Below are 115,343 nucleotides of genomic sequence, written 5' to 3'. Positions count from 1 at the left end.
GATATCCAACTAAATGGAAAAATTAAAAATTCTATTGAACAATATATGAGTGAAGTAGATCAATTTTCATTTCATAATCAAGCCTATCGAAATGCTAAATTTTCTCTAACTGATTTAGCCAATAAATTAAATATCCCTAAAAGTCATCTTACCTATCTATTCAAATACCATTCTAAAATATCTTTCCCTGAATATAAAAAAATAGTCCGTATTTATGATGGTTTAGAATTAATCAACTCAGGATATTTAGCAACCAATACTTACGATTCTTTAGCTAAGGAGATTGGTTTTACCTCTTACAACACTTTCTTTGTAAGCTTTAAAGATGTAACAGGATCAACTCCTCAGGAATTTCTTGTCAAAATATTGAAAAACAAACATTACGCTTAATTCCATAAAAAAAGGTTCAATTTAAATTGAACCTTTTTTGTATATAAATTTTCTATTATTTTTTATAATACTTTTTATACTTTGGATAAGTAACAGCTCCTAACAACGTAATCCCTCCTAGCGTTTCCCAAATCCAACTTAATGATTTTGCCTCTCCACTGGCATACGAATGCAAACCAACTAAGTGAAAGTTTACTCCATAATACGTAAATAAGATCGATACAAAAGCCAACATACTCATCAAGTTAAAAATCCACTTTCCTCTCAAAGCAGGTACAAATCGGGCATGAATTACAAACGCATAGACCATAATACTAATCAATGCCCAAGTTTCTTTTGGGTCCCACCCCCAATAACGTCCCCAACTTTCGTTAGCCCATTGTCCACCAAGGAAGTTTCCAATCGTCAACATAATCAACCCAATTGTCAATGCCATTTCGTTAATATAGGTCAGCTCCTGAATATTCAAATCCATTTTAGCTTTATTCTTCTCATTGGTAAACAAAATCAATATTAAAGAAACTAATCCTAGAATCATACCTAAAGCAAACGGACCATAACTAGCTACAATTACTGCCACGTGAATCATTAACCAATACGAATTGAGGACTGGTTGCAAATTAGCGATTTCAGGATCAATCCAATTCATATAAGCTGCCATTAAAATCATAGCCGTTACAAATGCAGATGAGGCTACCGTTAATTTTGATTTTCTATCGAAAGCCAAACCAAAGAACATAGTCGCCCAAGCCACATAAATAATTGATTCATATGCATTACTCCATGGTGCATGACCCGAAATTACCCAACGAGCAATTAACCCTAAAGTATGTAATCCAAAGAGCAATCCAATAGTGACATGCATCACATTAATACTTATATGTATTGCTTTTCTTGATTTATAAATATCTACAATACATAGCAATAGCATCAAAACAGCAGCTGCCAAATACCAATACGGCAAATTTTTGAAAACATCATATTTATTATAGGCAATCTCTAAATCAATTTTATCTTCCGAAGGCATCACCGTACTTCCAAATTTCTTTTGAAAACCTTTTAAACTTTCCAATAATTCATTAGCCGAGGTATAATCATTAGAAGTCGCCGCAGTATTTAAAGTTCCAAAATACAAAGGTAAAATACTCTTCGTATAAGTAGCATCCATGCCCTTCATACCTGATTCATTCAACTCCAAATATGAAATCCATTTGCTGTTGGGGTCATTGGGAATAGGAAAAATTTTCAAAATTCGACCACTTAATGCCGATTCCATCAAATTCACTTTTTTGTCTGTTTCAATAAAATCTTTTTCAAACTGATTGGGATTAGCACTTTTGAAAGACTCTTCTAAATAAGGTGTCAATTTGTAATTTCCTTTAGCATCAAAAAAAGAAATAAAAGGAGCAAACTTCGCTTTGGAATCTATCCCGATTACTTTACGAATACTGTCATTTCCTGCTTTGATATAAATAATGGGTACCTGAATCCAAGCACTGGCATACTGGGTCATCGACAAAAATGCTTGATCAGAATTCATTCCGTTGTAGGTATCTGCATGACTCACTTTTCGCAACAATTCAGAAGAAAAAGTATTAATTGGCTTCATTCGTCCACCGGCATCTTGAATAATCAAACGACCAAACTTTGCGGCATGCTCTTCTGATACTTTGTATTTTACAATCAAAGAATCGATTTCTTTTAGAGAGGGCATTTTTTGACTAGTCCCCGAATGACTATGGACTGCTGTTGCCTCGTGCGTATGATGCTGTTCTTGAGACCAACCATTCCAACTGAACATCAAAATCAAAAGCATCAGCAAATTTGCTTTCTTCGATTTCACCACTTCTAATTTTCGTTTCAAATCGGCAAAACGAGAATGTTTCGTAAACAAAATGGCCATCATAGCAATATACAAAAGGAAGTATCCTAAATAAGTGATATTGGTTCCCCAAAAATCATGGTTAACAGATAACACGGTTCCTTTTTCATCAGGATCAAAAGACGATTGAAAGAAACGAAAGCCTTTGTAATCCAAAACGTGATTCATATAAATTTGAGCATCAAATGTTTCTGTTGTGTCTTTAACTGTCACCTGACTTTCAAAAGCCGAATAACTTTTCTCTGTTCCAGGGTATTTTTTAGCAATAAAATCATTCAATTTAATAGTAAAAGGCAATTCATAGGTTTTGCTTCCAAAAAAGAAAGAATAGTCTTTGTTACCAATTTTTACTGTTTGTGGTTCGCCCGTTTTTCCTTTCGAACCTAAAATTGTTACCTCTTTTTCTTGTCCTTCGGCTTTCAACTTAATCACTAAAGCATCTTCGTGATTTTTGGCTTTAAAATCATTACTAGATTCATACGCAATAACTCCTCGAGTGGGAACATCTGGAAAAACAAATCGCTTTTCGCCAATAGAATACAACGAACGCATCATTAAGGGTTGTACAATGTCTTTTTCAACTTTGCCTTGCAACTTATCCGCCATTCGCATAAAATTTCCCTCAAAAGGAGTTTGAATGGTAGGCGCTGCTCCTGTAGTATTGATATTGATAGCTCCTGCTGTAGGTTTATTCAATGCAAATAACACGTTGTGAATATTCTGCACTTCGCCTTCTTTTAAAAAATGTTCTTCTCGACCACCCGCACCAGCTTCTACTAATTTCAAATACAAAGTTCCTTTGGCATCTGGAGTAATTTTTTGTTTGGCACCCATAATATAATTAGAGTACTCTATTTTGAAGGGACTGTCGGCAAATTCGCCAGAAAGTGTAAAATTATTATTGGCAACCGGAGAAAGTAATAACGGCTTCTCAAACACACGTCTTTTCATTTCGCCTTTGTACTCCCCATCTACAAAAACAGTCAAAAAGGTTTTATCTGAATATACTTTATTTTCTGTTGCGCCTTCGCGAATAGGCATCACCCCTTCATAACTTATGTAACGGGTAATAAAAGCGCCTAAAAGAATAAAAACGAATGCCAAATGCAATAACAAAGTAGCCCATTTTTCTTTTTTCAACAATTGGTAACGCTTTATATTTCCAATGAAATTAATCATAAAAAATACCATTATTACTTCAAACCACCAAGCGTTATATATCCATATACGAGCAGTATCTGTATTGTATTTACTTTCAATAAAAGTCCCTGCTCCCATCGCCACAGCAAAAACTATAAAAAGAACCGCCATCAAGCGGGTAGAAAACAAAATTGAGCTTATTTTTTTATCCATTAGTAAGGAATTATATTTTTGTATAAGTGGGACAAAAGTACTTAAAAATGTTGACTTCCATAATCGGACACTTGTTAATTTAATCCAAAAATAAGCCTCATTAGGATTTGAATAAATTGAAGCCAAACTCTTCATTTTTTTGCTAAATTTGCGGGTATGACTAAAGTAATTATTATCGGATCTGGAAATGTAGCGCAACATTTGATTCAGGCTTTTCAAAATAAAATTGTTTTGGATAGCCAAATTGAATTGGTTCAGGTGTTTGCGCGCAATAAAAAGAGTCTGACTCACCTACTCGATTCCAATAGTATTACTTCTGACTACACCCAATTACAAGCGGCAGATGTTTACATTATAGCAGTATCCGATGATGCTATTGCTGAGGTTTCGTCCCAATTGCCTTTTGAAAATCAATTGGTGGTTCATACTTCGGGAACGGTACCTTTGACTACTTTAGAAAATAAAAATCGTCGTGGAGTTTTTTATCCGTTACAAACGTTTTCCAAAGACAAAGCAGTGAATTTCAAAACAATTCCCATTTGTTTAGAAGCCGAAAATGAAAAAGATTTAGAAACGCTAAACCAAATTGCTAATGCAATTTCAGATGCTGTATACCAAATCAATTCTGATCAACGGAAAGCCTTGCATGTAGCGGCCGTATTTGTGAATAATTTTGTCAATCATTTGTACCAAATAGGAAACGAAATTTGCAATACTAACAACGTTTCTTTTGAGATTCTAAAACCTTTGATTCAAGAAACGGCGAATAAAATTGTGTCGCTTTCGCCAAAAGAAGCCCAAACAGGCCCAGCAAAACGAAACGATATAACCACAATTGAAGCACACCAACAGTTTTTGACTGATGAAAACCAATCTACTATTTATACACTACTAACTCAATCTATACAAAATAATGGCAAAAAGCTATAAAGAAATAATGAACGACATCACTACTTTTATTTTTGATGTTGACGGCGTACTTACTGATGGTTCTGTTTTTGTTTCTACCGAAGGAGAAATGTTACGAACCATGAATATTCGTGATGGTTATGCCCTAAAATCAGCGGTAGATTGTGGCTATAATGTGTGTATCATTTCGGGAGGAAGCAACGAAGGGGTTCGTGTTCGTTTACGTAATTTAGGCATTACCGATATTCATTTGGGAACACCCGATAAAGTAGCCACTTTTGATGAATACACCGATATTTATAATATCAAACCGGAACAGGTATTATATATGGGAGACGATATTCCTGACTATCACGTAATGAAATTAGTAGGATTACCTACTTGTCCTCAAGATGCTAGCCCTGAAATCAAAGCCATTTCTACTTATATTTCACATAAAAATGGAGGAAAAGGTGCTGTTCGTGATGTGATTGAACAAGTGATGAAAGTGCAAGGAAAATGGATGGAAAACTTTGACGGAAAACACGATTAATAATTCTATCCAATGCTTAGACATAAATTAGCCAATTATTCATTGATTTTAGCTTCGGGTTCGCCGAGACGCCAACAATTTTTCAAAGATTTGGATTTGGATTTTGAAATTCGGCTTAAAGAAATAGAAGAAGTCTATCCTCCTGAATTGAAGGCCGAAGCCATTACTAATTATTTAGCCGAACTAAAAGCCAATGCTTTTGAAGGAGAATTAAACGATAACGAAATTCTAATTACAAGTGATACCATTGTTTGGCACAACAATACTGCTTTGGGGAAACCCAAAGATGAACAAGATGCTTTTGCCATTTTAAAATCATTGTCGAATACCACTCACGAAGTCATAACTTCGGTTTGTTTTAAAACTAAAGAGAAAACAGATACTTTTTTTGAAGTAACTAAAGTAACTTTTAATACGCTAAGCGATGAAGCTATTCAGTATTATTTAGACCATTACAAACCGTACGACAAAGCGGGAGCTTACGGAATTCAAGAATGGATTGGTTTTGTTGGTGTAGCCAAAATAGAAGGTTCTTACACCAATGTAATGGGAATGCCAACAGATAAAGTATTTGATTATTTAAACAATTTAGACAACTAAACTATGTACATTTCATTTTTCAACGATTTTGCACGCGAAGCCATTGGTACTGGAATTGTTTTGATACTACTGGTACTATTACGAGTAATCACGACTAAATTAGTACGCCGCTATGCGCGTTTGAGCCAAACTATAGAAAGAAGAACAAATTTGGTAATTAAATACCTGCATTTACTAATTAATATTCTCTTAATTGTAGCTTTAATTATTATTTGGGGAGTTGATGCCAAAGACATTATTATAGCTGTATCGTCAATTGCAACGGTTGTAGGTGTGGCGATGGTTGCACAATGGTCTATTCTGAGTAATATTACTTCGGGAATTATTTTATTTTTTTCTTATCCATTTAAAATTGGAGATACCATTCATATTCACGATAAAGATTTTCCCGTGATTGCTGAAATTGAAGACATCAGCGCTTTTTACATAAGTATGATTAATAAAGAAGGCGAATTAGTAATCTATCCTAATAACTTATTGCTACAAAAAGGAGTTTCGATTATTAATACTGATTTTGAACCTACTGATTTTACAGATTAAATCCAATTCATTTACTAAGAGTAAAATCAATCAACGATGAAGGCAAAAACTAAAACATGGAAAAAAAGTTATACTTGGGTACTTGTAATTAATGCCATTTATATCTTGTTGTTTTACCTCATAATGCAGTTATACGCTTAAACTATGCAATTATTTGACTGGATCATACTCGTTGTTACACTGCTATTTATAGTAATTTATGGTGCTTGGAAAAGTCACGGAAGTAAAAACGTTCAAGACTACATTCTTGGAAGTAATGAAACGCCTTGGCACGTTGTTGGACTTTCTGTAATGGCAACACAAGCCAGCGCTATTACCTTCTTATCTACTCCGGGACAAGCCTATCATGACGGAATGGGATTCGTTCAGTTTTACTTTGGTTTACCCATCGCTATGGTAATTGTTTGTGTAACATTCATTCCTATTTATCACAAATACAAAGTGTACACCGCTTACGAATATTTGGGCAAACGATTTGATTTACGCACCCGTTCTTTGGCTGCTATCCTCTTCTTATTTCAAAGAGGACTCGGAACAGGATTGACTATTTATGCTCCAGCTATCATTCTGTCAGCCTTATTGGGTTGGAATATCAATTATCTGAATATTATTATTGGAGTACTGGTTATTATTTACACCGTAACTGGAGGAACCAAAGCGGTCAACGTAACCCAAAAACAGCAAATGTTTGTCATTTTGCTAGGGATGGTAATTACCTTTTTTTGGATATTGTATTACTTGCCCAATGACATGAGTTTCAGTAATGCGATGCACATTGCTGGTGCTAATGCTAAAATGGACATAGTCAATTTTTCGCTTGATCCAGAAGAAAAATATACGTTTTGGAGCGGAATTACGGGCGGTTTTTTCTTGGCTTTAGCCTACTTTGGCACAGACCAATCTCAAGTGGGGCGCTATTTATCTGGGAAATCAGTAAGAGAAAGTCAGATGGGATTATTGATGAATGGACTATTAAAAGTCCCAATGCAATTTTTTATTCTATTGACAGGAGTTTTAGTTTTTGTCTTCTTCCAATTCAATCCTGTTCCGTTAAATTTCAATCCAAATAATAAAATTATAGTTGAAAATTCGCCATTCAAAAAGGAATATCATACACTAGAAAAAAAGTTGGAATTGGTGTCTGAAGACAAGAAAGTAATCAACCTCTTGTACATTGACCAACTCAATCAAGATTACGACAATCCTATTCTTAGAAAAGAAATGATTGCTCTATCTAACAAAGAAAAAGACTTAAGAGATCGTGCCAAAGAAATCATTTCCAAAGCTGATATTCACAGCGAAACGAACGATAAAGATTATGTGTTTTTTCACTTTATCTTAAATTATTTACCCAAAGGACTCATCGGATTGTTACTAGCTGTAATCATTTCAGCAGCCATGTCATCAACCGCTTCGGGATTGAATGCATTGGCTTCCACCACAACCATTGATATTTACAAACGCAATTTACGAGTAGAAAAATCCGAGAAGCATTACCTGAATGCCAGCCAACTTTTTACTTTATTTTGGGGAATTGTGGCCATTCTTTTTGCTTGTATTGGCACCTTATTTGAAAACTTAATTCAATTGGTCAACATCATTGGGTCTATATTCTACGGAACAGTGTTAGGAATATTCCTAGTAGGTATTTACTCCAAACGAATTCAATCGGATGCTATTTTTTACAGCGCCGTTTTTAGCCAAATTACCATATTTATTATTTACTACTTTGCCATTTATATTTACCCAAGTGGCGAAGAAAAATTAGGGTATTTATGGCTCAATTTCATAGGTGCTTTATTGACCATAGTTATTGCTTGGCTTCTGGAGCGATTGGTATTCAAAAATCAGAAAGTCTTTGTTAGCTAAATAAAAAAATCCCGTTTAAAATTTTAAACGGGATTTTTTTTATTGCAATGAATGGCAAATTATTTCTTGCTCCATTCAGCAATACTGTCTTTATTCATTTTTACGTAATCTTGATTTTTAGCTTCTTCTGCAGCCTCTAGAGATAATTTTGCGGTTTCAATAGCGCCTGATTTATCACCTTGTTTTGCTTGAATCAACGATTTTAATCTTAAAAACCAAAATGGTTTGTCTTTACTCAATTCTAACGATTTATTTACATAGACCAATGATTTTGCTAAATCATTATTGGATTGATATAAAAAGTTCGCTGCTGAATAATAATCATTGGCTGTAGGACCGGCCAATACTTTTTCAATACTTGCCATCGCCGTTTTTTGAGTAGGTACTTCAAACTTTAAAGCCACGTAGGAGTTCTCCCAAAAAATTTCTAAAAATGCTGAATTGGTTTCTAAACCCGAGACACTAATGGTTAAACTTTCTACTGGTTTTGATAATGCTTCTTCTTTTACCGTAGTTTTCAATGCTACGTTAGCTTCATTGAATTGTTCTGGTAATCCCCAGTTATCAGTAGTCGTATAAAAAATAATATCCCAACTTTCAATTCTTGGTACTGTGTACAAAGCATATTTTCCTTTCTTCAAGGTTTTTCCGTCAATGATTACATCATCGCTAAAAGATACGGTTGTATTTTCATTGGCACCTGTTCTCCAAAGTTTACCAAACGGTACTAAATTTCCAAAAACAGGTCTTCCTTTTGCTCCTGGACGAGAATAATTTAATTCTACTTCTGTCAATCCAACCATTTGATTGACAGCAGCTCTTGGACTGGCTTGTGGTGTTTTAATTTGTGCTTGAGCAACAAATTGAGAAATTAATACTGCTAATGCAAAAATTATTTTTTTCATAGTTTTGTTTTTTAGTTTTCCAAATTTACAAATTCAATTGAATGTTCAGTGTTAATATTAATTTAATACACGTACAACTTCAGCATTCAACTCTTTAAAGTGATTGATTACCCTATCTGCCTCGTCCAAGTTCTGGTCTTTGGAATGTTCACTATTGTATCCCACACAAAAAATACCAGCCGCTTTAGCCGCTTTTACTCCGTTAGTACTGTCTTCAATCACAATACAATTTTCTTTTGGAGCTATCGACAAAGAAGCAGCATGTTCAAAAATAGCCGGATGTGGTTTGGACTTTGGAAAATCTTCTCCACTCACAATATGAGTGAAAAAATCGTGTAAGCCAAAACGAGTAAAAACTCGGTCAATGGTCACTTTAGAAGCCGAAGAAGCCACAATTAGTTGGATTCCGTTTTGGTGTAAATCTTCAATTAAAGCACGAACACCTTCTAATAATTCCAAATCTTCTTTGGTATCAAAAGCATCATTAAAAATACTTCTTTTTCGCTGAATCAAATCTTCTACCTCCTGCGCTAGCTGAAATTGTTCTTTTAAAGTTTGAAATGTATTCCGAGTAGAAAATCCTGTAAACGAAGTGTACATCGCCTCGGTTACCTCAATATTCAATTCTGCAAATTGTTTGTAATACGCATAGCGGTGTACTGGCTCTGTATCCACAATTACACCATCCATATCAAAAATTACCGTTTGTATCATATTTTTATACTATTCACTAATTACTCTCTATTCAATAAATAACGAATCACCGTTTCAGCAGCATATAAGCCAAATAAGCCTGGCATGTAACTATTGGTGCCGTAAAATGATTTCTTAAAATTCTTTCCGTCAGTAGTTTTTAAACTGCTTTCATCTTGTATTTCTGAAGAGAAAACTACTTTCACTCCTTTGTCAATTTTCACTTCTTTCAAACGGCGTTTAATGGTGCGAGCTAAAAAGCAATTCTCCGTTTTACTAATATCGGACACTTTAACTTTAGCGGCTTCCATTTTGCCTCCAGCACCCATACTGCTGATGACTTTTACTCCTTTTCGTTTGGCCGCAATAATCAAATTCAATTTAGGAGTGACACTATCGATACAATCTAAAACATAATCAAATTCAGGTGAAACCAATTCAAACGCACGTTCTGGCGACAAAAATTCTTGGATTCGAGTCAATTGCAATTCGGGATTAATGTCCATTAAACGGTCGCCTACAATCGTAATTTTAGGTTGACCAACGGTAGAATGTAAAGCGGGTAATTGTCGGTTAATATTGGTAATATCCACCACATCGCCATCAACTATAGTCATATTGCCTACTCCTGCTCTTGCTAAAAATTCAGCAGCAAAAGATCCCACTCCTCCTAATCCAACGACTAATACTTTAGCGTTTTGTAATTTTTCTAATCCTTCTTTTTTAAATAATAATTCGGCTCTTTCTGTCCACTCTGCCATGATTGTGTTTATTTGTTTATTCGTTTATTTGGTTATTTGTTCTGATCCAAAGACCTTTCGGAAATTGGCATTCACTAGTTCTTGTATTTGGGCTACTGACAGCCCTTTATATTGTGCTGCCAAGTCATACACTTCTTGAATCGTTTGCTCATCCGTATCGGTTTCCAAGAAAAATTGATCGTTGGGCATGGCGCAAAAAACGGATTCTAATTGGGGCATTCGCAATAAATATTTCCCAAATGAAATGTAACAACCATTTGCCAACAATTCTTTGGCTACTTGTTCATTTTTAGAAAATCCGTGAATTAAAAAAGGAACCGAAATTTTCAATCTCTTTTTAATAGCAATCAATTCTTGAAAAGCCGCTACACAATGAATCACAACTGGTTTTTGGTACTGTTCTGCCAAAAGCAATTGACGCTCAAAAACGGTTTGCTGCAATTCAAACGGAACTTCAATTCGCTTGTCCAATCCGCATTCGCCCACTGCCAAACAACTGGAATCCTTTAATTTACTTTCGATAATAGCCAAATCACTTTCGATGCGATCTTCCACAATAAACCAAGGATGGATTCCAATAGAATAATTAGGAATTGCATCGGTAAATTCTTGAGGGTATTGATTGACTAATTCAACCACATCTGCCTGATTGCTATACGAATGAGTATGTAAATTAAAATAACGCATTAGTCATGAAACTTTTTAACTCCAGCTCGAATGGCGATTTTTAAATCGTTTTCCAAAGGCACTTTGGGACACGAATATTTGTGACTATACGCACAATACGGATTATACGAGGTATTAAAATCAATCACAATAGTATCTCCTTGCGGAATTTTCATGTCAATGTATTTTCCGCCAATATAACTTTCGTTCCCGCAAGTCAAATCAGAAAAAGGTAAAAACAAATAGTCTTTGTATTGCTCTTTCTTAGACAATTCTATATTTCTGTAAATATTGAGCTGAAAAGTTTGACCGTCAATGCTAAAATGCGCTTCTCCGTATTTCACATAAACCGGTTTTCTATCTGTAGACGTTTTCATTTCAAAAGGTTGCTCGTTCTCCGTGCGAATGAATTTAGCCACCACGTAGAACTTTTCATTGGCAGGATAAAAATCTAAGGTTTGAAACGTTTTTAAATCTTCAGGTAAAAGCGGACTCGTTTTAGCATCGGCATATTCGGCATTCAATTCGTTTTGGAATTTTTCTACCGCAGCCAGGCTGAATTGGGCTTGGGCAAAGCCAAACTGCAACACCATTAAAAGTACAAGTAAGTTCTTCATCTGAATATCTTTTCAACAAAAATACTACACAATACAACAGAAAACAAAGTGTTTTCTATTCAAATGAAATTTATTTCACATAGTGCTAATTTCAAAAATAAATCCTTGACTAAAAGTTGGTACCTTTGTCGCTCAAACTATACTATGATTCAGTCCGGACTGCAACGTTACATCAATAATTTTAGAGGCTTTCGAAGAGAAGTTTGGATTTTGGCGTTAATTACCTTTATTAATCGTGCAGGGACAATGGTATTGCCCTTTTTATCCAAATACCTAAAAGAAGACTTGCATCTTTCCTATTCACAAGTAGGTTGGATTATGGTATGTTTTGGTTTTGGATCGATGCTAGGCTCTTGGTTGGGCGGAAAATTATCCGACAAAATTGGGTTTTACAAAATCATGATTTTCAGTTTGTTTACTAGTGGTGTGTTGTTCTTTTTCTTGCAATACGTCACTTCGTTTTGGACTTTGTGCGTCAGTATGTTTACTATTATGGTTATTGCCGATATGTTTCGTCCTGCCATGTTCGTTTCGTTAAGTACTTATGCCAAACCCGAAAACCGCACCCGAGCCTTAACTTTAGTGCGTTTAGCTGTTAATCTTGGTTTTGCTGCAGGTCCCGCCTTAGGAGGTTTGATTATTTTGAGTCAAGGCTATCAAGCGTTATTTTGGGTCGATGGAAGTACCTGTATCATTGCGATTGTACTCTTTGCAGTATTGGTCAAAGAAAAGAAAGTTCCTGAAGATTTGATTGCCAAAAAACAAGCTGAATCCGAACGGGAATAAGTGTTTAAAGACAAAATATTTTGGATTTTCTTATTCGTTTGTTTCATTACCGCAGTCTTATTTTTTCAGTTATTTACCACGTTACCGCTCTATCACAGTGAGCATTTTGGTTTAACCGAATTTCAAAGCGGACTGATTTTATCATTCAACGGAATTCTCATTTTCTTTTTAGAAATGCCCATTGTCAGCTATTGCCAACGCAAAGACATCAGTAAACTGAGTATCATTCTTTGGGGATGTGTCTTAATGGCGATTAGTTTTTACATTTTGCTATTCAACGCTTGGGCGGGCATCTTAATTGTGAGTTTACTCTTTATCACTTTTGGCGAAATGTTCATTTTTCCTTTTTCCAATTCCTTTGCAATGAGTCGCGCGCCTAAAGGTCACGAAGGGCGTTATATGGCGCTGTTTACTATGAGTTTCAGTTTAGCGCATATAGCGAGTTCTAAAATGGGCTTGGAAATCATTAGCCAATGGAATTACCAAGCCAATTGGTTTGTCATGGGTAGTCTAGGCGTAATTGCTGTGTTGTGTTGTATTTGGTTGCAACGTTTATTGGCTTTGGAACACTAATCTCTTTTCAGAAAAAAATGTTGGCATTTTCTTATCAAAAAGTTAATTACGTTAAATTTTTGTAAAGGTATTTTTGGGTACAAAAATCAATTAATAGGTTTGCTTCGTTAAAAACAAAAATCAGTCGTATTAATTAAATTGTATACTATGAATATCAAAAAACAGTATTTTACATTAGCACTTGCTTTTACTTTAATTATTGGTGGTTCTATTGCTGTATTGGCACAAAATAAGAAAAACCAAGACCGCTTAGAAATCAACAACACTTTGGATGATGTGGTGATGACTTGGAACAAAACCACACCCGAATCAGAAATGAATGACGATGTAAAAGCCTTAAAAAAATACGGTGTAACCATCAATTATTCGGATGTGAAACGTAATACCAAAAACGAAATAACGGGTTTAAAACTAAGCTACGAAGACGAAAAAGGGAATAAAGGCGAATTGAAACTCAACCAGCAATCGCCTATTTCGACTATTAACTTTTACAAATATGGAAACGAAATTGGTTTTGGAACACCTGCTAATTCCAATGGAATGGGTAACTTTTTCTTTAATGGTTTACCCAATGGAGACGCATTGAAGCAGTTTGGTTTCCATGATGAAGACGGAAATCCATCAACTGAAAACTTCCGATTTAATTTCTCTGACAAAAACGATGCTCCAAAATCGACTAAAAAATCCAAAATTGTCATCAAAAAACCGAATAAAAAAGACTTAATTATTGAAGATGGTGAAGTCATTTCAGGAAAAGACGATTACACTACCGAAGAAATTGAAAAAATCAAAAAAGATGCTGAAATAAGTTCCGATAGTTTTGGGACTACAGAAGCGAACCCATTAGGCGAATTTGATTTACGAAATGAAAAAGGCATTCAAGATTTCAAGAAAAAAATCAAAAAAATGATGCATTCTGAAGATACGGATGCCGACGAAAAATCAGAATTGGCTAAAGCCAAAGAGGAAATGATCAAAGCAAAAGAAGAATTAGAAAAAGCCCGAATCGCCTTGGAGAAAGCCAGTCAGTCGAAATCCAAAAAGAAATAAGTAACAAAAAATCATATATTTGTCAAACTAAACTTGTTTGCATTACCTATTCGCTATCGCTCGAGCCAGTTTCTTAAAAAATATTGATATTATTTATAGATTCCGAAATAAATTCGGAATGACAAAATTCGTACTTTTTCTAACCCTCTATTTTACCAAAAAAAGCAATGTTCAAAGTGTTAGCCAAAATCAACAAAATACTATTGCCGAGTTTAACCAAACAAGGTTTGGATGTCACCAAAGCGAAGAAATGGCAGATGGCATTGATAGGATACCGTTATTATGTAACCTGTAGAGCCTTAGACAAATAAATACCGAAAGGCAGTAGTTGTCCAAAAAAAGCAGTTATTTTTTAATTTTCGATTTGGATATCTACTAATTTTACCTATATTTGCACCCGAATTAAGGCCTCGTGGCGCAACTGAATAGCGCATCTGATTACGGCTCAGAAGGTTACTGGTTTGAATCCAGTCGAGGTCACGAATAAAAACAAAACAATCCAAAAATAATCAAGTTTACTTGAAATTATTTTTGGATTGTTTGTTTTTTCAAAGCGGAGCTTTACTGGATATACAATCCAGAAACTGCTTGAGCGTTTTTTTGTTTTAATAGTATTAGCTAAAAGTCAGGAGACTTTACGTAGCAGGGATTTTTAAGATAATAAAAACCCGATAATATATAAACTATATCAGGTTTTTATAATTTCTATTAAATTTAGTTTTTTTGCTGTTTGATTGTCCATTTGTTTAACTTATCAATAAGTTTATTTATTTGACCTTCATTTAATTGTGCAACCCCAGCCTGTCCGTCTCCTGAAATCCAAAGAACTTTAACGCCAAGAATGGTATCTTTCTTTACAGTTCTATTTAAGTCTAAATTAATTGACTCACCTTTTTCTAATTTCAATATTAATTCCTTCAGCTTTTCTAATTGCTTTAAAAAATCATCTGCATTATTAGACTGTGCTATTGTCATTCCTTCATCGAATTGATTCGTTGTAGGCATATAAGAAAAATATTCTTTTCTTAGAATTTCTCCATTTTCTTTAACTGTAGTTACTCCCATCCTTAAACCAGTCATAGATTCAACAATATAATCTGTTTTTTTAATTTCCTGTGCATTTGTTGATAATGCAAAGACCGCTAATAATAGCAATAATAACTTTTTCATATTTTATAAATTAAATTTTGTCAAATATAATAAAAATTGTAGGCACTTATGCGTTCATTCAAAAAATAAATCTTTTGATTTTTGATATATGGATATTTCAGAAGAAAGTTTTATTGCAAATCTTGGTGTTCACATAAGACAATTACGTGAAAAGAAAAATATGTCTCAACAAGATTTAGCAAATGATTGCGCTATTCCTAAATCTCAAGTTGCTAGAATAGAAAGAGCTAAAATAAATACAACTGTACGTACATTAATAAAAATAGCTAATGCTTTAGGGATTGAACCTAAAGAATTAATGGACTTTTCTATCAAATAAAAGTAGTACCCGACTCCTCGAAATCTCAACGCTTTACCAAATACATAAAATAATTATTCCCATTATTTCCCAATAGAAATAAGTAATTTAGCCCCAACAGGAACCAATACAATTCTATGACCACCTATTTCTTTGACACCACCTACCAAGACACCACTTATGGTGAGGAAGCCATGCACCTCAAAGAATTTAAATCCTGTCAGTTTATTAATTGTGATTTTACCGCTTGTAATTTTATTGGGGTTACTTTTATTGACTGTACATTTACCAATTGCAACTTTAATAGCACCAAACTCAATCATACCGCTTTACGAACCGTACATTTCAACAACTGCAAAATGCAAGACATTAATTTCTCCATGTGCGATAAATTAATTTTTGAAATAGCGTTTAGCCGTTGCAACTTGGATTTCTCCAAATTTTATACGCTAAAACTAAAAGAAACGCAGTTTAAAAACTGTAGTTTGATTGCTGTCGATTTTATGGCGACTGATTTGTCAGAAGTAGTTTTTGACCATTGTGATTTGTATCGCGCAGAATTTGACAAAGCCAATGCCTCAAAAGCTGATTTTAGAACCAGCTACAATTATACCATTGACCCTGAGAAAACCAAAATTAAAAAAGCCACTTTCGCTTTAGAAGGCCTTAAAGGATTGTTGTTCAAACACAATATTATTGTGGAGTAATTAGTTTAAAGATAATTTTCCGTCAGTTCGAGTGATTTTCTTCCGATACTTCGGGAAGAAAATAGTATCGAGAAAAAGGAAAATTGTATTTAAAACGGTTCTCGATACATTTTTTGTTTCGCTTCACTTCACAAAAAACACTCGAACTGACGTTTTAAATAATTACAATCGAAACTCCATTTTGTAGTCTTCCATCAAGTAGCCGTGGTCTAAGGCAACGTCTTCTTCTCCTACAATGTCAAACCCCATTTTTTGATAAAAGGTAACTGCTGTATTGAATCGATTCACATTCAAAGACACAGCATCAGATTGATTTTCTGTAGCCGCTTTCACTACCGAATCAATCAACAACTTCCCTGCTCCTTTGCCTTGCGACTCGGGTACTAAATAAATCTTATGCAATCGGGTGGTGTTTTGTCCTAAATAATGGTGTTCATAGGAAGCAAAACCCAAAACAGTTTCGTTTTCTTTCACCAAAATAAATTGATGTCCCTTCTCCTCCATTTGCACCGTCAACGCTTCATCAGAATAAAACAATTCCAACATGTACTTTAATTGCGCCGCAGGAACAATGCTGCCGTAGGTATCTGGCCACGTTCTATACGCGATATCACGTATTGTTGCTGTATCTACTGGTGAACCTTTTTGAATGAAAAGCATTTGAAACTAGATGGTTAGATGATTAGACTGTTAGACTTTTTAGATTTTGAAATTGACTTTTGAAATTGACTTTTGAAATTGTAATTGATTTTTGAAATTGTTTTAAACCATATAAGGAATATAAGAAAATATAAGGTTTCGTTATTAAACAATGAATTTTGAAATTGACTTTTGAAATTGTAATTGACCTTTGAAATTGATTTTTGATATTGCTATCCGTGAACGGTTTCGCTTTTACCATAATTAGTAATGATAGAAGCTTCAAAATCCAACCATTCTCTCCAGCGTTGCTCCACATCAATGCCTTCTCCGTATTTTCGGGCATAGCCAATAAAAGTAGTATAATGACCCGCTTCACTTTCCATCAAATCACGATAGAAGGTCGACAATTCTTCGTCTTCAATATTTTCGGAAAGTACTTTAAAACGCTCACAACTTCTGGCCTCAATCATCGCCGAAAACAACAAGCGTTCTACTAAGCCCGAAACCCGACTCCCCGTATTGCTTCGTTTCATGTACAAATACAATTCATTCACATAATCATCTTTGCGTTCGCGACCTAATTTCAGTCCGCGTTTGATGATGATATTGTGTACTTGTTCAAAATGGTCGATTTCTTCTTTGGCCAAAGCCAATAAATCCTGAACTAAATCTTGATGCTCCGAATTGTGTGTAATGATTGTAATAGCATTGGTAGCGGCTTTCTGTTCGCACCAAGCGTGATCCGTCAGAATTTCTTCAATGTTTTTCTCAACAATATTTACCCATCTTGGGTCGGTAGGTAGTTTTAATCTCAGTATGGACATTTGAATCGGAATTTATAAGGGAGTAAAAATAAAAAAGTTTAAAGTTTTGCGAAACAGTGTTACACAAAACTTTAAACTTTATATCAATAAGGAGTGCTATCTTAGAAAACGAAGATGGCTCTTTCGCTCATCATTTCATTTACTTCAGCAGCTACTTCTTCAATTACATCTTCGTCAGTATGATTCATCAAGACTTTATCAATAAGTGCTACAATAGTTTCCATATCTTCTTCCACTAAACCACGAGTAGTAATCGCAGCAGTTCCCACACGAATTCCTGAAGTAACAAATGGTGATTTGTCATCAAATGGAACCATGTTTTTATTTACTGTAATTTCTGCTTTTACTAACGCATTTTCAGCGTCTTTACCAGAAATGTTTTTGTTTCTTAAGTCAATCAACATCATATGATTGTCTGTACCACCAGAAATGATTTTATATCCTCTTTTCACAAAAGCGTCAGCCATAGCTTTCGCATTTTTTTGCAACTGCATCGCATACGTAAAGAATTCATCTTTCAAAGCTTCACCAAAAGCAACTGCTTTAGCAGCGATGATATGCATTAACGGCCCTCCTTGATTTCCAGGAAAAACAGCCAAGTCCAATAAATTAGACATCATTCTGATTTCGCCTTTTGGAGTAGTTAAACCAAATGGGTTTTCAAAATCTTTCCCCATCAAAATCAATCCACCACGTGGTCCACGCAATGTTTTATGTGTAGTTGTTGTTACAATATGACAGTGAGGCAACGGATCGTTCATCAATCCTTTGGCAATCAAACCTGCTGGATGCGAAATATCAGCCAATAAAATAGCACCAACGCTATCTGCAATTTGTCTGAAACGAGCAAAATCCATATCACGAGAATAAGCCGAAGCTCCAGCGATAATTAATTTGGGTTGCTCTTTAGTCGCAATTTCTTGAATTTTATCGTAATCTAATCGCCCTGTTTCTTTGTCAACACCGTAAAAAACTGGGTTGTACAAACGTCCAGAAAAATTCACTGGCGAACCGTGAGTCAAGTGACCACCGTGAGCCAAATCAAATCCTAAAATAGTATCACCTGGTTTAATACAAGCGTGGTATACCGCAGTATTAGCTTGAGAACCTGAGTGAGGTTGCACATTAGCATATTCAGCACCAAACAATTCTTTAGCTCTGTCAATGGCAATTTGTTCCACAACATCCACTACTTCACAACCGCCGTAGTATCTTTTCCCAGGATATCCTTCTGCATATTTGTTAGTCAAAACAGAACCCGCAGCTTCCATCACTTCGTCACTTACAAAGTTTTCTGATGCAATTAATTCTATTCCGTGAATTTGTCTTTCTTGTTCTTCTAAGATAAGGTCAAAAATTTGTTCGTCGCGTTGCATTTGTGTAGTTTTCGTTAATTTCCCGCAAAAATACAAAAATTCGTTGGCTAAATAGTCGCTTAGCAATATATTTGGACTAGTATTTTTTAACAAATTAATTAACAAAGGACCTGCTCTCTTTTTGATGGCATCGTTTTTGAAAAAAAGTACCCTATCCCAAACTAAAATTAAAACCACTATTCATGAAAAAAATTACACTCCTTTTTAGCTTTTTAGTTTTTATAACCAGTTGCGCACTCAAACACACCCAAGAATTAGTCCATTCTGGCGATTATGATAACGCCATCACAATAGCCGTTTCAAGTTTGGAATCCAATAAAGATAAAAAGAGCAAGCAAGATTATGTGTATTTGTTGGAAGAGGCTTTCGCCAAAGCCAAAGAAAGAGACTTGAATACTTTAAACTTGCTCGAAAAAGAGAATAATCCAACGCAAATAGAACGTATATATCAGCTTTACTTAGGATTAAATAACCGACAAGAAAAAATCAAACCTTTGCTCCCGCTGCAATTATTCAAAGAAGGGCGCGCTGCTATTTTTCCATTTGAAAATTACAACGACAAATTAATTGCAACTAAAAACGCTCTTTCTAATTATTTGTATATCAATGCCAAAGCTTTACTTAAGAGCACAAATAAAATGGATTTTCGTAAAGCTTTTGACGATTTTACTTATTTGAGCCAAATCAATCCCAATTTCAAAGACGTCAATGAGCTATTAAAAGAAGCTAAATTCAAGGGCTCTGATTATGTTTTGGTTAGCACAAAAAACGAAACCAATATGATTATTCCCGTTCGTTTACAAAACGATTTACTGGATTTTAACACCTATGGTTTGAACGACAAATGGACCGTATATCACAATGCAGAACAAGATGGAATTCGCTATGATTTTGGGGTTCGTATCCGTTTTAGAGAAGTTGTTATTTCACCAGAGCAAATCAAAGAGAAAGAGTTCATCAAAGAACGTCGCATCAAAGACGGACAAAAAAAATTAATTGATGCCAACGGAAAAGAAGTGTTGGACGAAAAAGGAAAAGTCGTTTTTGTAGACAATTGGAAAGATGTAACTGTAAAAATTAATGAAGTTAAACAATTCAAATCCTGTATGATTATAGCTAAAGTGGATTATAGCAACTGGACTACAAATCAGTTATTACAAAGCTTTCCGTTGAGTAGCGAATTCATTTTTGAAAATGTGTATGCCAATTACAAAGGAGACCGAAGAGCTGCTGACGATAGTTATTTTCCAAATTTTGATAAAAAAACAGTCCCTTTTCCTAGCAATGAACAAATGATTTTTGATACAGGTGAGGATTTAAAAAACAAACTCAAAGGTATTTTAAACCAAAATCCGCTGCGAAATTAATTACACGTCAACACATAACTAAGTCGTTGAATATCAAAAATCAACGAGTTTTATATTTTCACATCCTAACATTGACGCAAAAAAATGTTAGAAATCGCAAAATTGCTCTTGTTTTATAAAAAAAGTTGTATTTTTGCAGGCGATGAATAAAATCAGTTTACATATAACTTTCTTATCACGGATAAACACCTATTCTACTTCTCCCGAGGTACGGACACTATCTTTATAGTATCCACAAAGTGTTGTATCATTTATTCATTTTTCAATTTACCGTTTTGAAATCATTTTCGTTTTACATTGGATGTACATATCCTAAGAATTACATTTTAAATCCTTTAATACTAAGTTGGAACACTTTACAGAAGTGGGCTATAACTTGGAATGAAATTGGTTCAAAACTAATTGTTTTTGTTTCATTTAATTCAAAATTCAACTCTTGCAATGAATATTAAAATTGTTGTAACTCAAGAAGAGCATTATAAGTTTGCGGAAGAAATCTGCGATACCATTGAAACCTCTGCCAAATTAAGAGGAACTGGAATCGCTAAGAGAACTCCAGAATACATCCAGAAAAAGATGGAAAACCAAGACGCCATAATCGCTTTGGCTGATGGTAAATTTGCTGGTTTTTGTTATATCGAAAGTTGGGAACACGGAAAATTCGTAGCGCATTCGGGTTTAATTGTACACCCAGACTATAGAAATCACGGTTTAGCCAAAAAAATCAAATCAAAAGTATTTGATTATTCGCTTAAAAAATACCCTGATGCTAAAGTTTTCGGAATCACTACTGGTTTAGCCGTAATGAAAATCAATTCGGATTTAGGGTACAAACCGGTTCCATTTTCTGAATTAACTACCGATCCAAGTTTCTGGAAAGGATGTCAAACTTGTACCAACTATGAAATTTTAAAGAGCAAAGACAATAAAATGTGTCTTTGTACCGGAATGTTGTACGATCCAAAGGAAAAACCAAAAGATCCACCCAAACATCCATTTAACGTAAAAGTACTCAACAGATTAAAAAAAATTAAAGAAGCCTTATTCTTAAAAAAATAATTATACCATGAAAAAAGTTGTATTAGCCTATAGCGGAGGATTAGACACCTCATATTGCCTAAAATATTTAAAAAACGAAAAAGGATATGAAGTTCATACTGTATTAATCAATACAGGTGGCTTTGATGACGAAGAGCTACAAGCTATCGAAGACAGAGCCTATGAATTGGGAAGTGCCAAACACGCTAACCTTACAATTCTAGATAAATATTACGATAAAGCCATTAAATATTTGATTTACGGAAACGTATTAAAAAACAACACTTACCCACTTTCTGTAAGTGCTGAACGTGTTTTTCAAGCTATTGAAGCGATTAAATATGCGAAATCAGTTGGCGCAAGCGCAATTGCTCACGGAAGTACCGGTGCTGGAAACGACCAAATTCGTTTTGATTTGATTTTCCAAACCATTGCTCCTGAAATTGAAATCATCACTCCTATTCGTGATTTGAAATTATCACGTCAGGAAGAAGTGGATTATTTAGCTAAAAACGGCGTACACTATTCTTGGGAAAAAGCACAATATTCGATTAACAAAGGCCTTTGGGGAACCAGTGTGGGTGGAAAAGAAACCTTAACTTCTCACGAAGCATTACCAAGCGAAGCCTACCCTTCTCAATTGCAAAAACAAGGAGAAGAAAAAGTAACTTTGGAATTCAACGAAGGACAATTGATAGCCGTAAACGGTAAAAAAGACACGCCTCCAAACAACATTGTGATTTTAGAAAAATTGGCGAATGCCTATGCTATTGGTAGAGACATCCACGTGGGTGACACCATTATCGGAATCAAAGGAAGAGTTGGTTTTGAAGCCGCTGCTCCATTAATCATCATCAAAGCACACCATTTACTAGAGAAACATACTTTGGGTAAATGGCAACAATATTGGAAAGAACAATTAGGCAACTGGTACGGAATGTTATTCCACGAAGGACAATTCTTAGACCCAGTGATGCGTAATATTGAAACTTTCTTGGAAGACACTCAAAAAACAGTCAACGGAACCGTGACGGTAACTTTGAAGCCGTATCATTTCTCATTGGACGGAATCGAATCTAAAAACGATTTGATGAATACTGGATTTGGACAATATGGAGAAATGAACAATGCTTGGACATCAGAAGATGCCAAAGGATTCATTAAGATTTTAGGAAATGCACAAAATATATTTTCATCAGTAAACCAATTGAGTCATGATTAAAGTTGGAATAATTGGAGGTTCTGGATACACGGCGGGCGAACTCATCAGAATTTTGATGTTTCACCCCAATGCTACTCTAGATTTTGTGTACAGCACGACTAATGCTGGGAAACCTTTATCCATTGCGCATCACGATTTGATGGGCGATATCGAAATGAATTTCACTGACCAAGTAAACCCTAACGTAAATGTGGTTTTCTTGTGTTTGGGTCATGGTAAATCAAAAGCGTTTTTAGAACAAAACCAATTTTCAAACGACACTAAAATTATTGACTTAGGCAACGATTTTAGATTGACTAAAGACGCTGCATTTGACGGAAAGCAATTTGTTTACGGTTTACCTGAATTGAACAAAGCAGCAATACAATCTGCTAATCATATCGCTAATCCAGGTTGTTTTGCGACCGCAATTCAATTGGCATTATTGCCGTTGGCAAAAAATGGATTACTCAACGAAGATGTACATATTAACGCCACAACCGGAAGCACAGGAGCTGGAGTAAGTCCTTCAGAAACCACCCATTTCAGTTGGAGAAACAATAATATGTCGCACTACAAAGCTTTTGAACACCAACATTTAGGCGAAATCAACCAAAGTATTCAGCAGTTACAAACTGGATATCCTAACGAATTGATTTTTGTTCCTAACAGAGGGGATTTTGCTAGAGGAATTTTTGCTACTTTATACACTACTGTAACGGATAGTTTGGAAGATATTGTTGCGAAATATGAAGCCTATTATGCTAATCAACCCTTTGTAACAGTTACGACCACCAATATCAACATGAAACAGGTAGTACAAACCAACAAGTGTATTATTAGTTTAATGAAAAAAGGAAACCGGCTTTTAATTACATCCATAATTGACAATTTAACCAAAGGAGCCTCTGGACAAGCAATTCAAAATATGAACTTGTTATTTGGCTTAGAAGAAACCACAGGATTGCATTTAAAGCCTTGTGGATTTTAGCCCCCTATCCCCCAAAGGGGGAAAAGAAATAATTTAGATATAACTATGAACATATAAAACAATTTCCCCGTTGCTCAGTCCCCCTCCTTTGGAGGGGTTAGGGGAGGCTTATTATGAACTTATTTGACGTTTATCCTTTATACAATATCACCCCTGTAAAAGCAGTAGATTGCACTATTACAGACGATAAGGGTGTAGAATACTTAGATTTATACAGTGGTCACGGTGTAATTTCAATTGGCCATACCCACCCACACTATGTATCAAAATTAAAACAACAATTGGATGCAATTGGGTTTTATTCTAATGCGATACAAAATCCATTGCAAGTAGAATTAGCTGAAAAGTTAGGGAAATTATCCGGTTATGATGATTACAGCTTATTTCTTTGTAGTTCTGGGGCTGAGGCCAATGAGAACGCACTAAAATTAGCTTCTTTCCACAATAATAAATCACGAGTTATTGCTTTTAACAATTCCTTTCACGGAAGAACTTCGGCAGCAGTAGCTGTAACCGATAATAAAAAAATTGTAGCACCATTGAATGCGCAACAAGTGGTTACCTTTTTGCCTTTGAACCAAATCGAATTGGTCGAAGCAGAATTAAAAAAAGGCGATGTTTGCTGTGTAATTATTGAAGGAATTCAAGGTGTGGGCGGATTGGACGAAGGAACTACCGAATTCTTCCAAGACCTAGAAAAAGTGTGCGCACAATATGACGTAGTTCTCATTTTAGACGAAGTACAGTCGGGTTACGGAAGAACAGGAAAATTCTTTGCACACCAACACCACAACATCAAAGCCGACATTATTTGTTTGGCAAAAGGAATGGGTAACGGATTCCCAATTGGGGGTATTTTAATATCGCCAAAATTCAAAGCAAGTTACGGTTTATTAGGTACTACTTTTGGCGGAAGTCATTTGGCTTGTGCGGCAGGAATTGCCGTTTTGGATGTCATTAAAGAGGAAAAGTTAATGGACAATGTGAATGAAGTATATGCTTATTTCTTAGAAGCCATTCAACAAATTCCTGAAGTAAAAAAAGTAAAAGGAAAAGGATTGATGCTTGGTGTTGAATTTGATTTTGAAATCAATGACCTCCGTAAAAAAATGATTATTGACAAGCATATTTTCACTGGAAATGCCAATAACAAAAATCTATTAAGAATACTTCCACCTCTGACAATCAATAAGAAAGGTATAGATACTTTTATCGTTGCTTTAAGAGAAACTTTGAAGGAAATTCAATCTTAATTTCATGAGCACACTACTTTCAATAACAAAAAGAAATGCAGTTTTAAGCCGAATGGCGACACTTCTTGAAGAAGAAAGAGCCAACCTTAAAGCTATCAACAAGCAAGACTTGGATAATTATTCTGGAGCCGATTTAGCTATGGAGAAACGCCTTTTGGTAGACGACGCTAAAATTGACGGAATGATTTTGTCGATGCAACAATTGGCAAGCCAAGAAGATCCTATTGGAGTAGAACGTTTTCATTTTGTTCATGAAAAAGGAATGAAAATCACCAACAAAACTGCCGCTTTTGGTACGGTAATGATTATTTACGAGTCACGTCCAGATGTTACTGTTGAAGCAGGTGGTATTGCTTTTAAGTCAGGGAATAAAATTCTATTGAAAGGCGGAAAAGAATCCTTGCTTTCCAATTTAAAAATTGTAGCGCTTTGGCACCAAGCCTTGAAAGAGAATGAAGTTTCAGAAAACTGGGTAGAATATTTGAATTACAACCGAACAGAAACCCAAGCTTTTTTAGAAAAGCCAACACAACGAGTGGACTTGATTGTGCCTCGTGGTGGCGAACAATTAATTGCTTTTGTGAAGCAACACGCTACTTGCCCTGTGATTGTAAGTGGACGTGGTAACAATTTTGTGTACGTGAATCAAGAAGCGGATTTACAAAAAGCAACGGATATTATCATCAACGGTAAGACATCTAATATTTCAGTTTGTAATGCTTTAGATAAAGTTTTAATCGACACCAATTTAAGTAATTGGGAATCTTTTGCTCAACAAATAGTAGCCAACCTACAACAATACAACGTAACTGTTTTGGGGGACCAAAAAGTAGCAGCTGCAACAGGCATTCCTTCTATTGAATCCGATTTAATTTGGTACGAAGAGTTTTTAGATTACAAAATTGTGATTGGTACGGTGAATTCTGACCAAGAAGCCATTGATAAAATTAATCACTATTGCGGAGGACATTCGGCGTCGATTATTACAGAAAATGAAGCTACAGCTCAAGAATTCATGGATAATGTCGATTCGGCAGCAGTATATCACAACGCCTCTACTCGATTCACTGATGGAGGACAATTTGGATTAGGAGGCGAATTAGCCATTAGCACAGATAAATTACACCAACGCGGGCCTATTGGCTTGCAGCATTTGGTAACTAACAAATGGTATATTTACGGAGATGGACAAATACGGTAGATAATGTTTGATTTCAGAATAACGATTTTTGATTAACGATTTTTGATTGTGAAATAATAAAGCTTAATATGAAACTAATACAAGACGAAAACATTTACGTTTTAATTATCATAATATTCTTTAACATACTATTAATTTGGTGGACAAGAAAACGTGAAATCAAAGAAAATAATAAATTAGAAGAAATAGATTCTGTTTCAAAGATGTATAAATGGAGAATATATTTAATATCTGGAACAATTATAATTATTTTGATTTCAGAAATTTTAAAAAGATTTAACAAAATATAATATTTTGAATAAGTTAAATCAATACTTTAAAAAATTAAAATTATCAATATATAATATCGTAAACTTAGTGATTCAATAATAAAAACACTTTGTTGACTTAGTGGTTAAAAAAAATAAAATGCCTAAAAAAAGAATTTTATTAAAAATAGGAAGTAACACGCTCACCAAAGAAACCAATCATATTTCGAGAGGAAAGATTGAGGACATTGGAATGCAAATTGCGGCGCTGAAAGACGATTACGAATTTGTAATTGTAAGCTCTGGTGCGATTGCTGCAGCAAAACAGTTTGTTAAATTGGAAGCGCCAGATAACGAAATTTTTGTCAAACAAGCCTTGGCTTCTATCGGTCAACCGCACCTAATGCGGATTTTCCATGAGAATTTCAGTGATTTAGGTTTGCATACTTCGCAATGTTTACTTTCGTATTCTGATTTTGAAAAAACCGAAACCAAAGTCAATATTGTCAACACGATTGATGTTTTGGTCAAAAACAGCTACATTCCTATTATCAACGAGAATGATACTGTTTCAACGGATGAGATTAAATTTGGAGATAACGATAAATTAGCCGCTTTGACGGCTGTTTTATTGGATGTCGATATTTTGATTATTGCCACCAATACCAACGGAATTTACACTAAAGCATCTATTCATGATACACATCCTGAAACGATTCGTTTAGTAACGGATTTACAAACTTTAGAAAAAGAAATTGGAGATGCTAAATCTTCCCACGGAACGGGTGGAATGCAATCCAAAATTGATTCGGCAGCCATAGCCAAAGCCGCCAATATCGAAACTTGGATTGTCAACGGACTAGAAGATAACTTTATTTTAAAAGCCTTACAAAACGAGATTTCTTTTACGAAGATTATATAAAAAATAAACGAGTTGTCAACTTATTTGGTGATCCAAATAAACAGATAACCAAATAAACTAATACACTTAAAGTAATGAATTACATCAACATACAAGAAATAGATTCGCTTCAAGAATGGGTAAAAGAAGCGATTGCAATCAAAAAAAATCCATTGCAAAACAAAGCCTTAGGCGAAAATAAAACCTTAGGAATGTTATTTTTCAATCCTAGTTTAAGAACGCGTTTGAGTACACAAAAGGCGGCGTTGAATTTAGGAATGAATGTGATGGTGATGAACTTTACCAATGAAGGTTGGACACTCGAATTTGAAGATGGAGCGGTAATGAATCAAGGTGCTTCTGAACACATCAAAGAAGCAGCTCAAGTCGTGTCACAATATTGCGATATTATTGCTATTAGAGCTTTTGCGGGATTGATTGACAAGGAAAAAGACAATGCCGAAACCGTACTTTCAGGATTTTTAAAATATGCTACGGTGCCTATTGTAAACATGGAAAGTGCTACGGGACATCCCTTACAGTCTTTGGCAGATGCCATCACCATGGAAGAACACAAAACAGCTCACCGTCCAAAAGTAGTTTTATCTTGGGCGCCACACCCAAAAGCACTACCACAAGCCGTAGCCAATTCATTTGTACAAATGATGCAATTGCAAGACGCTGATTTTGTGATTACGCATCCTGAAGGTTATGAATTGAATCCTGAGATTACAAAAAATTCAAAAATTGAATACGACCAAAACAAAGCCTTTGAAAATGCCGATTTCATTTACACCAAAAACTGGAGTAATTACAAAGAATATGGAAAAGTAACTAACTCAGACCCAAACTGGACCGTTACCGCTGAGAAAATGAAATTGACTAATAATGCCAAATTCATGCACTGTTTGCCTGTAAGACGTAATGTAATCGTGGCAGACGAAGTGATTGATAGTGAGAATTCAATTGTGATTGAACAAGCCAATAACCGAACGTACGCAGCGCAATTGGTTTTGCAAAAAATATTGGAAGATGGAAAATAAGCAATCAGTATCCATTATAAAAATCGGCGGGAATATCATTGATAATCCTACGGAATTAGCTTCTTTTTTAGCTGATTTTGCTGCTTTGGAAGGCAATACCATTCTGGTTCATGGCGGTGGAAAATCAGCTACTAAATTAGCCCAAAGCATGGGATTAGTTCCTCAAATGATTGAAGGACGTAGAATTACCGATGCTCCTATGCTTGAAGTAGTGGTGGGTGTTTATGCAGGCCAAATCAACAAAGAAGTGGTAGCCCAATTACAAGCCAACGGTGCCAATGCCATGGGATTTTCGGGTGCGGATGGCAATTTAATTCTGTCTGATAAGCGAAACCATCCTACCATCGATTATGGTTTTGTAGGTGATGTAAAAAAAGTCAATACAAGCTTGTTAGCCAGCCTACTTGAAACAGGAATAACCCCTGTTTTTTGCGCCATCACTCACGATGGAAAAGGCCAATTATTAAATACTAATGCCGATACGATTGCTAGCGAATTAGCGATTGCCCTATCTGGTCAATTTGATGTAACCCTTACCTATTGCTTTGAAAAACCAGGCGTTTTGTTTGATGCAGAAGATGACACTTCGGTGATTGAACAAATCAATCCGAATTTGTATGCCAAATTAAAAGCAGAGCAAGCGATTCATTCCGGAATGATTCCTAAATTAGACAATTGTTTCAACAGCCTATCTAAAGGAGTAAAACAAATCAGAATTGGACATCACCGGATGTTACAAAACAAAACGGCGACTTATACGACAATTACTTTATGAAGACTATAGAAATACTTACACAAGAAGCTATTGCCTTATTAAAAGCGCTAATTGAAACCCCTTCCTTTTCAAGTGAAGAAGATAAAACAGCACTATTAATTGAGAATTGGTTTACCCAAAACGGAATTCCTTTTCAAAGAGAGAATAACAATATTTGGGCTTTCAATCAATATTTTGACGAAAGTAAACCAACACTTTTATTGAATTCGCATCACGATACCGTGAAACCGAACCAAGGCTATACCAATGATCCTTTTGAAGCCATTGTTAAAGACGGTAAATTATTCGGATTAGGAAGTAATGATGCAGGAGGTTGTTTGGTTTCGCTTTTAGCCACTTTTGTTCATTTTTACGGACAAGAAAATTTACCGTACAATATGGTTATCGTTGCTTCCGCAGAGGAAGAAAGCAGCGGAAAAAATGGTCTGAATAGTGTGTTGAAACACTTACCTGAATTGAATTGTGCGATTGTGGGCGAGCCTACTTTAATGCAATTGGCTATAGCCGAAAAAGGTCTGTTAGTGTTAGACATTATTGTCAAAGGAACTGCTAGTCATGCGGCACATCAAAATGAAGACAATCCTATTTACAATGCAATGCCTGTGATTGATTGGTTCAAAACCTATCAATTTGAAAAAATATCTGACGTTTTAGGTCCTGTGAAAATGACCGTAACACAAGTAAGTGCTGGAAAACAACACAATGTGGTTCCTGCTGAATGTCATTTGGTTGTGGATATCCGCGTGAATGATTGTTATAGCAATGCCGAAATTTTGGCTACTGTAAAAAATCATGTCAACGCAGAAGTAAATCCTCGTTCGATGCATCTAAACGCTTCATCTATTCCGTTAGAACACGGTTTAGTTCAAGCTGGAATTGCTTTAGGAAGAACTACTTATGGTTCGCCAACACTTTCAGATCAGTCGGTATTGAGTTGCCAATCCTTGAAATTAGGACCTGGAGAAACGCTTCGCTCCCACTCGGCTGACGAATTTATATTTATTAACGAAATAGAAGAAGGAATTCAGTTATACATCAAAATACTAACTGATTTTTTCAAGCAATAAAATTACACACATGAAACTCTGGGAAAAAGGAATTGCCACTGATAAGCAAATCGAACATTTCACTGTTGGAAACGACAGAGAATTAGACTTAGTTTTGGCTAAATACGACGCATTGGGTTCTATTGCTCATGCGAAAATGTTAGGTCAAATTGGTTTATTGACTGAAGTAGAAACCTCTTCATTGGTTGTCGCTTTGGAGGAAATCATTAAAGATGTCGAGGCAGGTAATTTTGAAATCGAAGATAGTTTTGAAGACGTTCATTCCAAAATCGAATACCTATTGACTATCAAATTAGGCGATGCTGGAAAAAAAATTCACACAGCGCGTTCTCGTAACGACCAAGTTTTAGTAGATGTACATTTGTACTTAAAAGACGTTGTCAAAGAATTAAAAGAACAAGTAAAAGTACTTTTTGATTTATTGATGGAATCGGCTGATAAGCACCAAAATGTATTATTACCTGGTTATACACATTTACAAATCGCCATGCCTTCTTCTTTTGGTATGTGGTTTTCGGCTTATGCTGAAAGTTTGATTGATGATATTACAATGCTGAATGCGGCATTAACAGTAGTAGATCAAAATCCATTGGGCTCAGCTGCGGGTTACGGAAGTTCCTTCCCAATTAATAGAACGTTTACCACTCAAGAACTACAATTTGAAACTTTAAAATTCAATGCCGTAGCTGCTCAAATGAGTCGCGGAAAGGCGGAAAAAACAGTGGCTTTTGCTATGAGTAGCGTGGCTGCAACTTTGGCGAAATTTTCTATGGATGTGTGTTTGTACATGAGCCAGAATTTTGATTTCATCAGCTTGCCATCTCATCTTACAACAGGTTCAAGCATTATGCCGCACAAGAAAAACCCTGATGTATTTGAATTGATTCGTGGAAAATGCAACAAAATTCAAGCGTTACCTTACGAAATCACTTTGATTACAAACAATTTACCAAGCGGTTATCATAGAGATTTACAATTATTGAAAGAAGGATTGTTTCCGGCAATTCAAAATTTAAAAGCCTGTTTGGACATTGCTATTTTTGCTATCAAAGATATTACGGTGAAAGAACATATTTTAGACGATAAAAAATACGACTATCTTTTTACAGTTGATTCCTTAAACGAAATGGTAGTCGCTGGGGTTCCGTTTAGAGATGCCTACAAAGCGGTTGCTGAACAACTGGAAAATGGCACATTCCAATCGCCTAAAGCAACTAAACATACTCACGAGGGAAGTATCAATAACTTATGTTTGGATGCGATAAAAGACAAAATGAAACGTTCTTATTAACTCCTAATATTTCCATAAAAAAAGCTCCAAGAAATTGGAGCTTTTTTTATTTCTAAAAACAAATCTTATTTTTTCACAACCAATCGGAAACCTTCTCCGTGGATGTTTAAAATCTCAACATTTTCATCTGATTTCAAATACTTTCTTAATTTGGCAATATACACGTCCATACTTCGAGAAGTAAAGTAGTTATCATCTCTCCAAATTTTAGTCAAAGCCAATTCTCTTGGCATCAAATCATTCTCGTGAAGAATCAACATTTTTAATAATTCGTTCTCTTTTGGAGACAATTTAATCGGTTCGTCATTTTGATAAGTCAAGAAACGCAATTTAGAATTCAAATGAAATTTACCCACATTAAACTCAAACTGCACTTGTTCTGCTTTGACATCTGATGATTTTCTCTGAATGATGGCTTTGATTTTCATCAACAATACTTCAGAATCAAAAGGTTTGTTCAAATAATCATCAGCACCCGCTTTATATCCTTTTAACACGTCTTCTTTCATTGATTTAGCCGTCAAAAAGATAATTGGCACTTCGGCATTTTTCTCTCTGATTTCTTTGGCTAAAGTATAACCATCTTTGTAAGGCATCATCACATCCAAAATACACAAATCATAATTGTCTTTTTTGAATTTTTCGAAACCTTCCATTCCATTTTTAGCTAAAGTAACATCAAAGTCATTTAGCATCAAGTAATCTTTTAGTACCGCTCCAAAATTAAGATCGTCCTCTACTAAAAGTATTTTTTTATTGGTATTTTCCATAGTCTAATTAATTAGTGGTAATTTTATAATGAAGGTACTTCCTTTCCCTTTTTCACTTTCTACATATACTTGACCGTTATGGTCTTCTACAATTCTCTTAACGTAAGCCAAGCCTAAACCATGTCCTTTCACGTTATGAATATCTCCAGTATGTTCTCGGTAAAACTTCTCAAAAATTCGTTTTTGAGCCACCTTACTCATTCCCAAACCTTTATCTTGTACTTTTATCAACACCATATCTTTGATGTTTTCTGTGTAAATATCAATCTCTGGTGCTTCTGGCGAATATTTAATCGCATTTTCTAAGATGTTTACAATCACATTGGTAAAATGATTATCATTAATCAGTACCGTTGTTCTGGTAGCATCAAAATGGGTGGTAATACTTCCTCCTCTATCTTCTAAAATCAAATTAACATGTTCAATAGCATCGTTAATTACATCTTCAATATGATTGGATTCTTTATCAATTTCTAACTCTTTTTTCTCCAATTTAGAAATTCGCAATACATTCTCCACCTGAGCATGCATTCGCTTATTCTCGTCTCTAATCATTTGAAGGTAGCGCAATACTTTTTCCTTATCGTCAATTATTTTTGGATTTCGAATGGCATCCAAAGCTAAATTTATGGTAGCAATAGGTGTCTTGAATTCATGAGTCATATTATTAATGAAATCTGTTTTGATTTCGGAAATTTGACGTTGACGAATCAACTGACTCAAAGCACTCGTATAAGCTATAATAATAATCAACGTAAAAATGATCGAGAGTATTGTAATACTCACCAATTCAGATAATAAGAATCGCTTTTTATGCGGAAAAGCGACCATTAATTTATACTGCTCATGCCCTTCATTATCTGTCAAAATCGGAATCGAATAGCTGTTACTCTTATTGTATTTAAAATCTGCCGATTTTACTTTGGTAGCCAAATCATTACTATAAATCCCAAACTCAAATTTGGTATTAACACCATATTCTTCTAGTTCTTTTTTAATCAACTTTCGGATATTGTCTGCCGATACCCTTTCTTCGAGAGGCATAGCCATCGCAATATCTTTATAGAAAATTTCAAATTGCGCATTGTCTAATACATCTAAATTTCCTGACTTCTCCGTGCGTTCATCTGGAATTAGACTTTGCCCTAATAGCGAATTATCTAATGGCTTATTATTGTAGACTTCGGTGACACGCTTGGAGCTGAAATTCTTAAATAATTTTGTATTGTCCGTTTTTTTGTCAAAGAGCGATGAATTAATATGAAAATCTTCGGCGATGATACTATTCGAATACACAATAGTCTTGTTCGTTTTTAAGTTTTTTTGAACATAAGTAAACTCTAATAAATCATCTTTTTTAGGAATTTTACCTGTACTATCTTTCAAATGGTTGTACTTGTCATAAAAACTATACGCCTCTTGTTTTTGTAATTTTTCGGCTACATTACCCAATACTTGTTTAACATGAAATTTGAATTGTTCGTCATTGTTTTGAAAAGAGGTATTGAACCAATACACCTGAACGAGAATAATCCCAATTAGAGACAAACTCATCAACAAAACCAACAATCTAAAAAACAGCTTACTCATCAAAACAAATTTAGTATTTTAACAATATAATAAATAATACATTAACCAAATATTAACATCTAGGCTTCATTTTGCTGAATCTTTAAAATTTTAAGAATTTCGTCAAGTTGTGATTTTGCATTTTGAGGGTCACTATTTTCAATGATAAAGTTACTTTTAGCAGTCCGTTGTTCATCGGTCCATTGCGCATTAATCCGATTCAAAACCTGTTCTCTCGAACTGTTATCGCGTTGCATTACCCGTGCAATTCTGTCTTCAAAAGGAGCAGTAATGGTTATAATATAATCGCAGTTTTGGTAACTGCCGCTTTCAAATAAAATGGCAGCTTCATAAACAACAAAAGGATCCGACTGATTTTGGTCAAGCCAAATTTTAAATTGCTTTTTAACTGCAGGATGAATGATGCCATTGAGTTGGCTCAATTTTTCGGGATTAGAAAAAACAATAGCAGCAAGTTGTTGCCGATTCAGTTGCCCGTTTTCAAAAATAGTTTCACCAAAAATAGCTTTAATTTCTCCCAAAACTTCAGCAGATTGCACCAGTTTTTTAGCTTCGTCATCGGCAATAAACACAGGTATTCCTAGCGATTCTATATACGTCGCAAGGGTAGTTTTACCACTACCAATTCCTCCGGTTAGGCCAATTATTTTAGACATTTGCTATTTTTTAAAAAACAAATACGGAAAAGCGACTTGAGGTTGGCGTTTTAAAACAATCACTTTGATATACGATTCTAAAAATCCTAAACCGTAACCGTAAAATTGTTTCCAAACCGCAATTAACGACAAATACCCTATGCGCACACTCCTATTTTGAATACTTGAAGTTACAAACAAAATAAAGAAATACAACATATAGAGTTGTAAAAAATAATCAAACGTTAGTAGCAACAAGGCTACCGAAAGAAAGAATCCTAAAATAAAAGCCGTTGGAAAGAAAAAAGTCAACTTGTTATGTTCTGGATACCAACTGTTCAAAATAGGTCGGGCTTTACCAAATTTACTTACTTGAACAGAAAATTTATCCCAATCAATTCTACGTTTATGATACACAAACGCTTTAGAAAAAAGTCGGGTTTCAAAACCTAAATTCCACAAACGAATAGACAAATCTGGGTCTTCGCCCGGGTGAATATTACCAAACCCTTTGGAGGCTTCGAAAGCTTTGCGAGACAATCCCATATTGAAACTTCTCGGTTGGAACTTCCCTATTTTCTCCGATCCACCACGAATACCTCCTGTAGTCAAAAATGAGGTCATCGCAAAGTTGATGGCTTTTTGAATGTCTGAAAAACTATCCAACGCTTTGTCAGGACCACCAAAACAATCTACATAATCGTATTTCAGAGCTTTATCCACTTCGTCCAAATACTGAGCAGGAATGATACAATCCGAATCAAAAATGATAAAATAATCGCCATTTGCCTTAGCCATACCGTAATTACGAGAATCGCCAGGACCTGAATTTTCTTTATAAAAATAAGCAATGTTCAATTGCGCCATGTACTTCTGAATCACTTCTCCGCACGGAATTGTGGAGCCATCTTCTACAATGACAATTTCAAAATCATTTTGATAGGTCGTTTTAGCTAAACTTTCTAACAACTCATCTACTTCGTCAGGACGGTTGTATACCGGTATAATAAGAGAAAAATGCATATTTTAAGTTAAAATAATGATTCGTTTTTGGATTGTGCCACAAATATAGTCTTTATAGCCAATTGGTAGCAAAAAATAGTTACGAGTCATTAAATGAGATTATTAAAAGTCTATCTTCTATTTAGTTTAAATGACAAAAAATGTACTCTAAATCATATTAATAAAATTAATCTACTATATTTGATTTTCAATTAACAAAGTAAATACAAAAAAATACTAACACATTATAAAATCAATCCAATAGAAAAAAGTCGTTTTGCAAAAATGATAATTTTACCAATTAAGATAGATAAAATACTTTCATATAACAACTAAAAATAAAACTAACCATTAACTATAAATGTGGAGTTCAGAAACCACTATAAAAAACGGGGCGTAACCGAAAAGCCATACGATTAGGAAAATAAAAAAAACATTATGGGACTATTTTCTGCTATTCTTGGAAATGCCGGTGCAGTAAGCCAAGAAGAATTAATTAAAAAATATGGACAACTCCTAACCGATGGCGAAGAAATTGAATTGGGTTTTAAACTTCTAAGGGATACCTTTATCTTTACGAACAAAAGACTTATTTTAGTCGATATTCAAGGTTTAACAGGTAGTAAAACTGAATACAAATCTATTACTTATAAAAGTATTTCTAGATTCAGTATTGAAACTGCGGGCACGTTTGACTTAGATGCTGAGCTAAAAATATGGATTTCAAGTGAAGCACAACCAAGTATTAAAAAGCAGTTTAATAAATCGGTAAATGTGTATGATGTGCAAAAGGTTTTAGCACACCATGTTCTAAAATAAATTCTAGCTACTCGAAGGTTTTGAAACCTTCGAAGGCAACAATAAAAAAAATGCTCCCAATTGGGTGCATTTATATTTCAATTGAATGAGGTATTACGAAATACTCGGTACTTGTACCATTTCATCCGCTTCAGCCAAATAATCTACTCCTTCGAAACCAAAACCAAATAGGTTTAAGAAATCTTGTTTGTATCCTGCTAAATCACCAATTTCTGGTAATGACTCTGTTGTAGATTCTTTCCACAAAGCCGCTACTTTAGCTTGTACGTCCTCGCGCATTTCCCAGTCGTCAATACGAATTCTTCCTTTATCATCTGTTGGCACGGCTTGACCTGTGTACAAACGTTGTTGGTACAAACGTTGGATTTGTTCGATACACCCTTCGTGAATTCCTTCCGCTTTCATGATTTTGTATAACAATGAAATGTACAATGGAATTACTGGAATAGCAGAACTCGCTTGTGTAACCAATGCTTTATTTACAGACACATACGCTTTACCATTCAAAGAAGCTAAATCTTTCGAAATTTCAAAAGCAGTCGCTTCCAAATGATCTTTGGCACGACCAATAGTTCCTTTTCTGTATACCGCTTCAGTAACTTCTGGCCCAATGTATGAATACGCAACTGTTGTAGCACCATCTGCTAATACATTAGCCTCTTTCAAAGCATTCATCCACATTGACCAATCTTCACCACCCATAACCACTACAGTATTATCGATATCTTCTTGGTTCGCAGGTTCAATAGAAACTTGTGTTACATTTCCAGTATGGAAATCAACCGTTTTATTGGTAAACGTACCGCCAATTGGTTTCAAAGTAGAACGATGCAATACTCCTGTTGTAGGATGCATACGCACTGGCGAAGCCAAACTGTATATTACTAAATCAATCTGACCCATATCCGCTTTGATTAAGTCAATCGCTTGTTGTTTTACTTCATTAGAAAAAGCATCTCCATTGATACTTTTGGCATACAAACCTGCTTTAGTCGCTTCTTTTTCAAAAGCAGCAGAGTTGTACCAACCTGGTGAAGCTGTTTTGCCTTCTGATGGTGCTTTTTCGAAGAACACACCCAATGTAGCAGCATTAGAACCAAAGGCACTTGTAATTCTTGACGCTAATCCAAATCCTGTGGAAGCTCCAATAACCAATACACGTTTTGGTCCATCAATAGTACCTTTTGATTGTACATAAGCAATTTGATTTTTTACATTTTGCTCGCATCCAGCTGGGTGAGCTGTCAAGCAAATAAATCCTCTCATTCTAGGTTCTATAATCATATCTTAAATTCTAATTATTTACTGTTTGTGTTGTTTAATAGTGTGCAAATATAAACCAAATCTTTAGTTCAGCAAGGATTTGGCGTGATTTAGAGCCGAATCAGAAACGACTGCTCCTGATAACATTTGAGCAATTTCTAAGACTCTTTCTTCTTCATTCAATAATTGTAATTCGGATTGTGTATCCTCGCCAACGGTAGATTTGAACACTTTGAAATGCGCATTTCCTTTAGCGGCAATTTGTGGCAAATGCGTAATGGCAAAAATTTGCATGGTCTGGCTCATCGCTTTCATAATCTCTCCCATTCGGATAGCAATTTCTCCTGAAACCCCCGTATCAATTTCGTCAAAAATCAAAGTAGGTAATTTGGAATACTGCGCCAAAATCGCTTTGACAGCCAACATAATTCGAGACATCTCTCCTCCTGACGCTACTTTTTTCAGTAAGCCAAAATCGGTTCCTTTATTCGCCGAAAACAAAAACTGAATTTCATCTTTTCCATTTTGGTAATAGTTATCAGCCGCTTTAATTTCAATATTAAAACGCACGTTAGGCATTCCTAATGTAGCTAAAATGGTAATTAATTTGTCTGATAAAACCGGAACAGCTTTCGTTCTTTTTTGATGAATCACCGAAGCTAACCCATCCAATTGACTCGTTTTGTCTTGAATCGATTGAGTTAAAGTGGCAATATCACTTTCTAAATTACCTAGTTCAAATAAAGTATTTTCTAAGCTCGTTTGAATAGCCAATAATTCATCAACAGTAGTAACTTGGTGTTTCTTTTGCAAATTGAAAATCAATTGCAGTTTTTGACTAATCAAATCCAATTGTTCTGGATCATTGATTAATTTTTCTGAACAATTAGTCAATTCATCTGAAATATCATCTAATTCAATAGCCAAACTTGTAATACGTTCTAACAACAAAGCATATTCTGGAGCAAAAGAAGCAATTTTTTGCAAGGCAATTTTAATTTCTTTCAAAGTAGACAGCGCTCCTATTTGCTCTTCGTTGGCCAAAGCCAAAGACTTATCCACCGCTTCTTTAATAGTTTCCACATTATTCAGTTTCTCAAAATCAGCTTCGAGCTGTTCTTGTTCACCTGATTTCAGTTGAGCAGCGACCAATTCGTTCAGTAAAAAGGTATTGTATTCTTGTTCCTTAATGGATTCTGCTTGCTTTTTTAAGAGTGCGTTTAGATGCGATTTATCTTCTTTGTAGCTTTTCAAAAGGGTTTGATAGCTTTCTATTTCGTGTTGATTGTCGGCAATCGCATCAATAATTTTGAATTGCACCCCTTCGTCTGATAATTCTTGGGTTTGCTGTTGCGAATGAATATCAATCAAAAACAAACTCAAATCCTGTAATTCTTGTAAATTTACTGGACTATCATTAATAAAAGCTCTTGATTTCCCGGAAGGAAGAATCTCTCTTCGAATAATAGTTTCGTCTTCGTAATCCAAATCATTGGCTTCAAAAAAGGCTTGTAAATTGTATTTTGAAATATCAAAATACGCCTCAATGACGCACTTTTCTTCTTTATTTTTAAGCGAAGTTAAATCGGCTCGTTTTCCTAAAACCAATCCCATAGCTCCCAAAATTATCGACTTACCAGCACCCGTTTCTCCTGTAATAATAGAGAATCCTTTTGAAAAACCGATAGCCAATTTCTCAATCAATGCATAGTTTTTTATCGACAGCGATGTAATCATTTTGGTAATTTACCTTGGGTTAATTTTAGTATTTAATAGCACTCCATTTACTGGAATTCATCGGCGACACTCTATTTAAACTATCCACTAAATCAGTGATAGACAAATTAGGTCCTCCTGAGAATATAGAAACAATTTCGTCTGATTTGGCATCAAAAAACACTCTAGTTAAAAAAGCATTTGGACGTATTGAATGTACTTTATTCAATCCTAACAAAGCTAATTTTATTTTTTCTTTGGCTACTTTCAAATCTTTGCTCATGCCGTCTAAAGCAGTATGGTATTGGTATGAAGTCGAACGTATTTCACTGAACGTTGGTGACAATAAATCCGTAATTAAAAAGTACCTGTTTTGAGTTCCCTCAGATTGCGTCCACCCTTTACCTCCACTTTGTTGTGCCAAAGTAGCGATATTTTGTGCGGCCTCTAAAAAAGAGGTTCCAGATTGTTCAACAAAAGAATCGGCATCCAATCCTAGTATTATATGACAATAATAAGCAATTACTGCTACCAAATTAGAGTCAAATGTATTAGGGTTATATATTAAATTTTCAAATTCGACATAGCGAAAATTGAAATCCTTGTCATTAAAATTGAAGATTGGACTAGAATAGGTAGAATCAAAAATTGGACGCGATGATTGTACTTGAATTGTTCCTGAGAATTGATCCGATGAACCTGCGGTTAGGTTGATATAAATAGAACAATTGATTTTTTCGTTCTGTTTCATCACTTGACCTGTCCAATCCGTTTTGTTGACAAAATCAGTTAAAGAGGATTGTAATGTTTTGAAAATTTGTTGGTTAACGTTGGTGATTTGTTGTGAATTGACTGTGACCGTACAATTTAACTGCTGTGAATGTACAGTTATGCCAATCAAAAAAAAGAATACAACAATTAGATTACGCATTGAAATGGTTTATTACCTTGTTTATAATATCAGCTGCCACTGCTTCTTTAGATTTCAATTCCATTGGTTCAATATTGAAATTTTTATCAATAAAAGTGACTTTATTGGTATCTTTTTGAAAACCAGCCCCTTCATCTTGAAGCGAATTTAAAACAATCAAATCTAAGTTTTTTTTCTGAATTTTCAACTTTGCATTCTCAATTTCATTTTCAGTTTCCAAAGCAAAACCAATCAAAAATTGATTTTTCTTAGCCGCTCCTAAAGACGCTAATATGTCTTTGGTTTTCTCTAATTCAATAGAAAATTCAGCATCTGATTTTTTGATTTTTTGAGAAGCCACTGTTTTAGGCTTATAATCAGCAACGGCTGCAGCTGCAATAGCTACATCTACTTGCGAATAATAAGTATGACAAGCCTCATACATTTCTTGAGCAGCAACAACAGCAACCAATTGTATGCCGGAGTGATTTACTTTGCAATGGGAAGGCCCCGAAACTAAAACTACCGAAGCCCCTAATTGTGCTGCGCACAAAGCAATATCGTAGCCCATTTTTCCCGAAGAATGATTGCCTATAAAACGTACAGGATCAATCGCTTCATACGTTGGTCCCGCAGTAACCAATATCTTTTTCCCTCTAAGTGGTAATTTATTGGTTATATCCGCTTCGATCAAAGCAACGATATTTTCAGGTTCAGCCATACGTCCCTCTCCAGATAAACCACTCGCTAATTCGCCACTTCCTGCAGGAATTATGGTATTGCCAAATTCATGTAACGCTTTAAAATTAGCTATTGTACTTGGATGCTTGTACATATCCAAATCCATGGCTGGCGCAAAATACACAGGACATTTTGCCGATAAATAGGTAGCTAAAAGTAAATTGTCACAAGTTCCCGATGCCATTTTTGACAACGTATTGGCGGTAGCTGGAGCTATCAACATTAGATCCGCCCAAAGTGCTAATTCCACATGGTTATTCCACACTCCTTCTGCTGTCGCGTGTTGCGCTTCAGAAGTAACGGAATCATTTGTATCGTAAAAAGTAGAATAAACCGGATTTTTAGATAATGTCGCAAGAGTAAGTGGGGTGACAAAATCCTTAGAAGCAGGTGTCATTATCACTTGGACATGTGCACCTGCTTTTATAAATAGTCTTACCAATGAAGCTGTTTTATAGGCAGCAATTCCACCAGAGACTCCTAGTAAAATTTTCTTACCGCTTAAAACTGACATGGTAAATGTATTATTTGTTGGAGTCTCTGTGGTAGATTTTTCCGTCTAACCATTCTTGAACTGCTAAAGCGTGTGGCTTAGGCAATTTTTCGTAGAATTTTGACACTTCAATTTGTTCTTTGTTTTCAAAAACTTCTTCCAAACTGTCGTTGTAAGTAGCAAACTCTTCTAATTTTTCAGTCAATTCTTTTTTAATTTCAGAATTGATTTGGTTTGCTCTTTTAGCCATAATGGTTATTGCTTCATACACGTTACCAGTAGGTTCTTCAATAACTGTTTTGTTGTACGTTATTGTATTTACTGGAGCATTCGTCTTTTTTAAATCCATGACTTTATTTATTTAGTAAATTTTTGTAAATCTTTTTCAATGCGAACCAACATTTCGTCCGCTTTTTGTTTGTATTTCGTGTCTGCTTTGAATTTAATCAAATTAGCATGCGCTACCTTTGCTACATTCAAACGCTCTTCCATTTTTGCAGGAATACTATTTATCCCTAATTGATACGCTGAATCCAATTTATAATACAACGCTTCTTCTTTAAAAGGAGTTCCTGGATAATCTGCAATAAAATTATCAAGAGCTACTAAAGCCGATTTATAATCTGAAATAGTATTATATCCTTTTGCATTTTCAAATACTTTCTTTTCAATTTTTTCATTCAGATTTTTCATAATTATATTTGCTTCTGGCAAATATTCTGAATTAGGATAGGTATCAATAAATGTTTGTAATTTTTCTATTGCTTTAGTAGTATCTGTTTGATCTAAACTAAATACAGGAGACAACATAGAATAACTTTTAGCACCTAAAAAAGCTGCTTCCTGTGCTTTTTCACTTTTGGGATAACTTGAAACAAAACTTTCAAATTGATACCCTGCTAAATAATATTGTTTTGTTTTAAAATACGATTGAGAAAACATATAAAACAATTTCTCCGCTTGAGGTTTTCCTCTGTATGATGGTGCAATTTGTTCAAATAAACGTAACGCTTTATTATAGCTCTTTACTTCGTACATCTTAGTAGCAACATCAAATTTAATGGCTACATCTTCGGATTTCAATGCTTTCTGATATTCGTTACACGAACTAAAAAGAACAATGACAAGTAAGAGAGATACTATTTTTTTCATTTTTTTACTTTTATTATGATTACTTCAGATTGACATCAACCTGATATAAGCATACCGAAGTTAAGGTCGCAAATTTAGGTATTAATTTAGCGACTACAAAATATTTTTTGAGTTAAAAAAATGTGAAATAAATTGCCCTTATTTATTGCTTTTTTGAACAAACAAGTTAATTCTATTAGCTAAAGAATCATCTACTTTTACCAATGGCAAACGCACTGTATTCTCTGCAATTCCTAACGATTGAAATACTTGTTTAATTCCTGCAGGATTACCTTGTTCAAAAATCATATCAATACAATCTGACAATGCGTATTGGGTTTGAAAAGCCTGATCTACCTTACGGTTCAATCCTAAGCGAATCATTTCTGAAAAAGCAGCAGGAAAACCTTGTCCAATAACTGAAATCACACCTGCCCCCCCTGCTAAAATTAAAGACAAAGCAGTCATATCATCGCCTGAAATCACTAAGAAATCCTTAGGTTTTGTTTTCAATAATTGGAACCCTTGCACCAAATCTCCCGAAGCTTCTTTAATAGCAACAACATTTTTAAAGTCGTTAGCCAAACGAACTACTGTTGCTGGCAACATATTGCTTGAAGTTCTACCCGGAACGTTGTATAAAATTACCGGCAGCGGAGACGCCTCTGCAACCGCTTTAAAATGCTGATAAATCCCTTCTTGTGTTGGTTTATTATAATAAGGAGAAACGGAAAGAATAGCGGCAAAAGCAGCCAAATCTCTAGTTTTTAGTTCTGCAACCACTTCCATGGTATTATTACCCCCTACTCCTAACACTAAAGGCAATCTTCCTTTATTAGCTTCAACAACAGTTGCAATAACTACTTCTTTTTCTGATGCTGACAATGTTGCATTTTCAGCCGTTGTTCCTAATACCACAAGATATTCAACACCACCGTCAATGGAAAAATTCACAATTCGAGTTAATGCTTCTGTATCAATTGAAAAATCAGCTTTAAAAGGAGTTACCAAAGCAACACCTGTTCCTATTAATGATTGCATATTAAGATTCTATTTTGTTTAATATTTTTAAATATTTAAATAATTCGTGAACGAAAATCGTATAATTTTCAATTCGTGTAGTAATCGTCAAATGATGTAATCTTTTATCAATTGAAGAAAACCCAACTTTAAATTTTGCTTTTGAATTATAAGTAATGAGTAGCAAAATTGCTTTTTCTATTTCATAATAACTCACCAATAAGTCAAATTCTGTTTCGATAAATTCGTTTACCACTCTATCAGTAATTGCACCATCCCAATTCAAAACAGCTGAATTAAAGGTGTGTCGAGAATAGGTTTCTTTTTTATTTATCGTATCTCTGTAAACAAGTATACTAATGTTATTTGCAGCAAACCCATTCGAAATTAATTCTTGAATCAAGCTTTCTTTATCCAAAAATTTCGTTTCGTCTATCACTAAACCAACTGTACGTATAGCATTTGTACCAGCTAAGCTACTCACCTCTTGCCATTTGTTTTTTAACGTATATTTTAAAAAAAAATTCTTTAAATAATTTAAAAACATAGTACATTTACCTAATTACAAAACTAATTAATAAAGTTGCATTAGAGATGGTAAAACTAAAAAAGTATAATCAATTTTTCAAACTTTTTGTTATAATTATAACATATTCAGTAGTTATTTCATGCGGAAAGCCTAGTTATCAATTAACTATAATTGAAGGAAAACGCATTCCTATTACAGAAACAATACAACAAACCCCAGAAATAGAAAAATACATCAATCCGTATCGCGAGCATATCGATGCTGATTTAAGTGCTGTTTTAGCCTACAGCCCTGAAACTTTAGATAAAAGTGGCAGTAAATGGCAATCGCCTTTAGGGAATTTACTTGCTGATGTAACATTCAAAGCAGGCGATAAAGTATTCCAATTAAGAGAAAAAAAATCAGTCAATATCTGTTTGCTGAATAGTGGAGGAATTCGTTCTATACTTCCTAAAGGAAATGTAACCGCACGTACTGCATTTGAAATCATGCCGTTTGAAAACAGCTTGGTGGTAATTGCTTTAAAAGGCGAACAGGTACAAGAATTAGTAGATTATTTCATTGCTACTAAAAAAGCGCATCCAATTGCCGGAATCACTTTTACTATTCAAAAAAACAACAGTCCTAAAAATATTCTAATTCAAGGAAAACCTCTTGATTTGAATGCTATCTATAATGTGGCTACCAATGATTACTTGGCTAACGGAGGAGACAATATGAATTTTTTCAAAAAAGGAATCCAGAAATATGATTTAGATTATAAATTACGAAATATTCTGATTGACTACTTCAAAGAAGTCGATACCATTCCGGTAATCAATGACATCCGAATTACTGAAGAATAAATTCCAAAAACAGAAAGATGAAAAGAAGAGATTTTATAGAAAAAACAGCAGCTGGTTCTGCATTTGTAGGATTGGGATTGTCATTGAGCAGTTTCAAATCGGCCGATATTAAGAAAATTACCATTTTACATACAAACGATGTACATAGTCATATCGACCCATTTCCTGCAGATGATCCTCGAAATGCCAATATGGGAGGGGTAAGCCGAAGAGCGGCATTAATAGAGAGTATTCGCCAAGAAACTCCCAATGTATTGCTTCTTGATGCAGGTGATATTTTTCAAGGAACTCCTTATTTTAACTACTACGGAGGCGAATTGGAATTCAAATTAATGAGTATGATGAAATACGATGCTTCTGCTATTGGAAATCACGACTTTGATAATGGTGTCGATGGTTTACACGCACAAATGCCTCATGCTACTTTTGAATTCATTTCAGCCAATTACGATTTCAAAAATACCGTTATGGACGGGTTGGTAAAACCGTATAAAATTTTCATCAAAGATGGAATTAAAATTGGAGTTTTTGGATTAGGAATTGAGTTTGACGGACTTGTAGACAAGAAATTGTACAAAGAAACGGTGTATAACGACCCCGTAGAAGTTAGTCAAGATATGGTTCGTATTTTGAAAAAGGAACAAAAATGCGATTTAGTGATTTGTCTGTCTCACCTTGGTTACAAATACACTAAAGAAGATGCTGATAAGATTAGTGATTTAAAATTGGCCGCAGTAACTGAAGATATTGATTTAATCATTGGTGGTCACACCCACACCTTCTTGGATAAACCAACTGTAGTCAATAACAAAGCCGGAAAAGAGGTGTTAGTCAACCAAGTAGGTTGCTACGGTATTAACTTAGGACGCATTGATTTTTACTTTGACAGCAACAAAAAAAATATTGCGAAAGGCAAATCTATCATTGTATAATTCAAATACTGATTTATGAAAAATTTCTTCAACTTAAAAACAACTTGGACTAATGCCGAATTCATTCCGTTGAAATTGTGCATCGCTTCTGCTTATATTTTAATAGGTATTTATTTTGTCGATTTCTTCAAAACCTATTGGCAATTAGTAGCCCTTGTTTTTTTCATCACGGTAATTGCCTCCTTATCCATGTGGATAAAAAAGATGAAACAGAATAATTAAGCAATCATCACTTTGAAATCTTCTTCTGAGATAATCGGAATGTTCAGTTTATTGGCTTTATCTAGTTTTGCTGGTCCCATATTGTCACCCGCTACTACATAATCGGTTTTGGCCGAAATAGAACTTCCTACTTTTCCGCCATTATCTTCAATAGCTTGTTTCAACTCGTCTCTTGAATACAGCGAAAAAACACCAGAAACCACAAAGGTTTTACCTTGTAATTTATCGGTAGCATTGGGATTTATTTTTTCTACGATTTCAAATTGAATACCGTAGTTTTTCAATCTTTCAATAATAATTTGATTCTCTTGATTGTCAAAAAAATCAATCACACTTTGTGCAATACGCTCTCCTATCTCATCAACTAAAATCAAATCCATCAAACTAGCTTGACGTAAAGCATCAATATTTTTATAATGTTTGGCTAATTTCTTAGCTACAGTTTCTCCCACATAACGAATTCCTAAAGCAAACAACACTCGCTCGAAAGGAATATTTTTAGAAAGCGCTACACCATTGACTAAATTCTCCGCTGATTTCTGAGCCATTCGTTCCAAAGGCAAGATTTGCTCCACTGTTAATTCGTACAAATCAGCATAATCATGAACCAAACCATTATTAAATAATAAAGCCACCGTTTCTCCACCAAGCCCTTCAATATCCATCGCTTTTCTAGAAATATAATGTTGGATTCGGCCAATAATCTGTGGTGGACAACCATAAAAATTAGGACAATAATGATTGGCTTCTCCTTCGTTACGTACTAGTTCGGTTTGACATTCTGGACAATGCGTAATATAATGCGTTGGTTCCGTAAATAAAGGGCGTTGCGCCAAATCAACAGCAATAATTTTTGGTATTATTTCTCCGCCTTTTTCAACAAAAACAGTATCTCCAACACGGATGTCTAATTTTTCAATTTGATCGGCATTGTGCAACGAAGCCCGTTTTACAATAGTTCCAGCCAATTGTACAGGTTCTAAATTAGCTACAGGCGTAATAGCACCCGTGCGTCCAACTTGGTACGAAATAGAATTCAATCGAGTAGCCACTTGCTCTGATTTAAATTTATATGCTATTGCCCAACGAGGCGATTTGGCAGTAAAACCTAATTCTTCTTGGTGTTGAAATGAATTTACCTTCACTACTACTCCATCCGTTTCATAGGGCAAGTCATGACGATGCGTATCCCAATAGTCTATAAATTGAAACACTTCATCCAAACTTTTGGCCAATTTTGCTTCTTTGGGTGCTTTAAATCCCCATGACCTTGCTGATTCTAAACTTTCAAATTGTGAATTAAAAGGCAATAGATTTCCAATTAAAAAATAGAGTAAACAATCTAAAGGCCTTTTAGCCACTTCGGTACTATCTTGCAACTTCAAACTTCCGGAAGCCGTATTTCTAGGGTTAGAATACGGAGTTTCTCCAATTTCAATTAACTCCTGATTCATTTTTTCAAAACCTGCAAAAGGCAAGATAATTTCGCCTCGCACATCAAATTTTGGAGGATAATTTCCTTTTAATTGTAACGGAATCGATTTGATGGTTTTAATATTATTCGTTACATCATCTCCCTGAAAACCATCCCCACGAGTGACTGCACGTTGTAGTTTTCCATTCACGTATGTAATACTAATTGACGCTCCATCGTATTTCAACTCACAAGTGTATTCCAAAGGAACATCACCCAATACTTTTTGAATTCGTTTTTCCCATTCCAACAAGTCTTCTTTAGAATATGAATTATCTAAGGAATACATTCTATGTTCGTGAGCTACTGTTTCAAAATTCTTGGTAATGGCTCCACCAACGCGTTGTGTGGGAGAGCTTTCATCAAAAAATTCAGGGTGTTGCCTTTCTAATTCTTGTAATTGGGCCAATTTCAAATCAAACTCATAATCCGAAATAGTAGGTTGATCTAACACATAGTAATTGTAGTTGTGTTGATTTAATTCCTCTCGTAAGTTTTGAATCGTATTTTGAATGTCCATAGAAAATAAAATTGGCTATTTTAGTTTTTGAAATAGTGTACTAAAATAGCCAAATTAATAGAAATACCAATACAATTACGATTCAATAATCGAATTTATTTGTTGGTACAATTGTCCGTCGCTCAAGAAAGCACCTTGTTGAATTAGTCCAAATATAGAGGCATTTCGCTCTTCGGTAAATACTTTTTTACCTATTTTCATTTCAATAGTTTCTGTAAACATATTATCACTCAACCATTGTAACCCGTCTTTGGTTAAAAAATCCACTTCTGGAACTAATGATTTTAATACAATAGAATTCACATAGGTATCAAAACATTGAAAAAGGAAAATATGATTCTTAGAAAAATGTTCTAAATATTCCGCTTTAGTTAAAACCCCTTCCCAAATCAAATCAGAAAAAACGTCTAATTCTTGTTCAGCAACTTCGGGTTTATGTTCTTTTATTGTATCCCATTCGGCTTTATCAATCGATTGGCTTGCCAAAAAATTGATAAACTCTGGATGTAATTCTTCAAATTGTTCTTTAGTTAATCTTGAATATTTCATATCATTGAGGGAACATGCTAAACTAGTTCCAAATAGTTAAAAATAAAAAAATGAGATTGCTTCGTTCCTCGCAATGACATTAAACAAAAAAATCCCGACTCGCATCGGGATTTTAAGATATAAGTTAAGAAATTATGCTTTTTCAGCAACAATTTCGTAAGCTAATTCTACGATAACATCTCTGTGTAAACGAACTGAAGCAGTATATTTTCCTGTACGTTTAACAATTCCGCTAGTGATGAATTTTCTATCAATTTCTTGACCTGCATTAGCCAAAGCTGCAGCGATGTCAATATTAGTAATAGAACCAAATAATTTTTCACCACCTGCTTTTGCAGTGATTTTAATTTCGATAGCTTTTAAAGTTTCAGCTAATGCTTTTGCATCTGCTACTACTTTAGCTTCTTTGTGCGCTCTTTGTTTCAAGTTTTCAGCTAATACTTTCTTTGCAGAAGGAGTTGCTAATTGTGCGAAACCTTGTGGGATTAAGAAGTTACGACCATAACCGTTTTTCACAGTTACTACATCGTCTTTAAATCCTAAATTTTGAACGTCTTTTTTAAGAATCAATTCCATGTTGTTGTCCTTGTTATAGAAGTTAGGTTCTCTTTAATGAGAAACCAACAACTGAGTTTTAAATTATTTTAATAAATCGGCCACGTATGGCATTAAAGCTAAGTGACGTGCTCTTTTTACAGCAACAGACACTTTTCTTTGGTATTTCAATGAAGTACCTGTTAAACGACGAGGAAGAATTTTTCCTTGCTCGTTAACAAATTTCAATAAGAAATCAGCATCTTTATAATCGATATATTTGATACCTGATTTTTTGAAACGACAATACTTTTTAGTTTTGTTAGTTTCTATGTTCAAAGGCGTAAGATATCTGATATCTCCGTCTTTTTTTCCTGAAGCAGATTGTTGTAATGTAGCCATGATAATTAAGCTTTTTGAGATTTAAGTTTAGTTCTTCTTCTTTCAGCCCAAGAAATTGCGTGTTTATCTAAACTTACAGTTAAGAAACGCATAACTCTCTCGTCACGTCTAAATTCAGTTTCAAAAGCAAGTAATACTTCACCAGCAACTTTGAATTCGAATAAATGGTAAAAACCACTTTTCTTGTTTTGAATTTCGTAAGCCATTTTTTTAAGACCCCAGTCTTCTTTCGATACCATTTCAGCTCCACGACTAGTAAGAAATTCTTCAAATTTGCTTACTGTTTCCTTTACCTGAACTTCAGATAAAACGGGATTTAAAATGAAAACAGTTTCATAATGATTCATAAATAATGTATTTATTTGTTAAATTGGGTGCAAAAATAATCAATTCTTTCATATATACAAGCGATAATTATCTTTATTACACTTTTGTGTAACTATTTACTTTCATTTTTGATTTTTAAATAAATTTTAATTAAATTAGTAATTGATAATCAATAATTTAAAAAGCTATGAAATTAAATTGTTTAATAATCGAAGACAGCGCCGTTCAGCGAATGATTGTGGCAAGATTAGTTAACAATCACCCACAATTGAATTTGATAGGAGATTTTTCTAACGCCATAGAGGCGCGAAATTGCATGGCAATTCATTCAGTAGATCTTGTTTTTTTAGATATTGAAATGCCTGTAATAAGCGGATTTTCTTTCTTAGAAGGCCTAAAAACGAAGCCTCAAGTTATTTTTGTAACTGCCAAAGCAGAATATGCATTAAGAGCATTTGACTACGACGCTACTGACTACCTTCAAAAACCAGTTACATTAAACCGGTTTGAGACAGCCGTAAAACGAGCCTTACATTTACATTCACTCGAAAACGAAACCAAAGAAGATTCTGGCGAACATATTTTTATTAAAAGTAATCTCAAGAAATTAAAAATATTCACTGCTAAGATAAAATGGATTGAGGCTTTTGGAGATTATGTAAAAGTAGTAACCGAAGAAGGAAATAATCTTGTGCTTTCTACAATGAAATCATTCGAAGGCAACCTGAGTAAAGAGAAATTTGTAAGAGTACACAAATCCTACATCATTAATATTGATAAAGTAGAGCGTTACAATAGTAAGTTTGCCGAGATTGGTTCTTCCAAAATTCCTTTAAGTAGACATAAAAAAGAAGACTTAATTAAAGCCCTTGCTTTTGCATAGATTAATAATAATCTACATTGATTGCGACTTTTATTGCCCTAAATTGCGGAACTGCTTCAAAACTATTGAGTATTTTTTGAATCGTTTTTTTAGTACTTCCAATTGAACTATTTTGAGGAATTTTAATTAAAATAGTTCTAATATATTCATTTCTTATCCTACTAATGGGTGGTTCTTCGGGACCCAAAACAGGTAATGCTAAATTTTGACTCATTACCTGATACAACCACATCGCTCCTTCTTTTAATTTATCAAAATCACGATGCTTCAATGTTAGTTTAACTAATCTAAAATAAGGTGGGTATTTATATATTTGGCGGTCATACAACTGCTCTTTATACATTCCAATATAATCATTGTTAGTTACCTGCTGTATCGTATTATGATTCGGATTATAGGTTTGAATCACCACTTTCCCTCGTTTTTCTGAACGTCCTGAACGACCCGAAACCTGAGTCATCATTTGAAAACTTCTTTCAAAAGCTCTGAAATCAGGATGATACAGCATAGTGTCAGCGTTCATAATACCTACCAAACTCACGTTATTAAAATCCAAACCTTTCGCTAACATTTGGGTTCCAACTAAAATCTCTATTTCTTGATTTTTAAAACTATCAATGATTTTTTCAAACCCAAACTTACCTCTGGTGGTATCTTGATCCATCCTTCCAATTTTGGCATTAGGAAAAATAGTAAGTAATTCTTGTTCGATTTGTTCCGTACCCAAACCTTTGGTAGCCAAATCGATACTCGAACAACTGTGACAATGCGTTGGCTTTGCCATTGAATAGCCACAATAATGACAACGCAACTGATTTTTGTGTTTATGATAGGTCAAACTTACATCACATTGCTGGCATTGCGGTACGTTACCACAAGTAAGACATTCCATTATAGGCGAATATCCTCTTCTATTTTGAAATAAAATCACTTGTTCTCCTAATGACAAAGCGGTAGTGATGGCTTCAATTAACGAATCACTAAAATGTCCGGTCATTTTTTTACGGAAGTAACTGTCTTTTAAATCGACTAACTCAATTTCTGGCAACTGAACATTTCCGTAACGTTCCGTAATTTCGACCAAACCATATTTATCTGATTGCGCATTAAAATACGATTCAAGACTTGGCGTTGCCGAACCCAGAAGCACTTTAGCCTTATGCGCATTTGCTAAAACTATTGCTGCATCTCGGGCGTGGTACCTTGGTGCAGGATCTACCTGTTTAAAGGTTTGTTCGTGTTCTTCATCCACAATAACCAAACTCAAATTAGAAAAAGGTAAAAACAAGGCTGACCTCGCTCCTATTACTATTTGCGCTTTAGGAGAATGTTCCAAAACTTGTTTCCACAATTCAACACGTTCATTATTGCTGTATTTTGAATGATACACACCTACCTTGTCTCCAAAATAGGCTCGTAAACGACCGACTAACTGCGTGGTTAAAGCAATTTCCGGCAAAAGATACACTACTTGCTTTCCTGTCGCTATTTGTTCTTCGATTAGCTTAATGTAAATTTCTGTTTTTCCACTTGAAGTCACTCCATGTAATAAACAAACCTCTTTTGATTCAAAACGTTCATTAATCTGATCATAAGCTTGCTGTTGTGCTACACTCAATTGCAAAGCTGCTTCTTGAGCATTGCCGCTAAAATTAATCCTGTCTTCTTGAATAAAGTACTCTTCTAGTATTTCTTTTTCAATCAATGCTTTTACGATTGACGATGTTGAATTTGCAGTTTCTACTAATTGCTTAACCGAAATTGGCTTTTTCTCTGCTGCGTTCAACTGAAAATAAGTCAATACAATTTCTCTTTGTTTGGAGGCGCTTTTTAGTGTTTCCAACAATTCACTCAAGCCCGAATTAGAATCATATTGGGAATGCAGTCGCACATAGCGAACTAATTTAGGCTTATACAATTCTTGTACTTCTTCTTGAAGCACTAAAATATTTTTGTCTATCAATTTCTGAACAACAGGGAAAATATTTTTCTTGTTCAAAATAGCCGTAATATCTTGAATACGTAACGAACTTTGTTGTTGCAAGGCTTGATAGATTAAAAACTCTTCATCCGAAAGCAAACTTTCGTCTACCACAACAGATTGTTTTTGCGAAATAATCGTTTCACTTTCTAATAACAAAGCACTTGGCATAGCGCCTCGATACACATCACCAATTGCGCACATATAATAGCTCGCAATCCATTGCCAATGTGCAATTTGAAATTCAGTTACAATCGGTTTTTCATCTAGTATTTGATCAATTTCTTTGGCTTCATACAGCGATGGCTCATTTTGATGCTTATCGATAATTAAAGCCGTGTACATTTTACTTTTACCGAAAGGCACCACCACCCTCATCCCATTTTTCACAAAATGAAATTCAGCTTCTGAAACCTTATACGTAAAGGTTTTAGCAAGTGAAAGCGGTAAAATTACTTCGACAAAATACATCTATTGATTGTAAATTAATTAACTCGATGCCAATATTGCGTTCTTCCCAATAGCGAAAAACCAATATAACCACGAACCTTAAGTTTATCTTTTGTTTCCAAAGAAAGTGCGCATTTGTACAACTTCCCGTTTTTAGGATCCAAGATTTCACCCGAATTGTATTCAGAACCGTCTTTTGACAAGCCTTTGATGATAGTTAAACCTAAAATGGGTTTGTTTTTATCTTCGTCAGCACACTTTTGGCACAAACTATTTTTATGACCTAAATCCAATACTTCGACAACTTTTGCATAGATTTTTCCTGATTTAGAAAACACTTCAACAATAGACTTAGCTTCTCCTGTTTCATCATCAATAGTTTTCCATTTGCCAAGAATAGATTGAGAATTCACATTAATTGAGAAAAACACAAACAATAAAAGAACACAAAATTTATACATATTAAAATTGGATTGAGTTATGATAATTGGGCTGCGTTTTGTTTTTTCAATTTGGCAATAGTAGCATTCAATTCGAACCCTAACAAAAGAATCATACAGTTAATCCAAATGTAAAACATCAAAATCAACAAGGTTCCAATTGAACCGTATAGCTCGTTGTATTTAGAAAATTTAATTACCCAAATTCCGAAAAAATAAGACGAAATAATAATTAAGATTGTGGTAAAAACAGAACCTATACTAATAAAACGAGGTTTATGAAATTGTTTTGTTCCAAAACGAAGCAAAATCGAACTTGTAATTAATATCATCAAAATTACGAACGCATAACGTCCCATTTCTATTAAGGGCACTTGATCATTCAACACATCTTGAATAATCGTTTGTTGAATAATCACCTCAAAAATAACGATTGCAGCCACTGTTACAATTAACAAAATAGACAATACCATTGATATGCCTAAAGCCACTACATATTGATGTAAAAAACCACGTTTAACCAAAACGTGTTTAGAAGATTCAAAACCTCCCAAGATGCCCGAAATACCATTGGCCATTAAAAAAATCGACAATAAAAATCCTGAAGACAATAAGCCTGAATGGCTATTATTTAAAATATCACTAATAATTTTATAGATAGCATCATAGGTATTAGGAGGCACGCCCTCCTTTACAAATTCCAAAAAATCAGATTGAAAACCTTCAATCGGAATATACGGAATCAAGTTCAAGATAAATAAGGCAAAAGGAAACAAAGCCATAAAGAAACTAAAAGCGACCGCACTAGCGTGATAGGTCAAACCACCTTCTACTATTCCAAGAATATACAACTCCATCAAATCATACAACGACAAACCCTCTAACCAAGGTAATTTGATTCGTTGTAACACCTGAACTAAATTCCTTAGTATGGGTACTTTTAAAAGCCTACTTTCTATCGCCTTCGACATATTAAAATGCTTTTAAACTTAAATCCATATTAGCAACTGAATGTGTCAAAGCTCCTGAAGAAATATAATTTACACCGCAATCTGCATAGTGTCGAATGGTAGTTTCATTAATATTTCCCGACGATTCCGTTTGGCATTGATCTCCAATTAAAGCAACGGCTTTTCGAGTATCTTCGTAATTAAAATTATCAATCAAGATGCGATGTACCCCATCGCTTTCTAAAATTTCTTTGATTTCATCTAAATCCCGAGCTTCTACTATAATTTTTAAATCTAAATTATTGGCTTTAAGGTAGTCTTTGGTTTTGGCTATAGCCAAAGTAATTCCGCCTGCAAAATCAATATGATTGTCTTTCAACATAATCATATCGTACAAGGCAAAACGATGATTTTCGCCACCGCCTATTTTTACTGCCCATTTTTCAGGAGCACGAAACCCTGGAGTAGTTTTACGAGTATCCAGAATTTTGGTTTGAGTCCCTTTTAATAATTGAACATACTCATTTGTTTTTGTAGCAATAGCCGACATGCGTTGCATAGAATTCAGCACCACACGCTCGGCTTTCAAAATAGATTGTGAACTTCCCGAAACGTGAAAAACCACATCGCCTTTCTTCACCGCTGCACCATCTTCAATAAACGTTTCCAACTGTAAACCAGCATCTACATAATCGAATATCATTTTGGCGAATGCAAGACCTGCAATAATTCCGTCCTCTTTTACTAATAATTTAGCGTTTCCTTTGGCCGAAGCGGGAACACAAGCCAAAGAGCTATAATCACCCGCCCCCACATCTTCACGTATAGCATTGGCAATCAAAAGTTCTAACTCATTTTTGAATTGGGAATCACTAATCATTTTCTACTTTTTTATGAATTGCTAAAGTAGGATATATTTTGGGGATTTAAAAATTTGAAGGAGGCATAATTGCGAAGCCGTATAAAAACAAAAAAAAGGGTAACCAATGTTACCCTTTTCAACTCGAGAAGTATTTTTTAGTTGTGTGTTTGTCTAGCCACTTCCCCGTGATGTAATATATCTAATCCCACCGTTTGATCTTCTTCATTCACACGAACTGGAATAAATTTATTGATAATTTTAAACAATAGAACAGTAAAAATAAAAGCATAGCTTGTAGCAAACAGAATAGCTACACATTCTTTGAACAACAACATGCCGTCTCCTCCAAAGAATAAACCATTAGGAACTAGAGCATTGATTTGGCTATTCGCAAAGAAACCTAAACAAATCGTTCCGATAATTCCACCCATTCCATGAACTCCCCAAACATCTAATGCATCGTCCCAACCTTTGTGTTCTTTATATTTTACTGCTGCAAAACAACCAAACGCAGCTATAATACCAATAATGGCCGCTGAGTAAATATCAACATAACCTGCCGCAGGCGTAATCGTTGCCAATCCCGCTACAGCTCCTGTCATTAATCCAATGAAAGTAGGTTTCTTTTTTCCGGTATTCCATTCAATTAACAACCAAGTTACCGCTGCAAAGGATGCCGCTGTATCTGTATTTAAGAATGCCGAAATCGTCACTGAATTCACTGCCAATTCACTACCCGCATTAAATCCATACCATCCAAACCATAACAGCGCGGTTCCAATAGCTACTAACGGAATATTATTAGGTTCGTGGGATTTTTGACGTTTACCAACAAAATAAACAGAGGCTAAAGCAGCAAAACCAGCCGTTGCGTGAACTGTAATTCCTCCTGCAAAATCAAACACACCCCATTCAGCTAGCAATCCACCACCCCAAACCATGTGTACAAATGGATAATACACAAAAATTTGCCATACGATAAGAAAAACCACATATGATTTAAACGAAACTCTATTAATGAAGGCACCTGTTATCAAAGCTGGTGTAATAATCGCAAACATCATTTGATAAGCAATAAAAATATATTCTGGAAAACGCTTATCTGTCGAATACAAGGTTGAAGGAGTAATCCCGTGATAAAATGCTTTATCAAAATTTCCAATGATTCCGAAGAAATCATTTCCAGCATCCATCGTTCCACTAAAACAAACCGAATACCCAAAAGCAAACCAAAGCACCGTACTGATTCCCATGGAAACAAAACTTTGCATCATAATACTCAAAATATTCTTATTGCACCCTAGCCCTCCATAAAAAAAAGCAAGTCCAGGCGTCATTAACATTACCAAACTAGTGGCAAGAATCATAAAAGTAGTTAAGCCTACATCTAACATAATTGTAATTTTTTATTTGTGATACAAAAGTAAATAAACACCACAATATATTTTTTATGTTTTTAATAAAAATTGTGAAATTTTAATTTCAAAAACAGGGGTTAATTACAAAAAATTATCAATTATAAAATTACACCCCTCAAAAAAATAGGGTTATTGATAAAATAACAATATACATTAGCCTAAAACGAATAAACCATAAAAATCTATTTCATAATACAACTGTGGCTTTTTGCCAAATTCCTATCTTTGCCTTCTGAAATCCATCCAAAATGAATATTAAACTCATCGCTATTGGTAAAACCGACAACAAAGCATTGCAATCGTTAATTGACGATTACACCAAACGATTGTCTTTTTACATCAAATTTGACTTGGATATTATCCCTGATATTAAAAACGTAAAAAACTTATCCGAAAGCCAACAAAAAGAAAAAGAAGGCGAATTAATTTTAGCCAAAATAACTCCAACAGACCAGCTGATTTTATTGGATGAAAATGGAAAAAATTTCTCGAGTGTAGGATTTTCAGAAGAATTACAAAAGAAGATGAACTCCGGCATCAAAACCTTGGTTTTTGTAATTGGTGGCCCTTATGGATTTTCGGATACGGTATATGCTAAAGCGCAAGGAAAAATAGCACTTTCGCTGATGACCTTTTCACATCAAATGGTACGTTTATTTTTTATTGAGCAACTCTACCGCGGATTTACGATTTTAAAAAACGAACCGTATCATCATCAGTAAATTTACGAAGTAGGATTTACGATATACGATTTACGATATACGATTTACAATATACGTTTTCCGAAAATTACACTTTCCCCTCTTGAGAGGGGCTTGGGGTGTGTCTTTTAATTTACGATTTTAAGCAGAGTACTAGTAGACGAATTCATCTTGTGAAACGTTAGACAAATGTAAATTTTGAATGGCAATTTTATATTGAAGATAGTCTCCAAAACTTAAATTCTTATCAAACCCCAAAGTAATTTTGCCTAAAATACTTTTTAACTTTTGAAGCTGAAACCCATTCTTTGATATATAAACAGGGACACCTTTCTTTGGATTTGTTAATTGGTACTTTATTTTCGTAAAAGACATGAAAGCTAAATTCTTGTGAATACTGTCCGAATAGGAGAAATAATTCTCCGAAGTTTCGCTTTTGTGGGCACTTCCCTCCTTTTTAGCTTGTAATTTGATGATTTCTGGTACCACCAAACGCAACGGCAACCGTTTGTCAATATGAAAAATCCAATTCGTCGAACTAATGGAATTTTTTCTATTCACCTCTAGCAAAGTATCTTTTCCCTTGGTTTTAAAAAACAAGTAAATTGGCGAATAATCCTGAACCTCCTTAATAAGAGTTACGTTTGATTTTGGCAACAATATCGTTTCTTTATTTCCACAAGAAAACAGAACAAAAAACAACAACACACTTATGTATTTCATGAATTCATTTTATTAAATAAAGTGACACATTCCACCGCTTCTTTTACATCATGAACACGAAGAATATTCGCTCCCTTCAACAATGAAATCGTATTTAAAGTTGTGGTTCCATTAAGAGATTCAGATGCATTATTATTCAATGTTTTATAAATCATTGATTTTCTTGAAATTCCAACTAAAACTGGCAATTTTAATTGCTGAAATAATTCCATCTTCTGAAGCATTTCATAATTCTGTTCTAGTGTTTTGGCAAAGCCAAATCCAGGATCAACAATCAAATCATTGATGCCTAAACTTCGCGCTACAGCTATTCGTTCTGAGAAATACAAAAGCACTTCTTTAACCACATCTTCATATTGCGTTAGTGTTGACATCGTTTGAGGCGTCCCTCGCATGTGCATCATAATATAAGGCACATTGTACTTGGCAACAACACCCAACATTGCATCGTCTAATTTTCCTGCTGAAATATCATTGATTAATGCTGCTCCTTTTTGTATACAAGCTTCAGCTACCTGAGAGCGAAACGTATCAATTGAAATCAAGATATTTGGAAATCGTTGCACCAACAAGTCAACTATAGGAACAATTCGTGCCATTTCTTCTTCTATAGATACAAATTCAGCATTGGGTTTACTGGAATAGGCGCCAATATCAATAAAGGCAGCCCCTTCTGAAAGCATTTTTTGAACTTGCGCTATAATTTCAGTTTCGTTTTTATACTTTCCACCATCAAAAAAAGAATTGGGAGTTAGATTCAGAATTCCCATTACTTTAGGCTTTGATAAATCGATGAGCTGTCCTTTGCAATTAATCGTCATTTCAATCTGGTTTTAAAGACCTTGTTTTTCTTCTTTCAGAAAAATTATTCTTATTTTTGAAAAATTTTGAATACAAATATACATCAATAATGAAGAATACTTCACAAGAATATGATGCCGTTGTTGCGGTATGTCGCTCTTTATTTATCAATAAAATGAAAGATTACGGAAGTGCTTGGCGCATTTTACGCTTGCCATCACTTACCGACCAAATATTTATTAAAGCCCAACGCATCCGAAGTTTACAAGAAAACGAAGTTCGTAAAGTAAACGAAGATGAGTCGGGAGAATTCATTGGCATCATCAACTATTCTATCATGGCATTGATTCAATTGGAATTAGGAATTGCCGACCAACCTGATTTGGATGTCACTAAAGCCACCGAATTATACGATGCCAAAATCAAGGAAACCAAAGAATTAATGGAAAATAAAAACCATGATTATGGTGAGGCTTGGCGCGATATGCGAGTGAGTTCATTAACGGATTTGATTCTGCAAAAGTTACTTCGCGTAAAGCAAATTGAAGACAACAAAGGAAAAACATTAGTATCAGAAGGTATTGACGCAAATTACCAGGACATGATTAATTATGCCGTTTTTGCATTGATTTTAATGAAATAAAAACAATCTGTATCTCAAATTCTATATTATGTCAAAGCTGAAAAACATACTCACCCAATTTTCTCGAATTTTCGTAGGAATCCTTTTTATTATTTCAGGATTAATTAAATTGAATGACCCTGTAGGTTTCTCTTATAAATTAGCGGAATATTTTGGTGAACCTGTGTTTAACTTGCCTTTCTTTGTTCCGTTTTCATTAGCAATAGCTATCTTTTTAGTCATTCTTGAAGTCGTTTTGGGAATTATGCTTTTATTAGGTTACCGATCAAAAGTAACCGTTTGGCTTTTGCTGATTCTTATCATTAAATTTACTTTCTTAACCTTCTATTCGGCTTATTTTAATGTGGTAAAAGATTGTGGCTGTTTTGGAGATGCTTTGCATTTAACCCCTTGGCAATCCTTTACAAAAGATGTGGTTTTGTTATTCTTTATTTTGATTTTATTTTTCAATGTCAAATTAATTCAACCTTTATTCAAAGCCAAAATCCAGAATGTTTTAGTCCTTATTAGTATTGGACTATGTAGTTTTATGGCGTATTGGGTATTGCATCATTTACCAATTATTGACTTCAGACCTTTTAAAGTAGGCAACAATATTCAAAAAGGAATGGAAATTCCAGAAGGAGCGCCACAATCTGTTGTAGAAATGACCTTTATCTACAAAGTAAACGGAATAGATACTGAATTTACAGAAAAGGATTTAATGAAAATACCAGCAGGAGCTACTTTTGTGGATAGAAAAGACAAAGTCATTGTAGAAGGGTATGTACCTCCTATTCATGATTTTGCAATGGAAAAAGACGGTGCTGACTATAAAGACGAGTTGTTACAAAACCCAAAACTAATGCTATTTGTTACTTATGATTTAGCTATTGCCAACAAAGAAGGGTTAGCCCAATTAGAAAGTCTCAAACAACAAGCTGCTGCCAAAGGATATACTGTTATCGGTATGACGGGTTCGGCACCTGAACAAATAGAAAAAACAAAGAAAGAATTTAGATTCACATTTGATTTTTACTTCTGTGATGCCACCGCTTTAAAAACCATTGAAAGAGCCAATCCAAGTATTGTTATTTTAGAAAAAGGTACTGTAAAACAAAAAGTACATTATAATGATATTGAAGATTTGAAATTATAACTTCATTTTATCGTTAATAAGTCGCTTATTTATTAACTATAACGATATTGAAATCAAGTAGTATTCAACCAAAAACAAACTTTCTATTGAGTTTAAATTAACTTTGTAAATATTTATCAAAATGAAAAAACTAATTGCTTTATTAATTGCTTTCGCTACTTTTTCTTGTACAAGCAACGCACAGAAGAAAACATTTTCGGAAACTGCTTTGTCTGAAACGCTATTAGCAACCGACGGAAGCCAAGTGGCCTTTAAAGATATTATCAAGAAACAAAAAGGTAAAACTACTGTAATTGAAGTTTGGGCGTCTTGGTGCGGAGACTGTGTCAAAGCAATGCCTAAGGTAAAAGAATTACAAGCCAATCACCCAGAAGTAGCTTTTACATTTATCTCGATGGACAAAACATCCGACAAATGGTTAGCGGGGATTGAAAAACACGAATTAAAAGGAGGCCATTATATGGCTAACGACCAAATGAAAGGTGTTTTTGGTAAAGCGATAGATTTGGATTGGATTCCAAGGTATATTATTTTAGATAAATCAGGGAAAATTGTAGTATACCGAGCTATTGAAACTGATTTCGACCTTATCAATGAGACATTAAACAAATTAAAATAAACTAAAAACTATTAAAATAAATACAACTAAAATGAGAAAAAAGATTGTTGCAGGAAACTGGAAAATGCATAAAAACGCAGAGCAAACAGAAGATTTATTGAATGATTTAATTGCTAAAGTACCTACAGATAGTACTGCACAAGTTATTGTAGCACCTACTTTTGTAAACCTAGCTTCGGCAGTGGATCATTTAGAGTTTACCAATATTGATGTAGCTGCTCAAAACGTTCACCAAGCTGAAAGTGGTGCATTCACTGGAGAAATATCTGCTGATATGTTGAAAAGCGTTGGTGTAAACACAGTAATCCTTGGACACTCTGAGCGTAGAGCTATTTTTCACGAAACAGATGCTTTAATCGCAAGCAAAGTAGATGCAGCTTTAGAACACGATATGACTGTTATTTTCTGTTTTGGGGAAGAATTAAAAGACCGTCAATCTAACACTCATTTTAACGTTGTAGAAAATCAATTGAAAGATGGTTTATTCCACATTAGTGCTAACGATTGGGAAAATGTTGTTTTAGCTTACGAGCCTGTTTGGGCTATCGGAACAGGAGAAACTGCTTCTCCAGAACAAGCACAAGAAATGCATGAATTCATCAGAGAAACTGTACGTAAATCTTTCGGAAGTGATGTAGCTGACAACGTTTCTATCCTTTACGGAGGAAGTGTTAAGCCTGAAAATGCAAAAGAAATTTTCTCTAAACCAGATGTTGACGGAGGTCTTATCGGTGGAGCAGCTTTAAAAGCTGATGATTTCGTTGCGATTATCAACGCTATCTAAATTTTACACTAAAATACAATAAATTAAAGATTGTCTTAAAAATATACATTTTGTCATTCCGAATTTATTTCGGAATCTGTAAATTAGAATTATATCATTTTTTTACAGAAACTGAAACAAGTTCAGTTTGACAAAGCCTATATTTTTGAGACTCTTTTTTTTTGTTTTTATTGGTCACAATAAATAAAGAGAAACTGTACCTTTGCAAAAAAATAAACATGTCAAATAGTTATATCGGATACCATTTTACTATCGAGCCAAAAGAACTAGGTTCAGAAATTCTAATTGCCGAATTAGGTGAAAAAGCATTTGAAAGCTTTACGGAAACGGAAACAGGAATTGATGCTTTTGTTCAAAAAGAGTTGTGGGACGATACTATTCTTGATGATGTTTACATTTTACAATCGGAAGAATTTACCATTGACTACACCTACGAAGAAATAGAACAAATCAATTGGAATGAAGAATGGGAAAAAAACTTCGAACCTATTGAGGTAGACGGTAAATGCCATGTTCGCGCTCCTTTTCACCCTAAAACAGAAGCTGAGTTTGATATTGTTATTGAACCTAAAATGAGTTTTGGTACTGGACACCACGAAACTACACACATGATGATTCAGCATCTTTTAGAAATGGATGTAAAAGGTTTAAAAACCTTAGATATGGGATGCGGAACTGCAATTTTAGCGATTTTAGCTGAAATGAAAGGCGCCCAACCTATTGATGCCATTGATATTGATAATTGGTGTTATTTGAATTCTATAGAAAATGCAGAACGTAACAATTGCCAACACATTAGCGTGTATGAAGGTGATGCGGCTTTGCTAAAAGACAAAAAATACGACTTGATCATTGCTAATATCAACCGAAATATTCTATTAAATGACATGCAATCGTACGTAGATTGTTTGAACCCTGGAGGAACTATTTTGTTTAGTGGTTTCTACGAAGAAGACATTCCGTTCATTGATGGTTCTTGCACCGAAAAAGGCTTAACTTACATTAAAAAGTTCCAAAGAAACAATTGGGTTTCCTTAAAATATGTAAATTAGTTTTATAATTACCAAAGTACAAAACCTACCCTCAAATGAGTACTAAAGAAAAAGTAAGAGAAAGAGTCAGTTTCAAAGAAGCAACAACAGTAAATAATGAAATTGTTGTTTATAATGATGATATCAATACTTTTGATCACGTGATTGACACCTTGGTTAGAGTGTGCGACCATACTCCTGAACAAGCAGAGCAATGTTCACTAATTATTCATTACAACGGGAAATGTACTGTCAAAACTGACGTGTATGACAAACTCAAACCACAATGCATTCAGCTACTGGAAGCTGGATTGAGTGCCGAAATTATCTAGTACTATACATTTTTTATCATTTCTTCATAAATTTTATAGTTTTATTCTATATTTGATTAAAGTTATCCGTTTTTATGAAAGAATATGCTACTGTTTTGTTATATGCTATGCCCTTATTTCTGGCATTAATAATTATCGAAAAGTTATACGGCTATTTTAAAGGAGAAAATACAGCTCCTATTATGGATTCTGTATCAAGTATAAGTTCTGGAATCATCAATTCTTTAAAAGATGTATTGGGATTAAGTGTAACATTACTTTCTTATGAATGGATGGCTCCCAAAATCGCACTATTGCATCAAGACACCACAATTCTTGCTTACTGTATTGGTTTTATAGTCATCGATTTTTATGGCTATTGGTCGCATCGATGGTCACATCAAATTAATTTTTTGTGGAACAAACATGCTATTCATCATAGTAGCGAAGAGTTCAATTTGTCGTGTGCTTTACGCCAAAGTGTATCTAGTTTTGTCAACCTATTTACTTTCTTATTAATCCCAGCAGCTTTACTTGGTGTTCCTGTTAAAGTTATTGCGATTACCTTACCTATTCATTTGTTTTTGCAATTTTGGTATCATACCAAACACATTAAAAAGATGGGGATTCTGGAACAAATAATAGTCACCCCCTCCCACCATCGAGTTCATCATGCCATCAATCCAGAATATATCGATAAAAATCACGGTCAAATTTTTATTTTTTGGGATAAATTATTCGGAACCTATCAAGAAGAACTAGATACTGTCCCTCCTGTCTTTGGAATAACAAGACCCGCGCAAACTTGGAATCCGTTCCGAATTAATTTTCAACATCTTTGGCTGTTAATTTGCGATGCTTGGCGAGCCGAAAATTGGAAAGACAAAATCACCATTTGGTTCAAACCAACCGGTTGGCGTCCTGAAAATTTTGAAGAAAAATATCCTGTACCCAAAATTTCGAACGTCTATAGTTTTCATAAATATGGAACCCAACATTCGAAAATGTTGATGTATTGGTCGGTGATACAATTATTTGTCACTTTAGGATTAGTAAGCTATTTATACCTTTCTATTGCAAGAATAGACATTCAACATATTTTCGTTTACGGAACTTTTATTTTTATTAGTGTGTATAGTTACACCGAATTAATGGACACGAACAATTATTCCTTATTCTGGGAAAGTATCCGATTTGCTTTTGGAATTGGGATAATTACTTATTTCGGAAATTGGTTTGAAATTGACACTATGATTCCTTTTGGAACCTACTTAATAATGGGATATCTAACTCTTTCGTTAATTATCAACATCTATTTTGTAAGATCGGGGTTCAAATCTGAAAAATTAGCTCTAACCTAAATTACAAAACAAAATGAAAAACAAGTTATTCTTATCCATTTACTTAGGTTGTAGTGTTTTTTACTTACTAATCACAGCATTCAACCAAGAAGAAATTGCCCGAGTAGTAAAACCTTTTCTCCTTCCTATTTTATTAATTGCAGTGTATTTTTCAGAAAGCTTTAAAACCAAAAAAATCTTAATAACGGCATTAATCTTCTCGTGGATAGGCGATGTAATTTTGCTTTTTGCAGATAAAGGCGAAATCTATTTTATACTAGGACTAGTAGCGTTCCTAATTTCCCATCTCTTTTACATTGTACTATTTAACAAACAAACTAGGAGTAAGTCTATTAGCAACAAATTAAGTTTTGGAGCCGGAATTGGATTGATTCTAATTTATTTTTCAGTGATGATTGGAACGCTAGGTCCTAAACTAGGTCCGCTTACACTCCCTGTAGTTATCTACGCTGTAGTGATAAGTACCATGTTATTTTTTGCTCTAAAAGGAAGTTATCAATGGAATTCCATTCCGTATAATTCCGTTTTGATAGGTGCTGTATTTTTTATTAGTTCAGATAGTATTTTGGCTTTTAATAAATTCTACCACCCCATTCCTCAAGCCTCCTTCTTAATAATGATTACTTATTTAATAGCGCAGTATAGTATAGTTTGGGGGATTCTAAACTTAAATCAAAAAAAATAGCATTCTCATTAATACGAAAATGCTATTCTAATAAGTTGTATTTATTCTTAATGTGGTAATTTATCTTTTAAAACACCATATAAAACGGCTCCAACTAAAGCCCCGATAAGAACTAAAATTACAGGTAAAATTCCAGCTCCTAATAATATAAAAATAGGACCAGGACAAGAACCGATTAATCCCCAACCTAAACCAAAAAAGATACCTCCAATCCAATAACGAGCCGAGCCTTTTTCCTTATCCTTAATAACAATTGAAGTACCATCAATTGCTTTTAATTGATTCTTTTTAATAAGCTGAATTCCAATTACACCCGTTGCAATGGCTACCGAAATAATGCCATACATGTGAAACGATTGAAATTGAAACATTTCGTAGATACGGTACCAAGACACCGCTTCCGATTTGGTTAAAACAATTCCGAAAATAAAACCTACTATTAAAAATTTAATGAATTTCATAATTAAAAAATTAGAGGTAATACAAAATGTGCCATTATTAATCCGCCGATAAAAAATCCTATAACGGCTTTCAAAGAAGGTAATTGTAGGTTACTCAAGCCTGAAATCGCATGCCCCGAAGTACAGCCTCCTGCATAACGAGAACCGAATCCAATTAAAACCCCACCTATTAGTAAAATCAAAATACTTTTAGGAGATTCAAAAGTTTGATTTCCAAAAAGAACATCAGGAGCTAACTTTCCGTTAGGCGCATCGATTCCAAGTGCGGCTAATTGTTCAATAGTCTTCGGATTAATCGATACATTCGTTGGGTCACTCATAAAATGTACTGCCACAAATCCGCCAAGCATAGCGCCTAATACAACAATAAGATTCCATTTATTAGACTTCCAATCAAAATTAAAATAGGTTATTTTTTTCCCTATCCCCGACATAGAACAAAGTGTCTCTAAATTAGAGGACATGCCGAATTGTTTTCCGAAATAAATTAAGATCAACATAATCATACCTATTATAAATCCTGAGATGTACCAAGGCCAAGTTTGAAAAAAGATATCCATAAATTCTATTTTTTGGTAAAAATAGCAATTCTATTCTGCAAACAAAAACAATTAATTTAGGCATAATTGTTGTCACAAATTAAAAAGCGTTTAAAGTTCTCTTTATATTTGTATTGGAACTTTTTAAATTAATTTTGTTTTTCAATATATAATCCATTATGAAAAAAATCATATTTGTTTTAAGTATTTCAATTATACTTTGTTCTTGCGTAAGTACAAGATCTACTTTAAAAAACGTAGACGACACTGCGCCTGACTTAGTATTAAATAACAATAATACTTTTGACATCAAATTATTTAGTACCGACAAAAAATACGGATACGACAAAGATTATCCCATTAATATTTTTTATCAAACCAGTAAATCCGATGCTAATCAAGAACGCTTTTTGAATGCCTTGGCTGGACCAAAAGGAGAAAAAATAACATATGCCAAATTAGAGAGCTGTTGCCCCTTCCCTACTAAAAGAAGTGATATGGGAGCTGGTTTCTTAGATGTATACGAACTTAAATGGGAAGGTCAAAAAAAAACTGTTGTATTGTATTTAAACATTTACGAAAAAGGAGTGTTGATGGTTCCTTTTGGTTTGCGACTAAAAGACAAATAATTCATCATTGCTATTCCTTATTAATTCCAATTAAAAAACGATTCTATGGAAGAATGTATATCAGTATTTGATATGTTAAAAATTGGAGTTGGTCCATCAAGTTCACATACTTTAGGTCCTTGGCGTGCTGCCGAACGATTTTTGTCTGAACTAAGAAGCGAAAACTTATTAGCTTCAACCGAAAAAGTTCAAGTCGATTTGTATGGCTCATTATCATTAACGGGCAAAGGTCATGCTACTGACTTAGCACTACTTTTAGGATTGAGCGGTCAAGATCCAGAAACAATTCCAGTTGATGAAATAACAACTATAACTACCCAAATTCAAACACAAAAGTCAATCCGTTTAGGAAATGAAAAGTCAATCCCCTTTTTTCCTGAAAGTGAAATTATTTTCAATAAAAAATTTCTTCCTTTTCATGCTAATGGTCTTCGATTTACTGCTTTAATAAATAACAATACAACATACCAAGCCACTTATTACTCTATAGGTGGAGGATTTGTTGTGAAAGAAGAGCGAATTAATGCCAAAAAGAAACAAGTATTAAAATGCGCTTTCCCGTTTCCAATTAAAAAAGCCACTGAATTATTGGCGTACACTCTTCAAGAAAATAAGACAATTTCAGAGATTGTTTTTGAAAACGAAAAATCAATGCGTTCCGAAGATCAAATTCATAATGAACTGCTACGTATTTGGAATACAATGTTGGAATGCATGTACATTGGCTGTCATTCCGAAGGAATACTACCTGGCGGATTGCATGTTAGACGAAGAGCTTTTGATATGCATCAAGATTTGATTGGATTATCCAATTATAATTCGCCTCAAACTTGGTTAGAACAAATCCGAAAAACAGAGGTTAAATTTCGCCAAATTTTAAAATGGGTGAGTTGTTTTGCTTTAGCTGTCAACGAAGTAAATGCTTCACTAGGTCGAGTTGTTACGGCGCCTACCAATGGAAGTGCTGGAGTAATTCCTGCAGTATTAATGTACTATTTAGTAATCGAAAACCACCAAGCAGGAGCAAAAGAAATCAAACAATTTTTGATGGTAGCTGGCGAGATTGGAAGTATTTTCAAAAAAGGATCTACAATCTCAGCAGCTATGGGAGGATGCCAAGCAGAAATAGGTGTTTCATCAGCTATGGCAGCTGCGGCTTTGTGTGAACTCATGGGCGGAAGTCCTAGCCAAGTATTGATAGCGGCCGAAATTGCTATGGAACATCATTTAGGACTAACCTGTGATCCCGTGGGAGGTTTGGTTCAAATTCCGTGTATTGAACGAAATACTATGGGGGCTATCAAAGCAATTAATGCAGCTGAATTAGCATTGGCTACCGACCCAAAAAATGTAAAAGTGCCTTTAGATAAAGTAGTAGATACCATGTGGCAAACCGCTAAGGATATGAATTCAAAATACAAAGAAACCTCAGAAGGAGGATTAGCAGTCGCAGTAAATATGGCCGATTGTTAAACTATTTTTTTCTTGTATCGATGATATAAATAATCTTCCAATGGTTGTTTTCTTTAAATAAAGTAAAAGCATTTACCCCTTTATGGCTTATTTTACCATTGAAGTAAAACTCATACGGTGTCCAAACATGAGCCATTGCTCCATCAACTTGAATAGTATAATCCAATAGCTTTTCTTCGAAAAGAGTGGCAACTGGAATAGTTGCAATGGAATGATAAAAATCTTTCGGACTTTCATTAATTAGTTTAGTTCCTTTTGTATTTGAAATTACCGATTGTAGAATCAATTGATTGGAACAAACTGATTGCATTACAACCGAATCTTTAGCATGAAACCCTTGAAAAAAAGTTTCAATAACATTTTTGACTTCTTGATTTTGCGAGTAGACAGATCCTGTTATGAACAACAAAAACCCAAACAGTATTTTTTTCATGTGACGAATTTAAACAAACTTATTGTTACAAATAATATTAATCAGCGATTTTGAGTTAAGAAAATTACATTTTATTACCTTTACAGCCTTAAAATAAAACTATGTCAGTCGCAAAAAAAGATTACAAAAGAATTACCACTAAATCATTAATTGAAATGAAAGCCAATGGCGAAAAAATTTCAATGCTTACTGCCTATGATTATACTATGGCAAAAATAGTAGATTCTGCTGGAGTAGATGTAATTCTTGTGGGAGATTCAGCTTCCAATGTAATGGCAGGACATGAAACTACTTTGCCCATTACGCTTGACCAAATGATATACCATGCTTCATCAGTAGTTCGTGCTATTGAACGCGCATTAGTTGTCGTCGATTTACCTTTTGGAAGTTACCAATCGGATTCAAAAGAAGCCTTGCGTTCTGCTATCCGAATAATGAAAGAAAGTGGTGGACACGCTGTAAAATTAGAAGGTGGTAGCGAAATTAAAGATTCCATCAAAAAAATATTAAATGCAGGAATACCTGTTATGGGACATTTGGGTTTAACTCCACAATCCATTTATAAATTCGGAACGTATACCGTTCGTGCCAAAGAAGATGCAGAAGCGGAACAATTAATGGAAGATGCAAAACTTTTGGAAAGCTTAGGCTGTTTTGCTATAGTTTTAGAAAAAATCCCTGCTCATTTAGCAGAAAAAGTAGCTAAAAGCATTTCTATTCCTGTAATTGGAATTGGTGCTGGTGGAGGTGTTGACGGACAAGTATTGGTTATCCATGATATGTTAGGAATGAACAATGAATTCAGCCCTCGTTTCTTAAGACGCTATATGAATTTGTACGAAGGAATGACTTCGGCTATAAGCCAATATGTTGAAGATGTTAAATCGTCTGATTTTCCTAATGCCAATGAACAATATTAAGTTAGATTATCAGAAAATATAGATTTTAGATCGTTAGAAAAATGCACCAATTCAAAAATTTAGAAATTTGGAAAAGAAGTAGATTATTTTGTTCTAAAATATATGGTGTAACCTCAAATTTTCCAGATAATGAAAAATTTGGGATAACTAATCAATTGCGAAGAGCTTCTGTTTCAATACCATCTAATATTGCAGAAGGTTCGTCAAGAGCATCAAACAAAGACTTTTCAAGATTTCTCGAAATTGCAATTGGTTCGGCCTATGAAATTGAAACTCAATTATTAATTTCAAATGATTTGAAATTTTTAAAATCTGAAACTGTCGAAACACTATTAAATGAGTTAGAAGAAATTGTCAAAATGATTTCAAAATTTAGATCCACTCTAAAAATCTAACCTACTAAAAATCTAAACTATCTCAATGAAAATTGTTTCCAATAAATCCAACCTTCAAGTGCTTCACGAAGACAATCATCTCATCGTAGTCAATAAGCGCGTTGGTGATATCGTTCAAGGAGATAAAACGGGAGACAAACCACTTAACGAAATTGTCAAAGAATACATAAAAGAAAAATACAATAAACCGGGAGAAGTGTTTCTAGGCGTAGTGCATCGTTTGGATAGACCTACAACAGGTATCGTAGTTTTTGCAAGAACGAGTAAAGCATTGTCCAGAATGAACGAGCTTTTTAGTAATCGAGAAACTCAAAAAACTTATTGGGCTGTAGTAAAAAACAAACCTGAAAAACCGCAAGACAAATTAGTTCATTACCTCAAAAGGAATGAAAAAAATAATACTTCCAAAGCACACTTAAAAGAAGTACCTGATAGTAAATTGGCTAGTTTGTATTACCAAATCATCAAAGAATTAACCAACTATACCGCTTTAGAAATCCATCTTCATACAGGAAGACACCACCAAATTAGAGCACAATTGGCTGCAATTGGTTCTCCAATTAAAGGCGATTTGAAATACGGTTTTGACCGAAGTAATCCTGACGGAGGAATCCATCTCCATGCTCGAAAACTGAGTTTTACTCACCCTGTTTCCAAAGAAGCTTTAACCATAATTGCTCCTACTCCCGATGATGTTATTTGGAATTCGATTTGATTTTAATTAATGAATGGTATTTTATTCAATTTTAAAAATTAAATTGCATAGCATTTTAAGTAGTATTGAAATATGAATTACAAAACCAACATTGGTTACCGCAAAGAAATTCTGACTCGTTTGTTGAGTACTATCATTTCGTATGAAAATGATATTGTAAAAGCATTACAAGAGGATTTTAGCAAACCTGCTTTTGAATCTGTAGTTACCGAAACGAGTTATGTTATCTCTGATTTAAAATACACTATTAAAAATCTATCCCGTTGGGCAAAACCCAAAAGAGTTTTCCCATTTGTATTAAACATTCCTTCTTCAGATACCATTTACAAAGAACCCTACGGAAAAGTATTAGTAATTGCACCTTGGAATTATCCTTTTCAATTGGCACTTTGCCCTGTAATAGCAGCTGTTGCAGCAGGAAATCAAGTAGTTTTAAAACCTTCGGAGTTAACACCCAAAACTGCCGAAATTATCGAAACTATCATCAGCAAAACGTTCCAAACCAATCATGTGGAAGTAGTACAAGGTGGTGTTGAAATAACCAGTCGTTTACTAGAACAACGTTGGGATTATATATTCTTTACAGGTAGTGTGGCAGTTGGTAAAATCATTGCGAAAGCAGCTGCGAAAAACTTAACTCCCGTAACTTTAGAATTAGGAGGTAAAAATCCTTGTATTGTTGATGAAACCGCTAATTTAAGATTGGCAGCCAAACGAATCGTTTGGGGAAAATTCATCAATGCTGGACAAACTTGTATAGCACCCGATTATATTTTGGTTCATAAAAATAGTAAATCGTATTTTATCCAATTTTTAAAAGAGGAGATTACTAAAGCATACGGTGAAAATCCTGAACTTTCTCCAGATTTTGCTCGAATAATCAATGCGAAAAACTGGTCCCGATTAGTCGAAATGATTGAAGATATTAAAATTCTTTTTGGAGGCAAATACAATAGTGAAACCCATTACATCTCTCCTACTCTAATTGAGGAAAATAATCTTGATAGTCTAATTATGCAAGATGAAATATTTGGTCCATTATTACCCATTCTGACCTATGAAAATGAAAGCGAAATCGATAGTATTATTTCAAAATACGAAAAACCTTTGGCTTTGTATATTTTCAGCGAGAGAAGATCATTCTGTAACAACATAATTGCTACACATTCTTTTGGAGGTGGTTGTATTAACGACACTATGATTCATTTCTCTAATAAGCAATTGCCTTTTGGAGGTGTTGGAAATAGTGGCATTGGGGCTTACCATGGAAAGTTAAGTTTTGATATTTTTTCGCACCATAAGGGAGTGGTCAAAAAAGCAACTTGGATAGACTTACCGTTGCGATATGCACCTTATAAAGATAAATTAGCATCCGTAAAGAAAATATTAAATTGGCTGTAAGCCAAAAAACAATCAATGAATTAGTTAAAGAATGGAAACAATCAATCAAAAAATTGCACAATTAAAAACAAATGGATACGAATTGAAATTTGAAGAGGTATTCAATAAAGCTTTCGAAAACTATAAAAAAATAGCACTTTATGCAGGTTTAGCTATTTTAATTTTTGGTTTTCTTTTCGCTTTTCTTGCGGCTATTGGCGTAGTTAGTTTTGTAGGCGCGGAGCATTTGAATGAAAATATGATAAAACAACTTGAAGCTAAAATGCTAAAACAAGAATACCTTGGTTATCAATTTATAGCTGTATTAGCCATCAATAGTCTTTTTAGTCCAATTAGTGCGGGCTTTTTAAAAATGGCTGAATCTGCTGATAAAGATGTGGAATTTAAAATGCGTCAATTTTTCTCTTTTTACAAATGGACGTATTTCAAAGAATTATTTGTTGCTACTTTTATCATTACTCTTTTGAGTACTGGAATCGATAGTGCATTAACTTTTTATAAAATTCCTGTATTAGGAGGAATTATTTCTTTTGCAATCGGAATATTTACTGTTTTGAGTACCCCTGTAATTATTTTTGGCAAACAAAAAGCGACTGCAGCGATAAAAGCGAGTATCAGTTTAACTAGCTCACAATTTCTAACTCTTTTTCTACTTTTATTCGTTGCCTTTTTAGGTTCTTTAGTAGGTTTGATTGGTTTTTGTATCGGGGTACTTTTTACTATACCTTTCAATATGTCAATGCAATACGCCATCTATGATGCAATTATTGGTATCGAAAATGAAGAAGTAGTTGTTGTCGAATCAGAAGAAAACTAACCCAACCAACCGTCTCTATCTAAACTTCGGTATTGTATCGCTTCGGCAATATGATGGGATGCTACTTTTTCAGCAGCTTCTAAATCAGCAATTGTTCGGGCTACTTTCAATATTCGGTCATACGCTCGAGCGGAAAGATTCAATCGTTCCATCGCATTTTTTAGTAATTCTTTAGAAGGTTTATCCAAAGCACAAAATTCTCTAATGTGTTTGGTACTCATTTGAGCATTGTAATGAATGGTTGGCATCAATTCAAAACGAGATGACTGTATTTCGCGCGCATTAGTTACTCTTTTCCGAATCTCGACACTACTTTCTGCTTTTCTGTCGTCTGATAATTTATCAAATGGAACGGGGGTTACTTCAATATGAATATCAATTCGGTCTAATAATGGTCCAGATATTTTATTCATATACCGTTGCATTTCGTTGGGAGAAGAAGTTTGAGGAGCATCCGGATCATTGAAAAAACCACTCGGACTCGGGTTCATACTTGCTACTAACATAAATGATGATGGATAGGTAACTGTGAATTTAGCTCGTGAAATAGTCACTTCTCTGTCTTCTAAAGGTTGACGCATTACTTCGAGTACATCGCGCTTGAACTCTGGCAATTCATCCAAGAAAAGAACCCCATTATGTGCCATCGAAATCTCTCCAGGCTGCGGATAACTCCCACCACCTACTAATGCTACATTAGAAATAGTATGGTGCGGACTACGAAACGGACGCTGGTTCATCAAACCTACTTCTTTCAATTTTCCAGCAACGCTATGAATTTTGGTAGTTTCCAAAGCTTCGCGCAAAGTCATTGGTGGTAAAATACTCGGTAATCGTTTGGCCAACATAGTCTTTCCAGCTCCTGGTGGCCCAATCAAAATGATATTATGCCCACCGGCTGCGGCGATTTCCATACAACGCTTAATACTTTCCTGACCTTTTACATCCGAAAAATCAAACTCTGGAAAATCTAAGGTTTTATAAAATTCAGCTCTAGTATCAATTCTAGTAGGCTCTATGGTTCCTTTTCCTTCAAAAAAATCAATTACTTCTTGAAGATTTTCTACACCATACACGTCTAAATCAGACACAATCGCTGCTTCTTTTGCATTTTGCTTGGGTAAAAAGAATCCTTTAAATCCTTCTTCCTTGGCTTTTATTGCTATAGGCAAAGCGCCTCGAATAGGTTGCAAACTTCCATCGAGAGACAGTTCGCCCATAATAATGTAACGCTCAATTTCATCTCCTTTAATTTGAGAAGAAGCAATTAGAATTCCAATAGCTAAAGTCAAATCATAAGCCGAACCCTCTTTGCGCAAATCAGCAGGAGCCATATTAATGGTAATTTTCTTTCCTGGTAAAGCATAGCCATTATTTTTCAATGCAGCAGCAATTCGATAACTACTTTCTTTAATTGCATTATCGGGTAAGCCTACTAAATGGTACCCAATTCCTTTGTCTATATTTACTTCAACTGTAATTGTAGTCGCTTCAACCCCAAAAACAGCACTTCCAAAAACTTTCGTCAACATATAAAATCAATCTTTTTTTTAAAAATAAATAAAAACCAGATACGATTGACAAAAAAAGAACTTATATTTTAAAATTTACTGATAATTCAAAATTATTTTATCTATAATACTACTACTAATAGTAAAACATTCTCTTTTTAGAAAAAACAGATTGTCAAATTCAAAATATCAATTTAAAATTACATCAAACCCTAAAAAATTATAGGTATAATTTAATTATTTAATAAAAATATACAATTAACCCCTATTTTTTTATGGGTCAATATGATATTTTTATACTTTTATCAAAAATTTAAAATTAAAAGTTATGCGTAAAATTGTTTTAAGTGTGATTCTAATCACTGTTTTGGGACTTACTTTTTTCTCAAATTATTTTGTTGTTGAGTCAGCAAAACTAGGGGCTCATATTGTTGAATTAAAATTAGATACTGGAGACACAGCATGGATGATTGTTGCTTCCGCTTTGGTATTAATTATGACTCCTGGTTTAGGTTTCTTCTACGGAGGTATGGTAGGGAAGAAAAATGTAATTAGTACGATGTTACAAAGTTTTATGGCAATGGTTATTGTAACTGTTCTATGGGTATTAGTTGGATTTGGATTGTGTTTTGGACCATCTATAGGAGGAATCATTGGAGATCCTTCTGCTAATTTACTTTTTAATGGAGTAAGCGCTACTACAGCTTGGGAATTAGCACCAACTATTCCTTTACTTTTATTTGCTTTCTTTCAAGCTAAATTTGCCATTATCACACCCGCATTGATTACTGGAGCATTTGCAGAACGCGTTCGTTTCTGGGCTTACTTGTTATTCATGGTGTTATTCATATTAATTATTTACGCACCATTATGTCACATGACATGGCATCCTGATGGACTATTCTTCAAAATGGGAGTGCTTGATTTTGCTGGAGGAACTGTAGTACACATGAGTGCTGGTTGGGCAGCTTTGGCTGGCGCTATCTTCTTAGGAAAAAGAAAAGTACAAAAAGTAAACCCAGCGCGTATTACTTATGTATTATTAGGAACTGGTTTATTGTGGTTCGGATGGTTTGGTTTTAATGCTGGATCTGCCGTAGGTGCTAGTGGACTTGCTGCTCAAGCATTAGGAACAACTACTGTTGCCGCTGCCGCTGCTGCAATGGCATGGGTGTTTTTAGACAAGATTATGGGACACAAACTATCTGCTATGGGAGCTTGTATCGGAGCAGTTGTTGGTTTAGTTGCCATCACTCCTGCTGCTGGATTTGTAAGCATTCCTCACGCAATCACTATCGGTATCATTGCTAGTATCATCAGTAACTTTATGGTAATGAAATTCCCTAAAGGAAAAATTGACGATGCTTTAGATGTATTTGCTTGTCACGGTGTTGGTGGTATGGTAGGAATGTTATTAACAGGTGTATTTGCTTCAAAAGCAATCAACCCAATTGTTGGTGACAACCAAGGATTAATCTTTGGAGATGCTACTTTATTTTTAATCCAATTAAAAGCACTTGTATTGGTATCTATCTTTGCTTTCTCTGCTTCTTATGCTTTGTTCTTTATTGTAAACAAAATTACGCCTCTAAGAGTAAGTGAAGACAAAGAAGAATTAGGATTAGATATTACTCAACACGGAGAATTTCTATAATAGTTACTCCACTTGATATTTTTTTTTTAAAACACCCTAAATTTTAGGGTGTTTTTTTATGCACAAAAAACCGCAAATTATACAACTTGCGGTTTATCTATTTTAGAGATTCTTTTTATTACTTCTTGAACTTTGAAATACCTTCTTTTAACCACGATTCATATTCTTCTATACCAACAAAACTAATAGTAGGCTGTTTTAAATTCAAACTAGTTCCTTCTAAATCAGTCAAAACATACAAAGGCTGTGTATTCGTTTTGTATTTCGAAATCATAAAGTCGGTCCATTTATCACCAATAGTTTCAATACTTGCTCCTGTTGTTTTAGAAATCAACTGGTCGCTTTTAGGCAACTCTCTTTTATCATCAACATACAAAGAAATCACAACTACTTGATTTTTTAAAATTGTCAAAATACGTTCATCAGACCAAACATTATTTTCCATTTTACGACAATTGACACAAGCATGTCCCGTAAAACCTAACATAATGGGCTTGTTTACTGTTTTTGCATAAGCCAATCCTTTGTCATAATCATCAAAAACTACAATTTGGTGAGGCCCCAGTTTTGCGCCTTCTGGCAAAGTTGAAACAGATGAACTAGAATTAACCGAGCTTGCTCCTATTCCTAAAGGACTTTCGCTATATTCCATTGGTGGTGGAAAAGCATTAATTAATTGTAAAGGCGCCCCCCACAATCCCGGAATCATATATATCGTAAATGATAACACAACCAGACCAAAAGACAATCTTCCAACAGAAATATGTGTCATCGAACTATCGTGTGGCAACGTAATTTTTCCAAATAAATACAAGGCTAACGTTCCAAAAATAGCGATCCAAATGGACAAGAACACTTCTCTTTCTAGCAAATGTAATTGTAAAACCAAATCGGCATTGGATAAGAATTTAAATGCTAAAGCCAATTCTAAAAAGCCTAAAACTACTTTAACCGTATTCAACCATCCTCCTGATTTTGGTAACGAGTTTAACCAGCCTGGAAATAGTGCAAACAACATAAACGGTAAGGATAATGCCAATGAAAATCCTAACATTCCAACAATTGGGGCAATTCCGCCTTTAGAAGCCGCTTGTACTAATAAGGTTCCTACAATAGGACCTGTACATGAAAAAGAAACGATTGCTAATGCCAATGCCATAAACAAAATCCCTATCATACCTCCTCTATCGGCTTGACTATCGACTTTGTTTGCCCAAGAATTGGGCAACATAATTTCAAACGCTCCTAAAAATGAGGCCGCAAAAACTACTAACAAAATAAAGAAAAACAAATTGAACCAAACATTAGTTGAAAGAGCATTCAAAGCATCAGCTCCAAACAACCATGTTACCAAAACCCCTAACAATACATAAATCACAATAATAGAAACCCCATAAAAAATAGCATTTCGGATACCAGCGCCCTTTGACTTACTTTGTTTGGTAAAAAAACTTACCGTCATTGGAATCATAGGGAACACACAAGGAGTCAATAAAGCTGCGAATCCAGAGAAAAATGCAATAATAAAAATGGAAAGCAATCCTTTTTCTGGTTCTGTTACAGGTGTTGTTTCAGTAGATTGAACAGTTGTTAAATTTTCTTTATTTACAACTTCATCTGACGCAACAACAGCTGTTGTTTTTGCCGAATCCTGAACAGATACAACATTCTCAGCCTCTTTTGATTGAGACGGAATTACGAATGTAAAATTCTTTTCTAAATTGATACAAGCCTCTTTACACACTTGATAATTCAGACTTACTTCTACTTTTGAGAGTTTCGGATTTGTCACATGAATCTCTTGTGTCAATTGCGCTTTTTTCTCAAAAAAAGTTTCGTTGACTTCAAATATATCATTGTAAGCCGTTTTCGTTTTACTTTCTTTTGTTTTACCAATTAATTCAAAATTGCCTTTTTGATTTTTAAAAAGCACTTCCAATGGTAACGAACCTCCTTCAGCCGTAAATTGCGAATACAAATGCCAACCAGTATCAATCACTCCATTAAAAGTAAGTACATAGTTTTCCTCTGATTTTTTCTCAATTTGAGTGGTCCATTTTACTGGATTCAGCAGCTGTGCATTTCCTTTGGCGAAAGCCAATACCATCACTAATAAAACAACTATTTTTTTCATTATTCGATTGCTATTTTTAGTATTTTTTTTGTTTTTGAATCTATTTTAAATCGTTCATCTTGTCGGATCCCAACAATCCAAACTACTTGACTTTCAGAACACAAAAGCCAAACATTTTCTTTCTCAATCAAGGATAACTTTTCATCTTTAAATAATTTGCTTACCTTTTTTGACTTCCCTCCCATTCCAAACGGTTGAAAAACATCACCCTCATTCCAACGACGCAAAACCAGTGGAAATTGTAATTTATCTTGGTCAACAAATATAGTTGAATTTGAAGTAGCACTTATCTCAGCCACATTGGAAAACAACATATTTAAGGGAAAATTAACTTTCGAATCAACCGATTCAATTAAGAACTCTTGTTCTTCGGTTTCCAGTTTTAGTGGAGTTAATATCAAGTAGTCACGGTCTTTTATTAGTCTAAACTGGGGTGCAAAAACGTGTTTACCCGACTGATTGGTTACCAAATCATAAATATCTTTCCAGGCAGTAAACCCAAATTCTGTCAGCCATTGGCACAAATACGAAGTATAATTAGGCAATTTTAATAGTTGATTGACATCGAAATAAATATCATCCCCTTTTTCTTTTGCTACTTGTTGGTACACCATAATAGCAGCATCAGCTACCAATTCTTTAGATTCTCTCAAATATAATTGCGTCTTTTCAAAAGAATTCATGAAATTAGGGTTCAATTCTTTCAAAACAGGAATCAAATGATGCCGAATTTTATTTCGCAAGTATTTATCCGAAGCATTGCTACTATCTTCACGCCAAGACAACTTATTTTGGGTGGCATATTCTTCAATCTCTTGTCTGGTAAAAGGAAGTAAAGGACGAATTACGAGATCATTTTGAGCAGGGATTCCAGTTAACCCATCCAAACCAGTTCCTCTTGAAAGATTGATTAAAAAGGTTTCCAGATTATCATCCGCGTGATGAGCTGTCAAAATATAATCTCCTTTTTGGATTTCGAGTTGCTCGTAAAACCAACTGTAACGCAACTCTCTTGCAGCCAGCTGAGTAGATAATTTATAATCTTTGGCAAAAGCCTCGGTATCAAATTGCGTAAACGAGAACGAAATACCATTTTGGCTTGTGTATTCTTGAATAAATTGTTGGTCACCAAAACTTTCTATACCACGCAACTGAAAGTTACAATGCAACACTACAATTTCATAGTCCAATTGCTGAAAAAGGTGTAGTAAAACCATACTATCCAATCCCCCGCTAACAGCAAGTAAGAGTTTTTTACCTTCTAAAAAAGGAAATTGGTTGGATAAATGATTTTGGAATTGTTTCAACATGCTCAAAAGTAATCAATTCATAGCAATTTAACGCAACACTTCGTGCATCGCTTTGGCTTTAAGTAAGCATTCTTCGTACTCGTTTTCTGGATTAGACAACGAAGTAATCGCACTTCCAACTGAAAAGGAAACGTATTTTTTTTCTTGGTTATACAAAATACTTCGAATCACTACATTAAAATCAAAATCGCCATCTGGGCTGAAATAGCCAATAGCACCACTATACAATCCTCTTTTAGTTTCTTCCAATTCTTCAATAATTTTCATTACCGAAATCTTAGGCGCACCCGTCATACTTCCCATAGGAAAAGTCAACTTTAAAACATCAACTAAAAAATACTTACTATCTAATTTTGAGGTGATTGTAGAAATCATTTGATGTACTTGTTGAAAGGAATAAATTCCGCACAACTCCTGAACTTTTACCGTTCCCTTTTGGGCAGTTCGAGATAAATCATTCCGAACTAAATCCGTAATCATAATATTTTCGGCACGTTCTTTTGGATCAGACGCTAAATTTTCTTTTGATTTTTCATCTTCTTTTAGGTCTAAAAAACGTTTTGCCGTTCCTTTAATCGGTTGCGAAATTAAATTCTCCCCTTCTTTTCTCAAATAACGTTCCGGTGTAGCGGAAAGTAAAAACTGTTTGTTATTCTTAAAAAAAACAGCAAAAGGAGTTTGAGAAATGGTGTTTAGTCTTTTAAATTTTTCAAGCGGATTAATTGTAGTATTCTCAGCATAAAATTCCATACAAAAATTAGCTTCGTACACATCGCCACGATGTAAATGTTCTAAAAGTGCATTTACCTTTTCAATATATTTTTCTTTTGAAATACGGGCTTGAACCACTATACTTTCGCTTTCTGAAAAATCGACACTAACTCTATTTGTAATTGCATCAAAATCCGTTTCCACCTCATCATCACATAAATTCAGGTATTGAATGGTGAGTTGATTTCCTTTCAAGAGAAACAATTTCTTGGGTTGAAAAAAGAATAAATCAGGAAATGCCAATCCATCAAAATTATTGGACTGCAGATGTTCGCTATCATTCTTCAAATCATACGATAAGTAACCAAACAGCCAATCTTTGGTAGTTTGTTGGTATTGTTGTAAATCCTCAAATGCATTGTGATAATCCGTCTGAATCAATGTAAACGCATCTACCGCTAGTAGCGCATCAAAACTTGAAAACTCTTGCGGATAATCATTACTATCCATAAAAACAACTTCACGAAATTGCTGTGACCAATCCAATAATTGCTTTTTAAAAGCCATCGGATTTGCTATCGTTTTATGAATTTCAGTTCTCAATACATCTCTTTTTAGGTTGCCAAAAATACAACAAAATTCATTCTTATAAGCGGAAAAACAAACGAGAAAGTGGCTAATCAAATTATTTATTTGTAGGTGATTATCCTATTTATAAAATGAGTAATTTTGAAATACTAACCTTAAAACCAAATTAGTATGAAGATTGCAACTATTATTATTCGTGTATTACTAGGCTTGTTTCTATTATTTGCCTCACTTTCTTATTTCTTTAAGTTTGGAGAACAACCAACTCCAACAGGAGAAATGGCAGTAGTAATGTCAGGATTTATGGCAACCAAGTATTTATTTCCATTAGCAAAAATGGTAGAACTACTTTCAGGATTGTCCTATGTTTCAGGAAAATTTATGAAATTATTCAATTTAGTATTATTACCAGTATCTGTAAATATTTTGTTTATCAATGCTTTTTTAGCTCCTGAAAATCTTCCCGTTGCACTATTCCTATTAATCGGAAATTTATTTTTGATTTATACTAATTGGGAAACCTACAAAGGAATTTTCTCTGCTAACTAATAAAAAAGCCCGTTCAAATGAACGGGCTTTTTTTTATTTCAACTTTACAGTATTAAACGTGCAATGCTCTATTATCAGTTGCAGCCAAAGCCGCTTCTTTGATAGCTTCAGCAAATGTTGGGTGTGCGTGTGACATTCTTGAAATATCTTCAGCAGAAGCTCTAAATTCCATAGCAGTAACTGCTTCTGCAATTAAATCGGCTGTTCTAGCCCCAATCATATGAACTCCTAAAACCTCATCGGTTTTAGCATCGGCTAAAATTTTCACAAATCCGTCTAAATCTCCACTTGCTCTAGCACGACCTAACGCTTTGAACGGGAAACTTCCTGATTTAAACTCGACACCAGAAGCTTTCAATTGCTCTTCGGTTTGTCCAACAGCAGCTACTTCTGGCCAAGTGTACACCACTCCTGGAATCAAATTGTAATCAATATGTGGTTTTTGACCCGCAATAATTTCAGCGACCATAGTTCCTTCTTCTTCGGCTTTGTGAGCCAACATAGCACCACGAACTACATCTCCAATAGCATAGATATTGGGAACCGAAGTTTGTAAATGATCGTTTACTTCTACTTGTCCTCTATCCGTAATTTTCACTCCTGCTTTATCTGCATTCAATCCGTCTGTGTAAGGACGACGCCCTACAGACACTAATGAATAATCCCCTTCTAAAGTAATGATTTCTCCTTTTGCATTTTCAGCCTTCACAGTAACAACATCTCCTGCTCTTTCTACTGATTGTACTTTGTGAGACGTATAAAATTTCATTCCTTGTTTTTTCAAAACTTTAGTCAATTCTTTAGACAATGAACTGTCCATTCCTGGAATAATTCGGTCCATGAATTCCACTACAGAAACTTGTGCTCCTAAACGAAGATATACTTGTCCTAATTCAATTCCGATCACACCACCACCAATAATAATTAAGTGTTTTGGCACTTCTTTCAAAGCCAAAGCTTCAGTAGACGTGATGATTCTTTCTTTATCAATTTTGATAAATGGCAAAGAAGATGGTTTTGAACCTGTAGCAATAATGATGTTTTTACCTTCAATAGTTTCTGAAGTGCCATCCGCTTTAGCAATAGCTACATGTGTAGCGTCTACAAACGAACCTAAACCATTAAAAACAGTTACTTTGTTTTTGTCCATTAAGTAGTTGATTCCTCCTGAAGTTTGATCTACCACCGCTTGTTTACGCGCAATCATTTTCTCTAAATTCACTTTTACATCTCCCGAAAGTTCAATTCCGTGTTCAGCGAAATGAGCAATTTCTGAATAATGATGTGAAGAAGACAATAATGCTTTCGAAGGGATACAACCTACATTCAAGCAAGTACCTCCTAAAGTGGAATATTTTTCAATAATGGCTGTTTTAAAACCCAATTGTGCGCAACGAATAGCTGATACATATCCGCCAGGACCAGAACCTATAATGACTACGTCAAATGAACTCATAGTAATAATATTTATTTTTAGTGATGCAAAATTAAGTAATTAAGTTTTGTTTACTATTTAATCTTTAAGGTTTTTTATTACGAATTGTAGCTCTTTTGTGTTTTTGGGCTGAATTATTCTTAAAATAAAAAGATTTTAGATAGCAACAGGGAGTTTTTAATACAATTTTAACAAAAAAACTACTCTTTCTGCAAGTTTAATTTACTATTTTTTCGGCTAAAGCCAAAATAAATTACCAATCCTAAAAGCAACCAAACTGTGAAATAAATCCAATTCCAAACACTCAATTCGGCCATCATGTACAAACAAGAAACCAAACCTAATAAGGGAATTAAGGATAAGTTTTCTTTAAAAGCCCAAACCGCCAAACCAATTAAAGTAATGACAAAAATCCACATCGGGATTTTATGTTTGAACAAATCAAAACCGCTTTCGTATTTAATATCGTCTGAAATTGGCAAACGAGCCACAATCGATTCGTATTTCGCTTCGTCTTCTTGGTACTGACTTAATAATGCTTCTACATCTCGTGTAGCTGATTTCGACTCCAAAGAAGATAAATATGCATAGACTTTACTAGTCTCTTCTTTATCCAAGGCGGTTATAATTGCTGAAGGGGAATTCACTTGAGTTTCATTCGTAATAAATCCCATAGTAGCCTTATTATTGTAGGCAAACGCAAAAAACAAGCCCAACACTAATGCTATAGGAAAGATGTATTTCGCATTGATGTAGGGTGTTTTGAATTTTCCTCTCGGAATATCTTTTTTGTTTTGCAAGACTAAAACCCCAGCACATACCAATACAAATGCAAATAAGGTCCCAATACTACATAAATCCGTTACCATAGTCAAATTCATAAACAAAGCAGGAATTCCTACTACAAAACCAGTCACTATAGTGGCATACGATGGTGTTTTGAACTTCGGATGTACTCTAGAGAATTTCTTAGGTAACAAACCATCTCTACTCATACTCATCCAAATACGAGGTTGTCCCATTTGAAAAACCAACAACACACTTGCCATAGCAATTACAGCACTTACTGCTATAATTCCCGACATCCATTTTAAATCTAACTTCTCAAATACAAAAGCCAATGGGTCTCCCACATTCAATTCGTTATAACTTACCATTCCGGTTAAAACCAATGCAATAACAATATACAAAATGGTGCAAATAATAATCGCCCACATCATTCCTCGAGGCAAATCTCGTTGCGGGTCTTTGCATTCTTCAGCAGTAGTTGAAATAGCATCAAAACCAATATAAGCAAAAAACACTGCCGAAACTCCTTTTAAAACACCACTTACACCATTGGGAGCAAACGGACTCCAATGCGTGGTATCTACATAAAAAGCACCCACAGCAATTACTAATAAAATGATAAATAATTTCACAATCACCATTAAATTTCCTGCATTACGGGATTCCTTCATTCCTCTATATACCAATGCAGTAATCACAATAATAATCAACATAGCAGGAATATCGGCAACGAAATGAAAACCTCCAATTACTGGGCTAGAAGTCCAAGCAGTATAGGCGTCTTGCAAATTAGCACTTAAATTATCAAATGACTTTCCTCCTTGCATCAAGGCAGTTGCATCTTTGAAACCATTGGATGCCGACAAATAGTCCATCTGAATCCATTGCGGTAATTCAATACCACCTGTTCTGAGTAATCCTGTAAAATAATCACTCCACGAAATGGCTACCGTAATATTACCTACGGCATATTCCATAATCAAAGCCCATCCTATAATCCAAGCAATAATTTCGCCGAAAGCCACATACGAATACGTATATGCCGATCCAGAAACGGGTACCATAGAAGCAAATTCAGCATAGGCAAAAGCCGCAAAACTACAAGCCAAAGCCGTGAATAAAAAAAGGAAAATTACCGCAGGACCGCCATCAGCACTGGCTTTACCAATAGTACTAAAAATACCGGCTCCCACAATAGCGGCAATACCAAACGCAGTCAAATCTCTTGCGGTTAAATGTTTGCCTAAAGCATTATGTCCATCACTTTCATTTTGCTCGACTTGTTTCATGATATCATGAACCGTCTTTTTTCTAAACAAACCCTTTAATGCCATAGTATAATTTGTATTCAGATAGTGAACTAAAGTCTCTTTTATTGTGATGCAAACTTAAAATTTCATTTTAAATAAAATCAATTATTTTAAACAAGATTTTAAAATTGTAACAGGATGTTGCGCTTCTCTACTCGTTCCATCAAATATTTGATGACGGCAACTTGTTCCTGCCGCTGCAATAGCAACAGAAGCATCCGTTGCTCTAATTTTTGGAAACAAGGTATCTTCACCCATTTGCATACTAATTTCGTAGTGTTCTTTTTCATAGCCAAAAGAGCCTGCCATTCCGCAACAACCCGAGTTAAAAATAGTAACAGTATTGTTTTTGGGTAAATTCAACATCGCAAAAGTAGCTTCCACAGTACTCAACGCTTTTTGATGACAATGTCCGTGAATTTTTATTTCTTTAGCTTCATCCGAGAATTGCTCCGAACGAATGGCGCCTTTAGTAATTTCGTTTTTAAAGAATTCTTCTATCGTAAAAACGTGCTTCGCTAGTTGTTCTGCTCCTGCTTTATCCTCTGCCAATCGAATGTATTCATCTCTAAAAGTCAAAATAGCCGATGGTTCTATTCCAATCAAAGGAATTGCATCGGTAACCAATTCCTTGAAAATATCCACATTAATAGTAGCAATAGCCTTGGCTTGTTCCAAAAAGCCTTTGGAAATAAAAGCACGCCCACTTTCTTGATGATCTACCACTAAGACTTGGTAGCCTAATTTTGTCAATAGTTCATACGTATCAACTCCTACCGAAACGTCATAAAAATTAGTAAACTCATCACAAAATAATAGGACTTGTCCATTAGGATAGGTTCCTTCTTCGAGTTCTTTATGATTGTTATCCAACCATTTTCGGAAAGTTTTGGGAGCCAAATGCGGCACTACTCGCTGTGGAGCAATTCCCATACTATTTTTAACGAAAGATAAGTTAGCAAACCAATTGGTCAATTTCGGTGTCAAACTTCCTAGATTATTCAATTTGGCATTATAAGCAAATGTTTTGTTTCGCTTCGAAAAACCATTTACTTTTTGGTATTGGTACAAAAACTCTGCTTTTAGAGACGCAATATCCACATTACTCGGACATTCACTAGCGCATGCTTTGCAACTCACACACAATTCAAATACTTGGTATAATTCTTCGTGATCAAATTTATTTTCTGTAGCCGTATCGGTTAAGTACTGTCTCAAAGCATTGGCTCTAGCACGAGTCGTATCTTTTTCATTTCGTGTGGCACGATAACTCGGACACAAAGTTCCTCCTGCCGATGGTAATTTTCTACAATCACCGGAACCGTTACATTTTTCAGCTACGCGCAAAATTCCCATACTGTCTGAGAAATCCTGAATCGTTGCAATCTCTGGTTCTACTCTACCCGATTCTACCCTCAAATTTTCATCCATTTTAGGCGTATCAGTAATGCGTCCTTTATTAAAAATAGTATTCGGGTCGAATGCTTTTTTGATACGTTTTAGCAATTCATAATTGCTTTCGCCAATCATAAAAGGCAAAAATTCCCCGCGTACAATTCCGTCCCCGTGTTCTCCACTAAGCGAACCTCTGTATTTTTTTACCAAAATAGCCACTTCGGTAGCGATGGTTCTAAATAATTGTAAATCTTCTTTCTTCTTTAAATTCAGTACTGGTCGCAAATGCAATTCTCCTGCACCCGCATGCGCATAATAAATCGCCTCTTGTCCGTGCTTTTGCATCATCGCGGCAAATTCGGCAATATAATTAGGCAAGTCGCTCAATTCAACCGCAGTATCTTCAATCGAATCAGCTGCTTTATCATCACCGACAATACTTCCTAAAAGTCCTAAACCTGCTTTTCGTAAGTCATTAATTTTATCAATCTCTTCACCGTATAACTTAGGTAAAGCGTAACCGAAATTATTTTTTTCTAAATCTGCTATTAAAGCATCCGCTTGTCGTTCGGCTTCTTCTAAAGATTCCGAAGCCACTTCTAACATAATCACTGCTTTTGGATCACCTTGTATAAAGAAACGATTTTTCGCTTGTTCTCTATTGGTTTTGGTACAATTCAAAATCGTATCGTCCATCATTTCACAAGTGTACAAATGATGTTTCATCGCTATCATTACGGCTTCCAAACTTTCTTGAATGGTATGAAAATGTGCCGCCACCATAATATTGTGTGTGGGAGGCAAATCGTCTACTTTCAGCGTAACTTCTGTTGTAAATGCCAAAGTCCCTTCACTTCCGCAAAGTAAGGTTCCTAGATTAATTGTGGGTTCGGTACCTGAAAACAAATTCGATTTCAATAATAAATCAACGGCATAGCCTGTATTCCTTCTGTGAATTTCAGGTTTTGGAAATTCTTTTACAATTTCATTTTGCGTTTCAGAATTGGAAAGTTCTTCGTACAATGTTCTGTAAATCTGATTTTCCAAAGAATCCCCTTTTGTTTTTTCGACAAACTCTGCCGAAGTAAGCGATGTGAAAACTGTAGCCGAACCATCACTCAAAATAGCTTTTAGTTCCACAATTTTATCTCGTGTCACTCCATAGCGAATGGAAGTAGTTCCCGACGAATTGTTTCCTACCATTCCTCCAATCATACAACGATTAGACGTTGAAGTATTGGGGCCAAAAAACAAACCGTGTGGTTTTAAAAACAAATTCAGCTCATCGCGAATCACACCAGGCTGAACCGTAACCGTTTTATTTTCTTTATCAAAAGAAACGATTCGGGTAAAATATTTGGAGACGTCCACAATAATTCCACTACCCACCGTTTGACCAGCTAAAGAAGTTCCTGCGGTTCTTGGCGTTAATGGAATATGATGCTTATTAGCAAAACGAACCAAAGTTTGAATATCTGCTACTGATTTTGGCCTCGCCACTGCAATGGGTTTGATTTGGTACACCGAAGCATCTGTAGAGTATATGATTTTATGCAATTCGTCATAGAAAAGATCCCCTTCTAATGAGTCTGACAGTTGTTGTAAAGGTAGTATTTGTGACATTGTATTCGAATGTAATTACTGAATAGTCAGTATTTGGTTGACAAATATAAAAATTCTAGCGCTTTAAATAGAAGAGAATTGAAAGAATGACTAAAAGCAAATAAAAGTAAACGCATCGTATTCCGAATACAGAAATAATTTAGCATATTTGTCTACAATTACAATTCAAAACACTATGACTCCAAGTATCATTCTACTGATTATTAGTATCTATTTTAGTTTGTTATTTTACATATCGCATACGGTTAGCAAAAAAGATAGCGGAAACGATGTGTTTTTTACCGCCAATAAAAACTCAAAATGGTATTTAGTTGCTTTTGGAATGATAGGCACCGCACTTTCTGGAGTTACCTTTATTTCTGTACCTGGTGAAGTAGGCTCGCCAAACGGAGAACAATTCAAGTACTTTCAGTTTATCTTAGGAAATGCCATTGGATTTATTGTTGTAGCCAAATTGCTTTTACCACTTTATTACCGAATGAACCTTACCTCTATTTACGGGTATATCGAACAGCGAATGGGATTTTATAGTTACCGAACGGCCGCTTCTATATTTTTAGTTAGTCGTACTATTTCTTCAGCCTTCCGATTGTATTTGGTTGTAATTGTTTTGCAACGTTATGTTTTTGATTATTACAACATTCCTTTTGCAGCTACCGTATTAATTTCGTTGTTATTGATTTTTTCCTACACCTACAAAGGAGGTTTAAAAACGATTATTATTACCGATACTTTGCAAACTTTCTTCTTAGTCGCTTCGGTATTTTTAACCATTTATTTTATTTGTAGCAGCCTAGATTTAAGTGTGGTTGGCGCTTTTGAAGAAGTGAAAAACAGTAACTATTCCAAAATATTTTTCTTCGATGATTTTATCGGAAGTAAATTTCATTTTGTAAAACAAATTCTTGGCGGAATGTTTGTAACCATTGCAATGGTGGGATTAGATCAAGATTTAATGCAGAAGAACCTAAGTTGTAAGAACATTGGTGAAGCACAAAAAAACATGTTTAGTTTCACGACTATATTTATAATCATCAACTTATTTTTCTTAAGTGTAGGAGCATTACTTTATATTTTTGCTGCCAAAAATAACATTCAAGTTCCGTTAGATTTGGTTACCAATAAACCGCGAACCGATTTGCTTTTCCCTGAAATAGCTTTACATCATTTGGCCACCATTCCTGCTATTGTTTTCTTATTAGGACTAATTGCTGCCACTTTTGCCACAACCGATTCAGCTTTAACAGCACTAACCACTTCTTTTTGTGTGGACTTTTTAGGAATGGATAAAGTGGAGAACAGTCAAAAAGAAAATCTAGTTAGAACACGACACATTGTCCATTTTGCTTTTTCGGCCTGTATGTTTTTGGTCATATTAGTTTTTAATGCTATCAACGATAGTTCGGTTGTTGGAATGATTTTTAGAGTGGCATCCTACACTTACGGACCACTTTTAGGTTTATACGCTTTTGGTTTGTTTATGAAATCCAAAAAAGTGAATGACCGTTTAGTACCGTTCATTTGTTTACTATCTCCTGCATTAACCTTTCTTATCAATGAAAATTCAGTGAATCTTTTAGGGGGGTATGTTTTTGATAACGAATTAATCATTCTCAACACACTCATCACTTTTACAGGATTATTACTGACTAGTAAAACCGTAGCCGATAAATACCATTTTTAAATCCATTCTAAATGAATACCAATATTGAATCGCTTTATAGAATCGCACAAAAACCTACTCGAACTATTATTGGATTGATGTCGGGTACTTCATTGGACGGTTTGGATGTAGTCTTATGCGAAATTTCGGGAGCATCTAAAAACACTGTGGTTCACCTAAAAGAGTTTAAAACCATACCGTATTCTGAAGCTATAAAAGCTGAAATCCGAAAAGTGTTTGCCAAAAAAACAATTGATTTCCAACATCTCGCTTTGTTGAATGAATGGATTGGAATTTTACATGCTAATCTCGTTTTAGATTGCCTAAAAGAATGGAAAGTTGCTCCTGCTGATGTAGATTTAATTGCCTCGCACGGACAAACGGTAATGCATGCTCCAAAAATCCTACACCAACAAGCACAATTTCCAAACGCCACTTTGCAAATTGGAGATGGAGATCATATTGCCGTTCGCACTGGAATTATTACGGTGTCTGATTTTAGACAAAAGCATGTAGCCGCAGGAGGCGAAGGCGCTCCTTTGGCGGTATATGGGGATTATTTCCTTTTTGGAAGCGAAAAAGAAAACCGAATCATGCTGAACATAGGCGGTATTGGAAACTTTACTTTTTTGCCCAAAAATCAAAATCCAGAACACGTTTTTGTTACTGATACAGGTACAGGAAACACACTAATTGATGTGTTTGTAAAATTGCATTTTCCTGAAATGAGTTACGACAAAGATGCTCAAATAGCTCGAAAAGGAAATGTAAATCCTAATTTGTTAGAAGCGCTTAAAAACAATCCCTTTTTCAAAGGACCGTTTCCCAAAACTACTGGACCTGAACTCTTCAATTTGGACTATATTCAGAGAGCAGTCACTGAAAGTCAAACGCAAAATCTTGTTGTTGAAGATGTTTTGGCAACACTTACACGCTTTAGTGCCGAAACTGCCGCCGAAGCAATTCTGTTTGCTATAAATCAAACTGAAGCAACTACTGATACTATTACGGTCTATGTTTCGGGTGGAGGAATACACAATCCGCTACTAATGCAGTATCTAAAGGAATTATTGCCTTGTTCTTTTAAGAATACCAACGATTTAGGTATTTCAGCGGATGCTAAAGAAGCGATACTTTTTGCTGTATTGGCTAACGAAACGGTAGCTGGAGGTACTACTCATTTTGGCACTAAAAAAGGAATTCCATCGGTAACAATGGGTAAAATTTCTTTCCCAGATTAAAATTATTTTATGCCTTTTTTAGCACAACAACTGTTCTAAAAAGTCTATTTTTGTATTCTATAAGATGAACCCCATAATGATGAATTACAAGTCCTTTACTTTTGCTTTTTTATTTACGCTACTTTCTATTACCAATAGCACAGCACAAAGTAAAATAATATATCCTAAAAACGAATTTAGAGCCGTCTGGATTGCAACCGTAGCCAATATTGATTGGCCAAAAAACAATACCGATAGTGTTGAAAAAGAAAAATCCGATTTTATTGAAATTTTAGAATCGTATAAAAAGCTTCATTACAATGCAGTGATTGTTCAAATTCGCAGTAATGGTGATGCTTTTTATCCCTCTGAATTAGCGCCTTGGTCACGCAACTTGACTGGAAAAGAAGGCAAAGCTCCTTCACCCTATTTTGATACTTTAGAATGGATGATTACTGAAGCTCACAACCGAGGTTTTGAATTTCATGCGTGGTTAAATCCTTTCCGTGCCACATCAGGAGCCAATACTGAAATACTAAGTCGAAAACACGACTTGATTAAGCATCCCGATTGGATGATTAAATATGCTGGAAAATACTATTACAATCCTGCGCTACCCGAAGTACAAAATCACTTGACAAAAGTAGTGGAAGAAGTGGTTCAAAAATACGATATCGATGCCATTCATTTTGATGATTACTTTTATCCGTATACGGTAGATGGTGAAAAATTTAACGACACTGCTTCGTTCAACAAATACGGAAATGGTCTTACTTTAGCCGATTGGAGACGAAATAATGTGAACACTTTTATTCAACAAATCTCGACAAGCATCAAGAAAATAAAGCCTTGGGTACAATTTGGCATTAGCCCATTTGGAGTTTGGCGCAATAAATCAGTAGACCCAAGAGGCTCGGACACACAAGCCGGACAAACCAATTATGATGATTTATATGCTGATCCTTTGGTTTGGATGGAAAACAATTGGATTGACTATATTTTACCACAGTTGTATTGGAGTTTGGATCACCCAAAAGCTTCATATGCTAAATTGCTAAAATGGTGGTCTGAAAACGCTAAAAATAGTGCAGTATACATTGGAAATAGCACCTATAAAATTAAATCAGATGCCGATAAAAAATGGGATTTGCCTACTGAAATTCCGAATCAAATTGATTATACGCGTACTTTCAATAATGTACAAGGAAATGCCTTTTTTAGTGCCAAATGGTTTCTTAACAAAAACCAAGACGTTACTCAGTTACTAGCTGAAAATCAATACAAATTTCCAGCAATTCCTGCTGCCGTTCCTAATTTTAAAAAATTAGTTTTTGATGTTCCAAGAGTAACTAGCGTTATAAAAGAAAAAAATGAGTTAGTCATTTCTTTGCAACTTACTCGAAACAATGTTCGCTACGTGATTTTTTATGGAACAGAGGGTAACTCAATAATTGATAGTGACGACCCTAGTCAAATAATTGATCGATTTTTTATCCATAAAAACAACAATCATTTGTCCATTCGTGTCCCAATAGCTACTATCGAAAATAAAACCAACTTTGCTTTATCTTATATCGATTATTATGGAAACGAAAGCAAAGAAATCATGACACAGCTACCAATAGCTGTAGTAAAAACACATTAATAAAAATACAAAATGAAAGCAGAGAAAAACCCTTGGCTTTGGATTCCCTTGTTGAACTTTGCTTCAGGATTTCCATACGCCATCATAATTTCAGTTTCGGTAATCATGTATAAAAACCTTGGCATCAGTAATGAAGACATTGGTATTTATACTAGTTTACTCTATCTGCCTTGGGTAATCAAACCGTTATGGAGTCCATTTATCGATTTGCATAGTACCAAAAGAAAATGGTTTTTAAGTATGCAATTACTCATTGCTGTTGCTTTTTTAATTGTAGGATTTACTATTCCAATGAGTCAGTTTTTCATTTTGAGTTTAGCTATTTTTTGGGTGGCGGCTTTTGCTTCTGCTTCGAATGATGTAGCTACTGATGGTTTTTATCTTTTGGCTCTTTCCAAAGACCAACAATCTTTTTTCTTAGGAATTAGAAGTACATTTTACCGCCTTTCAATGTTAACTGGAAACGGCTTAATTGTGATTATTGGTGGGTATTTAGAAACTGAATTTGGAGACAAAACAAAAGCATGGTCGTACACTATGATTATTGTTGGACTCCTTATGACAGCAATTACATTGTATAATTTATTTGCTACTCCTATCTCGGAAAACGAAACTAGAACTGAATCTTCGGAACAACAAAAAGATTTTGCTACCGTTTTTACTAGCTTTTTCAAAAAGAAGCAAATTGGGATTGTATTGGCATTTATTCTCTTATTTCGTTTAGGCGAATCACAATTAATGAAAATGTTAACTCCTTTTCTAATTGACACGAAAGAACTAGGCGGTATGGGCTTAACTACGGAAGATGTTGGAATTATCTATGGAACTTTTGGGGTAATTGCATTACTTATTGGAGGTACTTTGGGTGGAATAGCCATTTCTAAACAAGGACTAGGCAAATGGATGTTGCCGATGATTTTGATTATGCACTTACCTATTATTGGATTTATTCTACTCTCTCATTTTCATCCTGAAAATACGTTGTTTATTTATTTGGCAGTAATCATAGAGCAATTTGGCTATGGTTTTGGCTTTGCCGCTTTTATGATGTACTTAATTTATGTTGCCGAAGGCGAGTCAAAAACATCGCATTACGCTTTAGCTACAGGTTTTATGGCGTTAGGAATGATGCTACCAGGAATGATTAGCGGATACATTCAAGAATATTTAGGATATGGTAATTTCTTTATTTGGGTATTTTGTGCTACAATTCCAGGAATAATCTTGTCACGATTTCTAGTGTTTCCTGCCGATTTCGGAAAGAAATCAGCCACCAACGAATAAATCAACTATGACTTTAGAGCAAAAAATAGGACAATTTTTCTTTCCTGCGGTCTTCATCAACGATACCGAAGAAAACATTCAAGCTACCGAAGCTTTGATTCGCAACCACAATATTGGTGGACTCACTTTCTTTCACAGTCGCGCCAGTGCTGCTACGAATTATGAAAGCAAACAAAAAGTAGTTACTTATGACGATAGTTACTCCAAGCTCAAAGAACTAATAGTACGTTATCAAAAATGTGCACCTACTCCACTTTTAATGAGCATTGATGCCGAATGGGGTTTAGCCATGCGCATTGAAAAAACACCACAATATCCTTACGCCATAACATTAGGCGCTTTACCTGAATCTGAGATTGATTTGGTGTACGAAGTGGGAAAACAAATCGGATACGACTTAAAAGCCGCAGGGATTCAGTACAACTTAGCACCATTGGCAGACATTAATAATAATCCTGACAATCCTGTAATTGGGTACCGTTCCTTTGGAGAAAGCAAAGAAAAGGTGGCTCTTTTTGCCAACGCTTATTTAAAAGGAATGTCAGACGCCGGAATTTTGGGCTGTTTGAAACATTTTCCCGGTCACGGAAATACCAATGTCGATTCGCATTTGGGATTGCCTATTTTGAATGAAAATTTAGAGCAATTGATGAATAACGAATTGTATCCGTTCATCAAAGGCATTGAAAACAAGGTGGATTCCATAATGATTGGTCACTTGGCTGTACCCGCTTTAAACGATGGTAAAAACACTTCCGCCACTTTATCGAAGAATATTATTGAAAACCTGCTTCGTAATCAATTGGGTTTTGAAGGATTGGTTATTTCCGATGCCTTAAATATGAAAAGCGTTTCCGATTTATATCAAACCAAAGGGCAATTAGAATGGGAAGCGTTCAATGCAGGAAATGATATTTTATGCTTTGCTGAAAATGTAAACGAAGGAATTCAAACCATTTTGAATAATGCCACAGCAGAACGAATTGAGGAAAGTTTTGCAAGGATTTGGAAATACAAAGAAAAAGTGGGAATTCTAAAGAATAACAAACAATTCCCTGACGAAACCAATGCTAGTTTGGACTTTACAATAAGCACCGAATTAAATCGTAACATTGCTGCGAGTTGCTTGACTAAAGTAAAATCAGACAGTATTCCATTTAGAATACAACAAGCTGACAAAAACAAATCAGTGGCTCAATTGAGTATTTACAAGGATGGTTTTGCAACCAAAGTAGCGCATTCTCTTCAAGCTCCTATTTTTTCGATAACAGCAGAAAATCCAATAGATTTTAAAGAAACTTTAAATAAGTATGATACGCTCTTGATTTCTTTATTTGTACCCAAAGCAAAACCTTTGAATCATTTTGAAATTGAAACGGAGGTGCTTCAGTATTTAGGTGAATTATTAGCGACTAAGAATTGTGTACTCTATGTTTTTGGAAATCCATATGCGCTGCAAGTCCTACCCAACTTGGCTTTAGCCAAAGAAATTGTTATGGCTTACCAAGATTTTGACGTTTTTCAAGAAGTGGCTGCCCAACAATTTATTCATAATTCGGTTTGCAAAGGACAACTTCCCGTAAATATTAAAAATCTATAAATCAAACGATTAATTGTTTTAATTTTACATTCAATAGCAAACGATTATCGTTTGATAAATATTAATAATTAAAATTTATTTCACTACCTTTATTAGTGAATTACATTTGCATCAATAAATTTTTAACTTAAAAACAAAAAATATGTCATTAGTAGGAAAAAAATTCCCAAACATCACTGTAGATGCTATCTCTGAAATGGGAGATAATTTAAGAATCAACATTTTTGAAGAAGCTACAAAAAACAACAAAAAAGTACTATTGTTTTGGTACCCAAAAGATTTTACTTTCGTTTGTCCAACGGAATTGCACGCTTTCCAAGCTGCTTTACCAGAATTTGCAAAAAGAAACACTATCGTAATTGGTGCTTCATGTGATACTAACGAAGTACACTTTGCTTGGCTAAATACTCCTAAAAACAATGGTGGTATTGAAGGTGTTACTTACCCACTATTAGCTGATACTACAAGAAATTTATCTAATATCTTAGGAATTCTTGATGTAGAGAGTGCTGAATACAACGAAGAATTAGACACAGTAATCGTGGAAGGTTCTAACGTAACCTACAGAGCTACTTACTTAATTGATGAGACTGGTAAAATTTTCCACGAAAGTGTAAACGATATGCCATTAGGACGTAACGTAAACGAATATTTACGTTTAGTTGACGCATACACTCACGTTCAAGAAAAAGGAGAAGTTTGTCCTGCTAACTGGGAAGCTGGTAAAGACGCAATGACTGCTGATAGAAACAGTACTGCTGCTTATTTAGGATCTCACTAATAACAAAATCAATTACAATATCAAAAAACAATAACAATCTCAGTAGCTTATTGAGATTGTTATTTGATATCACCATTGGTATTAAAAATTCAAACTATGTTAATCGAATTAAACGAAGACACTTTACAAGACTTAGTAGCAAAAAACGAAAAAGTAGTGGTACAGTTTTCAGCTTCTTGGTGTGGAAATTGCAGAATTATGAAACCAAAATTCAAAAAATTGGCTTCAGAAAATGAGGCATTAACTTTTGTATTGGTAGATGCTGAAAATTCTCCTGAATCAAGAAAATTAGCTAACGTAAGTAACTTACCTACTTTTGCTACTTTCGTAAACGGAAAATTAGTAAACGAAACACAAACGAACAAACAAGAAGTATTGGCTGATTTAGTAAACGAAATCGCTTAATTATTACTAATTTTAGAAAAACACCTTTATTTTATGAAATTACCCGTTATCAAACATCTGACTCAATTCATCGAAGAAAACGATCAAGATTATATTATTGAAACTATTGAAGTGCTAGAAGCTATGACTGAAATCCCTTCTCTGAAAGATGAAGAATTAGATGTTATTGGCGAATTAATTTCTAATATGTATGGTGCTTTAGAAGTACAAAAATTAGTAAAAGACGGAGTGGATAAAAAAGAAGCTTTGAATACTTTTATGAAGCGCGTTTTGGGTTCAATTGATAAATAGAATTCTTTAGAATAAGTTACAACAAACGTACTCGCATTGGGTGCGTTTTTTTTATATTCTTTTCTGATGCTACAATAGAGCTATCCGTAGAAAAAGTACCACTTCAATCTAAAATTTGAATTAATTTTCATACTTTTGAAACTCAATTAAAAACACATAGTATGTCAACTATAACATTAGGAGGAAATCCTGTACACACTTCAGGTGAATTGCCAAAAATTGGCACTCAACTAGCTGATTTTAAATTAGTAAAAAACGATCTTTCAATTGCTACTCTAGCTGATTTCTCAGGTAAAAGAGTAATTCTTACTATTTTTCCAAGTATCGATACTGGAACTTGTGCAGCATCTGTTAGAAAATTTAATGAAACCGCTGCTAATTTAACCAATACGGTTGTGCTTTGTATTTCAAGAGATTTACCATTTGCTCAGAAACGTTTTTGTGGTGCTGAAGGAATTGAGAATGTAGTCAATCTTTCTGATTTTAAAGACGGAAGTTTTGGTAAAACCAATGGTTTAGAAATTACTGATGGCGTTTTAGCCGGTTTACATTCTAGAGCCGTAATTGTAATTGACGAAAAAGGCGTTGTTTTACACACAGAACAAGTGCAAGAAATTGCTAACGAACCGAATTATGAAGCTGCTTTAGCAGTACTATAATACTTGATTAATGGAATTTCAAAAAGACAATCGATTTGTTTCAGGACGATTAAAAAGTGTCACTTTTGCTTATAAAGGCGCCTACAAATTAATTACTACAGAACACAGTGTTATGACTCAATTTTCTATTGGAATCTTGATGACAATTGCTGGGTTTTATTTTAACATTACTGCAACTGAATGGCTTTTCCAAATCTTTGCCATAGGATTAGTAATGAGTGTTGAGGGATTGAATACTGCTGTAGAAAAAGTAGCTGATTTCATTCATCCTGAATACCATGAGAGAATTGGATTTATCAAAGATATTGCCGCGGGTGCAGTGTTTTTTGCTGCATTAACTGCCATACTAATTGGTTCTATAATTTACATCCCTAAATTCTAAATTTACTACTTTTCAGAAAGAAAAATGGCAAAGAAAACAAAAAACGATTCCGAAGTTACAGGAACAAGAACTTGGAAATTATCGAAGCAGAATAAAATCGTAATCGGGAGCCTTTTGGTTTTATTCTCAATTGCTTTATTAGTTGCTTTTATTTCCTTTTATATTCACGGTCAAGCCGATCAAAGTGCGGTAGCTAAATTAGCTGACCGTAATACTACTGTTGATAATTGGTTAGGGAAATTTGGTGCTTATTTAGCCGATATTTTGGTGTACCAAGGTTTTGGTGTGGCCTCTTTCCTTTTTGTACGTTTATTTTTCTTAACCGGTTTGTATTTGTTTTTAGGAATGCCTTTAAGCAAATTAAGAACCACCTGGTTTTGGGATTTATTTGCCATGATTATCGTTTCCATAATTTTTGGATTCTTTGCTACTTCAGCACCTGAATTAGGAGGTATCATTGGGTATGAAATGAATTTGTTTTCACAAGATTATATTGGAAAAACGGGAACTCTATTATTGCTTATCTTCGGATTGGTTATTTACTTGATTTTTAAAATTAAAGTATCTCCCGAATCCATTCATAATTTTATTGAAAATTCGAAAAAAGAAATCGAATCTAAAATAACAGCTAGTCCTGAGAAATCTACTGAAAGTAGTTATAACTTAGAAGAATATGCTGTTCCAACAGTAGAGGAAGAAAAAGACGAGGAATTAGATGGAATCCATTTAAAATCGACAACTTCGCAGTTTGAAATCAACAAAGAAGCATTAAAACCAACCATTAGTTCTTCTTCTGAAATCAACTTGGATACTTTGCCAAAACCGATTGTTGAGCCGATTGTAACACAATCATTCCCAACAACACCTCCAGTTCATAAAGAGCCAACTATCATAACAACAAATGATGAAGCTTTTGTAATTGAAAAAGCAGAAGAAGAGGATATTGTTGAAGAAAATTTGGCCTCTCGATTAGTAGCTGATTTTGGATTATTTGATCCTACTTTGGAATTATCCAACTATAAATTCCCAACCATTGATTTGTTAAAAGAATATTCAAGTGGCGGAATTACGATTAACCAAGAAGAATTAGAAGAAAATAAAAACAAAATTGTAGATACACTTCGCAACTACAAAATTGAAATTGCACAAATCAAAGCTACCGTTGGTCCTTCGGTAACTTTATATGAAATTGTTCCCGAAGCTGGGATTCGTATTTCAAAAATCAAAAGCTTAGAAGACGATATTGCTTTATCCCTTTCTGCATTAGGAATTCGTATCATTGCTCCTATTCCAGGAAAAGGAACGATTGGTATTGAAGTTCCAAACAAGAACCCAACTATGGTTTCTATGAAAAGTGCAATTGGTTCTACCAAATTTCAAGAAGCTGAAATGGAATTGCCTATTGCTTTAGGTAAAACTATTTCGAATGAAACTTTCGTGGTGGATTTGGCCAAAATGCCTCACTTATTAATGGCTGGAGCAACTGGACAAGGAAAATCGGTAGGATTGAACGCTGTATTGACTTCGCTTTTATACAAAAAGCATCCTGCTGAAGTGAAATTCGTTTTGGTAGATCCAAAGAAAGTAGAATTAACACTTTTCAATAAAATTGAAAGACATTATTTAGCTAAATTACCCGATTGTGATGATGCTATTATTACAGACAATGCTAAGGTAGTTAATACATTAAACTCGCTTTGCGTAGAAATGGACAACCGTTATTCTTTATTGAAAGACGCTATGGTGCGTAACATTAAAGAATACAACGACAAATTCAAATCGAGAAAATTAAATCCTGAAAACGGTCACCGATTTTTGCCTTACATCGTTTTGGTGGTGGATGAGTTTGCCGATTTGATTATGACTGCTGGCAAAGAAGTAGAAGTACCTATTGCGCGTTTGGCACAATTAGCGCGTGCGATTGGAATACACTTAATTATTGCAACACAACGTCCGTCAGTAAACGTAATTACGGGATTAATTAAAGCCAACTTCCCGGCTCGAATTGCATTTAGAGTAACTTCAAAAATTGATTCGAGAACTATTTTAGATACTCAAGGTGCTGATCAATTGATTGGTCGTGGGGATTTATTATATTCTAATGGAAATGATGTCGTTCGAGTACAATGTGCTTTCATCGACACGCCAGAAGTAGAAAAAATCACTGAGTTTATTGGTTCACAAAAAGCATACGCTACTGCTTATTTACTTCCAGAGTTTGTTGGAGAAGAAACTGGCATCAATCTTGATATTGATATTTCAGAGCGAGATTCATTATTTAGAGAAGCGGCTGAAATTATTGTGAACGCACAACAAGGTTCGGCTTCGTTATTACAAAGAAAACTGAAATTAGGTTACAATAGAGCGGGACGTTTAATTGACCAATTAGAAGCTGCTGGTATTGTAGGTCCTTTTGAAGGAAGTAAAGCACGTAACGTTAATATCTCAGATATGATGGCTCTAGATGAGTTTTTCAACAACGAACAAAATTAATCCCCAAATGCAAAACAAGAATACGATTAAAAAACTATTATTCATCACTTTACTAGTGTTGGGCTGTACTTCTCAAGCACAAGATAAAAAAGCTAAAGCGCTTTTAGATCAGGTTTCGGCTAAAGTAAAAAGTTATAATTCCATACTAATCGATTTTAAATATTCCCTTTCAAATACCAAAGAAAATATCAATCAAGACAGTAAAGGAAATGTTATTTTAAAAGGAAATCAATATGTGCTAAATTTTATGGGGGTAACTAAAATTTTTGATGGCAAAAAAAACTATACTATCGTTCCTGAGGACGAAGAAGTCACTATTTCAAAAGTAGATGAAAATGATAATACTGCTGTCACTCCTTCAAAAATGTTGACCTTTTTTAATTCAGGATACAAATACAATTTAGACGAAGTTGTTACAATTAAAGGACGAAAAATTCAATATGTAAAATTAGTTCCAATCAGTTCCAAAGATCAACGAAAAGAGATTTTATTAGGAATTGATAGCCAAACCAAAAACATCTACAATTTGATCGAAATTGGTAAAAAAGGAACGAAAACTACCCTAACTGTTAATTCTTTTAAAACCAACCAACCTTTGTCAAAAAATCAATTTACCTTTGTCAAGAGTAAATATCCCAATTACTACATCAATTCATTAGATTAATTCCTAGGTGAAAATAATTGACAAATACATTCTAAAAACATTCCTGATTACATTTACGGTAGTATTTGTAATCCTTTTTTTTATATTCATTTTGCAAACTGTTTGGCTATTAATTGCCGAATTAGCAGGTAAAGACTTAGATACATCCATGATTATCCAGTTTTTGCTGTTCTCAATGCCTCGATTAGTTCCATTAGTTCTGCCTTTGTCAATTTTACTAGCCTCCATAATGTCATTTGGAGACCTATCAGAAAACTATGAATTAGCCGCAATGAAATCTGCTGGTATTTCATTACGACGTACTTTACAACCACTATTTATCTTAATTTTTGTTTTTAGTATTACTGCCTTTGTATTTGCTAATAGTGTTTTGCCTTATGCCGAATACAAGTTTATCAATTTTAGAAAAAACATCGCACAAGCTAAGCCTGCCTTAGCTATTACTGAGGGGCAATTCAGTGATGTGGGATTGTATAACATTAAAGTCAACAAAAAATCTGGAGAAAATGGCAATATCTTAACAGGAATTACTATTCATAAAAAATCAGATCAGGGAGATGGAAGTCGTGTTGTTATCAAAGCCAAAAATGGAAAATTAGTTAGTGCAGAAGGAGCTAATACCCTTCAAATGGTTTTAAATGAAGGTAATTATTATGAAGATGTTATTCCTAAAAATTATGAAGACCGACCTAAAATGCCATTCGTTAAGAGTGCCTTCAAGAAAAACATCATAAACATTGACATATCCGAATTTAATAAAGTAGATGTCAGTAACGAAAATATCACAAATACAAGTACGATGTTAACATCAAGCGAGTTGCGATACTCGTTAGATTCTCTACAAAAAACATTTAAGAATGATGTCGTGTCTTTTACAGAAAATATTAATCAAAGAGTTGGTGTACAAAAAATGGTACAACCAACAATTAAACCCAAAAAAATAAAGAACCAATTTCAGTCTAATTTACTACATCTATTTACACCTCAACAACAATTAGACATTTTAAATTTAGCCAATAGCAATTTAGAAAGCGTCAAGTATTCTATTGAAACTTCTACTACCGAATTCAAAGTGAAACAACAAAATATTGACGCTCATTTGATTGCCTTACATGATAAATTTGTAATTGCTTTTGCATGTTTCTTAATGTTTTTTATTGGTGCCCCATTAGGAGCTATTATCCGAAAAGGAGGACTTGGACTTCCTGTAGTTTTTGCTATGTTGATTTTTATTTCTTTTCATTTTACCAATACCTTTGGAAAAAAACTAGCAGAAGAAGGTAGTTTGACTCCTTTTTTAGGCACTTGGATGTCTTCTTTCATTTTAGCCCCATTAGCAATACTTCTTACCTATCGAGCTACAAATGACATAGGATTAATCAATATGGATGTTATATTGGCACCATTCCAAAAAATAATTAAAAAAATATTTCCTCCTCAAAATTAAACACAATGACAACGACAAAAATACATCTCAATACTATCGAAGAAGCTATCGAAGATATCCGACAAGGCAAAGTTATCATTGTAGTAGATGATGAAAATCGAGAAAATGAAGGCGATTTTTTAGCTGCTGCCGAAAAAGTAACACCAGAGATGATTAATTTCATGGCTACTCATGGTCGTGGTTTGATTTGCGCTCCATTGACTGAAAGTCGTTGTAAAGAATTAGGATTGCACGTAATGGTGTCAAATAATACTGATCCTATGGAAACCGCATTTACGGTTTCGGTAGATTTAAGAGGCAACGGAGTAACCACAGGAATATCAGCAGCAGATAGAGCCAAAACAATTTTGTCATTAGTCAACCCAGATACCAAACCTCACGATTTGGCACGTCCTGGACATATATTTCCATTAATTGCTAAGCAAGGTGGAGTTTTAAGAAGAACAGGACATACAGAGGCGGCTATTGACTTTGCAAGATTAGCAGGATTCAAATCAGCGGGTGTTATTGTAGAGATTATGAACGAAGACGGTACCATGGCACGCTTACCTGAATTAGTTAAAGTGGCTAAAAAATTTAACTTAAAATTAGTTTCTATTGAAGATCTAGTAGCGTATCGTGTGCAACACGATAGTTTAATTGTCAAAAAAGAAGACTTTGATATCGAAACTCGTTTTGGTACTTTCAGGCTGCGTGCGTATGAACAAACTACTAACAAGCAGGTACATATTGCTTTGACCAAAGGCACTTGGAATTTAGGTGAACCTGTATTGACTCGCATTAATTCATCTCAAGTAAATAATGATTTATTAGGTACTTTAACCCACAATGCTGAACATCATTTGGATAAAATGTTCCAAACCATCAATGAAAATGGAAAAGGAGCTGTCATTTTTATCAATCAAGACATGCAATCAGTCAACTTATTAAGTCGTATTGCCGAATTGAAACAATTACAAACTGAAGGCGAAATGCAAGCACCTCGAATTATTATTGACACTAAAGATTTTGGCATTGGCGCACAAATTCTACACGATTTAGATATTTCTAAAATCAGATTAGTAACTAATACGAGCCAAAGTAAACGCGTTGGAATGATTGGTTATGGACTTGAAATCATTGAACACGTCAATTATTAATCGCATAGATAAAAAATAAACGATTTTTTTATTTTCTAAAACAAAGAAAATGAAACAATTAAAAAAGCTACTTCAAAATTGATGTGTTTTTTATTCAAATAGATTTGCATAACCAAAAAAAGCACTTATATTTGCACTCGCAACCACGAAAATGGTAGCAACATATTGGAGAAATGGCAGAGCGGTCGAATGCGGCAGTCTTGAAAACTGTTGACTGTAACAGGTCCGGGGGTTCGAATCCCTCTTTCTCCGCAGACAGATTGTCTAAAACAGTCTAAAAGCGTGTAAAATCAAGGTTTTACGCGCTTTTTTTATGTTCTTCAAATTCTAAAAAAGTCTAGGTTTGTCTATACTTTTGGTTTCTTAGCGGGTTTCTTTTTTTAGAAGCCAAAAAAGAAACCAAGCAGTTAGACGCTAATAGACATAATAAGACTGAAAAACAATGAGTTAGGCGACTATTTTCTCCTTTGGAAACGTAAATTTGTAACATCAATAAAGGGGGGCACAACGTAAAAAATTAGTGCCAAATGTCGTCAAGTCAAAAATCAAACTTCTCGCTGGTTGTTTACATCAGCAGAACAAAAGCAAAGAAGAACGGTGAAGTTCCCGTTCTAATGAAAATCAACATCAATGGAGAACGTGTAGTTTTACAGCTCCAGCGAAGTCTACAGCCCAAAGACTGGGATTCTAAACGCGCCAAAGTAATTGGTCGCTCTCACGAAGCTCGTGAATTCAATGATTACATTGATTCCGTGATCACCCGAACTCGCCAGAAGTACAGCGAGCTTATTACCATGCACGATACCGTTACTCCGCAACTTTTGCGAGATGCGGTACTCGGAGTAAACACAGCAAAAGCCAAAATGATTATTGAAATTTGGGAAGACCATATTGAAGGACTTCGTAAGTTAATTGGTAAGGAAAGTACCTATGCTACTTGCCAAAAGTACAATGCTGCCAAAAATCATTTCTCCAATTTCCTTAGAATTAAATACAAAGTAAGCGATGTACCGATTAAATCAATCGACCATTACATGGTTACTGAATTTGGTATGTATTTGAAAACGGAAAAGGGTTGCAATTTTAATACTACCAACAAATTTCTTCAAAATCTTAAAAGGATCACCTATCGCTGCCTTCGCCATGGATGGATATTGAAGGATCCATTTGCAGGAATCAGCCTTACAATGAAAGAGGTTGATCGCCCCTATTTGACCGAAGATGAATTAAAGTCCATCATGGAATACAACTCGTCATTTGAAAGACTTACCAGGGTAAGGGACTTTTTCGTGTTTTCTTGCTTTACAGGTTTGGCTTATGCAGATGTGAAAAAACTCAAACGGTGTGAGATTGAACGGAATGAAGCTGGCTATTGGATTAAAACCAAAAGGCAAAAAACAGGCGGACGTGCAAACGTGCCATTATTGGATGTTCCGATGCAAATCATTGCCAAGTATGTTCAATTGGATTTGCTCGAAGCAGATGACCTTATTTTGCCCATTATGAGCAATCAAAAAATGAATGCCTACCTGAAAGAGATTGCCGACTTCTGTGGCATTACCAAGAAGTTGTCTTATCACATCGCTCGCCACACGTTTGCAACTACGTTGACCATGATGAATGGTGTGCCGATTGAGAGTGTAAGTAAAATGCTTGGACACAAAAACATTACAAGCACCCAGCACTATGCCCGAATCGTAGATAAAAAAGTAGGTGAAGATATGGAGCGACTATCCACCAAGATAGGAAGTCGATTAGCAATGTCGTTTTAAACTTAAAGCCCTGGAAACCCCAGGGCTTTTTTTATACCCAATTAGACCAGTTTAGAAAATGGAAGAGAAATTTAGAATAAAATCATACGGCTATGGTGAGCTTGCACAGCTCTATTTTCCGAACATATCAAAGAAAAGTGCGAGTGCTCAATTACGCAGATGGATCAAATTAAGTGACGCGGTTTTGCCAATGCTTCAAAGCTTGGGTTACAAGCCAGGTCTTCGATTACTGACGCCAGCCCATGTGAAGGTAATTGTTGAGGAGTTTGGGGAGCCATGATTTATTTAACGTTTCGAAGCTTGGCGAAGTGGCGGATTTTGAAACACTTACTTTCATTTAAGTAATAATGTTCAATTTAGCACCGAACCCGCCATTTTGCCAAATCCGTGTTAGGCGATGTTTAGTTATTTTTTAGTTTATTCCTTTCATATTCTATAAATATTTTATTGTCAAAAAGTCTTTCTGATTTAATAATTTTCATTACTTCTTCTTGAGGGGTTTTAGCGGAAATGATATCTTCTAGTTTTCTAATTGCAGAAGTGGGTATACCATATTCACTAAGGATTACTAAATTTTCTCTTATAAAATCATTCTCAATTAGATTAGAAAAATAGGTGTAGTTTCCTGGCTTTAAACCACTTTCACTACAAACGAATTCCTGAATTGAATTTATTACAGATAGCCATTTAGGAACTTTGTATTCTAGCCAATGTTTTAAGACTTGAAAGCTATCTCTTATTGCTTCATCCATTATTTCATTGTCAGGTATACTTTCAAATTCCTTAAGTCCTTTAAAATAACTAAAAGTGCTATTTACTAGATTCCAAATATTCTGATTATATCCATAAATTTGAGTCACCGTTACTAATTTATTGAGAGTCATTGGTCTCACAGTTTCATTTGGTTTTAGTAAATTGTTCCAAGCTAAACCTAGAATATATTCTAATTGTTGTTTAGTAGGGTAATTACTCCAACTGATTAAGTGGTACTTAGATTTAAGTTCAGTTCGTATTGTATCAATGATATTTTTTTGTCCAAAAACTTGTACTCCATTTTGCTTTATTAAATTTCTTTCATTAGGAGGTAACTCATTAATACGATTTAATTGTTCTTTATTTGAATCTTTGACTTCTAAATCTTCAAGGTTAATTAACACCTCGTCAGAAATAGGATTTTGCTCAAAAAATGGTATGTCTATAACAACTTGGTTGTTTTCTGGTATTTCATTAAAATTATATATTTTGCCAATATAATGAACCATCAATCTACCAGCTCTACCTTTAATATTTGAATAATCAAAAAAATCTATTGGTGTTCTTCTTCCTTTTGTAGAGTCATAATAAATAATATTTTTTGCACTCGTGTTTACACCTTCTATTATTGTCGAAGTACAAAACAGATACTTTATTTTTTGAGTATTGAAATAATCAATAATTGTCGTTGTAATATGTTTTTGTAACGCTCCATCATGTATACCTATCTCTAATGATAGTAAATCCAAAAGACTCCATTCAGCAGAAATATTTATTTTAATCCATTCAATAATATCTAAATTATCATTTGTCTTAGTATAGTTTTTTTCAATTAAATACTTTAAAAATTGGCTTGATAAATATCTGACTCTTGCTGGAGATGAACAATAAATTATTGATTGTTCATTTTGTAAACTAATCAATAAATCAAAAAGGATATTTTCTTTATATTCTTTGAACTTAATTGGTTTGTCAAAATAATCTTTATGTTTAGAATAAATATCTATTGACTTTGTGTCTACTAAGGAAGATTTTGTTTTGTAAAAAATAGCATTATACTTTTCAGTAAATCCCTCTGAAATGGAATCTATATTTGGGCCTAAAAGATAAAATTTAGGATTGAATGTTTTTAGAACATAATTGAAAGCGTTGTTAAGCGAGTCTGCCCTTTCATCATCTCTTTTTGCACTCAACTTATAAAATTCGTCAATAATAATAAGGTCAATTCTAGGAAGATTCTTAAACTCATTGACTCTTTCTGCTGTAAGCAAAAATAAGTTTCCTTTTTCAATACTCGGCTCTTGTGAAGTTCTGACTATTAACTTATACCTATCATCATACTTCATCAACTTTCTTCTTGTTTCATCAAGTAAGGCTAAAGTTGGTTGAATAACAATAATATTCTCGAATTTGCTTGTTGCTACAATTTCCTCGATAAGTAGACTTTTTCCAAAACTAGTTGGAGCACTGACAATTACATTTTTGTCTGAATTAATTAATGAAAGTAGGTATTTCTGGTCTTCATGCAGTACTATATCAAGATTATCAGATTGATGATAAGCGTTTCGGATTAAAGCGTCAGTAGATGTAATTTTCAAATCTTCTTTTTTGATATAAGGATAAAATCCTACCCCTTCAATTAAGTCGGCTAAGACAAAATCTAAATTGGGTTCAAATTTGGATTTGTTACCTAAAATATTAACTAAAAGTTTTTGAGCATTTTGCTCATCTTCAACGATTAGAGCAGAACAATACTTGTAAATATTGAAAGTGGATTCAAAGTTTATTCTATCAGTGCTTTCTATGTAGTTGATAGTTTCTTCCATTATTCACCAAGTGTTTGCAATAATGAGATTTTATTATGCATCGCCTTAACTAACTCTGTTTTATTCTGTACTGGAAATAATATCAAGATAATATTAAGGTTTGCTTTTAATGGATGGTCATTTTTCCCATCAAAATATTTTTTTATATCATTCATTTCATTCACGTAGGAATCAATGAATTCTTGTTTAGTTTCGTCATCGTGAATTGAAAACAAATCACATTGGTATGTACATAAAAGTGGAATATTTATAGTTGTTAGTCTTTCTTTTAAAGTTCTTGAATCTGTTAGAAGGTCTAACCAATAATCTTTTTGAGTAATATTATCTAAATGTTTTAATTTTTTAGAAATCAAAATAAACTCTGAGTCTAGATAATCTGATTTAAAATGCTCTTTTATATCATTTACCAGTTCTTTTACTCCTCTTTTGCCATCAGTATATATCTTGGATTCGCCAAGCCATAATGTTTGCGTTTCTTCTTGAATATGAACTGAATCAAATCCATGAACTGCATGTCCTAATGAATCTTTAAAATATATTTTAGATAATAAAGGAATTGTTTTATAAAAATCTCTTAAAAGTAAATGCAAAATTAATTCTCCAAATTCTCCTCTCCTCAGATATTTATCTTCTAAATCATCATCAATTGTACCATTGTTATCATAAATATCTTTTACTTTCTGAAATGAGTCAATTTTGTAAATTGATTTTGCGGCATCAGTTAATTTGCTTAGTGTTTCTGTATTGACCGTTTGTGTATCTTCATGGAATCCAAAAGCAAATTCATGTATTACATGAGTTAATTTAGTTACTAATGGTTTTATTCTATATTCTTTTTCGCCAAGATCATTTAAATCAAATCCGACAAGAAAAGTACTAAAGTCAACATTATTGATTTGTTGAATGATTATTTTTTCAGAATTGAATGGTGTTGCCATATGGTTTGTTTAAATATTGCCTAACTTGTGTATACCCAGAACAAACCTTCTCATAGTCATACAATAATGGAGTGATATGCGAGACTTTGTTTCGTTTTATTCTTTTTGCAATTACAGATGTATTTTTAAATTTATTGTTCACAAATGTAACAATTTACCCTCAAATATTTACATACACCCGTTTAGAGATTTACACACCCTCTTCCGCCTTTTACACAGTTTTTCATTTCAGAAGTTTGTATCCTAATCGATACAAGACTTCATGCAACATCACACACATACTGCATTATTTACGACCGTTTCAGGGGTTGTCGGTGGCGTTGGCAAAGCAATTTCCGCTAAGCCTTTATTACTGGCGATAACATTACCAGGACTGACCACTGTTATTATTTATGCTTCTGCATCAGCTGTTGCTGGATATGTGGTTAAGAAGCTCTTAGACGCGGCTTCGCGCAAACTCAATCAATTCTTTAACGAAAAATCTGCTGACGACAATGAATAAATTGGTTGGCATAACACTTGGAGCCGTTGCGGTTTATGGCATTGTTAGATTACTAAAAATGCAAAACGTAGGGGATCAAACCAATATTTCGTTGGTGAATCCACGTGTTCATGCTATCAATTTAGGAGGATTATCATTTCGCACCGAAGTAGCAATCAACAACCCTTCAAAAGATTCTGTAAAAATTACGAAACCCGTTGTAAGCGTAAAAAGTAAAGGGAAATTGTTGTCCCAATCCAATGCGGAAAACAAGGAAATTATTATCAAACCGCTCGGTGTTACTCAAATTGACACCATTGAACTTCAAATTAATTGGATGACCCTTTCGGGGCTTATTTCCAACATTGTTTCAAAAGTTCCAGCAGTGATTACCGCGTTTAAATCAGGGAACAAAAAGAACTTGATTGATCAACTCGGTATTCCTATTGAAATGTCTTTTTCCACCTATGTAAATGGGCTCTTTTATGAATCAGAACCTAGCAAAATTATCTAATGAGGGCACTCGCACATATACCAAGCAAAACTGTTACCAGTGGTTATCGTGCCATCAAGGATGGAAGCCGCTATAATACGTATTTCCCGCCACCTGATGAGCGTGACCGTGTCATTATCAAAGATGGCGAAGTAACGGATACTGTTGAGTTAATGGAGAAAGTCGTTTGGAAATACCTTGACGACACCAAGCGAATCGCTCCATTACTCAGGCGGCCTTCCACCCATGAGACCTGTCAAGCTATTTGGGAATTCATCCACAACTTTATTCAATACAAATTGGATCAACGTGGACTTGAACAATTGCGAAGACCAGCAAGATCATGGGCCGAGCGTTCAACGGGTGTTGACTGTGATTGCATGAGCATTTTTACCTCAAGCATTCTCACCAATTTAAAAATTCCTCACAGCTTTCGAATTACAAAATATAGTCAGGATTCATGGCAACATGTATATGTGATTGTCCCAATAGCTGGAGCCAATAACTATTGTGTGATTGATGCTGTGGTTTCTGAATTCAATTATGAAAAAAAATACACCGATAAAATGGATTACACTATGAATCTAAAAGGCATAAATGTAGCTGTACTTAGTGGCATTTCAGGAAATGACCACTATGAGGCAGTGATGGCAACTTCTCTTTCAGGCATTGGCCTGGGAGCCACAACCAATCAATCAGACTTAGATAAACTTTATCAAAATTTAGTCGCAACACGCAATGCTGTAGCCCAGAATCCAAGTTTGGTTTCAACAGTGGATGACCCCCAGGCATTGATTAAAATGCTAGACTATGCCATTCAATATTGGTACACCGATAAGCGCAATGAGGCACTAGATATACTCGCCAAGAACGAAGCGCAATTGAATTTGCAGAATGGCGTAAATGCCATGAATGGACTAGACTACGATCCAGATGATTTAGCCTTAAGTGGAATCAACGTAAAAGGATTTTTTACCAATGTAAAAAAGACAGTAAAAACCGTTGGTCAAAAAGTGGGTCAAGCCGCAAAAGTTGCTGTAAAAGCAGTTGTAAAATTCAATCCACTTTCTATTGCAGCTCGCGGAGGATTTCTGCTTGCCATGAAATTAAACCTGGGCAAAATGGCTTCCAAGCTCAAATGGGCTTACGGAACACAGCAACAGGCTGCTGCAAAGAATGTTTCTGCTACCACTTGGCAAAAAAGTAAAGATGCCTTGGTGAAGGTTGAAAAGCTATTTGCTGACAAACTACAAGGAAGCCGAGTGGCTTTAAAAAATGCAATACTAAAAGGACGTGCAGGAAATCTTAGTGGTTATGTAGAAGAACAAATGTCGGGTTATTTAGGTGATCCAGCCTCCGCAACGGTGATTGCTGCTGCCGCTCCCGTGATCATTGCTACCATAAAAATATTAAAAGAATCTGGACTCATCGGAAAGGATGAAAACGTAGATATGAATTCGTTAACCAATGAGGTTAACGCTGATCCAGGAGCTGCTCAAGCGGCTGCTGAATTCCAAGAAACTGATCCAAATGCAATAGAAAAAATGGCTTTAACTACTCAACCTGAAACATCGTTGGCTCCTGCCACAACAACTAATGATCCCTCTGTTACACCAAAAGCTAGCGGAGGTGGTATTATGAACTTCATTAAAACCAATCCTGTACCTGCTGTAATCGGCGGTGGTTTACTTGCCTTTGGAATTTATCAATTGGTAAAGCCAAAGAAAAAGGCAACGGGCTTATCTGGTTATCGCACCAAACGAAAACCAGCAACCACGACTAGAAAAACGCTTCCTAAAAAAACAACGACTTCAAGCCGCACTGTAAAAGGGAGAAGTAAAAAAAATATTACCCCTGTAAAACTATTTTAATCAATAAATACGCAAACCATGGCAACTCAAACCAAAAAAACCAAAATCAGTAGCCAAGCTGTGATGGGAGAAATCAAAACCTTGGCTATGCTCACTGGCGGTGTTGTTATCGGCTCGTTGGGCGGAAAAATGATTGACAAAGTATTGAATGTAGATGCAACAGCAACTGGATTTAATGCCAAAGCACTTGCTCGACCAATTGTCCTTTTGGGTGTTGGTACTGCTGGAAACTTAATGCTAAAAGACCCAAACATGAAAATGTTGGCAACGGGTGTTGGCGCATCGGGTTTACTCTCTGGTGTAAAAGTATTCTTGAAAAAGGACTTATTGGCTGGACTTTCTGACTTTAGCTTCAATGGCATAGACGGGTTGGGAGAACCAACCGTGTATCGCGAACCCATGAACTTGTCAGTAGAACGCTACAATCCTGATCTACCAGCTTTGTCTTCTCCAACCTCTTACAATCCTGAAGAATTCTCCTCTCATTCAGCAATGGTGGAAGGTGTTTCAGAAGAGGATTTGGCCTACATCGAAATCATCTAACCTAAATAATTATTCATAAACAATTAAAAAATCAGAAATATGTTAACGCTCGGACAAATCGAAAACAGTGAGTACAACTTACTAGGTGCAATGTCAGAAGATGACTTTTTGCAAGCCCTTGACCTTAGTGGCCCTAATGACAAGAAAAAACTGTTCCGCAAAATGCAGAACCAAACGCGTGTTGCAACCAATGCAACAGGCTCACGCTCTCGCGCAGAGTTTGAAAAGCGCATCTCAATGTTGCCAAAGGAAATCCAAGTTGGATTGGCAAATCAATCGTTGCAAGCCGTTGATACCGCTTATTACGTGGTGAAAACTATCAGTGGCTCAAAAGTCATCAAAATGTTCAAAGATGACGACAACAAGGTTGTTGGATCGAGCAACATCTCTAGCGGAAAGTTGGAGAAAGGAAACTACTTCTTGTTGTATGGATTACAGTTGTTAGGCGGTGTTGGAGACAACAACGACTCCCCTGGATCAGTAAACTACGATGTGGTTCCAGATTACATGCGCAATGGTGAATTTGAATTCAAAGCCAATGGAACTGTATTGGTACCAAACACATCTTGTGAGGTGTTTCAAACTACGGGAAAAGATACATTTAAAGGTTTGTGGATCTTGGATAATCCAAAAATTATCCGTGACCAACAATCCATTGAGTTGAACATTGAGTGGTCTGCTAACGCTCCACAAAACTCTTATTTGAAGGCGATCCTTCGCGGAACAGCAGTAATTAAAGCGTAAACGATAAATCCAGTTCACCATGAAAAACCACAAGTTTCAGCAAATTCGAGTGACTGTTACCAAGCCTGGAGACAGCCTTCGATTCAATGCACAAACCGACAAGCAGTACGCAAGAATTCGAGGCATTTATGTCTCTATTCCTGAAGAACGCCTTGTTCCTGGATGCTTGTTGGGGTTGAAAGTGAATAATCAGGACATTTTTGAAGATGTGCATGAGGTGAAACTGCTTACTAGTGGCAACCAAGTAGCTCCCAATAAGAAGTTTTTCTTTTTTGAGGAGCACTTGGATGCTGCTGGAAGTACCGTTGAGGGTCGTTTTACTGACGGACAAACTCAAGTTGATCTTGCTAGTCTTGCAGCAAATTCAGAAACTGGTTTTAGTACCTACGGCTATCCTTATGAAGTGAAAATTTATTTGTGGCTCACCAATGAAAAATAAATCCCATGGCCGCAATACGCTACAATATCATTCGCCTTCAAGTGGAAAGACCAGGACAAATTGTTCGGTTTCAACACAAAATACCAAGCAACCTAAAACGCTGCACAGGTTTTAAAGCTGTGCATGTTCGAGGGGTGCAAACGGATTTGTACATCCCAGAAATTGGGTGGTTTGCCGCCTCGTTTAATAGTTTGAAGGAAGAAGCAATTGTAACACCTGTTTCAGCTCAAGCATTTTATGAACCTGAAGTATCGCATGAGTTCCAAACATTGGATGTTGCGCTGCTGCGGGGTCAATTAGTGGTGGGTGTATATGTTGATACTATGAAATCAAATGTATTTGCGCCTTACATCGTGAGCCTTTATCTGCGTTGCATAGAGCGTTTAAGTAGCCCATTAACAAAGGACAGTCAACCCAAAAAGGAATTTACTGAATTGGTTCAAAAGCTTCAAGACCCAACTGATGAAAGTATTTGGGAAGAGCATTTAGAGGATGAGGATGAATTAACAAGTGAAGAAATTAACCAAGACCAATTATGTTCGATCACTTAATTCACATTCACCAACAGTTCAAACAGCGAACCATTGGAATTGAGTTGCAGCGTTTTAAAAACGTGGTAACAAAGCCTGGCAAGCTGAGATATGAAATTGAGGCATATAATGAGTATTTATTGCTCACCAATGCATTTGCGCTGCCCATTGGTACACGGATTATTTCGGACACCAATAGTTTAGAGGTACTAACCAGTCAAAACGGACTCGAAGGACTTGAAGAGTTTAGCGGCCTGGTGGCCATTGAATTGCCAGCAAACACCATAGAATTTCCCATTGTAGAGTTTATCCAAATCGTCAAGGAGTAATGAGTAAGAAAAAGATATATCATGTCATACAGGTGAGTCAGAAAATGATTCAAACCTTTCCTAAACAAGGACACAGCAATGTGGTGTTTAATGCTGTTTTCTACCGAAACGGTAAGAAGCTCAATAGTATTGATCAGGCAGATGTAGCAAACTTTTCACACCTGGTTCGGAGTTATGATAAATCTGAAAATCCAGATAAGGTTAAAGTTGAATTTAAAGATCAGGATTCTGGTAGTTTAATTTGGGCAAAGACATTTGAATGGACAGATGTAGACGATGAGATCCCACGTTCTCTTTCGGGTTATTCTGGATTAGGCGAAGCGGAAGTGAACGATTTAGTGCAGCGAAAGTTCTCTGAAATGGAACGTTCCAAGGAATTGGAGCGCATGAGCAGTGAACTTCAACGATTGCAGACAGAAAACGAAGAGCTTGAAT

At 34.8% G+C, this 115,343-nt stretch carries 117 protein-coding genes, 2 tRNA genes and 1 pseudogene (1 of these 120 running past the window's edge); 74 read left to right on the top strand and 46 right to left on the bottom strand.

The features are described 5' to 3' along the window. Positions 1–390, top strand: the 3' end of a protein-coding gene (locus Q0L65_RS00590; RefSeq protein WP_296682319.1) for an AraC family transcriptional regulator. Its footprint begins 786 nt before the window's first position; the window shows 390 of its 1,176 coding nt (coding positions 787–1,176); its start codon lies off the left edge, out of view; it ends in the stop codon at positions 388–390. A 55-nt stretch (positions 391–445) separates the two neighbouring features. Here Q0L65_RS00590 and ccsA read toward each other — a convergent pair whose 3' ends face one another. Further along, positions 446–3,625, bottom strand: coding sequence for a cytochrome c biogenesis protein CcsA (gene ccsA, locus Q0L65_RS00585; RefSeq protein ID WP_296682318.1), 3,180 nt, complete (start codon positions 3,623–3,625; stop codon positions 446–448). Positions 3,626–3,781: 156 nt separating this feature from the next. Here ccsA and Q0L65_RS00580 point away from each other — a divergent pair, with 156 nt between their 5' ends. The 5 genes from Q0L65_RS00580 (at position 3,782) to Q0L65_RS00560 (ending at position 8,075) form a co-directional block, all read left to right on the top strand. Then, on the top strand, positions 3,782–4,555 hold the full coding sequence (locus Q0L65_RS00580; protein WP_296682316.1) for a DUF2520 domain-containing protein: 774 nt from the start codon (positions 3,782–3,784) through the stop codon (positions 4,553–4,555). Continuing rightward, the gene (locus Q0L65_RS00575; RefSeq protein WP_296682314.1) at positions 4,539–5,066 is read left to right on the top strand and encodes an HAD-IIIA family hydrolase; all 528 of its coding nucleotides are present in this window, start codon (positions 4,539–4,541) and stop codon (positions 5,064–5,066) included. The genes Q0L65_RS00580 and Q0L65_RS00575 overlap by 17 nt, the downstream gene beginning before the upstream one ends. Positions 5,067–5,078: 12 nt before the next feature. After that, positions 5,079–5,666 carry a Maf-like protein gene (locus tag Q0L65_RS00570; protein WP_296682313.1) on the top strand — a complete coding sequence of 196 codons (588 nt, stop codon included), beginning with the start codon at positions 5,079–5,081 and terminating at the stop codon, positions 5,664–5,666. Positions 5,667–5,675: 9 nt separating this feature from the next. Next, positions 5,676–6,206, top strand: coding sequence for a mechanosensitive ion channel domain-containing protein (locus tag Q0L65_RS00565; protein ID WP_296682516.1), 531 nt, complete (start codon positions 5,676–5,678; stop codon positions 6,204–6,206). Positions 6,207–6,350: 144 nt separating this feature from the next. Then, on the top strand, positions 6,351–8,075 hold the full coding sequence (locus tag Q0L65_RS00560; RefSeq protein WP_296682311.1) for a sodium:solute symporter: 1,725 nt from the start codon (positions 6,351–6,353) through the stop codon (positions 8,073–8,075). A 59-nt stretch (positions 8,076–8,134) separates the two neighbouring features. Here the strand turns inward: Q0L65_RS00560 and Q0L65_RS00555 are convergent, their stop codons facing one another. From Q0L65_RS00555 to Q0L65_RS00535, 5 genes are read right to left on the bottom strand one after another with little or no spacing between them, the layout of a single operon-like run. Continuing rightward, positions 8,135–8,980: a DUF2911 domain-containing protein gene (locus Q0L65_RS00555; RefSeq protein ID WP_296682310.1), complete on the bottom strand. Its 846-nt coding sequence runs from the start codon at positions 8,978–8,980 to the stop codon at positions 8,135–8,137. Positions 8,981–9,037: 57 nt separating this feature from the next. Further along, entirely contained in the window at positions 9,038–9,694 is a 657-nt protein-coding gene (locus Q0L65_RS00550; RefSeq protein ID WP_296682308.1) for an HAD family hydrolase, read from the bottom strand. 20 nt (positions 9,695–9,714) lie between these two features. Beyond that, positions 9,715–10,434, bottom strand: a complete 720-nt coding sequence (locus Q0L65_RS00545; protein ID WP_296682306.1) for a tRNA threonylcarbamoyladenosine dehydratase — start codon at positions 10,432–10,434, stop codon at positions 9,715–9,717. A gap of 24 nt (positions 10,435–10,458) precedes the next feature. Further along, positions 10,459–11,121: a TatD family hydrolase gene (locus tag Q0L65_RS00540; RefSeq protein ID WP_296682305.1), complete on the bottom strand. Its 663-nt coding sequence runs from the start codon at positions 11,119–11,121 to the stop codon at positions 10,459–10,461. Next, the gene (locus Q0L65_RS00535; RefSeq protein ID WP_296682302.1) at positions 11,121–11,717 is read right to left on the bottom strand and encodes a DUF1684 domain-containing protein; all 597 of its coding nucleotides are present in this window, start codon (positions 11,715–11,717) and stop codon (positions 11,121–11,123) included. The genes Q0L65_RS00540 and Q0L65_RS00535 overlap by 1 nt, the downstream gene beginning before the upstream one ends. Positions 11,718–11,861: 144 nt before the next feature. Here Q0L65_RS00535 and Q0L65_RS00530 point away from each other — a divergent pair. From Q0L65_RS00530 to Q0L65_RS00515, 4 genes and pseudogenes are all read left to right on the top strand, one after another. Then, positions 11,862–13,076 (top strand): annotated as a pseudogene (locus Q0L65_RS00530) (MFS transporter). 147 nt (positions 13,077–13,223) lie between these two features. Further along, positions 13,224–14,126 carry a hypothetical protein gene (locus Q0L65_RS00525; protein ID WP_296682300.1) on the top strand — a complete coding sequence of 301 codons (903 nt, stop codon included), beginning with the start codon at positions 13,224–13,226 and terminating at the stop codon, positions 14,124–14,126. A gap of 167 nt (positions 14,127–14,293) precedes the next feature. After that, positions 14,294–14,437, top strand: coding sequence for an SsrA-binding protein (locus Q0L65_RS00520; protein ID WP_296682298.1), 144 nt, complete (start codon positions 14,294–14,296; stop codon positions 14,435–14,437). 95 nt (positions 14,438–14,532) lie between these two features. After that, positions 14,533–14,606: transfer RNA gene (locus Q0L65_RS00515), tRNA-Arg, on the top strand. Between the two features lie 234 nt (positions 14,607–14,840). On the opposite strand, the gene Q0L65_RS00510 is transcribed toward Q0L65_RS00515, so the two are convergent. After that, complete coding sequence (locus tag Q0L65_RS00510) at positions 14,841–15,296, bottom strand: hypothetical protein (RefSeq protein ID WP_296682296.1); 456 nt, start codon at positions 15,294–15,296, stop codon at positions 14,841–14,843. Between the two features lie 88 nt (positions 15,297–15,384). Here Q0L65_RS00510 and Q0L65_RS00505 point away from each other — a divergent pair, with 88 nt between their 5' ends. Beyond that, positions 15,385–15,615: a helix-turn-helix transcriptional regulator gene (locus tag Q0L65_RS00505; protein WP_296682295.1), complete on the top strand. Its 231-nt coding sequence runs from the start codon at positions 15,385–15,387 to the stop codon at positions 15,613–15,615. A 116-nt stretch (positions 15,616–15,731) separates the two neighbouring features. Beyond that, positions 15,732–16,301 (top strand): pentapeptide repeat-containing protein, encoded by a 570-nt coding sequence (locus Q0L65_RS00500; protein ID WP_296682292.1) that lies wholly within the window; start codon positions 15,732–15,734, stop codon positions 16,299–16,301. A gap of 162 nt (positions 16,302–16,463) precedes the next feature. Here the strand turns inward: Q0L65_RS00500 and Q0L65_RS00495 are convergent, their stop codons facing one another. From Q0L65_RS00495 to glyA, 3 genes are all read right to left on the bottom strand, one after another. Then, the gene (locus Q0L65_RS00495; RefSeq protein ID WP_296682290.1) at positions 16,464–16,961 is read right to left on the bottom strand and encodes a GNAT family N-acetyltransferase; all 498 of its coding nucleotides are present in this window, start codon (positions 16,959–16,961) and stop codon (positions 16,464–16,466) included. A 212-nt stretch (positions 16,962–17,173) separates the two neighbouring features. Then, positions 17,174–17,761, bottom strand: a complete 588-nt coding sequence (locus Q0L65_RS00490) for a tRNA-(ms[2]io[6]A)-hydroxylase (protein ID WP_296682514.1) — start codon at positions 17,759–17,761, stop codon at positions 17,174–17,176. A 107-nt stretch (positions 17,762–17,868) separates the two neighbouring features. Further along, positions 17,869–19,143 carry a serine hydroxymethyltransferase gene (gene glyA / locus Q0L65_RS00485; protein ID WP_296682288.1) on the bottom strand — a complete coding sequence of 425 codons (1,275 nt, stop codon included), beginning with the start codon at positions 19,141–19,143 and terminating at the stop codon, positions 17,869–17,871. 182 nt (positions 19,144–19,325) lie between these two features. Here glyA and Q0L65_RS00480 point away from each other — a divergent pair, with 182 nt between their 5' ends. From Q0L65_RS00480 to argH, 12 genes are all read left to right on the top strand, one after another. Beyond that, complete coding sequence (locus Q0L65_RS00480; protein ID WP_296682286.1) at positions 19,326–20,510, top strand: hypothetical protein; 1,185 nt, start codon at positions 19,326–19,328, stop codon at positions 20,508–20,510. A gap of 441 nt (positions 20,511–20,951) precedes the next feature. Then, a complete protein-coding gene (locus Q0L65_RS00475; RefSeq protein ID WP_296682284.1) occupies positions 20,952–21,569 on the top strand; it encodes a GNAT family N-acetyltransferase in 618 nt (205 codons plus the stop codon). Positions 21,570–21,576: 7 nt separating this feature from the next. After that, on the top strand, positions 21,577–22,770 hold the full coding sequence (locus tag Q0L65_RS00470) for an argininosuccinate synthase domain-containing protein (RefSeq protein WP_296682283.1): 1,194 nt from the start codon (positions 21,577–21,579) through the stop codon (positions 22,768–22,770). Continuing rightward, complete coding sequence (gene argC, locus Q0L65_RS00465) at positions 22,763–23,740, top strand: N-acetyl-gamma-glutamyl-phosphate reductase (protein ID WP_296682281.1); 978 nt, start codon at positions 22,763–22,765, stop codon at positions 23,738–23,740. The genes Q0L65_RS00470 and argC overlap by 8 nt, the downstream gene beginning before the upstream one ends. Positions 23,741–23,853: 113 nt before the next feature. Next, positions 23,854–24,993, top strand: coding sequence for an aminotransferase class III-fold pyridoxal phosphate-dependent enzyme (locus Q0L65_RS00460; RefSeq protein ID WP_296682278.1), 1,140 nt, complete (start codon positions 23,854–23,856; stop codon positions 24,991–24,993). A 4-nt stretch (positions 24,994–24,997) separates the two neighbouring features. Next, the gene (locus Q0L65_RS00455) at positions 24,998–26,194 is read left to right on the top strand and encodes a glutamate-5-semialdehyde dehydrogenase (protein ID WP_296682277.1); all 1,197 of its coding nucleotides are present in this window, start codon (positions 24,998–25,000) and stop codon (positions 26,192–26,194) included. Positions 26,195–26,262: 68 nt separating this feature from the next. Then, a complete protein-coding gene (locus Q0L65_RS00450; RefSeq protein ID WP_296682276.1) occupies positions 26,263–26,484 on the top strand; it encodes a hypothetical protein in 222 nt (73 codons plus the stop codon). A gap of 118 nt (positions 26,485–26,602) precedes the next feature. Continuing rightward, on the top strand, positions 26,603–27,364 hold the full coding sequence (proB, locus tag Q0L65_RS00445) for a glutamate 5-kinase (RefSeq protein ID WP_296682275.1): 762 nt from the start codon (positions 26,603–26,605) through the stop codon (positions 27,362–27,364). Positions 27,365–27,438: 74 nt separating this feature from the next. Beyond that, on the top strand, positions 27,439–28,386 hold the full coding sequence (locus tag Q0L65_RS00440) for an N-acetylornithine carbamoyltransferase (protein WP_296682274.1): 948 nt from the start codon (positions 27,439–27,441) through the stop codon (positions 28,384–28,386). Beyond that, on the top strand, positions 28,376–29,161 hold the full coding sequence (gene argB / locus Q0L65_RS00435) for an acetylglutamate kinase (RefSeq protein ID WP_296682273.1): 786 nt from the start codon (positions 28,376–28,378) through the stop codon (positions 29,159–29,161). The genes Q0L65_RS00440 and argB overlap by 11 nt, the downstream gene beginning before the upstream one ends. Next, entirely contained in the window at positions 29,158–30,228 is a 1,071-nt protein-coding gene (locus Q0L65_RS00430) for a M20 family metallo-hydrolase (RefSeq protein WP_296682272.1), read from the top strand. The genes argB and Q0L65_RS00430 overlap by 4 nt, the downstream gene beginning before the upstream one ends. Before the next feature lie 10 nt (positions 30,229–30,238). Then, complete coding sequence (gene argH / locus Q0L65_RS00425; RefSeq protein WP_296682271.1) at positions 30,239–31,519, top strand: argininosuccinate lyase; 1,281 nt, start codon at positions 30,239–30,241, stop codon at positions 31,517–31,519. A gap of 65 nt (positions 31,520–31,584) precedes the next feature. On the opposite strand, the gene Q0L65_RS00420 is transcribed toward argH, so the two are convergent. From Q0L65_RS00420 to Q0L65_RS00405, 4 genes are read right to left on the bottom strand one after another with little or no spacing between them, the layout of a single operon-like run. Continuing rightward, positions 31,585–32,289 (bottom strand): response regulator transcription factor, encoded by a 705-nt coding sequence (locus tag Q0L65_RS00420; protein ID WP_296682269.1) that lies wholly within the window; start codon positions 32,287–32,289, stop codon positions 31,585–31,587. 3 nt (positions 32,290–32,292) lie between these two features. Then, positions 32,293–33,879, bottom strand: coding sequence for a HAMP domain-containing sensor histidine kinase (locus tag Q0L65_RS00415; RefSeq protein WP_296682268.1), 1,587 nt, complete (start codon positions 33,877–33,879; stop codon positions 32,293–32,295). Positions 33,880–33,938: 59 nt separating this feature from the next. After that, on the bottom strand, positions 33,939–34,535 hold the full coding sequence (gene coaE / locus Q0L65_RS00410) for a dephospho-CoA kinase (RefSeq protein ID WP_296682266.1): 597 nt from the start codon (positions 34,533–34,535) through the stop codon (positions 33,939–33,941). Positions 34,536–34,538: 3 nt separating this feature from the next. Beyond that, positions 34,539–35,537, bottom strand: a complete 999-nt coding sequence (locus Q0L65_RS00405; RefSeq protein WP_296682265.1) for a glycosyltransferase — start codon at positions 35,535–35,537, stop codon at positions 34,539–34,541. A gap of 417 nt (positions 35,538–35,954) precedes the next feature. Here Q0L65_RS00405 and Q0L65_RS00400 point away from each other — a divergent pair, with 417 nt between their 5' ends. Further along, positions 35,955–36,335, top strand: coding sequence for a PH domain-containing protein (locus Q0L65_RS00400; protein WP_296682264.1), 381 nt, complete (start codon positions 35,955–35,957; stop codon positions 36,333–36,335). Between the two features lie 93 nt (positions 36,336–36,428). Here Q0L65_RS00400 and fabV read toward each other — a convergent pair whose 3' ends face one another. From fabV to Q0L65_RS00360, 8 genes are all read right to left on the bottom strand, one after another. Beyond that, positions 36,429–37,619: an enoyl-ACP reductase FabV gene (gene fabV, locus Q0L65_RS00395; RefSeq protein WP_296682262.1), complete on the bottom strand. Its 1,191-nt coding sequence runs from the start codon at positions 37,617–37,619 to the stop codon at positions 36,429–36,431. A gap of 63 nt (positions 37,620–37,682) precedes the next feature. Then, positions 37,683–39,335 (bottom strand): DNA repair protein RecN, encoded by a 1,653-nt coding sequence (gene recN / locus Q0L65_RS00390; protein ID WP_296682260.1) that lies wholly within the window; start codon positions 39,333–39,335, stop codon positions 37,683–37,685. Between the two features lie 25 nt (positions 39,336–39,360). Then, positions 39,361–40,245 (bottom strand): DUF4835 family protein, encoded by an 885-nt coding sequence (locus Q0L65_RS00385; protein WP_296682258.1) that lies wholly within the window; start codon positions 40,243–40,245, stop codon positions 39,361–39,363. Then, complete coding sequence (coaBC, locus tag Q0L65_RS00380; RefSeq protein ID WP_296682257.1) at positions 40,238–41,479, bottom strand: bifunctional phosphopantothenoylcysteine decarboxylase/phosphopantothenate--cysteine ligase CoaBC; 1,242 nt, start codon at positions 41,477–41,479, stop codon at positions 40,238–40,240. The genes Q0L65_RS00385 and coaBC overlap by 8 nt, the downstream gene beginning before the upstream one ends. Before the next feature lie 10 nt (positions 41,480–41,489). Then, on the bottom strand, positions 41,490–41,807 hold the full coding sequence (locus Q0L65_RS00375) for a DNA-directed RNA polymerase subunit omega (RefSeq protein ID WP_026709525.1): 318 nt from the start codon (positions 41,805–41,807) through the stop codon (positions 41,490–41,492). A gap of 8 nt (positions 41,808–41,815) precedes the next feature. Continuing rightward, complete coding sequence (bamD, locus tag Q0L65_RS00370; protein ID WP_296682251.1) at positions 41,816–42,610, bottom strand: outer membrane protein assembly factor BamD; 795 nt, start codon at positions 42,608–42,610, stop codon at positions 41,816–41,818. A 138-nt stretch (positions 42,611–42,748) separates the two neighbouring features. After that, positions 42,749–43,630: a 4-hydroxy-tetrahydrodipicolinate synthase gene (gene dapA, locus Q0L65_RS00365; RefSeq protein ID WP_296682249.1), complete on the bottom strand. Its 882-nt coding sequence runs from the start codon at positions 43,628–43,630 to the stop codon at positions 42,749–42,751. A 1-nt stretch (position 43,631) separates the two neighbouring features. Beyond that, complete coding sequence (locus Q0L65_RS00360) at positions 43,632–44,156, bottom strand: hypothetical protein (protein ID WP_296682246.1); 525 nt, start codon at positions 44,154–44,156, stop codon at positions 43,632–43,634. Between the two features lie 47 nt (positions 44,157–44,203). Between Q0L65_RS00360 and Q0L65_RS00355 the strand changes: the two genes are divergently transcribed. Genes Q0L65_RS00355 through Q0L65_RS00345 form a run of 3 tightly spaced genes read left to right on the top strand, consistent with a single transcriptional unit; the run spans position 44,204 to position 46,137 of the window. Beyond that, on the top strand, positions 44,204–44,983 hold the full coding sequence (locus Q0L65_RS00355; protein WP_296682244.1) for a 5'-nucleotidase: 780 nt from the start codon (positions 44,204–44,206) through the stop codon (positions 44,981–44,983). A 17-nt stretch (positions 44,984–45,000) separates the two neighbouring features. After that, positions 45,001–45,915, top strand: coding sequence for a metallophosphatase (locus tag Q0L65_RS00350; protein ID WP_296682243.1), 915 nt, complete (start codon positions 45,001–45,003; stop codon positions 45,913–45,915). Positions 45,916–45,930: 15 nt separating this feature from the next. Then, on the top strand, positions 45,931–46,137 hold the full coding sequence (locus Q0L65_RS00345) for a hypothetical protein (RefSeq protein ID WP_296682241.1): 207 nt from the start codon (positions 45,931–45,933) through the stop codon (positions 46,135–46,137). Here the strand turns inward: Q0L65_RS00345 and ligA are convergent. From ligA to rpsF, 5 genes are all read right to left on the bottom strand, one after another. Then, entirely contained in the window at positions 46,134–48,131 is a 1,998-nt protein-coding gene (ligA, locus tag Q0L65_RS00340) for an NAD-dependent DNA ligase LigA (RefSeq protein ID WP_296682240.1), read from the bottom strand. The two genes, Q0L65_RS00345 and ligA, sit on opposite strands and share 4 nt — an antisense overlap. Positions 48,132–48,206: 75 nt before the next feature. Beyond that, a complete protein-coding gene (locus Q0L65_RS00335) occupies positions 48,207–48,680 on the bottom strand; it encodes a DUF6495 family protein (RefSeq protein ID WP_296682238.1) in 474 nt (157 codons plus the stop codon). A gap of 132 nt (positions 48,681–48,812) precedes the next feature. Continuing rightward, positions 48,813–49,256 carry a 50S ribosomal protein L9 gene (gene rplI / locus Q0L65_RS00330; RefSeq protein ID WP_296682237.1) on the bottom strand — a complete coding sequence of 148 codons (444 nt, stop codon included), beginning with the start codon at positions 49,254–49,256 and terminating at the stop codon, positions 48,813–48,815. 63 nt (positions 49,257–49,319) lie between these two features. Continuing rightward, positions 49,320–49,616: a 30S ribosomal protein S18 gene (rpsR, locus tag Q0L65_RS00325; protein WP_007138295.1), complete on the bottom strand. Its 297-nt coding sequence runs from the start codon at positions 49,614–49,616 to the stop codon at positions 49,320–49,322. 5 nt (positions 49,617–49,621) lie between these two features. Further along, positions 49,622–49,963, bottom strand: coding sequence for a 30S ribosomal protein S6 (gene rpsF, locus Q0L65_RS00320; RefSeq protein ID WP_296682233.1), 342 nt, complete (start codon positions 49,961–49,963; stop codon positions 49,622–49,624). A 167-nt stretch (positions 49,964–50,130) separates the two neighbouring features. Here rpsF and Q0L65_RS00315 point away from each other — a divergent pair, with 167 nt between their 5' ends. Then, on the top strand, positions 50,131–50,826 hold the full coding sequence (locus Q0L65_RS00315) for a LytTR family DNA-binding domain-containing protein (RefSeq protein ID WP_296682232.1): 696 nt from the start codon (positions 50,131–50,133) through the stop codon (positions 50,824–50,826). Between the two features lies 1 nt (position 50,827). Here the strand turns inward: Q0L65_RS00315 and priA are convergent, their stop codons facing one another. The 5 genes from priA to Q0L65_RS00290 form a co-directional block, all read right to left on the bottom strand. Beyond that, positions 50,828–53,278, bottom strand: a complete 2,451-nt coding sequence (priA, locus tag Q0L65_RS00310; RefSeq protein ID WP_296682230.1) for a primosomal protein N' — start codon at positions 53,276–53,278, stop codon at positions 50,828–50,830. 14 nt (positions 53,279–53,292) lie between these two features. Beyond that, positions 53,293–53,718: a DUF2147 domain-containing protein gene (locus Q0L65_RS00305; RefSeq protein WP_296682228.1), complete on the bottom strand. Its 426-nt coding sequence runs from the start codon at positions 53,716–53,718 to the stop codon at positions 53,293–53,295. Positions 53,719–53,735: 17 nt separating this feature from the next. Further along, positions 53,736–54,668: a YihY/virulence factor BrkB family protein gene (locus Q0L65_RS00300; protein WP_296682226.1), complete on the bottom strand. Its 933-nt coding sequence runs from the start codon at positions 54,666–54,668 to the stop codon at positions 53,736–53,738. Between the two features lies 1 nt (position 54,669). Then, positions 54,670–55,527 carry a carboxylating nicotinate-nucleotide diphosphorylase gene (nadC, locus tag Q0L65_RS00295; protein WP_296682224.1) on the bottom strand — a complete coding sequence of 286 codons (858 nt, stop codon included), beginning with the start codon at positions 55,525–55,527 and terminating at the stop codon, positions 54,670–54,672. Positions 55,528–55,664: 137 nt separating this feature from the next. After that, positions 55,665–56,903 (bottom strand): ammonium transporter, encoded by a 1,239-nt coding sequence (locus tag Q0L65_RS00290; RefSeq protein WP_296682223.1) that lies wholly within the window; start codon positions 56,901–56,903, stop codon positions 55,665–55,667. Positions 56,904–57,175: 272 nt separating this feature from the next. On the opposite strand from Q0L65_RS00290, the gene rlmH reads away from it, so the two are divergent. Then, entirely contained in the window at positions 57,176–57,649 is a 474-nt protein-coding gene (gene rlmH, locus Q0L65_RS00285; protein ID WP_296682221.1) for a 23S rRNA (pseudouridine(1915)-N(3))-methyltransferase RlmH, read from the top strand. Between the two features lie 132 nt (positions 57,650–57,781). Here rlmH and Q0L65_RS00280 read toward each other — a convergent pair whose 3' ends face one another. Together Q0L65_RS00280 and folP are read right to left on the bottom strand one after the other, a co-directional pair. Beyond that, positions 57,782–58,351, bottom strand: a complete 570-nt coding sequence (locus Q0L65_RS00280) for a hypothetical protein (protein WP_296682220.1) — start codon at positions 58,349–58,351, stop codon at positions 57,782–57,784. Next, positions 58,348–59,172: a dihydropteroate synthase gene (gene folP / locus Q0L65_RS00275; RefSeq protein WP_296682218.1), complete on the bottom strand. Its 825-nt coding sequence runs from the start codon at positions 59,170–59,172 to the stop codon at positions 58,348–58,350. The genes Q0L65_RS00280 and folP overlap by 4 nt, the downstream gene beginning before the upstream one ends. 89 nt (positions 59,173–59,261) lie before the next feature. On the opposite strand from folP, the gene Q0L65_RS00270 reads away from it, so the two are divergent. The 8 genes from Q0L65_RS00270 (at position 59,262) to Q0L65_RS00235 (ending at position 65,724) form a co-directional block, all read left to right on the top strand. After that, positions 59,262–59,795, top strand: a complete 534-nt coding sequence (locus Q0L65_RS00270) for a DUF1599 domain-containing protein (RefSeq protein ID WP_296682216.1) — start codon at positions 59,262–59,264, stop codon at positions 59,793–59,795. A 37-nt stretch (positions 59,796–59,832) separates the two neighbouring features. Continuing rightward, positions 59,833–60,933, top strand: coding sequence for a BT_3928 family protein (locus Q0L65_RS00265; protein ID WP_296682513.1), 1,101 nt, complete (start codon positions 59,833–59,835; stop codon positions 60,931–60,933). A 121-nt stretch (positions 60,934–61,054) separates the two neighbouring features. Further along, entirely contained in the window at positions 61,055–61,552 is a 498-nt protein-coding gene (locus Q0L65_RS00260; protein WP_296682215.1) for a TlpA disulfide reductase family protein, read from the top strand. Between the two features lie 31 nt (positions 61,553–61,583). Further along, entirely contained in the window at positions 61,584–62,336 is a 753-nt protein-coding gene (gene tpiA, locus Q0L65_RS00255; RefSeq protein ID WP_296682213.1) for a triose-phosphate isomerase, read from the top strand. Between the two features lie 218 nt (positions 62,337–62,554). Beyond that, the gene (gene prmA / locus Q0L65_RS00250; RefSeq protein WP_296682212.1) at positions 62,555–63,388 is read left to right on the top strand and encodes a 50S ribosomal protein L11 methyltransferase; all 834 of its coding nucleotides are present in this window, start codon (positions 62,555–62,557) and stop codon (positions 63,386–63,388) included. A 35-nt stretch (positions 63,389–63,423) separates the two neighbouring features. Next, positions 63,424–63,699 carry an ATP-dependent Clp protease adaptor ClpS gene (locus Q0L65_RS00245; RefSeq protein WP_296682210.1) on the top strand — a complete coding sequence of 92 codons (276 nt, stop codon included), beginning with the start codon at positions 63,424–63,426 and terminating at the stop codon, positions 63,697–63,699. Between the two features lie 74 nt (positions 63,700–63,773). After that, positions 63,774–65,039, top strand: a complete 1,266-nt coding sequence (locus Q0L65_RS00240; RefSeq protein WP_296682209.1) for a sterol desaturase family protein — start codon at positions 63,774–63,776, stop codon at positions 65,037–65,039. Between the two features lie 13 nt (positions 65,040–65,052). Beyond that, positions 65,053–65,724: a lysoplasmalogenase gene (locus Q0L65_RS00235; protein ID WP_296682208.1), complete on the top strand. Its 672-nt coding sequence runs from the start codon at positions 65,053–65,055 to the stop codon at positions 65,722–65,724. Between the two features lie 47 nt (positions 65,725–65,771). On the opposite strand, the gene Q0L65_RS00230 is transcribed toward Q0L65_RS00235, so the two are convergent. Further along, a complete protein-coding gene (locus tag Q0L65_RS00230; protein ID WP_296682206.1) occupies positions 65,772–66,185 on the bottom strand; it encodes a DUF6691 family protein in 414 nt (137 codons plus the stop codon). Positions 66,186–66,187: 2 nt separating this feature from the next. Further along, entirely contained in the window at positions 66,188–66,745 is a 558-nt protein-coding gene (locus tag Q0L65_RS00225) for a YeeE/YedE thiosulfate transporter family protein (protein ID WP_296682204.1), read from the bottom strand. Positions 66,746–66,903: 158 nt separating this feature from the next. Between Q0L65_RS00225 and Q0L65_RS00220 the strand changes: the two genes are divergently transcribed. Both Q0L65_RS00220 and Q0L65_RS00215 read left to right on the top strand, forming a co-directional pair. After that, the gene (locus Q0L65_RS00220; RefSeq protein WP_296682203.1) at positions 66,904–67,353 is read left to right on the top strand and encodes a 2-dehydro-3-deoxyphosphooctonate aldolase; all 450 of its coding nucleotides are present in this window, start codon (positions 66,904–66,906) and stop codon (positions 67,351–67,353) included. A gap of 45 nt (positions 67,354–67,398) precedes the next feature. Continuing rightward, on the top strand, positions 67,399–68,826 hold the full coding sequence (locus Q0L65_RS00215) for an L-serine ammonia-lyase (protein ID WP_296682201.1): 1,428 nt from the start codon (positions 67,399–67,401) through the stop codon (positions 68,824–68,826). A 1-nt stretch (position 68,827) separates the two neighbouring features. On the opposite strand, the gene Q0L65_RS00210 is transcribed toward Q0L65_RS00215, so the two are convergent. Further along, positions 68,828–69,259 carry a nuclear transport factor 2 family protein gene (locus Q0L65_RS00210; RefSeq protein ID WP_296682200.1) on the bottom strand — a complete coding sequence of 144 codons (432 nt, stop codon included), beginning with the start codon at positions 69,257–69,259 and terminating at the stop codon, positions 68,828–68,830. Between the two features lie 101 nt (positions 69,260–69,360). Here Q0L65_RS00210 and panB point away from each other — a divergent pair, with 101 nt between their 5' ends. The 5 genes from panB to Q0L65_RS00185 all read left to right on the top strand — a co-directional run bounded on the left by panB (position 69,361) and on the right by Q0L65_RS00185 (position 73,507). Beyond that, entirely contained in the window at positions 69,361–70,179 is an 819-nt protein-coding gene (gene panB / locus Q0L65_RS00205; protein WP_296682198.1) for a 3-methyl-2-oxobutanoate hydroxymethyltransferase, read from the top strand. Between the two features lie 41 nt (positions 70,180–70,220). Further along, positions 70,221–70,574 (top strand): four helix bundle protein, encoded by a 354-nt coding sequence (locus Q0L65_RS00200; protein ID WP_296682196.1) that lies wholly within the window; start codon positions 70,221–70,223, stop codon positions 70,572–70,574. A gap of 25 nt (positions 70,575–70,599) precedes the next feature. Continuing rightward, positions 70,600–71,289: an RluA family pseudouridine synthase gene (locus Q0L65_RS00195; RefSeq protein WP_296682195.1), complete on the top strand. Its 690-nt coding sequence runs from the start codon at positions 70,600–70,602 to the stop codon at positions 71,287–71,289. A gap of 72 nt (positions 71,290–71,361) precedes the next feature. Further along, entirely contained in the window at positions 71,362–72,690 is a 1,329-nt protein-coding gene (locus tag Q0L65_RS00190) for an aldehyde dehydrogenase (protein WP_296682193.1), read from the top strand. Between the two features lie 31 nt (positions 72,691–72,721). Then, entirely contained in the window at positions 72,722–73,507 is a 786-nt protein-coding gene (locus Q0L65_RS00185) for a hypothetical protein (RefSeq protein WP_296682190.1), read from the top strand. Here Q0L65_RS00185 and Q0L65_RS00180 read toward each other — a convergent pair. Continuing rightward, positions 73,504–75,036 (bottom strand): YifB family Mg chelatase-like AAA ATPase, encoded by a 1,533-nt coding sequence (locus Q0L65_RS00180; protein WP_366051121.1) that lies wholly within the window; start codon positions 75,034–75,036, stop codon positions 73,504–73,506. The two genes, Q0L65_RS00185 and Q0L65_RS00180, sit on opposite strands and share 4 nt — an antisense overlap. Here Q0L65_RS00180 and Q0L65_RS13965 point away from each other — a divergent pair. Both Q0L65_RS13965 and Q0L65_RS00175 read left to right on the top strand, forming a co-directional pair. Continuing rightward, the gene (locus Q0L65_RS13965; protein ID WP_366051120.1) at positions 74,971–75,111 is read left to right on the top strand and encodes a hypothetical protein; all 141 of its coding nucleotides are present in this window, start codon (positions 74,971–74,973) and stop codon (positions 75,109–75,111) included. The genes Q0L65_RS00180 and Q0L65_RS13965 overlap by 66 nt on opposite strands. A 235-nt stretch (positions 75,112–75,346) precedes the next feature. After that, positions 75,347–76,672: an ammonium transporter gene (locus tag Q0L65_RS00175; protein WP_296682187.1), complete on the top strand. Its 1,326-nt coding sequence runs from the start codon at positions 75,347–75,349 to the stop codon at positions 76,670–76,672. Positions 76,673–76,790: 118 nt separating this feature from the next. Here Q0L65_RS00175 and Q0L65_RS00170 read toward each other — a convergent pair whose 3' ends face one another. Genes Q0L65_RS00170 through Q0L65_RS00160 form a run of 3 tightly spaced genes read right to left on the bottom strand, consistent with a single transcriptional unit; the run spans position 76,791 to position 81,430 of the window. Continuing rightward, positions 76,791–78,806: a thioredoxin family protein gene (locus Q0L65_RS00170; RefSeq protein ID WP_296682184.1), complete on the bottom strand. Its 2,016-nt coding sequence runs from the start codon at positions 78,804–78,806 to the stop codon at positions 76,791–76,793. Beyond that, on the bottom strand, positions 78,806–80,116 hold the full coding sequence (gene tilS, locus Q0L65_RS00165) for a tRNA lysidine(34) synthetase TilS (RefSeq protein ID WP_296682182.1): 1,311 nt from the start codon (positions 80,114–80,116) through the stop codon (positions 78,806–78,808). Before tilS ends, Q0L65_RS00170 begins: the two co-directional genes overlap by 1 nt. 27 nt (positions 80,117–80,143) lie before the next feature. Further along, positions 80,144–81,430 carry an anthranilate synthase component I family protein gene (locus Q0L65_RS00160; RefSeq protein ID WP_296682180.1) on the bottom strand — a complete coding sequence of 429 codons (1,287 nt, stop codon included), beginning with the start codon at positions 81,428–81,430 and terminating at the stop codon, positions 80,144–80,146. 156 nt (positions 81,431–81,586) lie between these two features. On the opposite strand from Q0L65_RS00160, the gene Q0L65_RS00155 reads away from it, so the two are divergent. Then, positions 81,587–81,964, top strand: a complete 378-nt coding sequence (locus Q0L65_RS00155) for a DoxX family protein (RefSeq protein WP_296682178.1) — start codon at positions 81,587–81,589, stop codon at positions 81,962–81,964. Positions 81,965–82,016: 52 nt separating this feature from the next. Here Q0L65_RS00155 and lpdA read toward each other — a convergent pair whose 3' ends face one another. From lpdA to Q0L65_RS00140, 3 genes are all read right to left on the bottom strand, one after another. After that, the gene (gene lpdA, locus Q0L65_RS00150; protein WP_296682177.1) at positions 82,017–83,420 is read right to left on the bottom strand and encodes a dihydrolipoyl dehydrogenase; all 1,404 of its coding nucleotides are present in this window, start codon (positions 83,418–83,420) and stop codon (positions 82,017–82,019) included. 179 nt (positions 83,421–83,599) lie between these two features. Next, positions 83,600–85,522 (bottom strand): amino acid permease, encoded by a 1,923-nt coding sequence (locus Q0L65_RS00145; RefSeq protein ID WP_296682175.1) that lies wholly within the window; start codon positions 85,520–85,522, stop codon positions 83,600–83,602. A gap of 81 nt (positions 85,523–85,603) precedes the next feature. Beyond that, positions 85,604–88,516: an FAD-binding and (Fe-S)-binding domain-containing protein gene (locus tag Q0L65_RS00140; RefSeq protein WP_296682173.1), complete on the bottom strand. Its 2,913-nt coding sequence runs from the start codon at positions 88,514–88,516 to the stop codon at positions 85,604–85,606. Between the two features lie 175 nt (positions 88,517–88,691). Between Q0L65_RS00140 and Q0L65_RS00135 the strand changes: the two genes are divergently transcribed. The 17 genes from Q0L65_RS00135 to Q0L65_RS13960 all read left to right on the top strand — a co-directional run bounded on the left by Q0L65_RS00135 (position 88,692) and on the right by Q0L65_RS13960 (position 106,241). Then, complete coding sequence (locus tag Q0L65_RS00135; RefSeq protein WP_296682511.1) at positions 88,692–90,200, top strand: sodium:solute symporter; 1,509 nt, start codon at positions 88,692–88,694, stop codon at positions 90,198–90,200. An 11-nt stretch (positions 90,201–90,211) separates the two neighbouring features. Continuing rightward, the gene (locus tag Q0L65_RS00130; protein ID WP_296682171.1) at positions 90,212–91,420 is read left to right on the top strand and encodes an anhydro-N-acetylmuramic acid kinase; all 1,209 of its coding nucleotides are present in this window, start codon (positions 90,212–90,214) and stop codon (positions 91,418–91,420) included. Positions 91,421–91,496: 76 nt separating this feature from the next. After that, positions 91,497–93,044, top strand: a complete 1,548-nt coding sequence (locus tag Q0L65_RS00125) for a family 10 glycosylhydrolase (RefSeq protein WP_296682169.1) — start codon at positions 91,497–91,499, stop codon at positions 93,042–93,044. 12 nt (positions 93,045–93,056) lie between these two features. Then, positions 93,057–94,328 carry an MFS transporter gene (locus tag Q0L65_RS00120; protein WP_296682167.1) on the top strand — a complete coding sequence of 424 codons (1,272 nt, stop codon included), beginning with the start codon at positions 93,057–93,059 and terminating at the stop codon, positions 94,326–94,328. 7 nt (positions 94,329–94,335) lie between these two features. Continuing rightward, positions 94,336–95,928 (top strand): glycoside hydrolase family 3 N-terminal domain-containing protein, encoded by a 1,593-nt coding sequence (locus Q0L65_RS00115; RefSeq protein WP_296682164.1) that lies wholly within the window; start codon positions 94,336–94,338, stop codon positions 95,926–95,928. Positions 95,929–96,070: 142 nt separating this feature from the next. Further along, positions 96,071–96,709 (top strand): peroxiredoxin, encoded by a 639-nt coding sequence (locus tag Q0L65_RS00110; protein WP_296682162.1) that lies wholly within the window; start codon positions 96,071–96,073, stop codon positions 96,707–96,709. Positions 96,710–96,805: 96 nt separating this feature from the next. Next, positions 96,806–97,114, top strand: coding sequence for a thioredoxin family protein (locus Q0L65_RS00105; RefSeq protein ID WP_296682160.1), 309 nt, complete (start codon positions 96,806–96,808; stop codon positions 97,112–97,114). A 33-nt stretch (positions 97,115–97,147) separates the two neighbouring features. Then, positions 97,148–97,405 (top strand): hypothetical protein, encoded by a 258-nt coding sequence (locus Q0L65_RS00100; protein ID WP_296682159.1) that lies wholly within the window; start codon positions 97,148–97,150, stop codon positions 97,403–97,405. Between the two features lie 161 nt (positions 97,406–97,566). Then, on the top strand, positions 97,567–98,064 hold the full coding sequence (gene tpx, locus Q0L65_RS00095) for a thiol peroxidase (RefSeq protein WP_296682157.1): 498 nt from the start codon (positions 97,567–97,569) through the stop codon (positions 98,062–98,064). 10 nt (positions 98,065–98,074) lie between these two features. Continuing rightward, the gene (locus Q0L65_RS00090; protein WP_296682155.1) at positions 98,075–98,446 is read left to right on the top strand and encodes a diacylglycerol kinase family protein; all 372 of its coding nucleotides are present in this window, start codon (positions 98,075–98,077) and stop codon (positions 98,444–98,446) included. A 24-nt stretch (positions 98,447–98,470) separates the two neighbouring features. Beyond that, entirely contained in the window at positions 98,471–100,939 is a 2,469-nt protein-coding gene (locus tag Q0L65_RS00085) for a DNA translocase FtsK (RefSeq protein ID WP_296682153.1), read from the top strand. Between the two features lie 7 nt (positions 100,940–100,946). After that, the gene (locus tag Q0L65_RS00080) at positions 100,947–101,603 is read left to right on the top strand and encodes an outer membrane lipoprotein carrier protein LolA (protein ID WP_296682151.1); all 657 of its coding nucleotides are present in this window, start codon (positions 100,947–100,949) and stop codon (positions 101,601–101,603) included. Positions 101,604–101,610: 7 nt separating this feature from the next. Then, positions 101,611–103,050 carry an LptF/LptG family permease gene (locus Q0L65_RS00075; RefSeq protein ID WP_296682149.1) on the top strand — a complete coding sequence of 480 codons (1,440 nt, stop codon included), beginning with the start codon at positions 101,611–101,613 and terminating at the stop codon, positions 103,048–103,050. 5 nt (positions 103,051–103,055) lie between these two features. Beyond that, positions 103,056–104,189, top strand: a complete 1,134-nt coding sequence (gene ribB, locus Q0L65_RS00070) for a 3,4-dihydroxy-2-butanone-4-phosphate synthase (protein ID WP_296682147.1) — start codon at positions 103,056–103,058, stop codon at positions 104,187–104,189. A gap of 167 nt (positions 104,190–104,356) precedes the next feature. Beyond that, a tRNA-Ser gene (locus tag Q0L65_RS00065) sits at positions 104,357–104,441 on the top strand. Between the two features lie 275 nt (positions 104,442–104,716). Continuing rightward, on the top strand, positions 104,717–105,961 hold the full coding sequence (locus tag Q0L65_RS00060) for a site-specific integrase (RefSeq protein ID WP_296682146.1): 1,245 nt from the start codon (positions 104,717–104,719) through the stop codon (positions 105,959–105,961). A gap of 58 nt (positions 105,962–106,019) precedes the next feature. Continuing rightward, positions 106,020–106,241: a DUF4248 domain-containing protein gene (locus tag Q0L65_RS13960; protein WP_366051060.1), complete on the top strand. Its 222-nt coding sequence runs from the start codon at positions 106,020–106,022 to the stop codon at positions 106,239–106,241. 121 nt (positions 106,242–106,362) lie between these two features. Here Q0L65_RS13960 and Q0L65_RS00055 read toward each other — a convergent pair whose 3' ends face one another. Beyond that, positions 106,363–108,540: a DEAD/DEAH box helicase gene (locus Q0L65_RS00055; protein ID WP_296682144.1), complete on the bottom strand. Its 2,178-nt coding sequence runs from the start codon at positions 108,538–108,540 to the stop codon at positions 106,363–106,365. After that, positions 108,540–109,478: a DUF1837 domain-containing protein gene (locus Q0L65_RS00050; protein ID WP_296682143.1), complete on the bottom strand. Its 939-nt coding sequence runs from the start codon at positions 109,476–109,478 to the stop codon at positions 108,540–108,542. The genes Q0L65_RS00055 and Q0L65_RS00050 overlap by 1 nt, the downstream gene beginning before the upstream one ends. Positions 109,479–109,740: 262 nt before the next feature. Between Q0L65_RS00050 and Q0L65_RS00045 the strand changes: the two genes are divergently transcribed. The 9 genes from Q0L65_RS00045 to Q0L65_RS00005 all read left to right on the top strand — a co-directional run. Then, the gene (locus tag Q0L65_RS00045) at positions 109,741–109,980 is read left to right on the top strand and encodes a hypothetical protein (protein ID WP_296682142.1); all 240 of its coding nucleotides are present in this window, start codon (positions 109,741–109,743) and stop codon (positions 109,978–109,980) included. Continuing rightward, positions 109,973–110,473: a hypothetical protein gene (locus Q0L65_RS00040; RefSeq protein ID WP_296682140.1), complete on the top strand. Its 501-nt coding sequence runs from the start codon at positions 109,973–109,975 to the stop codon at positions 110,471–110,473. The genes Q0L65_RS00045 and Q0L65_RS00040 overlap by 8 nt, the downstream gene beginning before the upstream one ends. Next, positions 110,473–112,323: a transglutaminase-like domain-containing protein gene (locus tag Q0L65_RS00035; RefSeq protein ID WP_296682139.1), complete on the top strand. Its 1,851-nt coding sequence runs from the start codon at positions 110,473–110,475 to the stop codon at positions 112,321–112,323. The genes Q0L65_RS00040 and Q0L65_RS00035 overlap by 1 nt, the downstream gene beginning before the upstream one ends. Positions 112,324–112,341: 18 nt before the next feature. After that, positions 112,342–112,866, top strand: coding sequence for a hypothetical protein (locus Q0L65_RS00030; protein ID WP_296682137.1), 525 nt, complete (start codon positions 112,342–112,344; stop codon positions 112,864–112,866). Between the two features lie 162 nt (positions 112,867–113,028). Further along, the gene (locus Q0L65_RS00025) at positions 113,029–113,610 is read left to right on the top strand and encodes a hypothetical protein (protein ID WP_296682136.1); all 582 of its coding nucleotides are present in this window, start codon (positions 113,029–113,031) and stop codon (positions 113,608–113,610) included. A gap of 19 nt (positions 113,611–113,629) precedes the next feature. After that, a complete protein-coding gene (locus Q0L65_RS00020) occupies positions 113,630–114,049 on the top strand; it encodes a hypothetical protein (protein ID WP_296682134.1) in 420 nt (139 codons plus the stop codon). A gap of 5 nt (positions 114,050–114,054) precedes the next feature. Further along, the gene (locus Q0L65_RS00015; protein ID WP_296682133.1) at positions 114,055–114,600 is read left to right on the top strand and encodes a hypothetical protein; all 546 of its coding nucleotides are present in this window, start codon (positions 114,055–114,057) and stop codon (positions 114,598–114,600) included. Next, positions 114,585–114,908 carry a hypothetical protein gene (locus Q0L65_RS00010; RefSeq protein ID WP_296682131.1) on the top strand — a complete coding sequence of 108 codons (324 nt, stop codon included), beginning with the start codon at positions 114,585–114,587 and terminating at the stop codon, positions 114,906–114,908. The genes Q0L65_RS00015 and Q0L65_RS00010 overlap by 16 nt, the downstream gene beginning before the upstream one ends. Continuing rightward, positions 114,908–115,343 (top strand): hypothetical protein (locus Q0L65_RS00005; protein WP_296682130.1); only part of this gene is annotated, 436 nt, incomplete at its 3' end. The genes Q0L65_RS00010 and Q0L65_RS00005, both read left to right, overlap by 1 nt.

The sequence above is a fragment of the Flavobacterium sp. genome (assembly GCF_024642105.1).
In the GTDB taxonomy this organism is placed as follows: Bacteria; Bacteroidota; Bacteroidia; order Flavobacteriales; family Flavobacteriaceae; genus Flavobacterium.
Note: the sequence above shows the minus strand (reverse complement) of the source record. Positions and strands in the feature narration are given on the sequence as shown.

What these genes read in the sequence shown, in the direction of transcription:
- ccsA (WP_296682318.1), bottom strand. Translation starts at nt 3,625, where the DNA reads ATGGATAAAAAAATAAGCTCAATTTTGTTTTCTACCCGCTTGATGGCG.
- Q0L65_RS00580 (WP_296682316.1), top strand. Translation starts at nt 3,782, where the DNA reads ATGACTAAAGTAATTATTATCGGATCTGGAAATGTAGCGCAACATTTG.
- Q0L65_RS00575 (WP_296682314.1), top strand. Translation starts at nt 4,539, where the DNA reads ATGGCAAAAAGCTATAAAGAAATAATGAACGACATCACTACTTTTATT.
- Q0L65_RS00570 (WP_296682313.1), top strand. Translation starts at nt 5,079, where the DNA reads ATGCTTAGACATAAATTAGCCAATTATTCATTGATTTTAGCTTCGGGT.
- Q0L65_RS00560 (WP_296682311.1), top strand. Translation starts at nt 6,351, where the DNA reads ATGCAATTATTTGACTGGATCATACTCGTTGTTACACTGCTATTTATA.
- Q0L65_RS00555 (WP_296682310.1), bottom strand. Translation starts at nt 8,980, where the DNA reads ATGAAAAAAATAATTTTTGCATTAGCAGTATTAATTTCTCAATTTGTT.
- Q0L65_RS00550 (WP_296682308.1), bottom strand. Translation starts at nt 9,694, where the DNA reads ATGATACAAACGGTAATTTTTGATATGGATGGTGTAATTGTGGATACA.
- Q0L65_RS00545 (WP_296682306.1), bottom strand. Translation starts at nt 10,434, where the DNA reads ATGGCAGAGTGGACAGAAAGAGCCGAATTATTATTTAAAAAAGAAGGA.
- Q0L65_RS00540 (WP_296682305.1), bottom strand. Translation starts at nt 11,121, where the DNA reads ATGCGTTATTTTAATTTACATACTCATTCGTATAGCAATCAGGCAGAT.
- Q0L65_RS00535 (WP_296682302.1), bottom strand. Translation starts at nt 11,717, where the DNA reads ATGAAGAACTTACTTGTACTTTTAATGGTGTTGCAGTTTGGCTTTGCC.
- Q0L65_RS00525 (WP_296682300.1), top strand. Translation starts at nt 13,224, where the DNA reads ATGAATATCAAAAAACAGTATTTTACATTAGCACTTGCTTTTACTTTA.
- Q0L65_RS00520 (WP_296682298.1), top strand. Translation starts at nt 14,294, where the DNA reads ATGTTCAAAGTGTTAGCCAAAATCAACAAAATACTATTGCCGAGTTTA.
- Q0L65_RS00510 (WP_296682296.1), bottom strand. Translation starts at nt 15,296, where the DNA reads ATGAAAAAGTTATTATTGCTATTATTAGCGGTCTTTGCATTATCAACA.
- Q0L65_RS00505 (WP_296682295.1), top strand. Translation starts at nt 15,385, where the DNA reads ATGGATATTTCAGAAGAAAGTTTTATTGCAAATCTTGGTGTTCACATA.
- Q0L65_RS00500 (WP_296682292.1), top strand. Translation starts at nt 15,732, where the DNA reads ATGACCACCTATTTCTTTGACACCACCTACCAAGACACCACTTATGGT.
- Q0L65_RS00495 (WP_296682290.1), bottom strand. Translation starts at nt 16,961, where the DNA reads ATGCTTTTCATTCAAAAAGGTTCACCAGTAGATACAGCAACAATACGT.
- glyA (WP_296682288.1), bottom strand. Translation starts at nt 19,143, where the DNA reads ATGCAACGCGACGAACAAATTTTTGACCTTATCTTAGAAGAACAAGAA.
- Q0L65_RS00480 (WP_296682286.1), top strand. Translation starts at nt 19,326, where the DNA reads ATGAAAAAAATTACACTCCTTTTTAGCTTTTTAGTTTTTATAACCAGT.
- Q0L65_RS00475 (WP_296682284.1), top strand. Translation starts at nt 20,952, where the DNA reads ATGAATATTAAAATTGTTGTAACTCAAGAAGAGCATTATAAGTTTGCG.
- Q0L65_RS00470 (WP_296682283.1), top strand. Translation starts at nt 21,577, where the DNA reads ATGAAAAAAGTTGTATTAGCCTATAGCGGAGGATTAGACACCTCATAT.
- argC (WP_296682281.1), top strand. Translation starts at nt 22,763, where the DNA reads ATGATTAAAGTTGGAATAATTGGAGGTTCTGGATACACGGCGGGCGAA.
- Q0L65_RS00460 (WP_296682278.1), top strand. Translation starts at nt 23,854, where the DNA reads ATGAACTTATTTGACGTTTATCCTTTATACAATATCACCCCTGTAAAA.
- Q0L65_RS00455 (WP_296682277.1), top strand. Translation starts at nt 24,998, where the DNA reads ATGAGCACACTACTTTCAATAACAAAAAGAAATGCAGTTTTAAGCCGA.
- Q0L65_RS00450 (WP_296682276.1), top strand. Translation starts at nt 26,263, where the DNA reads ATGAAACTAATACAAGACGAAAACATTTACGTTTTAATTATCATAATA.
- proB (WP_296682275.1), top strand. Translation starts at nt 26,603, where the DNA reads ATGCCTAAAAAAAGAATTTTATTAAAAATAGGAAGTAACACGCTCACC.
- Q0L65_RS00440 (WP_296682274.1), top strand. Translation starts at nt 27,439, where the DNA reads ATGAATTACATCAACATACAAGAAATAGATTCGCTTCAAGAATGGGTA.
- argB (WP_296682273.1), top strand. Translation starts at nt 28,376, where the DNA reads ATGGAAAATAAGCAATCAGTATCCATTATAAAAATCGGCGGGAATATC.
- Q0L65_RS00430 (WP_296682272.1), top strand. Translation starts at nt 29,158, where the DNA reads ATGAAGACTATAGAAATACTTACACAAGAAGCTATTGCCTTATTAAAA.
- argH (WP_296682271.1), top strand. Translation starts at nt 30,239, where the DNA reads ATGAAACTCTGGGAAAAAGGAATTGCCACTGATAAGCAAATCGAACAT.
- Q0L65_RS00420 (WP_296682269.1), bottom strand. Translation starts at nt 32,289, where the DNA reads ATGGAAAATACCAATAAAAAAATACTTTTAGTAGAGGACGATCTTAAT.
- Q0L65_RS00415 (WP_296682268.1), bottom strand. Translation starts at nt 33,879, where the DNA reads ATGAGTAAGCTGTTTTTTAGATTGTTGGTTTTGTTGATGAGTTTGTCT.
- coaE (WP_296682266.1), bottom strand. Translation starts at nt 34,535, where the DNA reads ATGTCTAAAATAATTGGCCTAACCGGAGGAATTGGTAGTGGTAAAACT.
- Q0L65_RS00405 (WP_296682265.1), bottom strand. Translation starts at nt 35,537, where the DNA reads ATGCATTTTTCTCTTATTATACCGGTATACAACCGTCCTGACGAAGTA.
- Q0L65_RS00400 (WP_296682264.1), top strand. Translation starts at nt 35,955, where the DNA reads ATGGGACTATTTTCTGCTATTCTTGGAAATGCCGGTGCAGTAAGCCAA.
- fabV (WP_296682262.1), bottom strand. Translation starts at nt 37,619, where the DNA reads ATGATTATAGAACCTAGAATGAGAGGATTTATTTGCTTGACAGCTCAC.
- recN (WP_296682260.1), bottom strand. Translation starts at nt 39,335, where the DNA reads ATGATTACATCGCTGTCGATAAAAAACTATGCATTGATTGAGAAATTG.
- Q0L65_RS00385 (WP_296682258.1), bottom strand. Translation starts at nt 40,245, where the DNA reads ATGCGTAATCTAATTGTTGTATTCTTTTTTTTGATTGGCATAACTGTA.
- coaBC (WP_296682257.1), bottom strand. Translation starts at nt 41,479, where the DNA reads ATGTCAGTTTTAAGCGGTAAGAAAATTTTACTAGGAGTCTCTGGTGGA.
- Q0L65_RS00375 (WP_026709525.1), bottom strand. Translation starts at nt 41,807, where the DNA reads ATGGATTTAAAAAAGACGAATGCTCCAGTAAATACAATAACGTACAAC.
- bamD (WP_296682251.1), bottom strand. Translation starts at nt 42,610, where the DNA reads ATGAAAAAAATAGTATCTCTCTTACTTGTCATTGTTCTTTTTAGTTCG.
- dapA (WP_296682249.1), bottom strand. Translation starts at nt 43,630, where the DNA reads ATGCAATCATTAATAGGAACAGGTGTTGCTTTGGTAACTCCTTTTAAA.
- Q0L65_RS00360 (WP_296682246.1), bottom strand. Translation starts at nt 44,156, where the DNA reads ATGTTTTTAAATTATTTAAAGAATTTTTTTTTAAAATATACGTTAAAA.
- Q0L65_RS00355 (WP_296682244.1), top strand. Translation starts at nt 44,204, where the DNA reads ATGGTAAAACTAAAAAAGTATAATCAATTTTTCAAACTTTTTGTTATA.
- Q0L65_RS00350 (WP_296682243.1), top strand. Translation starts at nt 45,001, where the DNA reads ATGAAAAGAAGAGATTTTATAGAAAAAACAGCAGCTGGTTCTGCATTT.
- Q0L65_RS00345 (WP_296682241.1), top strand. Translation starts at nt 45,931, where the DNA reads ATGAAAAATTTCTTCAACTTAAAAACAACTTGGACTAATGCCGAATTC.
- ligA (WP_296682240.1), bottom strand. Translation starts at nt 48,131, where the DNA reads ATGGACATTCAAAATACGATTCAAAACTTACGAGAGGAATTAAATCAA.
- Q0L65_RS00335 (WP_296682238.1), bottom strand. Translation starts at nt 48,680, where the DNA reads ATGAAATATTCAAGATTAACTAAAGAACAATTTGAAGAATTACATCCA.
- rplI (WP_296682237.1), bottom strand. Translation starts at nt 49,256, where the DNA reads ATGGAATTGATTCTTAAAAAAGACGTTCAAAATTTAGGATTTAAAGAC.
- rpsR (WP_007138295.1), bottom strand. Translation starts at nt 49,616, where the DNA reads ATGGCTACATTACAACAATCTGCTTCAGGAAAAAAAGACGGAGATATC.
- rpsF (WP_296682233.1), bottom strand. Translation starts at nt 49,963, where the DNA reads ATGAATCATTATGAAACTGTTTTCATTTTAAATCCCGTTTTATCTGAA.
- Q0L65_RS00315 (WP_296682232.1), top strand. Translation starts at nt 50,131, where the DNA reads ATGAAATTAAATTGTTTAATAATCGAAGACAGCGCCGTTCAGCGAATG.
- priA (WP_296682230.1), bottom strand. Translation starts at nt 53,278, where the DNA reads ATGTATTTTGTCGAAGTAATTTTACCGCTTTCACTTGCTAAAACCTTT.
- Q0L65_RS00305 (WP_296682228.1), bottom strand. Translation starts at nt 53,718, where the DNA reads ATGTATAAATTTTGTGTTCTTTTATTGTTTGTGTTTTTCTCAATTAAT.
- Q0L65_RS00300 (WP_296682226.1), bottom strand. Translation starts at nt 54,668, where the DNA reads ATGTCGAAGGCGATAGAAAGTAGGCTTTTAAAAGTACCCATACTAAGG.
- nadC (WP_296682224.1), bottom strand. Translation starts at nt 55,527, where the DNA reads ATGATTAGTGATTCCCAATTCAAAAATGAGTTAGAACTTTTGATTGCC.
- Q0L65_RS00290 (WP_296682223.1), bottom strand. Translation starts at nt 56,903, where the DNA reads ATGTTAGATGTAGGCTTAACTACTTTTATGATTCTTGCCACTAGTTTG.
- rlmH (WP_296682221.1), top strand. Translation starts at nt 57,176, where the DNA reads ATGAATATTAAACTCATCGCTATTGGTAAAACCGACAACAAAGCATTG.
- Q0L65_RS00280 (WP_296682220.1), bottom strand. Translation starts at nt 58,351, where the DNA reads ATGAAATACATAAGTGTGTTGTTGTTTTTTGTTCTGTTTTCTTGTGGA.
- folP (WP_296682218.1), bottom strand. Translation starts at nt 59,172, where the DNA reads ATGACGATTAATTGCAAAGGACAGCTCATCGATTTATCAAAGCCTAAA.
- Q0L65_RS00270 (WP_296682216.1), top strand. Translation starts at nt 59,262, where the DNA reads ATGAAGAATACTTCACAAGAATATGATGCCGTTGTTGCGGTATGTCGC.
- Q0L65_RS00260 (WP_296682215.1), top strand. Translation starts at nt 61,055, where the DNA reads ATGAAAAAACTAATTGCTTTATTAATTGCTTTCGCTACTTTTTCTTGT.
- tpiA (WP_296682213.1), top strand. Translation starts at nt 61,584, where the DNA reads ATGAGAAAAAAGATTGTTGCAGGAAACTGGAAAATGCATAAAAACGCA.
- prmA (WP_296682212.1), top strand. Translation starts at nt 62,555, where the DNA reads ATGTCAAATAGTTATATCGGATACCATTTTACTATCGAGCCAAAAGAA.
- Q0L65_RS00245 (WP_296682210.1), top strand. Translation starts at nt 63,424, where the DNA reads ATGAGTACTAAAGAAAAAGTAAGAGAAAGAGTCAGTTTCAAAGAAGCA.
- Q0L65_RS00240 (WP_296682209.1), top strand. Translation starts at nt 63,774, where the DNA reads ATGAAAGAATATGCTACTGTTTTGTTATATGCTATGCCCTTATTTCTG.
- Q0L65_RS00235 (WP_296682208.1), top strand. Translation starts at nt 65,053, where the DNA reads ATGAAAAACAAGTTATTCTTATCCATTTACTTAGGTTGTAGTGTTTTT.
- Q0L65_RS00230 (WP_296682206.1), bottom strand. Translation starts at nt 66,185, where the DNA reads ATGAAATTCATTAAATTTTTAATAGTAGGTTTTATTTTCGGAATTGTT.
- Q0L65_RS00225 (WP_296682204.1), bottom strand. Translation starts at nt 66,745, where the DNA reads ATGGATATCTTTTTTCAAACTTGGCCTTGGTACATCTCAGGATTTATA.
- Q0L65_RS00220 (WP_296682203.1), top strand. Translation starts at nt 66,904, where the DNA reads ATGAAAAAAATCATATTTGTTTTAAGTATTTCAATTATACTTTGTTCT.
- Q0L65_RS00215 (WP_296682201.1), top strand. Translation starts at nt 67,399, where the DNA reads ATGGAAGAATGTATATCAGTATTTGATATGTTAAAAATTGGAGTTGGT.
- Q0L65_RS00210 (WP_296682200.1), bottom strand. Translation starts at nt 69,259, where the DNA reads ATGAAAAAAATACTGTTTGGGTTTTTGTTGTTCATAACAGGATCTGTC.
- panB (WP_296682198.1), top strand. Translation starts at nt 69,361, where the DNA reads ATGTCAGTCGCAAAAAAAGATTACAAAAGAATTACCACTAAATCATTA.
- Q0L65_RS00200 (WP_296682196.1), top strand. Translation starts at nt 70,221, where the DNA reads ATGCACCAATTCAAAAATTTAGAAATTTGGAAAAGAAGTAGATTATTT.
- Q0L65_RS00195 (WP_296682195.1), top strand. Translation starts at nt 70,600, where the DNA reads ATGAAAATTGTTTCCAATAAATCCAACCTTCAAGTGCTTCACGAAGAC.
- Q0L65_RS00190 (WP_296682193.1), top strand. Translation starts at nt 71,362, where the DNA reads ATGAATTACAAAACCAACATTGGTTACCGCAAAGAAATTCTGACTCGT.
- Q0L65_RS00185 (WP_296682190.1), top strand. Translation starts at nt 72,722, where the DNA reads ATGGAAACAATCAATCAAAAAATTGCACAATTAAAAACAAATGGATAC.
- Q0L65_RS00175 (WP_296682187.1), top strand. Translation starts at nt 75,347, where the DNA reads ATGCGTAAAATTGTTTTAAGTGTGATTCTAATCACTGTTTTGGGACTT.
- Q0L65_RS00170 (WP_296682184.1), bottom strand. Translation starts at nt 78,806, where the DNA reads ATGAAAAAAATAGTTGTTTTATTAGTGATGGTATTGGCTTTCGCCAAA.
- tilS (WP_296682182.1), bottom strand. Translation starts at nt 80,116, where the DNA reads ATGTTGAAACAATTCCAAAATCATTTATCCAACCAATTTCCTTTTTTA.
- Q0L65_RS00155 (WP_296682178.1), top strand. Translation starts at nt 81,587, where the DNA reads ATGAAGATTGCAACTATTATTATTCGTGTATTACTAGGCTTGTTTCTA.
- lpdA (WP_296682177.1), bottom strand. Translation starts at nt 83,420, where the DNA reads ATGAGTTCATTTGACGTAGTCATTATAGGTTCTGGTCCTGGCGGATAT.
- Q0L65_RS00145 (WP_296682175.1), bottom strand. Translation starts at nt 85,522, where the DNA reads ATGGCATTAAAGGGTTTGTTTAGAAAAAAGACGGTTCATGATATCATG.
- Q0L65_RS00140 (WP_296682173.1), bottom strand. Translation starts at nt 88,516, where the DNA reads ATGTCACAAATACTACCTTTACAACAACTGTCAGACTCATTAGAAGGG.
- Q0L65_RS00135 (WP_296682511.1), top strand. Translation starts at nt 88,692, where the DNA reads ATGACTCCAAGTATCATTCTACTGATTATTAGTATCTATTTTAGTTTG.
- Q0L65_RS00130 (WP_296682171.1), top strand. Translation starts at nt 90,212, where the DNA reads ATGAATACCAATATTGAATCGCTTTATAGAATCGCACAAAAACCTACT.
- Q0L65_RS00125 (WP_296682169.1), top strand. Translation starts at nt 91,497, where the DNA reads ATGATGAATTACAAGTCCTTTACTTTTGCTTTTTTATTTACGCTACTT.
- Q0L65_RS00120 (WP_296682167.1), top strand. Translation starts at nt 93,057, where the DNA reads ATGAAAGCAGAGAAAAACCCTTGGCTTTGGATTCCCTTGTTGAACTTT.
- Q0L65_RS00115 (WP_296682164.1), top strand. Translation starts at nt 94,336, where the DNA reads ATGACTTTAGAGCAAAAAATAGGACAATTTTTCTTTCCTGCGGTCTTC.
- Q0L65_RS00110 (WP_296682162.1), top strand. Translation starts at nt 96,071, where the DNA reads ATGTCATTAGTAGGAAAAAAATTCCCAAACATCACTGTAGATGCTATC.
- Q0L65_RS00105 (WP_296682160.1), top strand. Translation starts at nt 96,806, where the DNA reads ATGTTAATCGAATTAAACGAAGACACTTTACAAGACTTAGTAGCAAAA.
- Q0L65_RS00100 (WP_296682159.1), top strand. Translation starts at nt 97,148, where the DNA reads ATGAAATTACCCGTTATCAAACATCTGACTCAATTCATCGAAGAAAAC.
- tpx (WP_296682157.1), top strand. Translation starts at nt 97,567, where the DNA reads ATGTCAACTATAACATTAGGAGGAAATCCTGTACACACTTCAGGTGAA.
- Q0L65_RS00090 (WP_296682155.1), top strand. Translation starts at nt 98,075, where the DNA reads ATGGAATTTCAAAAAGACAATCGATTTGTTTCAGGACGATTAAAAAGT.
- Q0L65_RS00085 (WP_296682153.1), top strand. Translation starts at nt 98,471, where the DNA reads ATGGCAAAGAAAACAAAAAACGATTCCGAAGTTACAGGAACAAGAACT.
- Q0L65_RS00080 (WP_296682151.1), top strand. Translation starts at nt 100,947, where the DNA reads ATGCAAAACAAGAATACGATTAAAAAACTATTATTCATCACTTTACTA.
- ribB (WP_296682147.1), top strand. Translation starts at nt 103,056, where the DNA reads ATGACAACGACAAAAATACATCTCAATACTATCGAAGAAGCTATCGAA.
- Q0L65_RS00060 (WP_296682146.1), top strand. Translation starts at nt 104,717, where the DNA reads ATGTCGTCAAGTCAAAAATCAAACTTCTCGCTGGTTGTTTACATCAGC.
- Q0L65_RS13960 (WP_366051060.1), top strand. Translation starts at nt 106,020, where the DNA reads ATGGAAGAGAAATTTAGAATAAAATCATACGGCTATGGTGAGCTTGCA.
- Q0L65_RS00055 (WP_296682144.1), bottom strand. Translation starts at nt 108,540, where the DNA reads ATGGAAGAAACTATCAACTACATAGAAAGCACTGATAGAATAAACTTT.
- Q0L65_RS00050 (WP_296682143.1), bottom strand. Translation starts at nt 109,478, where the DNA reads ATGGCAACACCATTCAATTCTGAAAAAATAATCATTCAACAAATCAAT.
- Q0L65_RS00045 (WP_296682142.1), top strand. Translation starts at nt 109,741, where the DNA reads ATGCAACATCACACACATACTGCATTATTTACGACCGTTTCAGGGGTT.
- Q0L65_RS00040 (WP_296682140.1), top strand. Translation starts at nt 109,973, where the DNA reads ATGAATAAATTGGTTGGCATAACACTTGGAGCCGTTGCGGTTTATGGC.
- Q0L65_RS00035 (WP_296682139.1), top strand. Translation starts at nt 110,473, where the DNA reads ATGAGGGCACTCGCACATATACCAAGCAAAACTGTTACCAGTGGTTAT.
- Q0L65_RS00030 (WP_296682137.1), top strand. Translation starts at nt 112,342, where the DNA reads ATGGCAACTCAAACCAAAAAAACCAAAATCAGTAGCCAAGCTGTGATG.
- Q0L65_RS00025 (WP_296682136.1), top strand. Translation starts at nt 113,029, where the DNA reads ATGCAGAACCAAACGCGTGTTGCAACCAATGCAACAGGCTCACGCTCT.
- Q0L65_RS00020 (WP_296682134.1), top strand. Translation starts at nt 113,630, where the DNA reads ATGAAAAACCACAAGTTTCAGCAAATTCGAGTGACTGTTACCAAGCCT.
- Q0L65_RS00015 (WP_296682133.1), top strand. Translation starts at nt 114,055, where the DNA reads ATGGCCGCAATACGCTACAATATCATTCGCCTTCAAGTGGAAAGACCA.
- Q0L65_RS00010 (WP_296682131.1), top strand. Translation starts at nt 114,585, where the DNA reads ATGTTCGATCACTTAATTCACATTCACCAACAGTTCAAACAGCGAACC.